Raw genomic sequence first — 113,290 nt, forward strand, 5'->3', positions numbered from 1 at the left:
CTGGGGGATCGAAGTGACGCGCGCCGAGATTCTGGACGTGAACCTGGATCAGGCGACCCGCGACGCGATGCTGCAACAACTGAACGCCGAACGCGCCCGCCGCGCGCAAGTGACCGAGGCCGAGGGCCAGAAACGTGCCGTTGAACTGAACGCCGATGCCGAGCTGTATGCCGCCGAGCAAACCGCAAAAGCCCGCCGCATTCAGGCCGAGGCCGAAGCTTATGCAACCGGCGTGGTCGCCAAGGCCATTCAGGACAATGGCATCGAGGCCGCGCAGTATCAGGTTGCCCTGAAACAGGTGGAGTCGCTGAATGCGTTGGGAAAAGGAAATGGCTCGCAAACCATTGTTGTGCCCGCCAACGCGCTTGAGGCCTTTGGCGATGCCTTCAAGATGCTGAGAGGAGGAAAATAATGGCCGATCCCTTCTGGTTGACCTGGTGGATCTGGCTGGCCGCTGCGCTGGCGCTTGGGATCCTCGAGACAGTTCTGCCCGGATTTATCTTTCTGGGTTTTGCCATCGGGGCGGCCATCACGGGATTGCTGCTGATTATTCCGGGGATGGCTCCCTCGCTGCCAGTTTTGCTGCTGATTTTCGCGGTATTGTCCCTGATCGCGTGGCTGGTACTGCGGCGTGTATACTCCCTGCCGCATGGTCAGGTGAAAATCTTCCGGCACGACATTAACGACTAAGATCTGCGGGCGCCCCTTAGGGGGCGTCATTGCACCTCTGGACGCTGCCACAGGCTTTCCCTATATAATTGCTCAGGAACCAGACCCGAGGCACGAATGACTCATCCGAGTGAACAATTGGAAGGCACGCCGCTGATTGCGCCTTCGTCCATTGAGCATCCCCTTTACGACGCTGTGGTAGAGGCCTGCCGCACGGTTTTTGACCCGGAAATCCCGGTGAATATCTACGACCTGGGTTTGATCTACACGATCGACATCACACAGGAAAACGCGGTGAAAGTCATCATGACACTGACCGCGCCCGGCTGTCCGGTCGCTGGAGACATGCCCGGCTGGATCGTCGAAGCGATCGAACCCGTCGCGGGCGTCAAGGAAGTTGACGTCGAACTGACATGGGAACCGCCCTGGGGCATGGAGATGATGTCGGACGAAGCGCGGCTGGAACTTGGCTTCATGTAAGCCGGACAAAATAAGTCTTTGTCGCAAAAGATTTATTTTTCTGTCACCGGACCGTCGAAAAACCGTTACTTAACTTAAGAATAGTCCCGGCGTGTTGATGCTCGCATCCCGTTGAGCGCACAACGCAGGCCGAGACAGGCAATTGTCCCCCCGCTTAATCCGGCCTAGCGACCAGAATAAGAGACCGCTCTTGCCCGAGAGCGGTCTTTTTCATCCCATTAAACGGATTACTGCACCCCGCACGTGGATTTGATCTCAGCAGCTCTTTCATCCAACGCTTTGACATAATCGCCGGACAGCATGGACAACCTCTTGTTTTCGGTGCCCGTAACCAAACCCAACAACGCACCGGCTGGCGTAAGAGCAGCCACACTTTCAAGCTGTTGATCCTGCGCGTGCTTTTTCTCGGCTGCAATCGCGCGCAAATCACCTTCGGCGGTGGCACAACTGACCGGATGTGTTTTTTGCGCTGTATCAGCCAAGGCCCCACCTGCGGTTACCGCAAGAATTGACGCCAATACCATGTTTTTACAAACAACTTTATATGCAGCCATTTCATCTCACCTTATCTCAAACCATCTGAAAACCCTTGGGCTCAGCTAAGGTCACCTGATTTCAAAAGGCAAGCGTCATCCCCCCGACGGCAGAAAAGTTAGGTAAGCAGCCCTGCTATGTCTTGAGCCATTGCCCTGTCAGCACTAAATTGAATGCTACGCGCGACAACGGAGATCACAATGTTCGGCATTCCCGGCAAACAGGCCGTGACCATGACGCCCAAAGCGGCAGAGCAGATCGTCCTCCTGATGAAATCAGGTGGTCATGCTGGCCTGCGCATAGGCGTCAAGAAAGGCGGTTGCGCCGGCATGGAATACACCATGGACTATGTCGATCAGGCCGACGCGAATGATGAGGTCGTAGAACAGGACGGCGCGCGAGTCATGATTGCTCCGATGGCGCAGATGTTCCTGTTCGGGACCGAGATCGACTATGAGGTTTCGCTGCTTGAGGCTGGTTTCAAGTTCCGCAACCCGAACGTCGTCGATGCCTGCGGGTGCGGCGAGTCGATCAAGTTCGACGAGGGGCTGACACCCCAATCCTAAGATGCCTGAAGATGGACGTAGGTCTCATTGAACCGGCGGGTCAAATGCTCACCGGCCCGAATGGTCTGACCTGAGTTCGGCGGTGCCACGTTTGTGTCATAGGACGGGTTGAAAAACAGCGGCACCGACAGACGCTCCTGCGCGCCGCCAACCACCCGATGCAGGGTGGCCTTGACCTGCCCCGCCGTCCAGAACTCCAGCATTTCACCGAAATTGATGATAAAGGTTCCGGGCGCGGCCTTTACCTTTGCCCAGCTACGATCCGGCATTTGCACCTCAAGCCCCGAGGTGCCGTCGGTGGCCAGCAAGGTCAGACAGCCGTAATCCGTGTGGGCACCGATGCCAAAGTCGCGATCTCCGGCCCAGTCCGGGCGTTGGGGATAGTAATTGCCGCGCAGCAACGCCATCGGCGTATCAAACGCAGTGTCAAAACTGTTTTCCGCGCGCCCCAACGCCACGGCGATCGCCCGCAGAACGCGCATCGCAACCGCGCAGGCATCCGTGTAGTAGGTCTGGATCGTTTGCTTGAACGCGGGCGGATGATCCGGCCACTGGTTGGGCGCATACACGCCAAGCTTCGCGTTGGCATATGGGCTGTTCGCAGGCAGTTCATAGCCGCAATCGAACACTTCTTTGAAATCGGGGTTCGCCTCCGGGTCAACCTGCTCGGACCGTGACGCGCCCCAGCCCCGATTGGACCCGGTCAGCGCCATATCGACCCGTTTCTTCTCGGCCTCCGGCAGGTGAAAAAATGCACGGTACGCGCCCAGAACCTGTCGCACGCGGTTGCCGTCCAGCCCGGTATTCGAGACAGTTAGGAACCCCACCTCACGCACAGCGCGCAACAGCTTGCCAAGCTCGGCCGGGTCGCGTTGGTTCAGTTTTGTCAGATCAATGTTGTCGATCATAGGCCCGCTCCATTCTGCGCGCGGACACTGCCGTTTTGCGGTTCGCTCTGCAACCGGAATTGTCAGTCCGGACTGGCGGTGCTATCCGGTTTCCAGAACACCGATACTTAAGGGAGATTGGGACATGCGGCGTAAGCTGGCGGCTGGCAATTGGAAAATGAACGGAACGACGGCAGCGCTGAGCGAATTGGAGGCACTGACCCGTGCATTCCCCTCTCCGACCGTAGACGTACTGATCTGCCCGCCCGCCACGTTGTTGCATCGCGCGGCAGAAGCCGTGCGGGGAACAGGAATCACCGTCGGCGGGCAGGATTGCCACGCTGCGACGTCGGGCGCGCATACCGGCGATATAAGCGCAGACATGCTGGTGGATGCCGGTGCAAACACGGTCATTCTGGGCCATTCTGAGCGCCGCGAGGATCACGACGAACAGAACGAAGACGTTCGCGCCAAAGCCCGCGCGGCCATGGATGCCGGGCTGAAGGCGATTATCTGCGTTGGCGAAAGCCTGGAACAGCGCGAGGCCGCCAATACTCTGGAGATCATCGGCGGCCAGATGTCGGGCTCGATCCCCGACCAGTCGACCGGAGAGAACCTGATCGTCGCCTATGAACCAATCTGGGCCATTGGCACCGGCAAGGTTCCCACGCTGAACGAAATCGGAGAGGTTCACGACTTTATCCGCGTCCGCCTGGAACGGCGTTTCGGTGAAGGCGTTGGGCGTTCTGTCCGCCTGCTTTACGGCGGTTCGGTCAAACCATCCAACGCGACCGAAATCTTTGGCGTTTCAAACGTGGATGGCGCGCTGGTCGGTGGTGCCAGCCTGAAGGCCGCGGACTTTTCTGGCATTGTCGAGGCATTGGAAAAAGCCTGAGCGCCTCTGATCTGTTTTCATTTGGCGGGTAAAGAACCTGTTGAAGTCGCGCGCTCCATCTTCAAACCCACGCCGCCAAAAACGAAATTACGACGTCTCGAGGAGAGGATATGAAAAGCAATCTGCGCCGGCCGAGCAAGGATTCCACCCTTCGTCAAATCTGTGATGCCGGATTTCCAATCGAGTGTATTCTCGATATCGGTATTCATACCGGGACGTTCGAGTTGATGAGCGCTTTTCCAGACAAAAAGCACTATCTGTTTGAACCCATTGAGGATCATTTTACGACCATCAGGAAAAACTATCAGAAAAAGGGTATCGACTACGATCTGGTGAATGTTGCCGTTTCAAACGCGGACGGGACGGCTGAACTTAGGGTCTCGTCCGTCAAGGACGATGAGAAAGTGACACATGCCAATTTTACCGAGGCCGGAGCAGCGACCGAGTCTCTGCGTAGCGTGCCGACGCTGAAACTCGATACATTTGTGGCCAACCAGAACCCACCCGCCCCGTATCTTCTGAAAATCGATGTCGACGGTGCGGAAGAAATGATCCTGGAGGGCGCGCAGAAAGCGCTTAAGAACTGCTCGGTTCTGATCATTGAAGCTCCGCGTCACAGGCTTATCGAGCGGGCAAAGTTGGTCAAGGCAGCCGGTTTCGAGCTCTTGGATATTGTCGACTTCTGCTACTACGACGGCTTTCTATGGCAGGTGGACCTAATTTTCATTAACCCCAAGTTCGCCCCGGCGGACTACATTGATCTCCCCCAAAACGGTTTTTCCATCGACAAGTGGCATAACTATAAAGCGCCACGCGGCAAACCTTCCAAAAGGGTCAAGCGACGGCTGTCCCGCTTGTTTCGGAAGAAGAAATAGATACGCTATTCTCTATTCAGAGCGGTCGCCCGGAGGTGCACCTGTTTTTCAGATGATCTTTGAGACACGCCGTCAACATTTTGCACGCCCTAGGGGTATCACGCCATCTTCATGGCAATCAGACCGGACACGATCAGAATAGCGGCAAAGACGCGCAAAGGGGTCAATGCTTCGCCCAGAAACATCACGCCGACCAGAAACGCACCAACTGCGCCGATACCGGTCCAGATGACGTAGGCTGTTCCAAGAGGCAACGCGCGCATCGCGAGCGCCAGCAACCCGAACGAGCCGATCATGGACACGCCCATAATGGCGGTTGGCCACAATCGGGTGAAGCCGGCCGATTGCTTCATGGCAACCGCCCACACGATTTCAAGCAGGCCAGCGAATAACAGATAGATCCAAGCCAAAGGACACCTCATTCTTGTTCGGGTCGTCCCGAATGATCACCCGTTATGGGGAGGTCGTCCTCTGACCTCGATGTGGGACTGCACGGCGTATCTTCAAGTAGTCCGCAAAGAAAAAGGCCGGGCAGATCGCGCTGCCCGGCCTTTAACAAAAGCGATCTTCGCTAGTTGGTCACGATTTCCGGCCCCATGAAGGTGTTGGGCAGGAAGGTCGATATCCACGGGATATATGTCACCATGATCAGGAAGACGAACAGCACGGCCAGGAACGGCAGCGCCGCCTTTACGACCTTCATCATCGGCATCCCGGCCACGCCCGAAGTCACGAACAGGTTCAGACCGACCGGAGGCGTGATCATCCCGATCTCCATGTTGACCACCATGATGATGCCCAGATGGATCGGGTCGATGCCCAGTTCGATCGCAATCGGGAACACCAGCGGCGCCACGATCACCAGCAGTCCCGAGGGCTCCATGAATTGCCCACCGATCAGCAGGATCACGTTCACCACGATCAGGAAGGTCACCGGCCCCAGGCCTGCGGACAGCATCGCGTTGGCGATATGCTGCGGGACCTGCTCATCCGTCAGCACGTGCTTGAGGATCAGCGCGTTGGCGATCACGAACAGCAGCGTGACGGTCAGCTTGCCGGCCTCGAACAGCGTGTGCTTGGTGTCCGGGTGGAAGAACGCCGTCAGCAGCGCATAGGGCTTCTTCATCAGCGGCAGATTCTTCTCTCCGTCCTCGGTGCTCAGCGGCCCCATGTCCTTGTAGACAAAGCTGGCGATGAAGAAGGCATAGACGGCAGCCACCGCAGCGGCCTCGGTCGGGGTGAAGATACCGCCATAGATACCGCCCAGAATGATCACGATCAGGAACAGGCCCCAACCGGCCTCGCGCGCCGAGGTGAAGACTTCGCCCCAGCCTTTCCATTCGCCTTTCGGCAGGTTCTTGACCTTGGCCATGACATAGATGGTGATCATCAGCATCAAACCCGCCATCAGGCCCGGAATGACCCCCGCCAGGAACATGCGCCCAACCGAAACCTCAACAGCTGCGGCATAGACAACCATCACGATCGACGGCGGGATCAGGATGCCCAGCGTACCGGCGTTACAGATCACACCAGCGGCGAATTCCTTGGAATAGCCAACCTGACGCATCCCCGCGATGACGATCGAGCCGATGGCCACCACAGTCGCCGGAGACGACCCGGACAGCGCCGCGAACAGCATACAGGCAAAGACACCCGCAATCGCCAGACCGCCCGGCAGATGCCCCACACAGGCAATCGAAAACCGGATGATCCGCCGCGCCACGCCGCCGGTGGTCATAAAGGACGAAGCCAGAATGAAGAACGGGATCGCCAGCAGGGTAAAGTGCCCCTCGAACGCTTCGAACAGCGTGCCCGCGACCGAGGCCAATGAACTGTCGGAATAGATCAGCAGGAACAGGGTCGAACTGAGGCCCAGAGCCACCGCAATCGGAACCCCGATCAGCAGTAGGCCAATGACCATCGAGAAAAGAAGTACTACGTCCATCAGTCATGCTCTCCTTGCTGAGCCCGGACCTCTTCGATCTCGTCCTCGACTTCGTGGCTGGCGACGATACGGTCGGTCTCACCGCGCCATATCTGCACGGCGACCTGCGCAAAGCGGATCACCAGCAGCAGCATCGACAGCGGCAGTATGAAATAAGGAACAACCTTGGGCAGTTTCTCGTACGACTCGCCGTAATTGATCATGTCTTCAAGGAACCGCAGCGGCGCGACCATGGGGATGTCGTCAACCTCGTAGAAACTCTGACTGCGGGCATCGAAATTGAACCCGGTCGGGAACCAGCGGCCCGAAGTGGGCGGCAGGTCGGCAAACACGGCCCAGTAATCATATGCCCCTTTGAGCATCAGCAGCGAGAACACCAGACAGCAGCCAACAGCGATCAGCGCCAAAACCCGGCGCGGCGCCGGGGCCAGCATGTTCAGGATGGCATCCACACCCAGATGCGCGTGCTTCTTCACCGCATAAGACGCGCCCAACAGCACAAGCCACCCGAAGGTGAACACCGTCAGCTCAAGCGCCCACAGGATATTGGAATTGAATACGAACCGCGCGATCACATTGGCAAAAGTCACGGCCGTCATCAGGCCCAGCAACAACGCGATCAGGGTTTCTTCGATATGGTCGACCAGCCCGCCTTGGCCGGGTTTCGCACCAGACATCTTTCTGTCCCCGCATTTTTTGTGATGAGAGTGTTTGGGGCGGGCCATTCACGGCCCGCCCGGCCTGCGCGTCGATAACTCCCCAGTCCCTGACGCGCGGCCTGAACCGGGATCAGAACCCGGCGTTGATTGCCTGAGCGGCGTCGATCTTGTCCTGACCCACGTCGTCGGCGAACTTGTCCCAAACCGGTTTCATCGCATCAACCCAGGCTTGGCGCTGTTCGGGGTTCAGCTCACGAATGATTCCACCCGCATCGGTGATCGAGGCCTTGGCCGCTTCGTTTACCGCAAAGGCTTCCTTGTTCCGGGTTTCGGTCACTTCGGCAAGAATGGTCAGGAACTGGTCACGGACTTCCGGATCCAGGCTGTCCAGCCAGTCAACCGACGTCACGACCAGATAGTCAATGATGCCGTGGTTGGTCTCGGTAATGCCGTCCTGAACCTCAAAGAACTTTTTGCCGTAGATGTTCGACCAGGTGTTCTCCTGCCCGTCCACAACGCCCTGTTGCAGCGCGCCGTACACTTCCGAAAAGGCCATCTTCTGCGGGCTGCCACCAATGGCTTCCATCTGCGCAACCAGCACGTCCGAGGACTGCACGCGGAACTTCAGGCCCTCCGCATCGGACGGGGCCTCCAGAGGTTTGTTCGCGGACATCTGCTTCATGCCATTGTGCCAGAAGGCCAACCCCTGCAGACCACGACGCTGCATGCTGTCCTTCATCGCCTGACCGTCGGCCGAAGCCTGGAACGCATCCACGGCATCGATGTTCTTGAACATGAACGGTAGGTCGAACAGACGGAACTGTTTGGTGAACTTCTCGAATTTCGACAGCGAGGGCGCGGCCAGCTGCACGTCGCCTTGCAACATCGCCTCCAACACCTTGTCGTCGTTGTACAGCGTGGAGTTCGGATAGACCTCAATGCACATCACACCGTTCATCTCGTCATTCACGCGCTGCTCCAGCAGTGATGCCGCGATGCCCTTGGGGTGCTTGTCCGAGTTCGTCACATGCGCGAACTTTACGACGATCTCGCCGTCCTCACAGGCTGCCATGCCTGCGGTTGCGGTTACGGTCAGTGCAACTGCCGTTGCGGCCGTTGTTAGGAATTTCATCAGTCTTTTCCTCCCAGACTTACTCATTCGTCCAATTGGCGCCGGTTTGGCACCGTATGAGCGAAGTGAAGCGAATCAGGAGTTTTGGCTCAACGTTTTGTTTCAAATCGCGCAACCACAGAATTTCTTGCATTAAAACAGCGGATTAAAAGGAGCATTCCAGAGTCCCGCTTCTCCTCTCAAAGCACGCTGTGCGAAATTTCGCACAAGCCCGACCCCTGTTGTGCGGGATTCCGCACTCTTCCCGAATCAATTCGTCAGAATCACACAGTTTACATCTCGCACACCCGCAGCCCGCCTCAGCGGGCTGCCTGGCCCAACGCCTTTAACCGCATGAATATGCGGTCAAAGGGGGCGGGAGCGGTTCGGATCACCTGCGATAATCTTCGGGGCGAATCTGATACCGGGCCAACTTGTCATAGAATGTCTTGCGCGGCAGTTTCAGCGCCTTTGCCGCGTCCGAGGCCTTGCCGTTGTGCCGCCCCAACGCCGCGATCAGCAATGAGCGTTCCACCCGCGCCATCTGCTCGCTCAACCCCAGATCAGTGGCCTGCGCAACTTCTTCCGGCATTCCCAGCACAAACCGCATGGCGGCGGACATCAGCGACCGAGCATTGCCCGGCCAATCACTGGCCATCAGCGACGCCAGATGCTCGGACGAGATCTCGGGCTCCGGGATACCGGCCTGTTCGGCCGCCTGTGCCACATAGTGTCGAAAAATCACCGGAATATCCTCGGGCCGCTCGGCCAGCGAGGGTATGCGCACCCGCATCACGTCCATCCGATAGAACAGATCCGCATGAAACCGCCCCTCTGCTGACAGCGCAGCCAGATCAGCCGTTGTGCCCGCCAGAATGCGCGCACCAATGCCCTGCTCGACCGCTTCCAGCGCGGCGTATTGCGTCGCCTCGGGCATTGCCGAGATCTCATCCAGGAACAACGACCCTCCGGCCGCATCCTCGCAGACCTGAACCAGCGCGTCGGGTGTCAAACCGGACGAGGGCCGTTTCACAAACGGACCCTGCGCCTGCGGCGACATCAGGTGTACAACTTCGGCCACCTTTGAGATTCCGCTGCCCGCGGGGCCGGTGACCAAAACTTCCGCCCCTGTTAGGGCAACTGTCCGCGCACGCTCTCTCAAAGCTTCGGCCTGTGGCGACAGGCCGAACAGCAGGCGCGCAGCGGGATCTCCACGTTCCAACTCGTATTTCAACGCGCGCTGTTCCAGAACCTGAGCACGTGCAACAAAAGCCTTGCCCAGAACGTCCAACAGATCGGCGGCGGCGCAGGGCTTTTCCAGAAAGTCGAACGCCCCCTGCCCCATGGCACGGACGGCCATCGGGATATCGCCTTCACCCGTCAGTAGGATGACCGGCAGGTCCGAATCAACCTCATACGCGTAGGTCAACAAATGAAACCCATCCCGCCCCGGCATCCGGATATCCGACACGATCACGCCTGGGAAATCAGCGCGAATATGATCCTTGGCAGCCACGAACGATCCCGCCGTGACCGGAATGTAATCAGCCAGTTCCAGCGTCTGCGCCAGAGCTTCGCGCACAGCGGCGTCATCATCGACCAATAAAACCTTGCGGATCATGCCACCTCATCTTCCCGGTAATACTCAAGTTCAACGGTGAACATCGCACCGGTCGGGGCGTTGGTACCGCGAATATTCCCCCCGAAACTCTGAACCAGACCGTACGAGATCGAAAGGCCCAACCCCATCCCCTCGGACGAACCCACCGCCTTGGTTGTGTAGAAGGGTTCGAACAATTTTTCGGTGTTTTCAATGCCGGGACCAATATCGCGCACTGTCACGGCCAACTTTCTTCCGTTGTTGATCACGATGCGGATAAGGCGCTCCTCCTGCTGGCTCATCGCGTCTGCGGCGTTGTTGATCAGGTTCACAAAGACCTGAACCAGCCGCACCTCACCGCCCCACGCAAAGACCGGGTTGTCGGGCGGTTGCCAGTCCATCGTCACCCCTTCGGCACGCAGCCGTGCCTCGGTCAGTTCCACGGCCGTGTCGATCACTTGCACCAGATCGACCTTGCCCATCGGCTCACTTTCATTGCGGGCAAAGGCGCGCAGGTTCTTGATGATCCGCGCCATCCGGGCGGCCATGTCGGAGATGCGCGTCAGGTTCTCGGCGGCTTTCTCCTCGCGCCCCCGCGACAGGAAGGCCGCCCCGTTGTCGGCAAATTGCCGGATCGCCATCAGGGGTTGATTCAGTTCGTGGCTGATACCCGCCGACATCTGCCCTAGGGCGCTGAGTTTACCGGCCTGAATAAGCTCCTCCTGCGCGTGCTTCAACGCAGTCTCCGCCTCTTGCCGTTCATGCACCTCGCGACGCAGGGCGGTGTTGGCAGCGGTCAGGGCACGGGTACGCTGCGCTACGCGGCTTTCCAGAACCGCGTTGGCTTCGGCCAGAGTTCGTCTGCGTTCCGTCGCCAGAAACAGCAACGCACCGAAGGCTAGACAGATCGCCGCAACTGTTGCCGCCTGCAACCCGGCCAGACGCCGCGCGGGGGCGACGTCAACCAGCACCTCGGCCGTCATGTCGATCACCGGCAGATCAAGCATCAGGTGCAACGCGCGGCTGGGCAGGTAGCGGCCCCAGTTAAGCCTCCACAACTCATGCGGCCCGACCCGGGTCGAGGCGAAATCGACCTCGCCTCCCTCTGGCGGTGTCAGCCCCTGCTGCCCGTCAGCGCGGTGCCAGAACAACAGATCAGACCGGTTCGAGATAAAGACCACCCCGTCGCCATCTATAAAAAAAACCGCCTCGGTGCTGCCTCGCCAGGTCTGTTCCACATCCTGCACGTCAGCCACGACCATCAGCGCGCCTTCGACCCGGCCCGAATCGTCAAAGGCCGGGGCCGCATAGGAATAGATGCGGCTACCGCTGATTGGCAGGACACCATGCGCGTTGCCCAATGCCCCCTGCAGCGCCCGCTGGAAAGCGGGGTGATCGGCCATGTTGACCTGCTCAACAGGCTGCGCCGAAACCAGGACCTGACCGGCTCGGTCCAGGTACATCATGTTCACGGCCGCGGTCTTGTCCGCCACGTCCAACAGGATCGCGCGGGCCGCCTGTTGCTGCGCTGGGGTTTCAATCGCTCGCAGGGCGGGATGATTTGCCATCAACACAGCCAATTCCTGATAAACCTGCATCTGCGTGCTCAGCCGGTCGGCGGCCAGTTCAAGGTCAGCCCCGGCTTTTTCGCTCAGCTGCGACAGCGCCTGCCGATAGCCATAAGACCACACTCCGGCGGACAACAGCCCGACGGCACACAGAAATCCCAGGATCACCCAAACCCGTTGCATGGTATAGGGTCTTGCATTCAGCGCGCCGCATGGCAAGTCTGCGCCGCATGAAGACGGTATCCCAATCCCCGGTCGAACCGGGTTTCGTGCAAGATCCCTATCCTTTTTATGACAAGGCCCGTGCGTATGGGGACCTTGTTTTTTGGGAGGATTACAACAAAATCGCGGCGGTCTCACACCGAGCCGTGCAGGTATTGCTGAAGGATCGCCGGTTCGGGCGCGAGGTTCCCGCCGAGTTGCAGCGCCCCGGCCCCACCCATTTGACACCGTGGCTGAATGTCGAGGCGCATTCGCTGCTCGAGGCTGAACCGCCGCGCCACACACGACTGCGGGCGCTGGTTACGCGGGCCTTTACATCCCGCGCGATCTCAGCGCTGGAGCCGTCCATTCATGACCTCAGCCACAACCTGATCGACCGCTTTCCGGATACACCATTTGATCTGCTAAACGCGTTCTGTGCGCAGGTTCCGGTGATTACGATCTGCCGCCTGTTGGGCGTACCCGAGGAGATGTCGCCCGACCTGTTGCGGTGGTCTCATGCCATGGTGGCGATGTATCAGGCCAGCCGCACGCGCGAAACCGAGGACACAGCCGCAACCGCCGCCCGGGATTTCACAGCGTTCCTTAGCAACTACATCGAACAGCGGCGCACCGACCCGCAGGACGACCTGATCACCCGCCTGATCGCCGCCGAGGAAGATGGCGAGAAACTCTCACATGACGAGCTTGTTGCCACCTGCATCCTGCTGCTGAACGCCGGGCATGAGGCCGCGGTTCATTCGCTGGGCAATGGCGTGAAAACCCTGTTGCAATTGGGCCTCGACCCACGCGCCCACGCGATAGACGGATTGGTCGAGGAAATCCTGCGCTACGACCCCCCGCTGCACATGTTCACCCGCTATGCCTATGAAGAGGTCGAACTGTTCGACCATACCTTCAAACGCGGCGATGAGGTCGCGCTGTTGCTGGGGGCCGCGAACCGTGATCCATCGGTCTGGGCGGAACCGAACCGTTTTGACCCCACCCGCCCAATCGTGACCAATACCAGCTTCGGCGGCGGGCTGCATTTCTGCGTCGGCGCCCCGCTGGCGCGACTGGAGATGCGGATCGCCCTGACCGCCCTGTTTGACCGCTGCCCGAACCTGCGCCTGACGACGAAACCGGAATACTCGAACACTTACCATTTCCACGGGCTGACTCGATTGATGGTTCAGATCTGACTAGCCTCAGCTTTCGATCAGCGCATTCAGGGGTAGCATTGTGGTGGATTTGATCTCCTCCATCGACAACAGTGCGGTCACGTTGTGGACACGCACTTCGGAAATCAGGGTCTGGTAGAATTCGTCATAGGCCCGCGCGTTCTTGACCCGCACCTTGAGGATATAGTCGATGTCGCCGGCCAGTCGGTGCGCCTCCTGCACCTCGGGCCGATCCCGCAGCGCCTTGAGGAACTTGCGTTGCCACTCGGCCTCATGTTCCGAGGTGCGGATCAGAACGAAGAAAGTCGCCTCGAAACCCAGTGCTTCGGCGTCCAGCAAAACGGTCTGCTGACCGATGACCCCGGCTCCTTTCAGCTTGCGGATTCGATTCCAGACTGGGGTCTTGGAACTGCCGACACGGGCTGCTATTTCGTCCAGCGATTGGCTGGCGTCGCGCTGTAGCTCGACCAGAATTTTCCGATCCGTGTCATCAATCCGCACCGACATTCCATTTTTCCCATCGTTTCAAAACTCACGTCCCAGATCGAGGCACTGACGGAACGTTTGTTCTTATTTGAGCGCCCATATAGCGCAATACCGGGAATATTTCCTATATTGCAGGTCAAGTCAAACCAAGCGGAACCACAGATGCAGCTTACGCGTTCATATGATGGCACAGGGCACGTCGACTTTGTCGGCGCGGGTCCGGGCGATCCGGAATTGCTGACGCTCAAGGCACTGAATGCCTTCGAGCGCGCTGACGTCGTTCTGCATGATCGTCTGATCAGTGCCGAGGTTCTGGAACTGGCGGGCAAGTCCGCTGTTCTGGTTGATGTTGGCAAGGCGGGTTTTGGCCCCTCTTGGAAACAGGAAGACATCGACGCACTGCTGGTCGACTACGCGGTGAAAGGCCACCACGTCGTGCGCCTGAAATCCGGCGATCCCACCGTGTTTGGTCGTCTGGACGAAGAGATCGAAGCGATCGAGGCTGCTGGCATCTCTTGGCAGATTGTTCCCGGCATCACCGCGGCATCGGCTGCGGTTGCAGGAATTGGTCAAAGCCTAACGCGCCGGGGCCGCAATTCCTCGGTACGGTTCCTGACCGGCCACGACATGAAAGGCTTTGCTGATCACGACTGGACCGCGCTGGCGCGTCCCGGTTCCGTGGCGGCGATCTACATGGGCAAGAAATCCGCCCGCTTCATTCAAGGCCGCCTGATCATGCACGGCGCCGACCGCGACACGCCCGTGACGCTGGTCGAAAACGCCTCACGTCCCGATCAACGCGTTCTGGCCACCACGCTGGACCAGCTGCCCACCGATCTGAACGCCGCCGAAATGGACGGCCCCACCCTAACCTTTTACGGCCTCGCCCCGCGCCAAGCGGCCAAGGCCCTGACCGAATTCAAGAAGGAGCACGCCTGATGGCCCGCGCTTTTACCCCCAAAGTGGTCACCGCCAACGACCTTCTGGAAGGCGACGTTATATACCTGACCGAAGACGACCGCTGGTCGCGTGAACTGTCCGAGGCCGAGCTGATCACGGATGAGGCCCACGCACAGGTTCGCCTGCTGGATGCCAGCCGTCAGGCCAGCAAGATCGTCGGTGCCTATTTGGCCGATGCCGTCGCAGGCGACAATGGCCCCGAACCCGCCCATTTCCGTGAGGAGTTCCGTCGCACCGGACCCTCGAACTATGCCCATGGCAAGCAGGAAACAGCAACGCAGCCCCGGGCCTGACCCTCGGCCCTCTCTCTCCCCTTCAAGGCCCCAAGGTTCGGGGCTGCAACCAAGGACAGCTAATCATGTATCGCTACTCCGAGTTCGACACAGCATTTTTGGCAGAACGTAACGCGCAGTTCCGCGCGCAGGTCGAGCGCCGCATTGACGGCTCGTTGACCGAAGACGAATTCAAACCCCTGCGCCTGATGAATGGCCTGTATCTGCAGCTGCACGCCTACATGCTGCGGGTCGCCATCCCCTATGGCACTCTGAACAGCGCACAGATGCGTCAACTGGCCCTGCTGGCTGAAAAGTGGGACAAGGGTTATGGCCATTTCACCACCCGTCAGAACATCCAGTACAACTGGCCGAAGCTGAATGACGTGCCGGATATGCTGGACGCGCTGGCCGAGGTTGGGATGCACGCGATCCAGACCTCGGGCAACACCATCCGCAACGTGACCGCCGACCATTTTGCCGGTGCCGCCGCCGATGAGATCGCCGACCCGCGCCCCTATGCCGAATTGCTGCGCCAGTGGTCGACCGACCACCCGGAATTCCAGTTCATGCCGCGTAAGTTCAAGATCGCCATCACCGGCTCGGAAAATGACCGCGCCGTGATCAAGGCACATGACATCGGCCTGCAACTGGTCGAGCGTGACGGCGTTCTGGGCGCCCGCGTGATCGTGGGTGGCGGCCTGGGCCGCACCCCGATGATCGGCAAAGAACTGTCCGAATTCGTCGCCTTTGACGATCTGCTGGCTTACCTGGAAGCCACCGTTTCCGTGTGGAACCAGATCGGCCGCCGCGACAATAAGTATAAAGCGCGAATCAAGATCACCGTGCACGAAAACGGCATCGACACCATCCGTGCCAAGGTCAACGAGCGCTTCTTGCAGGTTCGCCCGCAGTTCAAAGGTGCTGACATGAACCTGCTGCAAGAGATCAAGGGCCACTTTGCGGCACCTGCTTTCCGCGAAGGCTCGGTTGCGTCGTTCGAGAGCGCCTACACCAACGATCCGGTCTTCCGGTCATGGGTCGACACCAACATCGCGCCGCACAAGAACGCGGACCACGCGATCGTCACGATCTCGATCAAGAAACACGGTGCGACACCGGGTGATGCGACTGCTGAACAGATGCGCGTGATGGCCGATCTGGCCGAAGAGTTCGCCTATGACGAGCTGCGTATCAGCCACGAGCAGAACGTTATCCTGCCGCATGTCCACAAGTCGGACCTGCCCGCGATCCACGCCAAGCTGAAGGAATACGAGTTGGCGACCGCCAATATTGGCCTGATCAGCGATATCATCGCCTGCCCCGGTATGGACTACTGCGCGCTGGCGACGGCGCGCTCGATCCCGGTCGCGCAGGAAATTGCGACCCGTTTCGAAGACCTGAAGCTGGAGCATGATATCGGTCACCTGAAGATCAAGATCTCGGGCTGCATCAACGCATGTGGTCACCACCACGTGGGTCATATCGGCATCCTGGGTCTGGATCGTGCAGGCGTCGAAAACTACCAGATCACTCTGGGTGGTGACGGCACCGAGAACGCGGCCATTGGCGACCGCACCGGTCCGGGCTTTGCCTATGACGAGATCGTGCCCGCCGTTGAGCGCATCGTCGACACGTATCTGGAGCAACGCGAAAGCAGCGAGGAAACTTTCCTGCAGACCTATCGTCGGGTAGGCATGGCGCCGTTCAAAGCGGCCCTCTACCCCGAGGCGCAGGCTAATGCCGCTTGACCTGATCCAGACGGAACTGGGTAAAGACCGAGGCGAACTGACTGAACGGGTCAATGCGCTGAACGCCCAGTTCCGCCATCACAGCGCCCATGACGTGATGCATGGCGCACTGGAGGAGATCGAAGAGCTTGCTCTGGTTTCCAGCTTTGGTGCGGAATCGGTCGTGCTGCTGCACATGGCGGCGGTGGTCAACAAGATGACCCCGGTGCTGTTCGTGGACACTCAGATGCTGTTCACCGAAACGCTGGAATACCAACAGGAGGTAAGCGAACGCCTGGGCCTGAAAAACGTCCACGTCATCCGCGCCGATGATGAGGACGTGCAGCGCGACGACCCGTATGGCGCGTTGCGTTTGCGGGACATGGATGCGTGCTGCAACCTGCGCAAGACCTTCCCGCTGCAGCGGGCACTGATGGGGTACGATGGCTGGATCACCGGCCGCAAACGGTTCCAGTCCGGCACCCGCGCCGCGCTCGAGTTCTTTGAGGTCGAGGACGGCACCGGCCGGATCAAGGTCAACCCGCTGGCCCATTGGGCGCCCGAGGACGTGCGCGCCTATATGGACGAAAACAACCTGCCCCGGCATCCGCTGGTGGCCAAAGGTTACCTCTCGATCGGCTGTGCGCCCTGCACATCGCCGGTCAAAGAAGGCGAAGACCCCCGCGCCGGACGCTGGCGCGATCAGAACAAAGAAGAATGCGGCATCCATTTTGTCGATGGCAAGATGGTGCGCGCCGGAGAGAAAACATGAACGTAATCGTATCGGATACGGGGTTCGCCCCCGATGACTGGACCGACGGCTTTGTGACGCTGGAAGACGCGGCCAATGATGTGGTCGCGCTGGATGTGGCCTCGGACACCGACCCGGATGAGCTGATTGACCGTCTGGGCGGCGCGCAGATGGTGCGCGTGGACTTTCCGTCCTCGGCCGATGGTCGCGGCTTTACCATTGCCCGCGTTCTACGGCTGAAAGGCTATACCGGCCGTCTGCGCGCCAAAGGGCACGTGCTGGCCGACCAATACGCCATGGCCCGCCGCAGCGGCTTTGACGAGGTCGAGATCGACGACGCTCTGGCCACCCGTCAACCCGAAGATCAGTGGCTGGCCCGCGCCAACTGGAAAGACCACAGCTATCAGGCCCGCCTGCGCGGCTAAGACCGCCAACCGCCAGCTTAAATTAAGGAAAGGGGCAATCTGCCCCTTTTCCTGATGTGGATCAAAGCTTAAACGGAGATGTCGGTTTAGCAGACCGGCAGTGAAACGATGACAGAGATGAAGCCCGTGACCGAAGCAACCGCCGTAAAGGCCCCCGTTCTGCCGGACGCCCAGACCGTAACGGACGTCAAACACTGGACCGACAGCCTGTTTTCCTTCAAGGTTTCGCGCCCTGCCTCGCTGCGGTTCCGCTCGGGCGAGTTCGTGATGATCGGCCTGCTGGGTGACAACGGCAAACCCCTGCTGCGCGCCTATTCGATCGCCTCGCCATCCTGGGACGAAGAGCTGGAGTTCTATTCGATCAAGGTGCAGGACGGTCCGCTGACCTCGAAACTGCAGCACATCAAAGCGGGTGACCAGATCATCCTGCGGCCCAAGCCCGTCGGCACACTGGTCCATGACGCCCTGCTGCCCGGCAAACGTCTGTGGTTCTTTGCCACCGGCACCGGCTTCGCTCCTTTCGCCTCGCTGCTGCGCGAGCCGCAGACCTATGAGGACTATGATGAGGTCATCATCACCCACACCTGCCGCGAAGTGGCAGAGCTGGAGTATGGCCGTCAGCTGATCGAAAGCATCCGTCAGGACGAAATGCTGGCCGAGCTGATCGGCGAAGGGTTTGCGGACAAGATCCGCTATTACCCGACCACCACGCGGGAAGAGAGCCCCAAGATGGGCCGCATCACCAACCTGCTGAAAGATGGCACCGTGTTTGCCGATCTGGGCATCGAGGGCGGCATCCAGCCGGATACCGACCGCGCCATGGTTTGCGGTTCGCTGGCCTTCAACCTGGACATCAAGGCCATTCTGGAAGAGTTCGGCCTGCGCGAAGGCGCCAATTCCGAGCCCAAGGAATTCGTGATCGAAAAGGCCTTTGTCGGCTGATCCACTCGCGCGGGCCACTGGAATGACCATGGCCCGCGCATAAACCTGCTGTTAAACCTGATTTATTGAGGTCATTCGGCAAGGTTGGCGCTTGAATCAAGACGCGCAGCAGTCTAAATTCCGGGCTCGAAATTCTGCAATCATCAAAGGAATGAACCCATAGCCCGCAGACCTCACAACGCGCCGCCGCAGAGAGATACCGGACCGCGCGTCAATGAAAAAATCCGTGCCTCCGAAATTCGCCTGATCGGCGCTGATGGAGAAAACGTCGGGGTGGTTCATCCCGCCAAAGCCATGCAACTTGCGGCAGATGCCGGGCTTGACCTGGTCGAGATTTCGCCCAACGCGAACCCGCCGGTCTGCAAGATCATGGACTTCGGCAAGTTCAAGTACGAACAGCAGAAACGCGAAAGCGAAGCCCGCAAAAAGCAAAAAGTCATCGAGGTGAAAGAGGTCAAGTTCCGGCCCAACACCGACACTCATGACTATGACGTCAAGATGAAGAACGTCTTCAAATTTCTGGAAAAGGGCGACAAGGTAAAAGTGACCCTGCGCTTCCGCGGTCGTGAGATGGCGCACCAGAACCTGGGCCGTGAGCTGCTGGAACGCGTGGCTGAAGACATCAAGGAACTGGGCAAGGTCGAGAACATGCCCAAGATGGAAGGCCGTCAGATGATCATGATGATCGGGCCCCTGCCACAGAAATAAAGCTTTCATCAGCCTAAAATTCAAAGCCCCCTCAGATGAGGGGGCTTTTCTTTTTTCGTCCGTCAGATCACCGCTGATATTGCTTTGCTCAGCTTTCCGACCAACTCGTCGATCTGCGTCTCTTCGATGATGAACGGCGGCGCCAACAGGATGTGATCGCCCAACCGCCCATCTCGTGTGCCGGACATCGGGTAACAGATTAGACCTTCAGCCAATGCGGCCTTTTTGATCTTACCCGCCACGCCGAGCGCTGGGTCGAACGGCGTTTTGGTTTCGCGATCAGCGACCAGTTCAATCCCCCGAAACAAACCACGCCCCCGAATATCCCCGACATTGGGATGTTGTCCCAACGCGGACTCTAGCGCTGATTGCAGCTTTTCGCCCATGACGACCGCCCTTGCGGGCAAATCACGCTCAGTCATTTCGCGAACAACGGCCAATGCCGCCGCGGTCGCGACCGGGTGGCCAATGTAAGTGTGACCGTGCTGAAAGAACCCGGACCCATCGCGGATGGCGTCAAAGATTCTACCGGTGCACATCATTGCCCCGATCGGTTGATATCCGGCCCCCAACCCCTTGGCGATGCACAGGATATCCGGGGCCACTCCATCGTGATCACAGGCAAACAGATGCCCCGTCCGGCCCATGCCGCACATCACCTCATCCAGAATCAGCAGCACGCCGTACTGGTCGCAGATCTCGCGGATGCGTTTGAAATACCCCTCGACCGCAGGCACGGCCCCCAAAGTTGCACCGACAACCGGTTCGGCCATGAAGGCCATCACGGTCTCGGGACCCAGCCGCTGGATTTCGGCCTCCAACTCATTGGCGACGCGCTGACCGTAATCATGGCTGCTCTCGCTGTCCGCTTTTTCCGCATATTCATAGCAAGGCGCGATATGTGTCATGTCGATCAGCATCGGCGCAAATTGCGCACGTCGCCATGCGTTCCCTCCGGCCGACAGGGCACCCAAGGTATTGCCATGATAGCTCTGCCGCCGAGCAATCACATGCCGCCGCTCAGGCTGGCCGATCTCCAGATAATATTGCCGCGCCAGTTTGATCGCCGCCTCGGTCGCCTCGGACCCGCCCGAAACGAAATACACACGGTCCAGACCGTCCGGTGCCTTTTCAACCAGCAAATCCGCCAGCGCTTCGGCCGGTTCCGAGGTCATGAAGCCGGTATGGGCAAAGGCGATCTTTTCAACCTGCTCCTGCACAGCCCGGATCACCGCCGGATCGGAGTGGCCCAGACAGGACACGGCAGCGTCACCGCAATCCAGATACCGGCGACCCTGTGTATCGATCAGATAGCACCCGTCTCCGCCCGCAGCGACCGGCAGGTCCGTTTTCGTGTGGCGTGGGAATACGTGACTCAATCAACTGCCCTTTCCAACATGGCAACAAGCGCCGCCACCGACGCGGTATTGTCTTTCCAAAGGTTTCCGTTCTGATCGGTCAGGCTATTTTCAAAGCCCACCCGAACGTCTCCACCCCGCTGAGCCGCATAAGCCAAACAGGCATGTTCCCGCGCGCCAAACGCGCAAACCATCCACGGCGATGTATCCACCGGAAACTGATCCAAGTCCTTCGGCGCGGACTGCTGGCCGGACGTATACCGGCCCAGAACCAAAAGGCGGTCCACCTGACCCTCCCGCACAATTCCAGCCTTTTGCCACTGCGCCAGCAAGGCAGCGTCATCCGCGTCATACAGTATATGCTGTACCCGAGTTCCCTGCTCGGCGCACAGCCCATAGACACGCGGCGCCAGCTCGGGTGCTCGCGCGATTTCCCGTACGGATATTGAAGCCCAATCCGGCTGCACCTGTTCCAGACACGCCAACTGGGCAGGCACATCGAACAGGCCCGCAGCCTCGGTCGTGATCTGAATATCCATTTCCGGAATGACCCGGCGCAGTTCAGCTATTGTTTCTAGGTATTGGCCCGCGTCCAGCGCGTGCTGCCCCTGCTTGTCGCGAATATGCAAATGCAACCCGTGCGCCCCGGCCCTGAAACAGGCGCGCGCAGCGTCCACGATCTGATCAATGGAAACGGGCAGTTCGGGATGATCCGATCGCCCTCTCCGCGCTCCATTCGGCGCGACCAGCACATAGGGGCGACGGGCGGTTTCGTTTTTTGCTCGCGTATCTGACATGCGCATTCCTCTGATATCACCTGCCATCTAATCAAGCTTGCTCCGTTTTTTACTTGTTTATTTCATAACATTTGTTTTTCTTTTCTAATGGAGAACACACCAAACCAAATTACCGAACACCTGCGTCAAGACATCGAACGGATGCCGTCTGCTCTGCAAGCGGCCGCCAAGTACATCATCGACCATCCCGGAGATTTCGGCCTGAACCCGATCCGCACCACGGCGACCAAGATCGGCGTCAGCTCCAACGTTCTGGTCAGGCTCGCGCAGCGCATGGGCTTTGACAGCTTTGACGCCTTCCGCGCACCATTCCGGCACGCCTTGGTCACGGATCGAGAGGGTGAACTGGGACAGGAGTGGCTGACCAAAATGCGAACCGAGGATGCTTTCAGCAACGCGCAGGCAAAGCTGGCGCAGAACGAACAGAACATCGTCGCCCGGTCTCTGCGCCTGATGAGGCCTGAAAAAACACGCGAGGCGGTCCGGCACATCTCGACATCCCGCCGGTGTTTCGTCACAGCGACACGCGCAAGCTACGCGCTGGCCTATTACTTTTCCTATACGGGCCGCATGGCGCACCCAAGCATCCAACTTGTGCCACGGCATATCGGCTCGGCCGCGGATGATCTGCTGGACGCCGACCAAAACGATTGCCTGGTCGCCATCACCGTCCACCCCTATTCCGCAGACACAATCCAATCGATGCGGTTCGCTAAACAACAAGGTATGCGCCTGATCCTGATCTCGGACAGCGACGTGATCGCCCCCGGGGTCGAGCCCGACATTGCCTTCACCGTCAGCACCCGCGCCTTGTATCCGTTCTCCTGCTACACCGGAGCAATGGCTGTTCTGGAATGTCTGCTGGGCCACCTTTTCGATGCCGGAGGCGACGCGGCCCGGCAGCGGATCGATGCCTACCAAAAAGCGCGCGAGGATACCGGGGCGTATTGGCAACCTTCAAAACCGCCGAGACTGCGCCGAACGTAAAAAGCCCCGGTATTCGACCGGGGCTTTGCTTAGGCTCTTTGTCTTACATACAGGCTTCGACGGCCCGTTTGGTCATAACGCCGACCAGATGCGCGCGGTATTCCTTGCTGCCATGCAGATCGGCGATCATGTTGGCCGGATTGATGCGCAAGCCCATCAACGCATCTGCGCGGAACTCTTTGTTCAGCGCCTCCTCGGCCTCGGACCAACGGAACACACCATCTTCGCTTGCACCGGTGACGGCGACACGCACACCATCGGCAAAACGCGCCACGTAAACGCCCACCAGCGCGAACCGTGAGGCAGGTTGCAGGAACTTCTGATAACTCGCCGCCTCCGGCACCGGGAAGCGGACCGAGGTGACAATCTCACCCTCGTCCAAAGCGGTCGAGAACATCCCCTCAAAGAAATCGTCCGCCGCGATCTGCCGTGCATTGGTGACAATGGTCGCACCCGATCCCAATACAGCGGCCGGGTAACAGGCCGCTGGATCGTTATTGGCAATCGACCCACCAATGGTGCCGCGATTGCGCACCGCCGGATCACCGATCTGACCTGCCAGCGCCGCAAGGGCCGGATAGCTGCCCGCAGCCTCAGACGCGACCGTGGCGTGGGTTGTCGCCCCTCCAACGGCCACCGAGCCATCATCTTCGACGCAGACCCCCTTCATCTCGGCAATCCCGCTTACTGACACCAGCTTGGACGGTGCCGCCAACCGCTGCTTCAGCGTCGGGATCAACGTCTGACCGCCCCCCAACGCCTGCGCATCCTCGGCCCCCAACGCGGCGACCGCGTCGGCAATGGTCGAGGGTTTTTCAAACTCGAAACTGTACATTTCGTCTTCCTTTCCGAAAGGCGCGGATCTGCCCTTCATCTGGCTATAAATATCTCGGGGGTCCGGGGGGCTGGCCCCCGGTCCGCCCTCTCCCTTCAGCTGTTCATCGCCGCCCAGACGCGCGACGGGCTTACCGGCATATCGATGTGATCGACGGCCTTACCGCCCGAGTTCAACGCATCCAGAACCGCGTTGACCACCGCAGGCGGTGAGCCGATGGCCCCGGCCTCGCCACAGCCCTTCACGCCCAACGGGTTATGGGTACAGGGCGTCTGACTGGAATGATCGACACCATAGAACGGCACGTCATCCGCACGCGGCATGGCATAGTCCATGTAGGATGCGCTCAGCAGTTGGCCGTTCTCGTCATAGGCGCAGTTCTCTAGCAGCGCTTGGCCGATGCCCTGACCGATGCCGCCATGGACTTGACCATCCACGATCATCGGGTTGACGATGTTTCCGAAATCGTCGGCGGCGGTGAAGGCCTCGATGGTCACCTGGCCTGTTTCCGGGTCGACCTCGACCTCACAGGCATAAGCGCCGGCCGGGAAGGTGAAGTTGGCTGGGTCGTAGAACGCGGTTTCCTCCAGCCCGGGCTCCACTTCCAGCGGATAGTTGTGCGGCACATAAGCCGTCAGGGTCACATCGCCCCAAGCCACCGATTTGTCGGTACCCGCGACGCTGAATTGACCGTCCTTGAGTTCGATATCCGCTTCGGCGGCCTCCAGCAGGTGGGCCGCGATCCGCTTGGCTTTCTCAATCACCTTCTCGGTCGCCTTGACCATTGCCGAGCCACAGACCGCAAGCGAGCGCGAGCCATAGGTGCCCATGCCAAACGGGATCTTCGAGGTGTCGCCATGTACGATCTCGACCATCGACTCGTCGATGCCGATCATGTCAGCCACAACCTGCGGGAAGGCGGTCTCATGCCCCTGACCGTGGCTGTGCGCACCAACCATGACGCTGATCGAACCGGTGGCGTTCACGCGCACCGTCGCGGCATCATAGAGACCCGCGCGGGCCCCCAGCATGCCGACGATGTTCGAGGGTGCGATGCCGCAGGCCTCGATATAGCAGTTGACGCCCAGACCGCGCAGCTTGCCGTTGGCCTCGCTTTGCGCACGACGCGCAGCAAAGCCCGCCAAATCGGCAGCGGCCTCAAGCTTGTCCATCGTCCCGTTGTAATCCCCGGTGTCATAGGTCAGCGCCACCGGCGTGTCATAGGGGAATTGAGTGACAAAGTTCTGACGGCGCAGGGCAATCGGATCGACGCCCAATTCGCGGGCGGCCTTGTCCACCACGCGCTCCAACTGGAAGGTCGCCTCAGGGCGGCCCGCGCCGCGATAGGCATCCACAGGCACCGTGTTGGTGAACATCGCCTTCACGTTCACCTGAATGACCGGCGTTTTGTAGTTGCCCGCCATCAGTGTTCCGTGCAGCCAGGTCGGAACCGAGCTGGAGAAGGTCGACAGATAAGCCCCCAAGTTGGCATAGGTGTTGGTGCGCAGGCCGATGAAGTTATTGTCCGCATCCAACGCCAGTTCTATCTTGCTGACATGGTCGCGGCCATGGGCATCGGACATGAACGCCTCAGACCGGCTGGACGTCCACTTGACCGGACGGTTGCAGGCCTTGGCCGCAAAGGTACAAAACGCCTCTTCCGCATAGTGGAAAATCTTGGTGCCAAAGCCGCCGCCCACATCCGGGGCCACCACGCGCACTTTATGTTCCGGCAGACCCAGAACAAAGGCGCACATCAGCAAGCGGATCACGTGCGGGTTCTGCGACGTGGTGTAGAGCGTGTACTCATCCGTGCCGCGCTTGTACTCGCCCACCGCCACACGCGGTTCCATCGGGTTGGCGACCAGACGGTTGTTCACCAGATCCAGAGTGGTGACATGGGCGGCATTGGCAAAGACCTCATCGACCTTGGCATCGTCGGTCTCGCCCAGTTGCCAGTCATAGCAGATGTTGTTCTTCAGATCGTCATGGACCAGCGTCGCGCCGTCCTGCGCGGCAGCCTTCATGTCGATCACCGCGGGCAGTTCCTCGATATCCACCTCGATGGCCTCAGCCGCATCGCGGGCCTGCTCAAGGCTGTCGGCCACAACGGCTGCAATCGGGTCGCCTACATGGCGCACCTTGCCCTGGGCCAGGATCGGGTGCGGCGGCTCCTGCATCGGCGCGCCGTGCTTGTCGGTCACCTCCCAGCCGCAGGGCATCCCGCCCACGCCTTCGAAATCCTTGCCGGTGAAAACCTTGACCACACCGGGCATGTCCTCAGCAGCCGAAGTGTCCACGGATTTTATCCGGCCATGCGCAATGTCGGATCGCAGAAAATGTACATAGGCCTGGCCATGTACGTTGATGTCGTCAGTGTAATTGCCCGCTCCGGTCAGAAAGCGTACGTCTTCACGCCGCTTGGAACTGGCTCCGATGCCACTGTCTTTGGGCATTGCTTGTTCTCCTCCCATAAACGGATGCTGGTGCACCCTTTGTCATCCCACGGGCGTCTCCTCTTGCGCCCGCAGTGGCATTATTCGGCAGCGATATTGCTGACGTCCTGACCGGATGCGGCCATGATCGCCTTGACGATGTTGTGATAGCCGGTGCACCGACACAGGTTGCCTTCAAGGTACTTGCGGATCTCGGCCTCGGTCGGACGTGGGTTGTCTTTCAGCAGGGCCGCAGCACTCATCACCATGCCCGGGGTACAGAACCCGCATTGCAGCCCGTGATGATCCTGAAACGCCTGCTGGATCACGTTCAGAGAACCATCGGCATTCGCCTGCCCCTCAATCGTGCCCACATCCGCGCCATCGGCCTCAAGGGCCAGCATGTTGCAGGATTTGACCGCCTCGCCATTCACGTGAACCACACACGCACCACATTGCGCAGTATCGCAGCCCACATGGGTTCCGGTCAGCGACAGGTGATCACGCAGAAAGCTGGACAGCAGCGTCCGGCCCTCGACATCACCGCTCACGGATTTCCCGTTCACGGTCATTGAGACCTGTGTCATATGTTCCTCCCAAAATGAAACTCTCCCTGCGCAGAGTTAAACACGGGAAAATTTGTTTGAGAACAAAAATATTTAGCGAGTGTTTTGGTCAGTCACTCGGTCAATCGCCAACATCTATTTCGTTGAACCGGAAAGGCAAATAACCGCCGTGTTATCCCTTACGCCCTGCCCTTGGCTGCGGTCGCGTCGGGATTTCCTTGAGCAGTCCGCCTACCCCCATCGCCGCAATATCCGTGCCTGTCGTCGCGACCCCGCAGGCAACGCGCGACAGGACCCAATCCGCCCCGTTCAACGCCGGAGACCGCGCGCATCCCGGCAACCCGATCACCGGACGTTCGCCTTGCGCCCCAAGAAACAGCAGGTTCCCCGGATCGACCGGCATTCCAAAACGGTCCACCTGCCCGCCTGCTGCCCGTACTGCTTCGGGGGCTACGTCAGACACATCTGAAGTGGCCGAACCGGTCAGGATCATCAACACATCGCCCCGCGTTTCGCCGATGGCGGTTGCAAGGGCCTCGGTCTTGTGCGGGACAACACGCACATCAGCCAGCTCCAACCCCAAGGCTTCCACCCGCCCCTGAATCGCAGCGATGCCTTTTTCGTTCGGTGGCCCGCCGGGTATGTCGGTCACAACCAACCCAGCGTTTCGGTAGACAGGCGTGGCCAGACGGACCGCGCCCTTTGCCAGACGCGATGCAACAAGAACGTCTCCGCCCGGCACGGCGTAGGAAATCACCTTGATCGTCGCGACCATGCCGCCTGCGCTCATCTGCTGATATTGCGGAACGGTGGCCACGGTGATCATCGGGTTGACCTGGTTGAACGCCTCAAGCGCGGCAACGTCCAGCACCGCGACACCCGGACCATCCGCCAACAGATTCACGCGGCCGGTGAACGGTTGCGTCACCCGCAATGCGGCTGCCTTGGGGTTTGGCACCAGAGCGTCGGCCAACATCCCGGCCGCTTTGTCTTCATGACAATCTCCCGGCTCCAGCCGAGCGACCGTAACCGAACTATGCCCGGCAGCGGCCAATGCCTCCTGATGCTCGGGCGTCAACAAGAGGCCCTTGCGCAGCTTTGTCTCTCCGGCCTTTACGGAATGGGCTAGGATCGCGCCGGCGGCCTGATCAACGGGAACGGGGCCGAACTTCACACTTTGCCCCGCAATACGGCTGTCATTTGCGCCAGAATGGACACCGCGATTTCCGAAGGGTCCGTAGCACCAATATCCAGACCAATCGGCCCGTGGATACGCGCGATCTGCGCGTCGGTGAAACCGGCCTCTTTCATCCGTGCCACGCGTTTGGCATGGGTCCGGGTCGAACCCAAAGCGCCGATATAGAAAACCCCAGCCTTAAGCGCGGATTGCAGGGCCGGGTCGTCCAGCTTGGGGTCATGGGTCAACAACACCACCGCCGTCCGCGCATCCATCCCCAGTTTGGCAACGGCCTCGTCCGGCCAATCGGTCAGGATCGTCTCACCGGGAAAGCGCGCGCTTGAAGCAAAGGCATCGCGCGGGTCGATGATAGCAGGATCGTACCCGGCGATCCTCACCATCGGCACCAGTGCCTGCGTGATATGAACAGCACCAACAACGATCAGCCGCAGCGGAGGATTATGCACCGCGACGAAGGTCTGGCCGTCTTCCTCGAAGCCAGACCGATCCATGCGCAAGCGGTCCGCATAGGCGTTGCGCCGCAGGGCGCGGTGGCCGGTCTCGATATTCACCTCATAGGCAATCGGTTCACGCCGGGCCCGAGCCTCGACCAGTTCAAATAGCATCGGCTCGGGCAGCACTTTGCCCACTGGTTCGACCAACACACGAATGGTGCCGCCACAGGCTAGCCCCACGGCAAAAGCATCCTCGTCGCTGACGCCGAACTCCAACAGCCGCGCTTCGCCTTCGTCGATTGCCTCCAGCGCCTCAACCACAACCGCGCCTTCGACACATCCACCTGAGACTGATCCCTCGATACGACCGTCGCCACCGATGACCAGCTGAGCGCCCACACGCCGAGGCGCGCTGCCCCAGGTCTCGACCACCGTGGCCAACGCGACAGGTCTTCCGTCGCGAAACCAGCGCAGAGCCGTTTCGGGGCTGTTGTCGAATCTGTCCATTGCACCCTCCCGGAGTGTTCAGCCCCAACATAGGCAGGTTTGACGGGATGAAAAGGAACCCATGGCCCAGAGGGTGATATACAGCCCTAAATAACCGAACCTTCGGCACAAAGAAGCCCGGATTTCCACGGTTTACGCAAAGGATTGATTGTCAACAGGCGTGATTCTAGCCTACACGCGCGACTGGTGCATTCCAGTATGCGCATATTGATTTTTCACAAGGGAGACAGAGAGTTGAAACGCATTTTTACACTCGGAATGGCAATTGGGATGCTGGCATCGACCGCAGTCAGCGCGGATACTTTCCTGCGCTACGGTGAGGTCGAGGGATGGAAAGTCTTCATCGATCAGGACAAGAAATCCTGCCTGATCGAAGCCGTCGATGGCGCTGAAAACGTGATTCAGATGGGGCTGACCGAAGACCGCAGCGTCGGCTATGTGGGCGTGTTCACCAAGGCTAAGACCGACATCAAACGCGGCGAGAAAGAAGCTGTAGCGATCCTGCTGGGCGACAACATCTATCTGGGCGAAGCCACCGGCATGAAGGGCAATATCACCAAAGGCTATTCCGGCGGCTATGTTCTGTCCGACGACCCTCAGTTCGCGGATGACATTGCCAAGCAGAAGGTCATGGTCGTGTTTCCCGAGAAAGAGTTCGCCTTCACCGTCGATCTGACCGGCACCTACAAGGCCATGGAAATGGCGCGCAAGTGCAACGAAGAGCAGGTGGGTGGCTAATCACCCCGAAAGCGCGGCCATCAGCCGCGCTTTCTCTCCCACGTCGTCGGGTTGTGAGATAACGGCGGCAAGATCCTCCAAAGACGCAATCGAATGGCCTGCGCGAAAACTGTCCACATGCGGCAGCATCGCCGCCACGCCCTGCGCCTTGGGCGCGAACCCATCCCAGCGCAGCAGTGGATTGAGCCATATCAGTCGTCTGGCCGAAAGGTGTAGCCGCTCCATCTCTTTCCCCAATGCCTCGGGGTCGCCCCGGTCCAACCCGTCCGAGATCAAAAGCACCACAGCGCCCTGCCCCATGACCCTGCGGGACCAGTCGCGGTTGAAGGCGTGCAGGCATTCTCCGATCCGCGTGCCGCCCTCCCAATCCTGCGCCTCGGCCCCGGCAGCGGCCAGAGCGGCATCCACGTCACGCTGCTGCAGGTGGTGGGTGATGTTGGTCAGGCGCGTGCCGAAGGTGAAGGCATGGACCTTGGCCCAACCGGCGCCTTTGGCGTTCGAAACCGAGTGCAGGAAATGCAGGATGATCCGACTGTACTGGCTCATCGATCCCGAGATATCGCACAGCACTACGAGATTGGGCCAACGCGGCTTGGGCTTCAGGCGCGCGATATTGCGCAGTTCGCCACCCTGACGCATTGCGGCGCGCAGGGTACGGGCACGGTCGATACGATGGCCCAGATGGCTGGCCTGTCCGCGCCGCGACTCGATGGGTTTTACCGGCAGCGTCAACCGCGCCAGCATACGTTTGGCCTGCGCGATCTCGGCCGTGCTCATCTGTTCAAAATCCAGACTGCGCAGCCGTTCCTCGGAGGACGCGGTTTGCGAGGCGTCAATCTCCAGCTCGGTGTCTTCTTCCTGCTCAACCGTATCGGGCAGATCGCGTTCAACGCCGTCCAACAACGCCTCGGCCGCGCGCTTTTCGGCAGGGTCGGCCTTGCGTTCTTCCTGCACGCCACGAATGGCGGGCAGCATCATGGCCATCATGTGCTCCATGTAACGCGGGTCGCGCCAATACATGCGGAAGACCTGCGCGAACACCGTCCGATGCTCGGGTCGGCTGACGAAACAGGCGTGCAGCGTCCAGTAGAAATCCCGCTTTTCCGAGAACCCGGCCGCCTGCACGGCCCGGATCGCGTCAACCACCCGCCCCGTTCCAATCGGCAGCCCTGCCTTACGCAAGGCCCGTGCAAAATGGGTGATGTTCTGCGCCAACTTGGGGTTGTCGGGGATATCGAGGGGGAATTGTTCCGCCACTACCGTTCATGGGGGCGTTGCCCCCAAACTCCCGAAGTATTTTGAAAATGATGAAGCATCAAACGAAACTGGCAGACAGGGAATGTTCTGTCATCGGTATGCGTTGGCCATCCCGGTAACAGGCAACCACGCGGATTTGTCCTTGGATCTGAGTGTTGAACCACGGCAGGTCTTCGGCGGGAACCCAGAGTTCCGTGTGCGCCTTTCCCCCGGCATCCTGAACAGGATATCTCTGCACGGCGTCAGGACTGATTTCGAACTCGGTCACGAAGCCATAGTTTTCCGGATCGGGCAGCACCGAATTCCAGTCCCGCGCGATTTTCTCGGCATAATCAAACGTGGTCACCGGATAAAAGATTGGCTGATCCGGCAGACGCGGCGGCCAGGTGGTCCAAGCGCTGTCCTTCACCAACTCCAGCTCTTTGGCCCCGGTTGGGCGGAAAAGTATCATGCAACGTCCAATTCAGCTTTCGCCTGATCCAGAATCCGTTTCGCCTCGGACCCCTGAAGTTTCTGGATGTCATCCTGGTATTTCAGGATCGTACCCAGCGTGTCGCCGATCACCTCGGGGCTGAGGTTGATCACGTCCAGCGCCAGCAGACATTTGGCCCAGTCGATGGTCTCGGCCACGCCGGGTTTCTTGAACAGATCCTCGGTGCGCAGTTGTTGAACGAAGGCCACCACCTCGCGGCTAAGCGCCTCGGCGGCCTCGGGGGCGCGGGCGTGCAGGATTTCGATCTCGCGGTCGAAGTCGGGGTAATCGACCCAATGATAGAGGCAACGGCGTTTCAAGGCGTCATGCACCTCGCGCGTGCGGTTCGAGGTGACGATGACGATGGGCGGCTCGGGCGCGTGCACTGTGCCCAGCTCAGGGATTGTCACCTGAAAGTCGCTGAGCGCCTCCAGCAGGAACGCCTCAAACGGTTCGTCCGTGCGGTCCAGTTCGTCGATCAACAGGACCGGCGCACCGTTTTCGTCGGGGCGCATCGCTTGCAGCAGAGGGCGTTCGATCAGGTACTCGTCCGAAAACAGTTCAGACTGCAACGCGCCACGATCTGCACCACCCGACGCTTCTGCCGTCCGGATTGCCACCATCTGCGCCGGAAAGTTCCATTCGTAGACGGCCGAGGAGGCATCCAGCCCCTCGTAACATTGCAGCCGGATCAGACGCCGGTTCAGACCCGCCGCCAGCGCCTTGGCGATCTCGGTCTTGCCCACCCCGGCCTCGCCCTCCAGAAACAGTGGACGGCCCAGCTTCAGCGACAGAAACACAACCGTAGCAAGCGCTCGACCACAGACGTAGCCTTGCTCGCCCAACATTTTCTGAACGCTGTCAATAGATTCTGGCTGTGTCATGTCATGTCTCTCCCTCGCCACAAAAGGTCACGGCGGCGCGCGCGCGTCAAGGCCATGGTCTTTCCGGGACTTACGGCGATCCGGTGCGTTGACAAGGCCTTTCCCGCGCGCGGCCTGTGTGATAGCGGAGGCGCCATGACCGATAGCATCACGATCCGCCGCCCCGACGACTGGCACCTGCACCTGCGCGATGGCGCGATGTTGCAGGCCGTCCTGCCCGAAACCGCGCGCCATTTTGCTCGCGCGATCATCATGCCCAACCTTGTGCCGCCCGTGGTACGCGGCGATCAGGCCGCGGCCTATCGCGATCGCATCATGGCCGCGTTGCCCGAGGGTATGACATTCGAGCCGCTGATGACCTTGTACCTGACCGAGGATACCGATGCTGACGATGTGGCCGCAGCCCATGCCAGCGGGCTGATCAAGGCGGTCAAGCTGTACCCAGCCGGGGCCACGACCAACTCGGCCTCGGGCGTGCGAGATTTCGACAAGGTGCGTCCGGTGCTTGAGAAGATGGCCGAGATCGGTCTGCCCATGTGCGTCCACGGTGAAGTTACCGATGCAGAGATCGACATCTTTGACCGTGAGGCCGTGTTCATCGACCGTGTTCTGGACCCGATCCGCAAGGCCACCCCGGGACTGCGCGTGGTGATGGAGCATATCACCACCTCGAACGGCGTGGATTATGTGAAAGCCAACGATACCGATCTGGGCGCGACCATTACCGCGCACCATCTGATCATCAACCGCAACCACATTCTGGTGGGCGGCATCAAACCGCATTACTACTGCTTGCCCGTCGCCAAGCGGGAAGAGCACCGGCTGGCGTTGCTGGCCGCTGCGACCTCGGACGATGCGCGGTTTTTCCTGGGCACCGACAGCGCACCGCATACAGATGCGAACAAGGAAATGGCCTGTGGGTGCGCCGGGTGCTTCACGGCGACAAACACCATGTCACTGGTGGCCGAGATGTTCGAAAGCGAAGGCGCTCTGGACAAGTTGGAAGGGTTTGTTTCGCTGAACGGGCCTGCCTTCTACCGCCTGCCGGTCAACGAGGGCACCATCACCCTGACCAAGGGCGAGCCCGTCGCCTACCCCGACAAGATCGAATCCGAAGATGGCCCGGTAACGGTCTTTGAGCCGGGTTTCCCGCTGCACTGGCACGTTGTCTAACCCGCCAGTCTTTTTGCCAGATCGCGGGCGCGGCCACCGGTGCGCAGCATTGACCAGATCGCGTCCGCCTCTTCGCTTCCGATCAGTTTGGCGGCCTTGCCGCGCACACGGTCTTCGCGGTCCGCCAAGCTCATCGGCGCTAACAGATCATGGGTTGCCTCAAGCCGTGCACCGTCGCGGCGCAACAGGGTCAGGTGCGCCTGCGTCTCTGACAGGGTCTCATCCGCCTCGACGGATACCCGATCCCGCAGGGACTTTAGGCGCTGGTCCGCGCAGACCTTGTCAGTAAAGCTGGCGGGCAGCGCCGTGTCATAGCCAAGCGCCTGCATGGCGATCACCGTCCGGTATGAAAACTTGGCCCCGAGACCCGTGGTCGGAGACATCTGGTTGCACACACTCATCCAGCGTGGATGTGTCTTGACCTTGATTTCGGCCACTTCTGGTTCAGCAATGTCCAGATCGCGCGCGGCTTCAAGCGCGGCATGCATGCCGTGGCAGCAGGCATGGAGCTTGTGACTAACGGCTTCGAACAACCACTCCTCACCCAGCCCGGCTAAAGCGTTTGGCGCATCCCCCTCGCCCTTGTGGGTCGCACCAAAGCCGTACTGCCCTTCCAACGCGTCCATGTTGGGTTCGAAACCTTTGGCGACCAGCAAGGCGGCCTCGACCCCGGCCGAGGCTGCAAGACCCGCGTTATACGGCTTGCCCATCGTCCCGAATTGCGCCTTGAGGCCTGCGGCGCGGGTCGCCGTCAGGCCCAGCACCTTGCGCATCTGTGTGACGTCAAAACCCAAAACGCGGCCCGTAGCAACGGCGGCTCCGAACGCTCCTGCCGTCGCCGTCTGGTGGAATCCCGCCTGATAGTGGTCGCGGCCCAGCCACAGACCCATGCGGATCGAAACTTCCATCCCCACCAGCGCGGCCTCGAGGAAGTCGACAAGAATGCGGTCATCCCATTCGGTCAGCGCCAAAGCGGCGGGTAAAACTGCAACAGAAGGGTGCCCGATATGGGCAAAATGCGTGTCGTCATAATCCAGCGCGTGCGACACGGTGCCGTTGACCAAGGCCGCCCCGCGCATTGGGGCCGCACCGCCGCCAAACAGATGCGCCTGCGCAGCGCCCTCCTCGCCCAGCACGAGGTCACGCACGGCTTCTGAAACCGGCTCAGCAACCCCGGCACGCCCAACGGCAATCCAGTCCAGAACGGACAGAGAAGTAACGACCCGTGTCGGCAAAGTCGTCTCGACAGGGCCTGCTGCGAACGCAGCCAGAGAATTGGAAAAATCGCTCATGGGCGCAGTCTAGCGCGCGCCGGTTGCGGGTAAAGACCTAGCTGTACAAATCCGCAGCGCGAGCCTCGAACGCCTGAACGATCCGGTGCATGGCCTCGTTGAAGACAACCCCGATGATGCCTTGCAGGATGGCGTTCTTGAATTCGAAATCCACATGGAAGGACACATTGCACCCGCCCTCGGGCGCGTCCGCGAACTGCCAGTCGGATTTCATGTATTTGAAGGGGCCGTCCAGATATTCGGTGTCGATCTTCATCTGATCAGGGAACAGCGTCACCCGACTGCCGAACCGTTCGCGGAAGACCTTGAAGGAAATGACCAGATCAGCCTCCATCACCTGCGCCTCGCCCGCGACATAGGTCCGGCGGATACGGGCAGCGGCGCACCAGGGCAGAAACTCGGGGTACTTCGCCACATCCGCGATCAGGTCGTACATCTGCTGCGCCGTATACGGCAGGTGGCGGGTTTCCGAATGAGTAGGCATGGCGTCCGGTATTAACAGGTGACAATGCCGCGTGATTTCGTATGTTGCGCGCCAAAGATCAAGGGGGCAGCGATGAGCGACCGTGCATATGTGATAGATGAGATGATCTCGGCCAAGGCCATCGCCGCCCGGATCGAGGAGCTGTGCCGCGAGATCACACAGGAATTCGGCAACACCGACAAGCTGGTCGTAGTCGGCCTGCTGCGCGGCAGTTTCGTTTTCATTGCCGATCTGGTGCGCGAGCTGGATCTGCCCATCGAGGTGGATTTCCTGGAGGCGTCCTCCTATGGCGACTCGATGGAAAGCAGCCGAGAAGTTCGCATTCTCAAAGACTTGCGCGGCGCAATTGAAGGGCGTGACGTTCTGGTGGTCGAGGATATCGTCGATACGGGCCATACGTTGAACCACGTGACCAAGCTGCTGAGCAGTCGCAAGCCTGCTCGACTCAAATCCATCGCCCTGCTGGACAAACCCAGCCGTCGCGAAGTTGATTTCCGGTCTGACTGGATCGGGTTCGAGATTCCGGACGAATTTGTCGTGGGCTACGGAATCGACTACGCGCAGCGCAATCGCAACCTGCCCTTTATCGGCAAGGTTCGCTTTACCGAAGATTGAGCAAGTCTAACGCCAAGTTATTTGACACACCCTAAAATCCAAACTGCTCATACCAAAACAATCAGGCTCAGCTTCTGTAACAACGTCATTCGAATTCTTAAAATCGAATATCAATGGGCAACTGGTTAGACTGCAGATTAACCTTCCGAGACAAGAGGAGGTTTCTGCCAATGAAGCTGTTGACTGTAGCTGTTGTGACCGCCAGCGTGGTGGTCTTGTTTGCCGGAATTGCCGACGCCAAAGACAACAAGGGTAAAGGCAAAGGCGTTGAGAAAGCCAAAGTCGAAAAACCGATAAAGTCCAATAATGGTGTCTCGGTTCCGCCAGGCCAGATCAAGCGGTACACACGCGGCCAGAAGTTACCCAACGATTTGGATTTCGACTACGTTGATGATCTGGACGGCTGGAAGCTAAAACCTCTGCCCAAAGGACAACGCTACATCCGCGTGGATGATGAAATTCTTTCGATTTCTGACGACACCCAGACGGTGATCGATGCGGTGGGAATAGTCAGCGACCTTGTTAACTGACTTATTGCCACAGCAGGGATCGGATTGATTCCACAAACACTGCGACGCCCACTGGAATGATTTCATCGGGGAAATCATAATCTGGGTTGTGCAACTGCGGATGGGTCGTCCCAGCACCCAACCAAAACATCGCCGCCTTGGCCCCTTTGCCGAATTGCCCGAAATCTTCTGAGAACTTCTGCGGGTTGGACGTCAACGCGCAGGACACGTTTGTTTCCATACAGGCTCGACCCAGAAGTTCAACGGCTTCGGGTGCGTTCACGCAGGATTCGAACACGTCTTCATAGCCGATCTCATACCCCAGCCCCTGACCCGCCGCGGCCCGCGCCACCAGCGCCTCGGCCTCGTTCATCAGGTTCTGCATCCGCGCGTCAGCGACAGTGCGCAGGGTCACCCAAAGCTCGGCCCGACCGGGGGCAACGCCAAATGTTGGTTCGCCCAAGTTGACATGTGTCACCGTAGTCAGGGCAAAATCGGCGTCCAGAGCACCACCCTTCCCCAAGGCCGCCAATTGCGGCATCAGGGAGGCCAGCGCCCCGGCCGGTGACACTCCATCTTGCGGTGCTGCCGCGTGTGACGTCTTGCCGGTCAGAACAATCTTCATCCCGCGAGAGGCGCAATTGGCAGGCCCTTCGCACAGCAATACATCCCCTTGTGCCAAGCCCGGCAGGTTATGCAAAGAAAACACAAAATCAGGTGCGATTTCGGCAAACTTTGGGTCGGCCCGAAAGGCGATGGCTCCCTGCCCGGTTTCCTCGGCCGGTTGGAAGATCAGCACCACGCGGCCCATTTCCGGTCGGGATTGGGCCAGTTGCTCAGCCACGCCCAGAACCATCGTCATATGACCGTCATGGCCGCACAGATGCCCCTTACCCGGAACACGCGAGGCATAGTCCTCGTCAGAGATTTCCTGAATCGGCAACCCGTCCAGTTCGCACCGAACGGCAACGGTTGGTCCAGCCTGTCCGCTGTCGAAAATGCCCGCCACACCATGCCCGCCGATACCCGTCAACACCTGATCGGCACCGCGGGCACACAACTCATCGGCAATCCGGGCAGCGGTTTGCTCCTCCTGCCCGGAAATCTCGGGGTATTGATGCAGTTCATGGCGCAGCCGGGTCAGCCGGTCGAGTGTGTCGGGGGTCACCCTTGTTCCAGCTTTTTCTGGCGCGCATCGCGCAGGCGGGCAAAATCATCCCCCGCGTGATAGGACGACCGGGTCAGAGGCGTCGCGGAAACCATCAGGAAGCCCTTGCCGTAGGCCGCCTTCTCGTAAGATGCGAACTCCTCGGGCGTGACAAAGCGATCAACGCCGTGGTGTTTCGGCGTGGGCTGCAAATACTGACCGATGGTCAGGAAATCGATATCGGCAGCGCGCATGTCGTCCATGACCTGACGGACTTGCTGCTCGTCCTCTCCCAAGCCGACCATGATGCCCGATTTGGTGAAGATCGACGGGTCCATCTCTTTGACCCGCTGCAACAGGCGCAGCGAGTGGAAATAGCGCGCACCCGGGCGCACTTCGGGATAGAGGCCCGGAACGGTTTCAAGGTTGTGGTTGAATACGTCGGGTTTCGCCTCGACCACAACTTCCAGAACCGAAGGATCACATTTCAGGAAGTCCGGCGTCAGAATTTCGATGGTCGTCTTGGGCGAGCGGTGACGTACCGCACGGATGGTCTGTGCGAAGTGCTCCGCACCGCCATCTTCCAGATCATCCCGGTCAACCGAAGTGATGACCACGTGGTTCAGCCCCAGTTTCTGCACTGCATGCGCCACTCGACCGGGTTCAAACGCATCCAGATCGTCCGGGCGACCGGTGGCGATGTTGCAGAATGTGCAGCCACGGGTACAGATCTCACCCATGATCATCATGGTGGCGTGACCCTGGCTCCAACACTCGCCAACATTCGGGCACCCGGCCTCTTCGCAGACGGTCACGAGGTTGTTCTCGCGCATGATTTTGTGGGTATCGGCATACCCTTTTCCACCCGGAGCCTTCACGCGGATCCATTTCGGCTTTTTCGGCTGCGCATTGTCCTGGCGATGCGCCTTTTCGGGATGACGTTGTTCGGGGATCTTCAGATCACGCACGGTCGGCTTTCCTGACTTGGGGTCACTTTGCTTCGACATAATATAAACTGCAGTGGTTAGCTACGCCACCCGTGCATAGCTGCCATAACAGCGCACTATGCAATTGCAGAAAAACACCTGACAAATCACGACTAATTTCCATTACAAACAGCGCGCTTTGTGGTCTCTGCCAGATTTCGCGATTGCCGCAACTATGACGTTGAAGCCAATTTAGAACTGTTTTAAATCTTCGGCAGTTCACAGATGAATCACAGGAAATTGAGCATGAAATCCGGTACTAAACTGCCTGACGTAACCTTTCACACCCGCGTCCGTGACGAGGCCGTCGAAGGCCCCAACCCGTTCCGTTGGGAAGACAAGACCACCGCAGATTACTTTGCTGGCAAACGGGTGATCTTGTTCTCGCTGCCCGGCGCATTCACCCCCACCTGCTCGACCTACCAGCTGCCCGGTTTTGAAAACGGCTATGCCGAATTCAAGGATAAAGGCATCGATGAGATCTACTGCATGTCGGTAAATGACAGCTTTGTTATGAACAAATGGGCACAGGACCAGGGTCTGGAAAACGTCAAGGTCATCCCGGATGGCTCGGGCGAATTCACCCGCAAGATGGGTATGCTGGTCGACAAGGACAACCTGGGCTTCGGAATGCGCTCGTGGCGCTATGCCGCCATCGTCAACGACGGTGTAGTCGAGGCATGGTTCGAAGAGCCCGGCCTGATGGATAACTGCCCCGAAGACCCCTATGGCGTGTCCTCGCCGGAAAACCTGAAAAAGCACCTGGACGAAGCCAAAGAGCCGGCTCTGGCCTAAGCTTTTCTAGTATCCATTGCAAAAGACCCGCCATTGGCGGGTCTTTTCGTTTTCAAGTGCGCGTGGCCGTCACGATACTTTCGCCGACCCGTTGGATGACCTCGGCGAGACCGTCGAACCAGTCCTCTTGTCCGGTTGACGCACGCCGCACCAAACCAACCGTCCGCGCCGGTTGAGGTGTACTGAAACGCATCAGTTTCAGTCCCGGCACAGCCTCGGATTCTGACCGCGCCGCAAGCTCGGGCATCAGGGTCAGGCCAAAACCTTCGGCGACCAGTCGGGACAGAGTGGCCAGCGACGAGGCACCCATATTGATCAGCCCGCTGCTGCGGTCCTGCCCACAAACCTCAAGCGCCTGATCCGTCAGGCAGTGGCCATCATCCAGCAGCATCAACTGCGCGGTTTTCAAATCCAGTGGCCGCAGGGCTTCGGGGTTTGTTGCCATGCCCTGCAAACGCGCCGTGCTGCCGGCCAGAAGAAACCGATCCTGAAACAGAGGCAGTTCAAACAGCTCATTTCCTCCAGCCGGCAGAGCCATGACACCGGCGTCGATCTCTCCGGCACGCAGCATGGTCAGCAGGCGTTCGGTTCTGGCCTCGCGCACCTGCACGCGCAGCGACACGTCCGAGGCGCGCAGACCGGCCAGAACGCCGGGCAGCAGATACGGCGCGATTGTCGGAATGATGCCAATCGCCAGCGATCTGTGCCCGCCCGAGCGATCCCTGGCAAATTGATCCAGCCTATCGGCGGCCCCCAGAACCTGACGCGCATGATCCAGCACATCGCGCCCCAACGGAGTCAGCAGGATGTCGCGCGCCTGACGTTCAAACAGCGGGCCGCCCAGACTTTCCTCCAGTGCCTTGATCTGCACCGACAAGGCGGGCTGCGACACATGACATGTCTGCGCCGCCCGTCCGAAATTACGCTGTTCCGCGACGGCGCTGAAATATTGCAACTGTCTGAGGGTAAAATTCATAACCTGTGACTATCACTTGGCCACACGAACGCAACCAAAACATATCACCCGATCATGCGATTGCGCTCTGACTGGCATTCGTAATGCCGCTTGAGACGTTGCAGCGCGATCCGCAGTACGATTTTGCCCGACCGCGCCGACCATCCCATGCGTTTCTCTGCCAGCTCCAAGCCTTCGAGGTAACAACAGCAGCGCAGCGCCACGTCGCTCAGCCCCGGCCCGAGATCCGACAAGGCGTGCTCCACGCGATCGCGCGCATCGGACGAGCCCCGCCCGCCATAGGCCTCGCTTTTAAAACTGCCTCGCCCTCCGGCGGTCAGGAAATGGTCCCAGTTCTGCGTGACCTGAGGGCCGATTTGCGCCAATTCAAAATCCTCACGCAGACGTTCACCCGCAGCCACCAGCGATTCATCCAGAAACGGCTTGCCATCCCGATCCCGTCGACGGGCTAAAGCAATCAGGGGACTTTCCGCCGCGCTGTAACGAATGCGCCGTGGCCGCTCCGGTTTCGCCGCCGCGCCCTGCCCCGGTGCCATTTGAACCTGAAAAGACGCCGGTGCCTCCGCCATGCCAAACTCACTACGTTCGCGGGCCTTGTTCTCGGCCTCGGCAATCAGTCGGCTCAGCGCGGACCGGCCTGCCGAAGAAATGCGATAGCGCGAAATCCGACCGGGATTGTCGCAGGAAATCCAGTCCTTCAGGGCCAGCGCCTGCGCGATTCTGCACTCCACTACGGCCGTTCTGGTGGCCCCGGTGTCACCGGTATCGCGGACCACAACGGCCTTGTCCATTTCCTCGGCCACCGCCAGAACGGAACCGGTTTCGCACAGCCGCCGCAGAATGCGCAGGGCCTCGCGGTTGAATTCCTCGTCCTTGGCGGCTGCGGTTTCTTCCTGCGTAATGGGAAACGTGTCGCCCGCGCTCGTATCCGGATCGGCGAAATGCGTCTCGGCCAGTGATTGCAGAGCGGCGTCCACCAAAGGATCGTCGCGGCGCATTTCGATCCGTCTGATTTGTCTGAGAATGGTCGAAGCATGGCACCCCGCAGATCGCGCGATATCGCGGATCGACTGGCCGGTCTCTGTGTGGGCAAGATACCTCTGTGCCCCTTCAGGTACCCAAGCCGGAATGGTGAAAGCCATGTTATTTTCCATAGTTCCTTGCCCTTGTCGAAACAACAATCTGTGCTCAATCGCCCCCGATGAGTTTGTTAACCAATTCTAACTAGAGCTGCTTTCGTTACTCGTTCGTTAACCCGCGGGGACAAGAACCAGATTTGATTCAAAAACATAAACACTCATGAAGTCAGAGTTCGGCGCGAACCCAATCAAGGCAACACCCGCTTAGGTTGTGTGACAAAAGGGGCAACTTCCACCCGAACAAGGAACCTCTGAAATGCAGGACCTGATGACCATGATTACCACCCTACGCCGCCCCCGCCTGTTGGCTCGGGCCGCGAAATTCGGGGCGCAGGACTATGATCGGGAACGGCATCTACAACGTATTCTGGGATACGGTTCGTTGCCAGGAACCGGTGCGGCACTGGTTCGGCTGATGGAAATGGAACGAGAGGTTAACGCGCAGCGGATGGAGGAAGACGCAGCCTATTCTCTGGTGCGCCATTTGGATCTGCTGATTGCATTGTTGGGCGAGGCGCAGCTGTATCAGGCCAGCCACGCCTCGCAATATCAGTGATCAGGTGAAGGCGTCCGGCATGGATGCTTTCTTTTCCGCCACGTATTCATTCAGCGCAGCGTTAATGGCCGGGTCGAGTTGCGGCTGCTGGTAATTAGCCAGCAGATGCTCGACCCGTGCAGCGCCCAGTGTGCGTGTGTCACGCTCGCCTTCGTCTTCCCAGGTCTCGAAGGGTTTGTAGTCCAGAACCTCGGACTTCCAGAACGCCTCTTTGAAATTCGCCTGCGTATGGGCGCAACCCAGATAGTGACCACCGGGGCCGACTTCGCGGATCGCTTCCATCGCCTGAGCGTTCTCGTCATACGCAACGCCTTTGGCCAGACCGTGCAGAACGCCAAGCTGGTCGGCATCCATGACGAACTTTTCAAAGTCGGCAACCAGACCGCCTTCCAGCCAGCCGCACGAATGCAGCATGAAGTTCACGCCGGCCATCAAACCCATGTTCAGCGAGTTTGCTGTCTCGTAAGCCGCCTGCGCGTCGGGCAGTTTGGAACCACAGAACGACCCGGCCGAGCGGAACGGCAGGTTCAGACGTCGCGCCAACTGGCCCGCACCGTAGGTAACCATCGATGCCTCAGGCGTACCAAATGTCGGCGCGCCAGAGTTCATATCGATCGACGACACGAAGGCACCAAAGATCGCAGGCGCACCAGGGCGGATGATCTGACTATACGCCACGCCAGCCAGAACTTCGGCCAGAACCTGAGTCAGTGTCCCTGCAATCGAAACCGGCGCCATTGCGCCACCCACGATAAAGGGCGAGATGATGCAGGCTTGATTGTTCTTCGCATAAACTTCCAGCGCGCCCATCATCACGTCGTCGAAGGTCATCGGCGAGTTGATGTTGGTCAGCGAGGTCATCACCGTGTTTTCCTGAACGAACTCTTTGCCGAACAGAATCTCGCACATCTCAACCGAATCCTGTGCGCGGCTGGGATCGGTGACCGAACCCATGAACGGCTTGTCCGACAGGGTCATGTGCGCCATCAGCATATCCAGGTGGCGCTTGTTCACCGGAACGTCAGTCGGCTCACACACGGTCCCGCCCGAGTGGTGCAGCCACTTGGACATATAGGCCAGTTTCACGAACTTGTTGAAATCGTCCATGGTCGCATAACGACGTCCGCCATGGATGTCCCGTACGAACGGAGGACCGTAGACCGGTGCCAGAACCAGGTTGCGACCGCCGATGACTACCGATTTTTCGGGGTTGCGGGCGTGCTGGGTAAACTGGCTGGGCGCCGTCTTGATCAGTTCACGCGCCAGACCGCGCGGGATACGGACGCGCTCACCGTCGACATCGGCGCCGGCGTCTTTCCAACGCTGCAATGCGCCCGGGTTGTCCACAAAGTTGACGCCAACCTCGGCCAGAATGGTTTCCGCGTTGGTTTCAATGATCTCCAACGCTTCTTCGTTTAGAACCTCGAAATTCGGAATATTCCGTTCGATGTACTTTGCCGTTTCGATACGAACCGCGGTGCGCTCGGCCCGGCGGGCGGCTCCGCCACCGCCTCTGGCTCTGCGTCGGGTGTTTGCCTCTGACATGAGATAATCCCGTTAGTCTGTTCACGTTGCAAATTGTGTTACCGGAACCGAAAATCACACCGAACGTGGATAACGGCGCAATCGGGGTAAAAGCGACATGTTCGCCAGTTCGATTTTCTTTTTGACCCCTATTCCGTGATGCTCATGATAAGAGCATGGATCCGGAATCGCAAAAACCACCCTCCGCCGAAGTAGAGCGCAAGTCACTTGATGCGGCCGAAATTGGGGCCGTGGCACACCTTTACAGAGGCGAGGTATACCGAAGCACCATCTGGCGCACGCGGCTGGATACTACGACCAATTGGGCGGTAGTCACGCTGGGCGTCGCGCTGTCGATTTCCTTTTCCTCGCCCGAGGCTTCACCACTGCCGCTGGTGCTTGTGGGTGTACTGATCATCCTGTTTCTGATGCTCGAAGCGCGGCGATACAGGTATTTCAATGTATGGCGCGCCCGGGCCAGATGGCTCGAGACACATTTCTACGCTCCGCTGCTTTATGATGGCGACCTTCACATGGAGGAGAACTGGCAAAAGGTTCTGGCGCAGGATTACCTGCATCCGCGCTACCACGTGAGTCTCATGATCGCGATCGGGCGACGAATCCGCAGGAACTATCTGTGGATTCTGCTAATCCAGAGCCTGGCCTTCTGCGTCAAGATCTCGGTCCACCCGACCCCGGTCGAGAGTTTCCCTCAGGCCATCGACCGCGCTGATGTAGGCCCCATTCCCGGAGAGGTCCTCATAATCACCGGCATATTCTACATTCTGTGCTGGTCCGTCATCGCAATCTGGAGCTATCGGGCAGATGGCAACCGCGCCTCTCGCCGTGGCAGTGAAAAGTCGGAATCAATGGGTTAGAGACAGGTTCAGAGTGCTTTTTCCAGTGCAACAGAATTGCCGCTGACTTCTGTTTCAAGCCAACCCAGATGAGCATAGATCGCGCGTGTATCCGTCATAAGGCGGTGGGTACGCAAAACCATACGCGTACATCCGACCTCACGCGCTTCGGCCTCGGCCCGTGCCAGCAGTTTTCCGGCAACCCCCTGCCCTTGCGCGTTTGGCGAAACGGCCAGATTGAAAACCTTCATCTCGTCACCTTGCTGGGCAAAAATGATCACCCCGGCCAACCCGGTTCCTGCAACAGCCAAAACCACCCGATGATCTGAGATATCCTGTTCAATACCCGCCGTTACATCCGGTAGATCAGCAATGGTTTCGCGCGCTTTGGAATAGGCGGCTGCGATGCATTCGGTGATCGCCTCGGCGTCTTCCTGTGTCGCATTCTTGAACCGAATGGTGGTCATTGATCTGATCTCCTTGCGTATCTGGCCTGAAACGCCTTCATAACGCTTGCACATAGACGCCGCGCGACCTAAGAGCCAGTCATGAGCCAGACATCCCATGACCGCCTTCTGATCATCGACTTCGGCAGCCAGGTGACGCAGCTGATCGCACGCCGCCTGCGCGAGTTGAATGTCTATTGTGAAATCCACCCCTACCAGAATGTCACGATGGACTTTGTGCGCGAAATGGCGCCCAAGGCCGTGATCTTCTCGGGCGGGCCGGACAGCGTGACGCGCGAGGGTTCGCCCCGCGCCCCGCAAGAGATTTTCGACTATGGCGTGCCGATCCTTGGCATTTGCTATGGCCAGCAGGTGATGATGCACCAGCTTGGCGGTAAGGTCGAAAGCGGCCACGGCACCGCCGAGTTTGGACGTGCCTTTGTCACTCCGAAAGGTCAGCTGGATATTCTGGACGGCTGGTTCGCCGACGGCGATGAACAGGTCTGGATGAGCCACGGCGACCACGTCAGCGCAATCGCCCCGGGGTTCGAGGTTTTCGGAACCTCACCCAACGCGCCCTTTGCAATCACCGCCGACACCAGCCGACACTTCTATGCCGTGCAGTTCCACCCCGAGGTGCACCACACCCCCAAGGGCGCGAAACTGTATGAGAACTTCGTAAAACTGGCCGGGTTCGATGGCGACTGGACCATGGGCGCCTATCGCGATGAAATGATCCGCAAGATCCGCGAACAGGTCGGCGACAAGAAAGTCATCTGCGGCCTGTCCGGCGGCGTCGACAGCTCGGTTGCGGCGATCCTGATCCACGAAGCAATCGGTGATCAACTGACCTGTGTGTTCGTCGACCACGGGTTGCTGCGCAAGAACGAAGCGCAGGAAGTCGTCGGCATGTTCCGCGACAACTACAACATCCAGCTGATCCATGCGGATGAAAGCGAGTTGTTCCTGGGCGAACTGGACGGTCAGTCCGACCCCGAAACCAAGCGCAAGATCATCGGTAAGCTGTTCATCGACGTGTTCCAGAAACATGCTGATACCATCGAAGGCGCCGAGTTCCTTGCGCAAGGTACGCTGTATCCTGACGTGATCGAATCGGTCTCGTTCTCGGGCGGTCCGTCGGTCACCATCAAATCGCACCACAACGTCGGCGGCCTGCCGGAAAAGATGGGCCTGAAACTTGTCGAGCCCCTGCGCGAACTGTTCAAGGACGAGGTCCGCGCCCTGGGCCGCGAACTCGGACTGCCGCAGAGCTTTATTGGCCGCCACCCCTTCCCCGGACCGGGCTTGGCAATCCGCTGTCCCGGTGAGATCACCCGCGAGAAACTGGAAATCCTGCGCGAGGCCGACGCGGTCTATATCGACCAGATTCGCAAGCACGGGCTGTATGACGAGATTTGGCAGGCCTTTGTCGCCATTCTGCCCGTCCGCACCGTGGGCGTGATGGGCGACGGGCGGACCTATGACTATGCCTGCGCCATGCGGGCGGTCACTTCGGTCGATGGCATGACTGCCGATTACTACCCGTTCACTCACGAATTCCTTGGCGAAACCGCCACGCGGATCATCAATGAGGTGAAGGGCATCAACCGATGCACCTATGACATCACCTCGAAACCTCCGGGAACGATCGAATGGGAATGACTAAAAAGCCGGGCACTGTCCCGGCTTTTTTGTTTAATTTCAGCCAGAAACCAGCGATTCCCGCAGGCAGGTGAATGGACAGTAGTAAACCGCAGATCGGCAAGGCCGCGCTTTGGATGACCGGGGCTATCGCCTCGTTCTCGTCTATGGCCATTGCAGGCCGAGAGCTGAGCGTAACGCATGATACTTTTGAAATCATGTTCTACCGCAGCCTTGTCGGCATCTGCGTCGTCGCGCTGGTCCTGTCGCTGACCGGAAAGTGGCATCAGGTCTCGACCTTCAAGCTGGGTCTGCACGGCGTCCGGAACCTGACGCATTTCGCAGGTCAAAACCTGTGGTTCTATGCGGTTACAGCCATCCCTCTGGCGCAGGTTTTTGCGTTGGAGTTCACACAGCCCATTTGGGTCATCCTGCTGTCGCCACTGCTGTTGAAAGAACGGCTGACGCCGGTTCGCGTGCTTTCGGCCCTGATCGGCTTTGTCGGCATCCTGATCGTCGCCCGCCCCGGAGCCGTACCGCTCAGCGCGGGTGTTCTGGCAGCCGCCTTATCGGCGGTATTCTTTGCCCTGACAACCATATCGACCAAGACCCTGACGCGGTTTGCCAGCATTGGCTGCATCATGTTCTGGCTGACCGTAATGCAAGCGTTTCTTGGACTGATCGCGGCGGGAATCGATGGGCAAATTACCCTGCCCACTCTGACTACGATGCCATTCCTTTTATTGGTGGGGCTGGCAGGTCTGTTGGCGCATTACTGCATCACCAATGCGCTGGCCATTGCCCCGGCAACCATAGTCGTTCCATTCGATTTTGCCCGCCTGCCGACCATCGCAGTGGTCGGCATGATTCTGTACCACGAGCCGCTGGACCACTGGACCTTGCTTGGGGCGGCCGTGATCTTTTCGGGCATCTTTATGAACGTCCAGGCTGAAAATCGTAACAGTTTAGCAACAGATTCCCCCCACAATCACCAGCAATAACGCACCGTCACCAGTTGACGGTTTAGTAAGCCTTAAGAAAGTATCGAGCACCATAAGTCGGGTCGATCGTAACCACTCAATAACCCAGGCCTGACCTACAGGAGACCTTAAGGGAGGACATGATGAAAAAAGCGCTATTACAGGCGTGCGCACTCAGCGTCGGGGCAACAGCGGCCTATGCAGGCGGCCTGGATCGCAGCGGCCAAGGCATCAACCTGATCTTCGAAGAAGGATCGGTCGCTCAGTTCCGGCTTGGATATACCGACCCAAGCGTTAGCGGCACCTTGCTTGATGCAAACCCCGGCAGCCCGACAAACGGACAAGTTGTAGATTCGGGCAGCGTGGCGAATGATTTCTTCACCCCGCATCTCGGCTACAAAACCGCACTCACGGATCAACTTGATTTCGCGATCATGTATGACGAACCGTTTGGGGCCGATATCGAATATGCGGATGACTATCCGCTGTCCATCAACCCCGTGCCGTTCGGCCGCACCGGCGAAACTCTGAGAGCCAAAGCAGACACCGAAGCGATTACCGCTCTGCTGCGCTACAAATTCGACAACGGGTTCAGTGCAATCGGCGGCGTACGGGCGCAACGCGTCAAAGCCTCGGTCACGGTCCCTGCAGCTGCGGGGTACGATGTGTCTACGGATCGGGACATCGCCTTTGGTTATGTCGTCGGCGTGGCATGGGAAAAGCCCGAGATCGCGGCACGAGTGTCACTTACGTACAACTCGAAAATCTCACACGACCTGTCGCAGAACGAGTCATTCAACCCACTCCCAATCCCGCCGATCCCGCCGGGAACCGTTGCGTCGGTTGACACATCCAGCGAAATCGAAACGCCCCAGTCCATTAACCTAGACTTCCAGACCGGTGTTGCCCCCAAGACCCTGCTGTTCGGTTCGATCCGCTGGGTTGACTGGCCCCAACTGGACTATTCTCCTCCAGCGTACATTGGTATCGTCGGTAGACCGCTGGTTGACTACGACAACGCGACATTCACCTACTCGCTCGGTCTTGGCTACCAGTTCACCGATCAGTTCGCCGGCGCTGTAACGCTGGGCTACGAATCTGACGAGGGAGAACCGGTGTCCAACCTCGGGCCCACGGACGGCTTCTGGAGCATCGGTCTGGGCGGCACCTATTCGCTTGAAAACGCACAAATCTCCGGCGGCGTTCGCTACACCGATATTGGCGATGCGACAGCGGATGGCGGATTTGGCCAGACGGCCAACTTCAGCGGCAACAGCGCGTGGAGTGTCGGTTTCCAGATCACCTACTCGCTGGGCTGATCCAACGCACCAAAGACCTTCAAACCCCGCCACTTCGGCGGGGTTTTTCTTTGCGCAGGTTTCGGGTCGAACGGGTGCGCAGGGGATGCGAAAAGGTGGCATGGCAGCACAAAAACACCTCTCACCGAAAGCATGGGCCGAGCTTCTTTTGCTGGGCCTGATCTGGGGCGCGTCGTTCCTATCAATCCGTATCGCGCTGGACACGATTCCGGTAATGACCTCAGTATTTCATCGCGTTTTCTGGGCCATGCTGGTGCTTTGGCTTGTGGTTCGGGTTCGGCGGCTGGCTGTTCCGCACAGGCCACGCGTTTGGCTGGCGTTTCTGGTCATGGGGCTGCTGAACAACGCCATTCCGTTTTCCCTTATGGCCTGGGGACAGCTTTATATCGAAACCGGCCTGACCTCGATCCTGAATGCGATGACGGCCATTTTTGGCGTGATCGTCGCAGCGTTGTTTTTCAAGGACGAGCGCCTCAGCCGAGGGCGTGCGGTTGGCGTCGGCCTTGGATTTCTGGGAGTCACAATTGCCATCGGGATACGTAACTTTGCCAGTTTCGACCTGCAGAGTATGGCCCAACTGGCCATCATTGCAGGCACGGTATCTTATGCGCTGGCCGGTGCCTGGGCGCGCGTCACCTTGTCTGACCTGCCTCCTGTCGTCGCCGCGGCAGGAATGCTGACCGGATCGACTTTGCTGATCCTACCGATCACGCTGGTGGTCGATGGCGCACCAAGTCTGGACCTTCCCCTGATCACATGGGCAGCGATTGGCTATTACGCTTTGATTGCCACGGCCGGAGCCTACCTGTTGTACTATCGGGTTCTGTCCATGGCCGGTGCAGGAAATCTGTTGCTGGTCACGCTGGTCATCCCTCCGGTCGCGATCGTCCTGGGCGCGGTTTTGCGGGATGAGGCCCTGCCTCCGCAGGCTTTTCTGGGCTTTGCCGTCCTTGCCTTGGGGCTGTTGATCCTCAATCGTGCAGGCTCCCGCAATTGACGCCGCCCGCTGCCCGTTTTAGCTAGGTCGGAAAAAAGGGACAGCGGACAATGATCTACGGCTCGGCAAAAGACTGGCGCAACGCGGCGCGGAAAAAGGTGCTGTTCTTCGGCATGTCGGGTCTGGGCAAGACATATGTGTCCAACGTCCTGCGCGATTCCGGCGACTGGTTTCACTACTCGATCGACTACCGCATCGGCACCCGCTACATGGGCGAATACATCACCGACAACGCCAAGGCCGAGGCGATGAAGGTCCCGTTCCTGCGCGATCTTCTGCTATCAGATTCGATTTATATCGGCTCGAATATCACGTTCGAGAACCTGACCCCTGTGGCCGCCTATCTAGGCAAACCCGGCAATCCTGACTTGGGCGGGATGGAGCTGACTGAATACCGACGCCGTCAAGAACAGTTTCGTCTGGCAGAAATCCACGCCCTGCTGGATACCGAATACTTCATCGACCGTGCACAACGCCTGTATCAATATCCGCATTTCATCTGCGACACGGGCGGATCAATCTGTGAATGGGTAGACCCGAACGACCCGGCCGACCATGTTCTGTCCGAACTGTCCCGCCAGACCCTGATGATCTGGATACAAGGCGATGAGGATCACACCGCCGAGCTGATCCGCCGTTTTGACAAGGCGCCTAAGCCGATGTCCTATCAGCCCGAGTTTCTGACCCGCGTCTGGGACGACTACCTGACCCAGCACGACTACCGGGCCGAGGATGTGGACCCCGACGCCTTTATCCGCTGGACCTATGCGCAAGCGCTGGCGCATCGTCAGCCGCGCTATGAGGCAATGGCCGAGAACTGGGGAGTCACGGTCACCGCCGACGACATGCACAAGGTGCGAGACGCCTCTGATTTCGATGAGTTGATCGAACGCACCCTTGAGACCCGCGCGAACCACGCTTAATTACCGCTTCTACACTGAAACTCCAAAGGCTTGCACCTGATGCCTATCAAGATTCCCGCCGACCTTCCTGCATTTGACGTGCTTACGAAAGAGGGCGTCTCGGTCATGGCCGAGGATCAAGCGATGCGTCAGGACATTCGCCCTTTGCGGATCGGGTTGCTGAACCTGATGCCCAAGAAGATTCAGACCGAGAACCAATTCGCGCGCCTGATCGGGGCGACGCCGCTGCAGATCGACCTATCTTTGATCCGCATGACCGAGCATCGCACCAGAAATACCGCCGCCGAACATATGGCTGAGTTTTACCGCCCCTTTCAGGACGTCAAGGACGAGAAATTTGACGGCCTGATCATCACCGGTGCCCCAATCGAACATCTGGATTTTGTCGATGTCACCTATTGGGATGAAATGCGCGAGGTCTTTGAATGGACACAGACGAACGTGCATTCCACCTTTGGCGTCTGCTGGGGCGGGATGGCGATGATCAACCACTTCCATGGCGTGCAAAAACACATGCTGGACGCCAAGGCGTTCGGCTGTTTCCGCCATTCGAACCTCAACCCGGCATCGCCGTTCCTGCGCGGTTTCTCGGATGATTGCGTGATCCCGGTCAGCCGCTGGACCGAGATGAAGCAGAATGAGATCGATACGGCGGGTGGTTTGGTGACCTTGCTGGGCAGTGACGATGTCGGACCCTGTCTGGTCGAGGATCGGGCGCACCGCGCTCTCTATATCTTCAACCATTTCGAGTACGACAGCGACACTCTGAAACAGGAATATGACCGCGACGTCGCCAATGGCACGCCGATCAACGTGCCGATGAACTACTATCCGGATGACGACCCGACCCAGACGCCGCAGAACAGATGGCGCAGCCATGCGCACCTGCTTTACGGCAACTGGATCAGCGAAATTTACGGCACCACCCCCTATGACATCAGCCGGATTGGTGTCGATCAGACCGATCTGAGGGCCTGACCCAGTGCTGCGCGTCGGCATCATAGTTCTGACCTTGATGGTCACGCTATGGGTCGTCGCGATGTGGCGCGCAGCCAAAAACGAGGCCCGCGCCGAGACCGCCTTTCCTCCCGAAGGCCAGATCGTCGAGGTCGATGGTATTCCGGTCCATGCTGTTGTGATGGGCGAAGGACCGGATGTGGTGCTGCTTCACGGCTCCAGCGGCAATACACGCGACATGACCTTTGCGCTGGCCCCGATATTGGCCGAAAGCTATCGCGTCATTGTGTTCGACCGCCCCGGACTGGGCTACAGCGCCAGCTTCAACTCGGACGGTGAAACCATTGAAGAGCAGGCAGAAATCCTGCAAAGGGCCGCGGCCCAACTGGGGGCCGAAAAACCTATCGTTGCGGGTCAAAGCTATGGCGGATCGGTGTCGCTCGCCTGGGCGGTAACGCGGCCCGACAACATTTCGGCACTGGTCCTGATCGCACCTGCCGCGATCCCGTGGGAAACGCCTCTGGACGGTTTCAACCAACTGGCGTCCACCTCTGTCGGCAGCGCCGTAACCCTGCCGTTTATCACCGCCTTTGCACCCAATTGGTACGTCGAAAAAGCGCTGGACGGGGTGTTCGCACCCCAGACAGCCCCAGAGGGTTATGCCAATCATTTCGGCCCCGGTCTGACCATGCGCCGCGCTTCGATGCACGCCAACTCAAAGCAGCGCGCCAATCTTTTGGAAGAAGTGACGGCCCTGCAACCCCGGTACGGTGAGATCGACGTCCCGACCGAGATCGTTCACGGTACTGCCGATGACACTGTTGTCCTTGAATGGCATTCCCAACGTCTGATCGATGAAATCCCCGGTGCTGAACTGATCGAGCTGCCGGGCATAGGGCACATGCCGCAGGTCGTGGCGGCGCCCGAAGTTGCGGCCGCCATCGACCGCGCCGCACAACGTGCGGGTTTGCGTTAAGCCCTCGGCTAATCCATAGTAGGATATGGATTTTATGGCGAGGTAACACATGGCCCGTTCCGAAAAAGGTTCCATCGAAACGTACTTCAAAAAGGACGCCCCGAAAGAGGTACGTTCGGCCATCGAAAAGTCCGAAAAGGACGACATTCTGAACCCGACCTACCCTTACGACGAACGCATGAAGCGTAAGGAGTATGAAAAAGAGATGGAAAGGCTGCAGATTGAACTGGTCAAGATGCAGTCCTGGGTCAAGGAAACCGATCAGCGGATCGCCCTCATATTCGAGGGCCGCGACGCCGCTGGCAAAGGCGGTACGATCAAGCGGTTCCGCGAAAACCTCAACCCACGCGGCGCGCGTAACGTAGCGCTCAGTAAACCTTCGGACACCGAGCAAAGCCAGTGGTACTTCCAGCGCTATATCCAGCATCTGCCGTCGGCCGGTGAGATCGTGTTTTTTGACCGAAGCTGGTACAACCGTGGAGTTGTGGAAAACGTATTTGGTTTTTGTACCGCAGAACAGCGTGAACGGTTCTTCCGGCAGGTCCTGCCGCTGGAAACCGGGCTGGTGAATGACGGGATTACTCTGTTCAAGTTCTGGCTGAATGTCGGCCGATCCGAGCAGTTGAACCGGTTCCTGTCCCGCGAAACGGACCCTCTGAAGCAGTGGAAACTCAGCCCGATCGACGTGGCAGGCCTGAACAAATGGGACGAATACAGCCAGTCGATCTCGGAAACCCTGACCCGCAGCCATTCCGAGCATTGTCCGTGGACCATTGTCCGGTCCGACGACAAGAAACGCGCGCGGCTGGCGGCCATTCGGACGGTCCTGCACGCGCTGGACTATGACGAAAAGGACGAGGACGCCATCGGGCCGAATGATCCCAAAATCTGCGGCGGACCGGAAATCTGGGACGCATGACCAAGAGTGGACGAAGGCCACAACGGGGATTATGTCATGTGTTCCGACGGCATAAACAACAAAGGCACCTGAAACGGGGATGACGAAACGCGGGTATCACCACGGGAACCTGAAACAAGCTTTGATCGAGGCTGCGCTGTCTCTGATTGAAGAAAAAGGCCCGACCGGCTTTACCTTGTCCGAGGCTGCCAAAACCGCAGGGGTCACTCCGGCTGCGGTTTATCGGCATTTCCACGGACGCGAAGACCTGATTGCCGAGGCCGCACGGCAGGGGTTCGAAATGTTCGCTGACCTGATGCAATACGCCTATGACAAAGGCCAACCCTCGGCCTTGGCCGCGTTCGAGGCAACGGGCCGTGCCTATCTGGCCTTTGCCCGCAAGCATCCGGGCCACTACATCGCCATGTTTGAAAGCGGCATTTCCATCAACCGTACGCCCGAACTGGCGCTGGCGGCGAACCGTGCGAAAGCGGTGCTGGAGAAAGCGGCCTCGGATCTGTCGCAGCACATCCCGCCCGAAAAACGCCCGCCCGCCTCGATGTTCAGCGCCCATATCTGGGCCATGAGCCACGGCGTTGTCGAACTGTTCGCGCGCAACACTGGCGCCAGTTCCCCCTTCCCACCCGAGGATTTGCTGGAATCCGGGATCGGTATCTATCTACGCGGTCTTGGGCTGGTTCCTCAGGACGATTAAGGGTCAGAACCGCGACAACGGCTGCGGCGCGCTGAGGCCTGAGGTCACGTTGATCAGGTCCATCTCGCCCATACCCTTGATGTCGACACGCCCAATGTCCGAGACCTGAAACTCGTCGATCAGGGCGTATTTCATCTCTTCAGGCGCGACGATATTCATCGGATTGGCAAAGACTTGCAGACGAGAAGCAATGTTCACCGCCGGACCGAACACGTCATACACATATTTCTGTATCCCCACGACCGAGCCCACCGCAGCCCCCATGCCCAACCCGATCCGGGCCTGCCATTTATGCGGGTGGCTTTCATTGCGCCGCTCGAGATACCGCAGGAACCGAACCGCGCAATGTGCCACGGCGGTCGCATGATCCGGCGTCGCATCGGGCATCCCTGACACGGCAAGGTAGGCGTCGCCAATGGTCTTGATCCGCTCACACCCGAACTGTTCGACGATACGGTCGAAAGCAGTGAAAATGTCGTTCAGCTCGCTCAGCGTCACGGTCGGGTCGGTCTTGGCCGCGAAATCGGTGAAGCCCACGAAATCCAGCATCACTACTGATACTTGGTCGTATAGCTGAGGCGTGACCACTCCGAACGTCTTGAACTCTTCGTACACAGCGCGCGGCATCAGGTTCAGCAGCAGCCGTTCCACCCGCTCCTTCTCGCGCTCTAATTCACGCGTGTTGCGCTCGACCATGGTCGAATAGCTGTCGATCATGCTTTCAAGTTCGCGAATGCGGGTGATGTTCTGGCATTCGACAACCAGAACCTGCTCGGACAGTCCATTTGCCAGTGACACAGCAGTCGCGAAAATCAACGTTCGGCGCTTTGGCTTGATCTGCAGTTCAACCGAATACCGCAGGCCAGATTGCTTTACGTCTTCCAGTTCACGCAGATCAAGCGACGGGAGGATATCCAGTAGCGTCTGCCCTTCTTCTGGTTTCCCGAACCACTCAGCGAATGGCCCGTTGTGAAACACAAAACTCAGATCCGAGGCACGTACGACCGCAACACCAACTCCGATGGCCCGAAGCAGCTGTTCATTGATGGCCAGGATACTCATGCGGCGTCACGCGCCACAATGATTGCGCGTTTGGATTCAATGGCGTTCAGGGCGATTTTAATGTGCCCTTCCTCCATCCCGTGCATGGCCAGTGCTTCGCCAAAAAGCTCGGCCATCTCGTCGAAATCTGCGTGAGAGATATTGAGATGCCGGTGAACCGCTTCGATACGTTCATCACTGAAGGATGCGGGCCCACCCACCAAAGAAGACACGAATTTGGTTTGGTGGTCGATCAGGCGCGGCATGTCGATGTCTTCGAAATAGCCGCCGATCTGATCAGACTCCAAGGCCATTTCGTAGAATGTCATTACGATCCGGCTGATGGTTTTGAACCCGCCGTATCTTTCATAGATTGTCTGCCCCACACCAAACACCCAAACGTTAACCACAAACAACACTGCAAGGTTATATCAAATCGACAGTTTTGTTAACGCTTATGCGTTGCACGGCTGGTATCAGGGGAATCCAAGCCTGATTTGCGATCACACACTCAGGTCGTCAGCACATGGAATGAACCCGACAAACCCGCCATCTTCCAGCAAACGACGTTGACCGCCCGCACGCCAATAGAGTTTGCGTCCCGTCGCCTTCAGTTCACGCCGAACGCGGAACCACAGTGGCCCCTTGTCCAGACCACTGTTGGTTTTCTGGTCCTGCGATCGCTCGCTGACCTTGACGGTTTCGGCGGTCCGGTCCTGTTGCTTGGACCAGATCATCTGCACCCCGACCGCTGGAAAGCACTGATACATGCGCCAATCCGGACGCGGGATCGATATGAAATCGTCCAGATGGTCCGAATACTGCTCGGACCAGGACAACAGTTTACGGCAGGCCGCCTGCGTCACGATGTAGGCGGCTGCGCTGGGGGCCATTTCCAACATCGGTCTTACCGAGACCCCTGCAATCTCCTGCAACGGACCAAACCGCAAGGACCGGGGCGAGTAATCAAGTTTAATGAGGTCAAACCCGTCTCCGACATTCAGCAGTGCCGCGATGACCTTCCCGGCGTTGGCGGACATTTCAACGTCATCCTCGAAGACTGCAACCGCCTTCAGATCCCGGTCCACAGCTGCCTGCCACACGGCACGATGACTTTCGAAACAGGCGATTTCGCTTTGCTTCAATCCCCAACGACTACCGGTTCCTGGGGCATAGCCGTTGCCGTCGAGAGTTCCAGATTGTTGTCCGTCCACCGCGCTGAACCGTTGGGCGCCGACCAACCCTGTGTGGGCGAACTGAGCTTCCATGAAGCTGGCACGCTCGGGCACCCGGTCGAGGTTGATAAAGCGGACCCCCGTTCCTGATGGCAGTTCGTATTGTCCCACGGCATTTCCTTTCCAACAGTATCGTCAGATACACACCGCCGAACCGGACAATCAACCCCACCCTCGGATTGGATGTAAGGAAGGGCCGAAGACCCTTCCTTGCAATACGATCAGGCGCTGATCGTGTTGTGTTCCGGCCCATACGGGAAGCCGGTGATGTTCTCGGCACCCGTTTCTTCGACGACCAGAATGTCATGCTCGCGATACCCACCCGCGCCTTTCTGGCCTTCGGGGATCCACAGCATCGGCTCGATCGAGACAACCATGCCCGGCTCCAACACTGTGTCGATGTCCTCACGCAGTTCCAGCCCGGCCTCGCGACCGTAATAGTGGCTGAGAATACCGAAGGAGTGGCCATAACCGAACGAGCGGTATTGCAGCAGGCCTTCGTCGGCAAAGAAGCGGTTGATCTCTTCGCAGATGCCCGAGCAGGTCGCGCCAGGTTTGATCAGGCTCAGCCCCAGCTCATGCGCGGCGACGTTGGCCTTCCAGATGCGCAGGCTTTCCGCGTCGGGCTCACCAAGAAACAGGGTGCGCTCCAAAGCGGTGTAATAGCCCGAGATCATCGGGAAGGTGTTCAACGACAGGATATCGCCCTTTTGCAGTGCACGTTTGGTGACCGGGTTATGCGCACCATCGGTGTTCAAACCGGATTGGAACCAGACCCACGTGTCGCGGTACTCGGCATCTGGATAGGCGCGTGCAATTTCTGCTTCCATCGCGTCACGACCGGCCATGGCGATATCGATCTCGGTCGCGCCTTCGCGGATGGCAGCGTGAATGGCTGCACCGCCCACATCTGCCGTGCGCGCGCCACCCTTGATCAGCTCGATCTCTTCGGCGGATTTCACCATGCGTGCGGCCATGGTATCGGGGGCAATGTCCACCAGCTCTGGCCCGCCCAGCATGTCCAGCGCGGTGTCGCGCATGGCAAGCGTCATGTGATCACCTTCGATACCGATCCGACACGCCGAGCCGATCAGGTTGGCCACAGCGCGCCAGTAGTTGTTCCGCTTCCAGTCGGTGTAGATCACGTTTTCTTCGACCGAGCGCCGCCAGGGCTGCCCCGCGTCGATATTCGCCGACACGGTCGTGCATGCGTCCTGTGTCACCACGCAGCCATACGGACGGCCGAACGAGCAATACAGAAAGCCCGAGTAATAGGCGATGTTGTGCATCGACGTCAGCAGCACCGCCGGGATATCGCGCGCCGCCATCGTTGCGCGCAGGCTGGCCAGACGGCGGTCATATTCCGACTTGCTGAAGGGCAGCGGAGCCTTGTCGCCATTGTGACAGGTGAAGAACTCGGGGCGATTTTGCAGATCAGTCATTTGGTCTCTCCTCAATGCCGGACAGGCACAGCCCGGCCACAAGTCCCGGCGTTCAGGACAAGCGGCCTCGGGAACCGAGAGCCATACACCCCGCTTTACGTCACGACGCCATCGCGACCGGGGTGCATGGTGAAAGGGCTAAATCAGCTTTCGAGTCGCGTCAAGCCGGGCTGAGACCCCGCAGGCGTTCCGACCGCCGCCGCAGCAGTTCGACCGTGGTCAGCAGCGCAATCGAGATGACCACCAAGATCGTTGCCACCGCCAGAATAGTCGGGCTGATCTGTTCACGCAGGCCGGTAAACATTTGCCAAGGCAGTGTTTTCTGGCTGGCCGAACCGACGAACAGCACCACCACAACCTCGTCGAACGAGGTGATGAAGGCAAACAGGCCACCCGAGATCACGCCCGGCAGAATCAGCGGCATCTGGATCTTGAAAAAGGTCCGCACCGGCCCTGCCCCCATATTCGCAGCCGCGCGGGTCAGCGACTGATCAAACCCGACCAGAGTCGCAGTCACCGTGATGATCACAAAGGGAATACCCAGAACAGCGTGAGCGAGGATAACCTTCACATAGCCCACAAAGTTCTTGTCCATGCCCAGCGTGCCCTCGAGGAACCGCCCGATGTCGCTGTAGAAAAAGAACATCCCCGTCGCCGAGATGATCAACGGCACGATCATGGGCGAGATCAGGATACCCATGATGGCCCTACGCCCGGGTACGTGGCTCTGGCTGAGGCCGATGGCCGCCAGCGTCCCCAAAGACACCGAGATAATCGTCGCAATCGGCGCAATAATCAGCGAGTTCTTGAAGCTGCGCTGCCATTCATTGTTGGTGAAGAAATCGCGGTAATGCTTCAGCGAATACCCTTCGGGATCCAGCCGCAGCATCTCGGGCGTGAAGGTAAAGAAGTCCTGTGCGTTAAAAGACAGCGGCAGAACCACAAGGATCGGCGTGATCAGGAAGACAAAGATCGCACCGCAAATCACGCGGAACAGATAATGCTCGAACACCTGCCGACCTGTCAGATAGGGCAACAGCTTTTGCCGATAGCGGCCCTCGTAGAGCCAGAAGATGAAGAAGGCAAAGAACCAGCCGACCAGAAGCCCGGCAATCAATCCGGTGATCCCGGCAAAGAAGAACCCGATGGCGCCAAGCCCCAGAACGGTGATCCAGCGCGCAACACGTTCATTGTCGAGCACGGTGATGTAGACCCAGGCCAGCGCCGCCATAAGCGCGGCGCCGATCAGGATGCCCAGCAGGACATTGCCCTGCCCGGCACCGACGAACATGCCGACGAAACCTCCGGCAATGGCGACCGCCGGCAGAACGACCGACAACGGTTTGCGGGATATAGGTGTAAGTGCTGCCATGATCTTTATCCCAGTTTCACGTTATCGATGCCCACGATCTTGTCGTAGCACCAGTAGAGCAACAGAACGACCGCCAGCAGGATCGTCCCCAACGCCGCAGCCAGACCCCAGTTCAGCGAGGACGAGATGTGATAGGCAATTCGGTTCGAAATGAAGACACCTTTGGTGCCGCCCACGATCTCGGGCGTGATGTAGTAGCCGATGGCCAGAATGAACACGAGGATCGACCCCGCGCCGATGCCCGGAATGGATTGCGGGAAGTAGATCCTCCAGAAGGTCGTCCAGTTGGTCGCCCCCATCGACTTGGCCGCGCGGGTGTAGGATGGCGGGATCGTCTGCATCACCGAATACATCGGCAGGATCATGAACGGCAGCAGAATGTGGGTCATCGCGATAATTGTGCCGAACTGGTTATTGATGATCACAAGTCGTGCGTCATCAGCAACCAACCCCAGCCAGACCAATGTTTCGTTGATCACGCCCTGCTGCTGCAACATGACTTTCCACGCAGAGGTTCGCACCAGCAGCGAAGTCCAGAAGGGAAGCAACACCAGGATCATCAGCAGGTTCGACACGCGCATTGGCAGCGTCGCCAGCAGATACGAAACCGGATAGGCCAACAGAATGCAGGCACCGGTAATGATCAGCGACATCATCAGCGTACGGCCGAACAGTTTGATCAGGATCTGTTTGTCCTCGGGCTGTGCCTGCGCACCTTCGGGTGTGCGACGCATGTCGACGGCGTTCAGGAAATAACCGTTCGTGATCGGAACCGCATGGGTTTTGATCGTGCGCCAGGTCTCGACATCGCCCCAGCCGTCGTGAATCTCGATCAGCTTTTCTTTGAACGGCGCATCAGCTTCGGGGTCCAAGCGCTTGATATTGCGACCTGACTTTCGGAACATCGAGGACATGCCCGTCTGCTCATAGTTCAGGCGTGTGCCAAGTCTCGTATGCGTTTTCGCCTCAACGGCCACGATCATGTCTTTTATAAACGCGGCGTACAGAGCTTCGTCGGGCAGCTCTCCACCTTCGGCATCCCAGTTCTGCAGCTCAACCACAGTCAGTGGGAGCGTTTCAGCAACGATACCGTTCTCAACCGACCGCATCAACATCGACACGATCGGGATCACAAACGAGAGCATTACAAACAACAGCAAGGGCGCAATAAGGGCCAGCGCCCGTAGTTTGCGGCGGCGCAGGGATCGCGCCAGCGATTTCTTCAGTGGCGTGCCATCGGCGGCCAGCATCGGACCGGATTGAGTAGCGTCAGTCATCTGCGTCCCTTGGTCTTTGGTGGGTCGGGGCCATTGGCGGCCCCAACCTTGCGTTTCAAGACAGGCTTATTTTGCCAGCCATGCCTGGAACTTGGCGTCGATATCGTCGCGGTAGTCAGCCCAGAACTCGTAGTTGTACAGGAACGTGTTCTTGGCGTTTTCCGGATCGGTCGGCATGTGCGGTGCCATGTCGATGCCCAGTTCAGCGTGCTGACCAACCAGCGGTGCCGACGAGGCACGGGCCGGACCGTACGAGATGTACTTGGCCTGATCCGCCAGACGTTGCGTGTCGGTCGCGAAGCGCAGGTAATCCAGCGCGCGTTGCTTGCGCTCTTCATCCAGACCGGCAGGAATAATCCAACCGTCAATGTCAAACACCTGCGCGTCCCACAGCATCGCAACCGGCTGGTTCTGCTCTTCGATCACGCTGAACAGACGACCGTTATAGGTCGAGCCCATGACAACCTCGCCATCGGCCAGCAGCTGCGGCGTGTCGGCACCCGCAGACCACCACACGACGCTGTCCTTGATGGTGTCCAGCTTGGCCAGCGCCTGATCCTGCCCTTCCGGGGTTGCCAGCACGTCATAGACGTCGTCCTTGGCAACGCCATCACACAGCAGCGCCCATTCCATGTTGTTGATCGGACGTTTCTCCAGCGAGCGTTTACCCGGATAGGTTTCCAGATCGAACACTGCGCAGATTTCGGTCGGAGGGTTGTCGCCCACCAGGTCAGTGCGATATCCGAAGGTGGTCGAATATACGATGCTCGGGATGTAGCAGTCGCTGACAATCAGTTCACCGAAATCCTCGGAGGCCGGCGACCCATCGGGCGCTGGCTCCAGCATCGTGTCATGATCGATTTCCATCGCCAGACCTTCGTCGCACAGACGGATCGCATCCGAGGCCACAACGTCAACCACATCCCAGGTGATGTTGCCCGCTTCGTTCATGGCGCGCAGCTTGGCGACCGCTTCGTTCGAGCTGTCGTCATTAAGGATGGTGATACCGGTCTTTTCCGAATAGGGCTCGTGATAAGCTTTCAACTGCGATTTGGAGTATGCGCCGCCCCACGAGACGATCGTCATCTCCTGGGCCATCGCGCCACCGGCAACCGCGGCAAGTGCACTCGCCATCAGAGTGGTTTTGGTAACTTTCATTATTAACTCCCTGTTATACCCGTTAATTTTAGCTTTGAAGATCGGATCACGGGGCAACCCGATCATCTAATGTCCCGCGCACCCGGGCGGATCACACGGGGAATTCCTGTATCAGGCGTCCAGCGCCCGGCAGTCTTGTGCCAGCCACCCGATCTCGACCTCTTGGCCGGGGCGCAACTTGACCGCGTCCGGCGCGTTCCGGGTCTTGATGATGAAGTCATCATTGCCTGCAACGGACAGGCGAAAGCGGAACACGTCGCCCATATAGATGAACTCTTTCACCGTGGCCTTCAGCGTATGCGCATCGGCGTGCAGACGATCCTTGTTGAATTCGACGCGTTCAGGGCGGATCGAAACCTTGGTCCGATCACCAGCTTTATGGACGTTCACCGGCTTGGCATCAATCTCGGACCCGTCATCCAGAACAACCACGCACGAGTCGCCGTCGATTGACTTAACAACGCCTTCCAATGTGTTGTTTTCACCAATGAATTGCGCAACAAAGCTATTTTCTGGTTCTTCATAAAGAAGGTCTGGCGGAGCCAACTGTTGGATACGGCCATCATCGAACACGGCAACACGGTCCGACATCGTCAGCGCTTCGGTCTGGTCGTGGGTCACGTAAACGGTGGTGATCCCCAACTCATGCGCCAGACGAGTGATTTCGAACTGCATATGCTCACGCAGCTGTTTGTCCAGCGCGCCCAGCGGTTCGTCCATCAGAACCAGTTCAGGTTCGAACACCAGCGCACGCGCCAGAGCGATCCGCTGTTGCTGACCACCGGACAGTTGTGCCGGACGACGGCTGCCAAAGGCACCCATCTGCACCATATCCAGTGCCCGCTTAACCTTTTCCTCGCGCTGATCCTTGCCCATCTTCCGCACTTCCAGCGGGAACGAGAGGTTCTCGGCCACAGTCATATGCGGAAACAGCGCGTAGTTCTGGAACACCATCCCGATACCGCGCTTGTGCGGCGGGATGTTGTTGATCGGCTTCCCATCCAACATGATTTCGCCGTGTGTGGCGGTTTCAAACCCGGCCAGCATCATCAGGCAAGTTGTCTTACCGGACCCCGACGGGCCCAGCATTGTCAGAAACTCACCTTTTGGCATTGAGAGGTTTAGATCTTTTACAACGAGTACTTCGCCATCATAAGACTTCTGGACACGCTGAAACTCGACGAACGCTGCGTCATTTGACATATACCAACTTGGCTCCCTGTGGTCTGTTGTTTGCCCGGTTTATCCGGATCTCAACGACCTATTGGCCTCATTAAAGGACATGCGAGACGCGGCGTGCAACCAAAATGTGACAAAGGTCAGACATTTTCGGATGCGCCTGCATCGCCATTAGGCGGAATTCAGTTTCCGCATGTGCCATGCAAGGCTTTGATTGCTGGACAAAACCGGCTTTTTCAGGCGGCTTGCGATCTCGGGGATAGCATCAAAAGTTCTTAGATTCGTGCAGCTTATGAAAACAGCCTCAACCGATGGATCAGCGCCGAGACTCAGTGCTGCATCCACCACGGAACGCTGTGTAATGCGTACAACTTTCGATTCTTCCGCCTCTCCGAACGAGCCGAAAACGTCCATGAAAACCCCGTTTTTGGCAAAGGCCCGCCGCAGCGGTTCGTTCACTTCTTCGATATAGGGTGACAACAGCGCGAACTTAGACACGCCTAGGTGGTTCGCACAGGCCGACGCCGCACGCAGAGGGTTCGTGACCACGGCCGCGTTGCAGGTTTTCTGAACCATCCGTTCGATCTGGTCGGACCCGATAACCGAGCTGGCCGATGTGCACCCGTACCCAACCACCTTGTATGGCCGAATCTTGGGCAACAGGTTAGCCGCGGCAGGCAGGGCCTTTTCCATTTCCGCCAGCGAATCCGTCGTCACCTCGGCCCCGCTGGGAATACGCGAAACATAGATCGGCGCGCGCCGGTCGGCGAAATAGGTGCTGAACTCGGGCTCGATCGTCTCGTCGGTTTGCAAGACGATCAACCCCATCGGCGAGGCATCGGGGTCGTCCTTGTCCAGCGTGTAGGGCAGGTAGCTCATATCTTGGGCAACTCCGGGCCGATTCTGGGGCTGATGAATCGCGGTGCCCCATGGGTGACAACGATATTTTCTTCATGAACGAGGATTTTGTCGCCGACCGCAATACCCGGTTCTAGCGTCAGGACCATTCCTGGCACCAGCACCGTATGATCGGTGGGGATCAAAGACGGCCATTCCGTCAGGGACATCCCCAACCCATGCCCCAGCCGCCCTGCGCCCGTCTCACCCGAGGTGCGTGACAGGACATTGTTCATGACGTGAAACAGCTCTGCCGCCGTTGCACCGGGGCGCGCAGTCTCGAATGCGGCATCCGAGGCTTCGATCAGCGTCGCATAGGCGTCACGCACCTGAGGGTTGGCCGCTCCGATCGACCAATTACGGTCGAAGTCGCAGAAATACCCGTCCCAAACCAGCCCGGTATCCAGCATCAGAACATCGCCGGGTGCCAACGCGGTGGCACGGGCCGGTGAGATCACGTCAACATATCCCCCTTGTTCAGCCCCGCCCGCAAGGTACGGCACCCAGTCCGCGCCCTCGTCCAGACACAGCATCTGGAATCGGCGGAAGACCTCGTCCAGCGCGACGCCTTCACTGGCAATCTCGGGCACGCGCTGGAAGGCGCGCCCAGCAATGGCGCAGGCGGTTTCGATCTTCGCAATCTCGGCCGGGGATTTGACCATCCGAAGCGCGCGGAGAATCCCGTCGTCACTGCCCAGAACCCGGTTCCCCAGCCCCTGCTGCAACCGGTTCAGGTCTGCCAGCGGCATACGAATATGGGTTTCGTGCCTATCCGGCAGGCCGATAACCGCCCCTTCCGGACAAACCTCACTCAGAGTTTCGGCCAACAGGCTGACACCGTCGTCGCTCAAGTCCGGGGCGCTCCAGGTGCGGATGTCATCTACCCATGTCTGCGCCATCAGCGCTGCCCCGATTGACGGGATCACGGCAATCGGCTTGCCGGAAACGGGAAGGACTAAGAACCACGGGCGTGTCGGGCTTTCCCAAAAACGAGTCAGGTAGCCGGTGAAATAGCGGATCTCGGGCTCGGTAGTCAGCAACAATGCCGACAGGCCCACCTGCGCCATCTGGCGTTGCGCGCGTTCGGTTCGCGCGCAAAATTCGGACGTCTCAAAGCCTCTCATTCGGCGATCTCAGACAGGAAACACAAGACACGGGCATCGGGGCCGATACCTAGGGCTTCGCGCACTTGGGCATTCATGACGGCGGCAACCCCTGCCCCGCCTGACGCGGTGGTGGCGATACCCGCTGTGGCCATGGCCGGAAGATGCCTGATCACTTGCTCATCAGAAAGGGTCAGGAAACTGTCTGCATCGCGCGCCAGGCCGTTCAGAGCAATCAGCGACGGCTCCTTGCAATCGAGCCGTCCCATCACGCTGTCGGGGCCGTCGGCAAAAACGCAGGCGCCGGCCTCGATACTGGCCTGCAAGGCCGGGGCGGCTTCGGGTTCGACCACGATGATTTGCGGTGCATCCCCCCAGACGGTTCGTGCATAGGCCGCAACAGCGCCGGCCATTCCGCCCACCCCAGCTTGCAGCATGATATGGGTCGGCACCTGCGGGCATTGCCGGGCGGCCTCGGCCGCCATCTGCAAATACCCCTCCATCAGAGTATGCGGCAGGTCGAAATACCCCTCCCACGAACTGTCCGAGAGCAATGTCCAGTTGTTGTCGCTCGCCGCTTTACTGGCGGCGTCCATACTGGCGGCGTAATCCGCCCCTTCACGCACAACCCTTGCGCCCTGATCACGCAGGCGTTCGGCAAAGCCTTCGGGCACGGTATCGGCGATGTAGACCACTGCATCCGCCCCGAACCTGCGCGCGCCTGACGCCACGCTTAACCCGTGATTGCCCGCGCTGGCCGTGACATAAGTGCGGCCCGACAGCGTTGCGGTGTCCGGTGCTTCGGCAGTCTCTGCCGCATGGCGCGCAATGACATAGGCCGCGCCCAAGGCCTTGAACGACCCCAGCCCCATCCGCTCACGTTCATCCTTGACCCAGAGGTGCGCGACATCCGCCAGCCCCGGAACTTCGGTCAATGGGGTCTCGTCAGCGGACAGGCAACGCGCGATCAATTCCGAGGCACGCGCCACATTCGTAGACGGAAACGGTGCGCCCTCAATCAGTTTCTGACCGGCACGATACGGGTTGGATGTGATTTTCAACTGAGTGTCTTCCCTGTGTTGCCCATTGACGTGATCGGATTCGTCTAGTTCTGTCAACAAAACTCAGTCACCGAAGGGAGCAGCCCATGGCCCATGCCGATCCGGCCTTCAGCCTGGCCGAATACGACCGTCGGCTGACAAAGACGCGTGCAGCCATGGCAAAGGCAGGGCTGGATGCCCTGTTTGTCGAGGACCCGTCGAACATGGCGTGGCTGACCGGGTACGAGGGATGGTCTTTCTACGTGCACCAGGGCGTTCTGGTCCTGCACGACCGCGACCCGATCTGGTGGGGTCGAAATCAGGACGCCAACGGCGCACGGCGCACGGTCTGGATGCAAGATGATCGGATTTTCGGCTATGCGGACCATTATGTGCAATCGACCGTTCGCCATCCCATGCAGGACCTTGCGGCGTTGATCCGAAACTGTGGACTCGCTGCAGGCCGAATTGGCGTCGAGTTGGACAACTACTATTACTCGGCCAAAGCGCATCTGACCTTGGTTGCGGAATTGCCCGAGGCTGAACTGAAAAACGCGAACGCGCTGGTGAACTGGCAGCGTGCGGTGAAGTCTGAGGAAGAGATTGCTTTGATGCGCAAGGCTGCTCGCATCTCGGAGCACGTGATCGACGGCGTGTTGGAAAGGGTCGAGCCGGGCCTACGCAAGAATGAACTGGTCGCACAGATTTACCATGATGCGATTTCGGGTGTTGGGGACGTTTGGGGCGATTATGCCGCCATCGTACCACTGCTGCCTTCAGGTTCGGACGCTGCCGCACCTCATCTGACATGGGATGGGGCGCCCTTCAAATCCGGTGAATGCACGTTCTTCGAATTATCCGGCTGCTATCGTCGTTATCACACGCCCTTTTGCCGATCGGTTTTTCTGGGCCAGCCGCCCGACCATTTGCTGCGGGCCGAGGCTGCATTGGTCGAAGGACTCGAGGCCGGGTTGGACGCCGCCCGCGCAGGCAATCAGGCCCGCGACATTGCGCTGGCACTGGCCGCCCCGCTGGAACGCGCCGGGATCGAACGCGGTGCACGCTGCGGCTATCCGGTGGGTCTCAGCTATCCGCCGGACTGGGGAGAGCGCACCATATCCCTGCGCCCCGAGGACGAGACCGTTCTGGAACCCGGCATGACCTTCCACTTTATGCCCGGCCTCTGGATGGACGATTGGGGCCTTGAGATCACCGAGTCGATTCTGATCACCGAAACCGGACCTGCCGAATGTTTCTGCAACCGGCCCCGCAAACTGTTTGTGAAACCATGACCCTGCTCAGAACCACCGAAATCCTTGCCGACCTGATTGCCTTTGAAACGGTCTCTGCCGATAGCAACCTTGAGATCATCCGCTATCTGACCGAACGGCTTGAGGCGCTGGGCGCGCGGTGCATCGAAACGCGGGATGCGACCGGAGCCAAGGCGAATGTCTTTGCTACGCTGGGGCCGAACATGCCCGGAGGCATCCTGCTGTCCGGCCACACGGATGTGGTTCCGGTGGCAGATCAAGACTGGACCACCGACCCATTTGAGATGACCGAGAAGGACGGTCGACTTTATGGTCGCGGCACCTGTGACATGAAAGGCTTCATCGCCGCAGCACTGGCCTTTGCCGAGACGCTGGACATCAGCAAACTTACCCAACCGCTTCATTTTGCCTTTACCTATGACGAGGAAACCGGCTGCCTGGGCGCGCAGAACCTTGTGGACGACCTGTCCAAGCGCGGTATCGTTCCGGACATCGCCATCATCGGCGAACCCACCGAGATGCGGGTGATCGAGGGGCATAAGGGTTGCTTCGAATACACCACCAGCTTTGTTGGCCTCGAAGGCCACAGCTCGGCCCCGGATGACGGTGTGAATGCTGCAGAATACGCGGCGCGCTATATCGGCAAGCTGCTGGAATTGCGCCACATCCTGAAATCCCGCGCACCGAAGGGCAGCCCGTTCGAGCCACCGTGGACCACGGTCAATGTCGGGCGCATCTCGGGCGGCGTTGCCCATAACGTTATTGCCAGCAAGGCCGAAGTTGCGTGGGAAATGCGCCCTGTTCAATCCAGCGATGCGGAACTGGTGCGCAAAACCCTGTCGGACTATGTGCAACACACACTGCTGCCCGACATGCAGGCGGTTCACCCCGAGGCCAGCATCACGCAGGAGGCCGTCGCAGAAGTTCAGGGACTTGAACCCATGGACGAAAACGCCGCACGCACGCTTGTCGCCGAACTGACCGGCGCGAATGGCACCGGTGTTGTCGCCTTCGCCACCGAAGCCGGGCTGTTCCAGCAACTGGGTGTGCATGCAATTGTCTGCGGGCCGGGTTCGATCACGCAGGCGCACAAAGCGGATGAGTATGTCGAGATCGAACAGCTCGACCTGTGCTGCCGGATGTTAAACCGTTTGGGGCGTCGCCTGATGTCCTAACCCGTTCCATGAGAACAGTCATAGGCGGATCGCGGCGGTTGAACATGCGCCGCGCGTGCGTCTTCGCCCGGATCATAGACCTCCATCACCAAGGGGTAACAGGCGGCTACGTCCGAGGAATGCTCGGACGAACAATCGCCACCGGGGCAGGCCGAGAGCCCAACGATCAGGTCGATCTCGGCGTAGAATTCCAGATAGTCTCCCGGACGCACCGGACTGGCCTTCATGAAGTACTGGCCAGTATCGCGTGTGAAGCCGGTGCACATAAAGACATTGAGCACATCATGGACCAGCATCTCGGCCTCGTGCAGCGGCAGGTTGCAATGGCTGGCCAACGCGCGGGTCAGGTTGGAATGGCAGCAATAGTGATAGTCATCGCCCGACAGCAACCGTCCGGTATAGGGATCACAGCGCGTGCCAATCACGTCATGAACCGAACCGCCAAAGGCATCGAACCCATACCAGTCTAGCGTATCATCCACGATGGTCGCCATCGGGCGCATATTGGGAAAGCTCGACCACATACGGTCTCCGGTCGACAGGTGGGTCCCATGCAGGGCGCGGGTCTTGCCGGAATAAAACCGCTCGGTCAGGTCGTGTTTGTTCCACATATTCAGGTCGCCGACCTGAGGGCCATCGACCGATAGCACCCGAACAAACGCGCCTGCCGGCACGTCGATGCAGGTGGCATCCCGCGGGGCAGCGATGGCCTCGGCCGTCTTCTTGGCCCCTGTCCGCAGCTTGGACAAGGCCACGAGATCCGGGCGCTCTAACGCTTCGGGCGGGTAGCAGATGACCGGAGGAATGACCTTGCGCTCCTCCGCATCCGACGGTGCCGCGAAGTTTGGTTTTTTCAGTTTCATGAGCGCCCTCCCCTGCGTTTACACAGGCTTAACGCATTACAAACGGGTTCGCCATCGGCTCTTGCGCGGTGCTGATCCAGGTTGTCTTGGTTCGGGTATAGTCGAGGATCGCCTCGACCCCAGCTTCCCGCCCATAGCCCGACTGATTGAACCCGCCAAAAGGCGCAATCGGAGAGATCGCGCGGTAGGTATTCACCCAGCAGATCCCCGCCCTGATCCGTTTCGATACGCGATGCGCCCGCGCCAAATTCTGGGTGAAGACGCCAGATCCCAACCCGTAGGGCGTACTGTTTGCCAGCGCGATGGCCTCGTCTTCGGTATCGAAGGGCAGCAGAGACATCACGGGTCCGAACATCTCAACCTTTAACGTTTCGGTCTCGGGTGAGGCGCATTGAACCAGCGTCGGTGTCATGTAGTTGCCCGGACGATCCGCAGGCGCGCCACCAAAGCGGATTACCGCGCCCTGTCCTTGTGCCGTGGCCAGGGTTGCCTCGATCTTGCGCACCTGGGCGGCAGTACAGAGCGGGCCAACATGCGTATCGGATTGCAGCGGATCACCCAGCCGAATGGCGCTGGCTTTCTGTTCGATCCTTTCGATCAACGGCTCCAGAATGGACCGATGCACCAGTCCGCGCGTCCCTGCCACACAGCTTTGACCCGAAGCCCCGAAATTCCCTGCGATCAGCCCGTTCGCCGCGCCTTCCAGATCAGCGTCATCGAACACAAGGATCGGGGACTTGCCGCCCAGTTCCAACGAGGTCACCGCAAAATTTTCGGCCGAGTTGCGCACCACATGCCGCGCGGTTTCCGGCCCTCCGGTAAAGGCAATACGGTCGATATCGGAATGACGGGTCAGCGGAATGGCACAGTTTTCGGCGTCGCCGGTGATGACCGAGACGACGCCGGGCGGGAACCCGGCCTGCTCGATCAGGCGTGCAAACTCCAGCATCGGCGCAGGCGCGATTTCTGAGGCTTTCAACACCACCGAACACCCCGCCGCCAAGGCCGGACCCAATTTGGTAGCCGTCAGGAACATCTGCGCGTTCCACGGCACGATGGCCGCCACAACACCGATCGGTTCTCGTGTTGTGAAAACGTGCATGTCAGGCTTGTCGATGGGCAGAACCGTGCCTTCAACCTTGTCCGCCAGCCCTGCGAAATAGCGATAGTAATCCGCAACATATCCCGTCTGCGCCGAGGTTTCCGCCAGCAGCTTGCCGCTGTCGGTGGTCTCCAACTCTCCCAGCCGTGCGGCGTTTTCGGCTACCAGATCAGCAAGACGATAAAGCAGCTTACCCCGCGCAGTTTGTGTCATGTCGCGCCACGCCGGATCATCCAGAACCCGTCTGGCTGCGGCGACAGCCCGATCAACATCACCGGCCGAGGCGCAGGCAAATGTCGCCCACCCCTGCCCAGTGGCCGGGTTTTCCGAGGTCATGACCTGACCATCCGACCCCTCGGTCCATTCGCCATCAATGAATAGCTGAAAATGCGGAAGATTTCCCATGATAGTCCTCACTGAAAAGCTGGCATGACGTCATCGATGAACCGCGCTAGCGAGGCGCGTTTGCGGTCGTTGGTCATGCCGCTGTCGACCCAGAACGAAAATTCATCATAGCCCAGATCCTCATAGCGTTTGATCCGGTCGATCACCTGCTGCGCCGTCCCGACGGTCAGGTCCTGGCCCAGCTTCTCGGTGGTGTACATCGGGTTCGCGTCCATTTCCTCAGGCGAGATCGGTTCGATCAGCCCCTGCTGAATGGGTCGCTTGTTCAGGAACCAAGCGCCGAAGTAGTTGTAATAGCGCCGCAAATCCTCGACCCCTTGCGCAACATCAGCGTCGTCTTTGCCGACGTAGGTGTGGTGCAGCAGCATGATTTTGGGGCGCGGCCCGGCATAGCTGTCGCAGGCATCGTTGAAACGGCCCATCAGCGTCTCGATCTCTTCCATCCCCTGCCACAACGGTGTGACCTGAATGTTGAAACCGTTGTGCACGCCGAACTCGTGACTGTTGGGATCACGTGCCGCGATCCAGATCGGAGGGCCACCATCCTGCAGCGGTTTCGGGGCCGAGGTCGTCGCCGGGAAGGAATAGAACTCGCCCTCATGCGCGCAGTCGCCTTCCCAGATCTTCGGCAGCAGAGGCGTGGATTCGCGCATTTTCTGACCAGCCTCCCACGCATCCATACCCGGCGCCAGACGCTCATATTCAAACGAATACGCCCCGCGTGCGACCCCCAACTCGATGCGGCCCTTTGTGATCTGGTCCGCCGCCGCGGCCTCGCCCGCAAGTTTGATCGGATGCCAGAACGGCGCGATCACGGTGCCGGTGCCAAGGCGAACGTTTTTGGTGTGGTGCGCCAGATCGACCAGAGGCAGGAACGGGTTGGGCGCAATGGTGAACTCCATCCCGTGATGTTCACCAGTCCAGACCGCGCGCATGCCGCCCTCGTCGGCCATCTTCGCCAGACCCACGAATTCGTCGTAGAGAACGTCATGAGGCTGGTCGGGCGTCAAACGCTCCATATGGGCAAACAGAGAAAACTCCATCATCCGGCTCCTTTAGCGAAAATTGTGAATGTCGCCCCGCTCAGCGTCGCCCAGATAGAGGGCGAAATCGCCGGTCTGGGCCTCGCGCGCAAAGCGGGTCATCATATGGTGAATTCCGGGTGTGACATAGGTCAGGTTGGGCAGGTCCTCGACCGCGACCCAACGGGTGTTTTCGGGCGGTGCAGCCTGTTCGGCCGATGCCAGAAAGAAGGTGTAGTGCAGCTTGGTGTCCACATCGTTGAACGCGGAATAGACCTGATCGATCCGCGCGTGGATGCCCCGCTCGCCCAATCCCTGAGCCAGCCTGTTTCGCTGGCCACCAGGTTCGGCACCGGCGACCTGAACGGGACGGAAACGACCGTCATGATCCTCCAAAAGAACCTTGCCACCGGATGCGATGATGGCCCCACAAAGCGTCGGCACTTTCGAGTCCATCTCACGCTCCAACCCAAGGCTGAAATACGAGCCGCTTACATAACCAAGGCCGTCACCCGCAGCGTGCGAGAACTCAAGCACCCGCCCCATCAGAATTGTGTGGTCGCCCGCCGGGATGGCTTGATGCGTTTCGCAACAGAACTGCGCCAGCGCTCCGTCGATCAGCGGCAGATTGTGCAAGCCGTTCCGGTGGGCCACTTTGGCGAACCGATCTCCCTTGTATCCGGCAAAGGTGTTCGAGACGTCCTGCTGGCCCTCGGCCAGGATATTGACGGCGAAGTGTCGGCAGTTGGTAAAAACCTCATAGCTGGACAGGAACTTGCCCGGGCAGACCAGCAACAGCGGCGGATCAAGGGACACAGAGGAAAAGGAATTGGCCGTGAATCCGACCGGAGCGCCGGTCGCGTCACGCGTTGTCACCACCGTCACACCGGTCATGAAGCTGCCAAAGGCATCACGCAGGGCGCGTGGGTCAGGCATCGTCATGGCAAACACTCCTGCAGAAAGCGCAACAGGACGGCGTTGACCGCATCTGCATGGGTCATCGGCATCATATGCGCCGCATTCGGGATGATTTCTGCCCGTCCCTTGGGTACCAACCCGGCCATGTCGCGCGACATTTGGGGGGTTGAGTTCGGCTCATCCGCGCCAGTCAGAAACAAGGCCGGGCAGGCAATTGCAGCCAGTTGCGCCTTGGTCGGCCCATCGCTTTCGGCGAACACCGTGTAGGCGGCCTTGTAGGCCCGCGGATCGACCTCTTGCAGCCAGCGCGCGCAGGCGTCGTGTTCCGCTGACGCATCCTCAGCAAACCACCGTTGCAGAGTGACCGTCGGATCGTTCGATTGCGTTTCATCCAACGCATACGCCCGCGACAGGACCGCTTTTCGGGCTGCCTCCGGCCGCTGAAAAATTGCATTCAGGGCGGCAAGGCCTTTGATGTTCGGGTTTCCCGAGGCCGCGATGTAGGTCGCAATCAGCGCCCCCATCGAATGCCCGATCAATACGGCGGGTTCTTGTATCAACGCGGCAACCGGCGCGGCATAACTGTCCAGCCCATCGACCGCAGTGAACGGCGTGTCGCCATGCCCGGGCATATCCGGGCACAGTACGCGATACCCGGCAGAGACCAGCGGTTCGATCTGTGCACCCCACGCCTCGGCCCGCAAGCCGACGCCGTGCAACAGAACGACCAGAGGCCCTGTGCCCACATCAATCGAGGCCAGTTCGCCGTATTCAGACCGAGGCTGGGTTGTCCACGTCATGACCCAGATCCTTCAAATCCTGATACCGGTCTCCGATGCGATGGTGGGGCCGACCCGAGGTTGCGCCACCCAGCACGATCACCACCTCATCCGCGCGCGGTGCATCGGGAATGGCGAATTGCAGTGTCAGGTAGTGAGACCGGCGGCCCGCATCGTTCTTGTCCATCAACGGCACCATGATCGGCGCACTTGCCGGGCCGCGCGTGTTGGTAAAAGACAGATACGATTTTGCGGCCACCGCCTGCCGGAAGTGATTGCCGAAATGCAGCGTATGGATCAGGCCCGAGGCGTGCTCGACCTCGCCATCCAGCCCCACGACAGCGGCCTTGCCATAGGCTTCGATGGCATCACCGCTGCCCGCCAAAGCAATCATCCGACTGGTCAGTTCTGCGCCCAGGATCGGGGCAAAACTCAGAATCTCGGGGCGCAGGTCTTCGACATAGCGGCCCGCCCACGGGTTCGACACCACTGCGGCCACTGCGAACATCCGCCACGGGCGCTCGGCCTTGCGAAATCCTTCGACCAGAACCTCTTCGTCATAGGTCACGATTTTCCGAATATTTGGCTCCACAGGCGCCCCCTTTTCTGTCGTTGACAAACTATCCTCGCCCAGGGGCCGCTTTGACAAACGAAAGAACTTCGGTCTTAGGTATTAATGACTCTAATATGTAGGTTACCAATGTCGAAATCCCTGCCCCCGCTGACTTGGTTCAGATCGTTCGAAGCCGCGGCCCGACGGCTCAGTTCGACCGCCGCCGCCGAGGAGATCGGGCTGACGCAATCCGCCGTTAGCCAGCAGATCAGGTCGTTGGAAACCCGGTTGGGCGTGGTGCTGTTTCACCGCCATGCGCGCGGGCTGTCCCTGACCGACGAAGGCCGCAAGTTGCTGCCACAGGTCGAGGCCGCGCTTGAGATGTTGCATTCCGCCGCCTCGCCCTATCTGGCCGAGGAACGGGCGCGGCATATTACTGTTGCGGCCTCGGTCAGTGTGCTGGAATGGGTGATTTCCCCGGCCCTGCCCCAGTTTCAGAAGCAGAACCCTGATACGTCCGTGCGGTTCGTCAGTACAATCTGGCCCGATGAATTCGCCGCCTCTCGCGCAGATGTCGAGATTCGGTTCGGGTCTGAAAAGCAGGTTGGTCGGGATGCGACAGCACTGCGGCCCAATCACCTGATCGCAGTGAAAGCACCACAGCTTTCGGGCGGCCTGCAAGACCTGCCGCTGATCGGAACTGTTGGAACATCGGACAATTGGGGGTCTTGGGCCGAAGCGACAAATCGGCCGGTTGGTGCCCCTGCGTTCTATGTCGATTCCTATGGCCTTGCCCTGCAATTGGCCACAACTGGTAACGGTGTTGCTTTGGTCAACGCTCTGATCGCCGGTCATGCCCTGCAAACCGGTCAGGTCGTGCTTGCATCCGATGCCTCTTCTGCGGCCAGCGAAGGGTACTTTCTTGCAGTGCAGCGGCGCTCGCCCGAGGTTGATGCCTTTGTGCAATGGTTTACCGAAATTCAGCGCGATGAGACAAACGCGCAAGTCTGATTCAGGCAAGCCGATGTCGCATCTGAGGATATCCAAATACCTCTGAATAGTGAATTCTGGCGAAAAAGGTCCGATTCATGCGATATTCCGGCTTTCGAGTCATCAAAGAGGCGCTTACCGGCCACAAAGGGTGGAAACCGGTCTGGCGCGAGCCCGAACCCAAGGCGCATTACGACATCGTCGTGATCGGTGGCGGAGGCCATGGCCTTGCTACAGCGCACTACCTGTCCAAGGTCTATGGTCATCGCAACGTGGCCGTGGTCGAAAAAGGCTGGATCGGCGGTGGCAATGTGGGGCGGAACACGACGATTGTCCGCTCGAATTACATGCTCGACGGGAACGAACCGTTTTACGAGTTCTCGATGAAGCTGTGGGAAGGGCTTGAGCAAGACCTGAACTACAACGCCATGATGAGCCAACGCGGGATCATCAACCTGTTCCACACCGACGGCCAGCGCGACGCCTATACACGACGCGGTAATGCGATGATCCTGAACGGCGCGGATGCCGAGCTGTTGGATGCTGACCAAGTGCGCAAGGAGCACCCCTACCTGAACTTCGACGACGCCCGCTTTCCAATCAAAGGCGGCCTGGTGCAGCGACGTGCAGGTACAGCCCGCCACGATGCGGTGGCCTGGGGCTTTGCGCGGTCGGCTGACCTGCACGGCGTGGATATCATCCAGAACTGCGAGGTCACCAGTCTACGGATCGAGAACGGAAAATGTCTGGGCGTGGAGACCACCAAGGGCTTCATCGGCGCGAACAAAGTGGGTTGCGCGGTTGCAGGCAGTTCCAGCCGAGTGATGGGAATGGCCGGGATGCGCCTGCCGATCGAAAGCCACGTCCTGCAGGCCTTTGTATCCGAGGGCCTGAAACCCGTTCTACCCAGCGTCATCACCTTTGGCGCGGGCCACTTTTACGTCAGCCAGTCTGACAAGGGCGGGCTGGTCTTTGGCGGCGATATCGACGGCTACAACACCTATGCCCAACGCGGCAACTTGCCGGTGGTCGAGGATGTTTGCGAAGGCGGTGTCGCCCTGATGCCGATGATCGGGCGCGCGCGCCTGCTGCGGATGTGGGGCGGCGTGATGGACATGTCGATGGACGGCTCGCCTATCATCGACCGCACCCCGGTCGAAGGGCTCTATTTCAACGGTGGCTGGTGTTACGGCGGGTTCAAGGCCACCCCGGCCTCGGGCCATTGCTTTGCGCACCTTCTGGCGAAAGACGAACCACATCCTGTCGCTACCGCCTATCGCCTCGACCGGTTCCAGACCGGCCGGATGATCGACGAAAAAGGCGTGGGCAACCAGCCCAACCTGCACTGAGGGGACCGTTCCATGATTATCAACCATCCCCTTCTGGGCCCGCGTGACGCGTCAGAATTCACCTATCTGGGCGACGCATCCCTGATCGACCGCCCCGATTGGCAGGACGAGAACGCGGCCGAGGCGTTCTATGAATACGGCTATCTGCGCGATAACCCCGCAGGTGAGCATCAGGAGCTTTGGTATCACGAGGCCGGAGATCGCTCGTGGCTGGTCGTCACGCGTAACACGCTGACACATGAGATTTCAAAGGTGGAACTGGCCCGCGACGTGGCCCGCGCTCGGGGGCGATCCAAATGACTCAGACCAACAGGCTTGATGGCGGCCAGATCGACCGCAACACTTCTCTGAGCTTCCGTTTCGACGGGCGCAACTTTACCGCCCACCCCGGTGATACTCTGGCCTCGGCCCTGCTGGCCAACGATGTGCGTCTGATCGGGCGGTCGTTCAAATATCACCGTCCGCGTGGGTTGCTGACCGCAGGGTCAGAGGAACCCAACGGCATGGTCGAACTGCGCACCGGTGCCCGGAAAGAACCCAACACCCGCGCCACAACCATTGAGATGTTCGACGGGCTGGAGGCCTATTCACAGAACCGCTGGCCCAGCCTCAAATTCGATGCGCTGGCGGTGAACGATATGTTCTCAAACTTCCTGTCGGCGGGGTTCTACTACAAAACCTTCATGTGGCCCGCCGCGTTTTGGGAAAAGCTCTACGAGCCAATAATCCGTCGCGCTGCTGGCTTGGGGTCTCTGTCGATGGAGGCCGACCCGGACGAGTACGACAAGGGTTTCCGCCACTGCGATTTGCTGATCATCGGGGCCGGTCCTGCTGGTCTGATGGCGGCTCTGACCGCTGGTCGTGCTGGCGCCGATGTTATCCTGGCCGATGAGGACTTCGCCCTCGGCGGGCGTCTGAACAGCGAGACCTTTGCGGTCGGCGACCACAGCGCTTCGGAATGGGCCGCGCAGGCGGTGGTTGAACTGTCTTCGATGCCCAACGTCCGCCTGATGCCGCGCACAACCGTGATCGGCGCATTCGATCATGGCATCTATGGCGCGGTGGAACGGACCGGAGATCACCTGGCCACCCTACCCGAGGGTAAACCGCGCCAGATACTGTGGCGCATCTACACGCAAAAAGCGTTGTTGTGTGCCGGGGCCACGGAACGCCCGATTGCGTTTGAAAACAACGACCGGCCCGGCATCATGATGGCCAGCGCCTTGCGCACCTATGCAAACCGCTTCGCGGTCACGGCGTCGCAGCGAGTGGCGATTTTCACCAACAACGACGACGGACACCGGACCGCCGCTGATCTGCACGCCAAGGGCGTCAGGATCGCCGCTGTGGTGGATGTGCGCGAGGACGCGCCCTCCAGCTATGACTACGAAGTGCTGAAAGGCGCTCAGGTCACGAATACCAAAGGCCGCCACGGGTTGAGCTTCGTTGAAGTCTCCTTGCCTGACGGCTCGACCCGAACCTTGGATTGCGGTGCACTGGGTGTGTCCGGGGGCTGGAACCCGAATGTCCACCTGACCTGCCACCAGCGAGGTCGCCCGGTCTGGAACGACGCGCTGGCGGCTTTTGTTCCCGGTGGCGAACTGCCCGTGGGCATGTCCGTGGCAGGCGCGGCAGACGGGATCATGTCGGCCTATGGCGCCCTGCAATCCGGTGCAGAGGGCGCGGCCAAGGCGCTGGACCTGACCGATGCCCTGCCCGACCTGCCCGAGGCCGAGGACGCTCCAATCGCGCAGAAACCCTTCTGGTATGTGCAGGGTTGCAAGCGCGCATGGGTCGACCAGCAGAACGACGTGACCGTCAAGGACGTCAAGCTGAGCTATCAGGAAGGCTTCCGCTCGGTCGAGCACCTGAAGCGCTATACCACGCTGGGCATGGCGACCGATCAGGGCAAGACCTCGAACATCACCGGGCTGGCGATCATGGCCGAAGTGGCCGGTAAATCGATCCCCGAGGTCGGCACCACGATCTTCCGCCCACCCTACACGCCGGTTCCAATTGCCACCTTCGCGGGGCGGATGAAGGGGCAGGAATTCCACCCGACCCGCCTGACGCCCTCACACTACTGGGCCAAGGAACGCGGCGCGGTGTTTGTCGAGGTTGGCAACTGGCTGCGCGCGCAGTGGTTCCCCCAACCCGGTGAGACACACTGGCGGGAATCAGTGGACCGTGAGGTGCGCCAGACCCGAGCATCTGTCGGGGTGTGCGACTGCACCACGTTGGGCAAGATCGATGTCCAAGGCACGGACGCCGCCGAGTTTCTGAACCGCATCTATGCCAACGGCTTTGCCAAACTGGCCGTGGGCAAAACCCGATATGGTCTGATGCTGCGCGAAGACGGCATGGTCATGGATGACGGTACCGCCGCGCGGCTGGCCGAGGACCACTTTGTCGTCACCACCACCACAGCCAACGCCGTAAGTGTCTATCGCCACATGGAATTTGTGCGCCAATGCCTGTGCCCGGACATGGACGTGCAACTGATCTCGACCACCGAAGGCTGGGCGCAATACGCCGTGGCCGGACCCAACGCGCGCAAGCTGCTGCAAAAGATCGTCGATCCCGAGTTCGACATCTCGAACGAGGCGTTCCCCTTCATGGCTTGCGGCAACGTCACCGTCTGCGGCGGGCTGCGGGCGCGGCTGTTCCGGATCTCTTTCTCGGGCGAGCTGGCCTATGAGATCGCCGTGCCCTCGCGCTATGGCGATGCGCTGATGCGGCGCCTGATGACCGAAGGTGAGGAGCTCGACGTCGTCCCCTATGGCACCGAAGCGCTGGGTGTGATGCGGGTTGAAAAAGGCCACGCGGCCGGAAATGAGCTGAACGGCACCACCACGGCGCTGAACCTTGGGCTGGGCAAGATGGTGTCAAAGAAGAAGGACAGCATTGGCTCGGTCCTCTCGGAACGTGAAGCACTGGTTGAACCGGACGTTCTGCGGCTTGTGGGGATCAAACCCCTGCAGGCTGAGGACAAGATCACCGCTGGCGGTCACCTGATGAACACGGATGGACCTGTCGATGCCGCCCATGATCAGGGCTATGTCACCTCGGCCGTCTACTCGCCCATCCTGAACAGCAACATTGGTCTGGGTCTGGTCAAAAACGGCTCGGAACGGCTGGGCGAGAAAATGCGTCTGGTCTCCCCCCTGACCAACCTGACGGTTGAGGTCGAACTTGTCTCGGCCCATTTCGTTGATCCTGAAGGAGAACGTCTGCGTGCATGATCTTGTTGCGATAACCGCCCTAGGCCGAGCTGAGCCGCGTGTGGACTCCCTAGGTGGCGTCACATGCACCGAAGTCCCAGAAGTAGCGCTGGCATCGGTCGCCGCGCGCATGGGTCAGGAAACCAATGCCACCAAGGCACTTGCCAAGCTGATTGACGCGCCCGCGCCGGAGGTTGGCCGCTGGGCTGGCACGACGGTCAAAGCGTTTTGGGTTGGTCCGGACCAATGGATGGCCGAAGCCCCGTTCGAAAGCCATGAAGACCTTGCAGATCAGGTCAAGGCAACCCTTGGGGATGCGGCATCGGTGACGGAACAGACAGACGCGTGGACGCGGTTCGATCTGAGCGGTCAAGGCATCAAAGCGGTGCTGGAACTGCTGTGCCAGCTTGACCTGCGCAAGTTTGATGAGGGCAGCGCCGCGCGGTGTTCGATCCATCATGTGGGCTGTTTCGTAATAGGCCGGTCGGCCGAGATGGTCAGCCTATACGGCCCGCGATCTTCGGCCGGTTCGCTGCACCACGCAATCGTCACGGCGATGCGCTCGGTGCAATAACCCTCAGACCGAGGGCAGAGGAGCGTTGTCTTCAACCCGAAAACGGTTGATGCGACGCCTGTCCTCGCTGGGGCTGAGCCCGAAGGCCGCGCGGTAGTGGGTCACCAGTGGCGAGACCGAGCTGTATCCGACGGCCTCGGCGATCTCGGGGATCGGGTCCTTGGTATAGACCACCATCTGCCGCGCCGCCTTCATGCGCATGGCGCGGTAATAGTGGCTGGGGCTCTGCCCTGTCGCTTGCTTGAAGGCCCGCTCGATCTGGCGAGGTGTGACACCAGTCTGTTGCGCCACGTCCGCGATTGAGATCGGCTGGCTCATATGCGCTGCAAACAGCCCAACACAGCGGGACACCAACGGCGGCAGGCTGTCACCCGTACCCGGTGCATTGGCGCTGGGTACCTGTTGTCGAACCCCTGCCCCGCGCATCATCGGGTGCTGGAACCAACAGGCAACCTCATGCGCCACATCTCCGCCGAGACGGTCCTCAATCAGGTGTAAAGCCAAGTCAAAACCCGCCGCGGCACCGGACACCGTGTATCGGCCGGTGCTTTTGACGATCACTTCGCTGCGAGTATCCAAGTCGGGAAACTCGGCCTCGAACGCGGCCTCATAACACCAATGGACCGAAACCGGGTGACCTTGCATGACCCCAGACCGCACCAAAGGGAAAACCCCGGCGCTGATACCGCCAAGAACCGTTCCGTGTCGACCAAGGCCGCGCAATACGCCATTACCTGAACTCGGATTTTCGAAAACCGAGGTCGGGCTGCTCAGCAAAAACAGAATGTCGATGTCTTTGCAGTCGCTCAGTGACCGCTCGGCCTCGAACCCGACACCGGCACTGGATTGAACCTTTTGCCCACGCTCCGAGATCAGGGACCAGCAGAATGCCTCTTGCCCGGCGATTTCGTTGGCCGCCCGCAGCGGCTCGATCACTGAGGTCAGACAGGCCATGGGAAAGCCGTCAAACAGCAGAAAGCCTATCTCGATTCTGTTTCCATTTCGCATAAGGCTGTCCTAGCAGGATTTTCACGACAGCCCTATGCGAAGTTTACGCCCAGCGGATCAGCCCGATAATGGCTGAGGTCGCGTAAAACCCCTGCAGCAACAGAAAGGTCCAACGCCGGTCGATCGCTGCCCAGGCTGCGAACAGGCCAGCGGACAACAGCAACAGCGCAAAGCCCAGCAACTCCGCCCCGGTATTCGACGCGATCAGCAGAGCGTAAGCCATGGCCAGCACCGATCCGGTAACTTCAAACACGGTCGTCAGGCCGCGGCGAGAAGTATCGATCTTGGCCATGTTTCACCCTCTCCGCATGAGAAAATCGACCAACAGGGCCGAAATCTGTTCCGGCTGGTCCTCCATCGCGAAATGACCGCAATTCTCTAGAATATGCAGCTCCGATCCCGGAATGGTGTCGTATAGTTTGTGTGCCCAGTCGACCACCTGCCACGCGTCATCCGCCCCCCAGATCAGTTGAACCGGCAATGCACCGAGTTTCGCATAGTTGATGCTGTTGGTGTGCTTGGGGTCATAGTGCCGGACCTGATGCTGGAACAGACTGCCCTGCCCGATGGGGCCGCTGATAAAGTCCAGATATGTTTCCAGCGCGGTATCGGCCAGCCGCTGTTTGTTCACCACGGCCGAGAAAAGCCACTCGCGAAAGTGTTCCCGGTGCCGGGTATCAGGTGCATCGATCAGAGGTTGCAGACCTGATTGCATCTGCTCCTTGGTTCGTTTCGAAGGCCAGCTGTCAAAGCTGACGACGTCGATCATGGTCAGCGACCGCACCCGGTCGGGCGACTGGACGGCAAAACGCGGGGCCACCGCGCCGCCGATATCGTGCGAGATCACGTGCAGGTCATCCAGTCCCCACAGGTCCAACAACCCCTCGAGGATCGGAACCTGCGCGGTGACTGATGTATCAACCGACGGGTCCCAGGGGCGTTCGGACAGGCCAAAGCCCAGCAGGTCGTAAACATGAACCTTGTAGCCTGCATCAACCAGAACTGGCAGCACGTTGCGCCAGATATAGGATGAGGACGGCGTGCCGTGGATCAACACGACGGGTTCGCCTGCGCCATAGGTGCCATGCGCGATGCGAGTGTTGTTGATCAGAGCATGGTCGGTGACGAGATGTGACATGGTTGGTCTCCGGTGATTTGTCTTTCCTCGTGGTTAAACCGACGCTAGGATGTGACTCAAATGAATGATTGTCATTCTTCCATCTTATTTTGTCATGTGAGTGCGAATGAACGAACGTCTGGAAATTGACGCTCTTCGGGCCTTGCTCGCCATCTCGGCTCATGGCGGCGTGACGCGAGCGGCGGAACATCTGGCACTGTCGCAATCAGCGGTCAGCCACAAGATTCGACGGTTGGAACAGGCGCTTGATTGCGATCTTCTGGCTCGTCGTGCCGGGGCCCCACTGTTCACAGACGCTGGTCAGCGGCTGTGCGACTACGCCCGACGGATCACCGAATTGCATGACGAAGCCCTGGCAGCCTTGGGTAAGAGACCTCTGTCCGGCACCATTCGTCTGGGGATGACCGAAGACACCACCACCAGCGGCATCGCCCGAATTCTGGGCCGTTTCACGCGATTATATCCCGACGTTCAGGTCCGAACTCGTACCAGCCAAAGCCTGAACGTGCAGGCCTGGCTCAAGGCCGGAGAGCTGGACGTGGCGGTCATGCAGATCTTTCGCCAGGACGTGCTGCCCGATGACCTGATCCTGTTCGAGGACGATCTGCATTGGGTCAAATCGCCCGAGTTTAACGTCGACCTCACCGCCCCTGTGCCGTTCCTGTCCTTCGACAGCCAGTGCTTTTACCGGCTCTGGGGCATGGGTCACGGGCCGCATCGGTTCGACAATGTTCTGGAATGCCCAAGTGCCGCCGGTATCCAGTCGGCAGTGCGCTCGGGGTTGGGCGTTGCGCTGCTGAACGGCCTGCATGTCACCCCGGATATGGAGATCATTGACGACCTATTCCCCGACCCGCCCGACATTGCCTATGTTGCGCGGACACACCTGAAACGACGGAACCCCGCAGCGATGGCGCTGATTGAAGAGATCCGTAAAGAGGTCGAAAGCGCCATACCATTACGCATCGCAGGCTAAACCTCGAGAACCTTCAAGGCGCCGGTAGAGCCATTTCAGGAAACAGCGTCGGGCGTGGGCAGCAGAATGAACACATCCTGCCCCACGGGTTTGATAACCGGGGCTTCTTCCGGGTCCTTAGAATCGAAAGGCGGCTCGATATCATTGCAGCCTTTTGGCTTGTCATCGCAGATGAACACCGTAGCCCCCGTCAAGTAGGCCAACCGAAGCTGCAACCCTCGGGTTTGCTGAATCGCCGCATTTCGCGCGCCGTGAACCGCCATAAAATCCCCATAGACATAGATGGTTTCTGTATCTTCCGGCACAGAGTTGGCCATTTCTCGGGTCGTGTACTGCCACGGCGGGAAAGCCAGGTACGACGTTTTCGCAATCGCCAGAACATTGAACAACAGAACACACACAATCGCGATGCGGGCGATTTTCATCAACCTGTCGCTGGACTTTGACAAGTGAACGGCAACCGAGACGATACAGAATCCGAACAAGATCCAAACCCATCCCAGCGTCCGCAGCGGCACCTGAACACCAGACATCAGAGCCTTGCCTGCAAGCGGAGCCAGCCCCGCCAGAACGGCTGCAAGAACTGCGACGGCGACAATCCTGTTCCAAACAAACAAGGCCACCCAGGCCGCAAGGAACATAAGTGGAATGGCGACGCCGTGCTTCGCGTTGCTCCCACCCATCTGTTCAAGGGTTATGTGCAGGTAAACCTTCTGCTTTTCGATGTTCGCCAGCAGATCGGCAAGGGAATGCACCTCGGTCGGGTTGCGCCATTGGGCAATCGGAATGCCGAACACTCCGTGATAGATGTAGTTCAGCGAATACACTGCCAACACACCCAGGGCGAGGTTGACAACGAACATACCAAGCGTTATCGCCATGCTTTTATAGGTTTTGGGTGCCTTACGGGATAGCAGTACAAGAGTAAGCAGCAGAAACGGATAGGTCGTATAGGCCATAAAGGACAACGGCACCGCCGCAACCATCAACGCAACCACTGTACGGTGCGGAAGGTAAAGAACCGCCACCGCAAACAGCGCGACCACCCAGACACCCGGCAACAGGGTATTGAACCAGAAAGACATTAAATAGGCGGGAATCGAAAGGGCCACGAAAATGGCAAGAAATCCCTTGTACCAGCCGTCAACATCACGATCCAAAAGGCTCAGCGCAGTAGCGGCAGAGAAAAGCGACCACCCTGTCAGGTAAAGGATAAAATGGACCGGGGATGGCAGGAAAAACGGCCTGAACTGCCACCAATAGTTCAGCCAGCGCCCTTCATCCAGCGTCTTCAACAACGCGGCCCTGCGTGTGCCGAGCAGCGCGGGAAAGTCGTCATGTCGAACGAACGGGTCCTCGATCAGCGGCAGGTATGCCAGGACCAGCAGGGAAAAGCACAGCACGAACAGGCGTGTAAATTCACGCGTCAATTGTGGCGTATTCATTTCTTACCCCTGTAGAAGCCGGAAGTGATCCGGGGCAGTCTGCTATATCGCTCTTTCCGCCCCCCCTGCGACCTGGTCGAAACAGTCAAAGAACGCGTTGGTATGTAAATCTGCATGGCTGATCTCTAAAGCGAGGTGCGCTCGCGAAAAACCCAAAGACTGAGGATGATAAAGTTTAGAACCGGCAGGATCGTAACGACCAGCGCGGCGGTGACGACGTGCGACAATTCCAACTCCGGCCCCGCAACTCCTGTTATGAACGAAGATACGGTCAATCCGACCCCGATCATGCACAGGAAGCGTCCGACCTGCACAGGAACGGCAAGAGGTTTGCCAAAAGTCCACGCCGTCTGGCCGATATACTGCAGAACAACCGCGGAACAAAACGCCAGCAGGTTCGCAACCCAGGTGGAGCCGAAAAGATAGAGCAAAGTAAGATAGGCCGACAAATGATAAGCAGCCACCCCGGTCCCGACAACCGCAAAACGGAATATGCGGCGGCGTTCGGTCATTGGTGATTGGCTATATGCTCGACGACGGGTTCGACGGCGTCTCCGGCTTGCTCGTCCACAAAGAACAGCGGTCGGCCCTTGGCCTCGACATAAAGACGGCCCAGATATTCCCCCATGATGCCCAGTGTCAGCAACTGAATGCCCGAGAAAAAGCTGATGATCAGAACGGTCGATGCCCAACCGGCGACGGTACTGTACAGGATGAGCGATCCGAACACATAGACGCCCATCAGGGCAGCAACGATCAGGGTCAGAAAGGCCATACGCGTCGCGATTTGCAGCGGTTTTATCGAGAAACTGGCCAGCGCATCAAAGGCAAACCGGATCATCTTGGACAATGGATACTTGGTTTCGCCGGCCACACGCGGATCGCGGATATATTCGATCCCGATCTGCCGGAACCCCGCCCAAGCGAACATCCCTCGGATAAAGCGCGCCCGCTCGGGCATTTGCAACACCGCGTCCAGCGCCCGCCGGGTTACCAGACGAAAATCGCCGGTATCATTGGGAATCGGCACATCGGAAAGCCGGTTCAATACGCGATAAAAGCCGTGGGCGGTGATTTTCTTGAACCAGCTTTCGCCCTTCCGTTCACTGCGGCGCCCGTAAACCACGTCATAGCCGCGATCCATCATCGCCATCATGTCCGACAACAACTCGGGCGGATCCTGCAAATCGGCGTCGAGCATGAAAATCCGCTGACCCTTGGCCGCCATCAACCCGGCTGTCAAAGCCACCTGGTGCCCGCGGTTTATCGATAGTTTCAGACCACGGATCGAGGAATGCTCTCTGCACTGTGCGCAAATCGCGTTCCACGTGCCATCGGTCGATCCATCATCGACCAGCACGATCTCGGTATCGCCCTGCCAAGCGTCGGTTGCTGCTATCAAACGCTCGACCAGCAAGGAGATCGAGCCCTCCTCGTTCATGCAGGGGACGACAACGGACAATAACATTGAACCTCCGACCGAGAATATGTCCGAAGCCCGGCGATTAGATCGCGTTCTTTCGGAACTGGCTGCTCGTGTTTTTTGTTTCACTTTTAATTGTGGCTCTTGATATCTCAACAATCGGCATTCGCTAATTGGTCGGAGCGAGATTTCGGGGCGTCGTTACCGTGGCGACACATAACCCGACCAGAAAACCCGCCATGAGTGTGACCGCATTTTAATCTGCCGCAATTTTGCACCCGGGATATGGCAGCAATACGCCCTTCCTGAGGCATTGATCGGGTTGTTTACGTACCGAAGTTCCGGCTTTGCTCGGGCCGTCAGACCTGGGCAAGAAGCCACGCCCGAACAGCGGCGACAATCCGTGGTTTCCTGGGGTTGCGCGGGGTGACAAGGTGGTACCCCTCCTGCACTTCGGTCGAAAATGAGACCGGCTGACACAGACGCTTTGCTTGAAGGTCATCCGCGACAAATTCACGATTGGCCAACGCCACTCCCTGCCTAGCAATGGCGGCATCGATGGCTAGAGAGGTCTGGCTGAACGCCATCGTTTTCAAACCGGCTGGCGGTGCCTCTCCCAATGCGGCCTCAAGAAACAGGGGCCATTGGCCATGCGTATCTTCCAGCAGGACATGGTCAAGCAAATCTGCGGATGACCGGATCGGACTGTCACCTAGGGCCAGATCAGGATGGCACACCGCGATCAGGTCGGCGGCAAACAAGGGTTCAGCGACCAGACCGGGGCCAAAAGGCGGCTTCCCCTGCCGAACCGCGATATCCACCCCATCCGTCTGAAAATTCGCCAGCGCGTTTGACGCATCCAGACGCAACCGGATATCCGGATGATCCTGCGCGAATGCCCCCAACCTTGGCACCAGCCAGCATGTAGCAAAAGACGGTGTCGTGCTGATTGTAACTACGACGTCCTGCGGCGACAGATTGGCCGTTGCCTCAGCCATCATGTCAAAGGCACGGCGGATCGGCGCAAGATATTTCCGCCCCTCATCTGTCAAGGACAAGCCTCTGGGCTTTCGGTCGAAGAGTTTGATCTTCAACAACTCTTCAAGCGATCTCACATGTTGAGCGACGGCACCCTGCGTCACGCCAAGCTCCTCGGCGGCCCGGCTGAAATTCAGATGGCGCCCCGAGGCCTCAAAAGCCTTGAGCGCGTTCAAAGGCGGCAGTCTGCGCATGGTCCAAGCGCCTAACTCGATAGTTATTCTACAGGGTTAAGGCAGAATTACTGATTGGTCAAACGCCGCACCCTGCCCCATTTTGACGACAGATCAGGGACACCAGCTGAATGGGGCAAACATGGCTGATAAGAAAGTTGCGATCATCATGGGCGGTGGTAGCGGTATGGGCGCAGAAAGCGCGCGCCGACTGGCAGCCGATGGGTTCAACGTCGCGATCCTGTCGTCTTCAGGCAAAGGCGAAGCTCTGGCGGCTGAGCTTGGGGGTATTGGCGCGACCGGCACCAACCGGTCCAGTGCGGACATGCAGAATCTTGTGGATTCGGTGATGGACAAATGGGGCCGCGTGGATGTGCTGGTGAACTCGGCTGGCCACGGCCCACGCGCACCAGTTCTGGAAATCAGCGACGCAGACTGGCACGAAGGGATGGAGGTCTATTTCCTCAACGCCGTACGCGCCACGCGGATTGTCGCTCCCATCATGATCGAGCAGAAATCCGGCGCGATCATCAACATCTCGACTTTTGCCGCGTTCGAGCCGGATCCGGTGTTCCCGACCTCTGGCGTGATGCGGGCCGGGCTTGCGGCCTATAGCAAGCTGTTTGCCGACAAATACGCCCCCGACAATGTGCGTATGAACAACGTGCTTCCGGGCTTCATCGACAGTCTGCCCGAAAACCCGGAATGGAAGGCGCGCATCCCGGTGGAGCGTTACGGCAAGGCCTATGACGAGATCGCCGCCACCGTGGCCTTTCTGGCCTCGGACGGTGGCGCATACATCACCGGCCAGAACATCCGCGTCGACGGAGGTATTACCCGCTCGGTCTGACGCCGGCTAAACCGCTACAAAAATGTGGGATATGGCGGAGAGACAGGGATTCGAACCCTGGAGACGGTTTCCCGCCTACACACTTTCCAGGCGTGCGCCTTCGACCACTCGGCCACCTCTCCGTGAGCGCGATATTTGGACCATCGCCGGGGGATTTGCAAGGGGCGATTAAAGCGAAATTTCAACCTTCCGCAGTTCCGCCACACATGCGGTCAGATCTCGTCGCCGTCCCCGTCGCCCAAGTCCGCCTCGGTCATCTCGACCGGCGCTGAGGATGGCTGATTTGAGGACGGTTGCGCTGCGCCGCTCTCGGGATTCTGCTGCGGTGCTGATGGTTTACCCTGCAAGGCCTCGGGGTTGCGCAACCAGACATCACGCTGTGCGAACGGAATCTCGATACCCTCTTCGACAAAGCGGCGGTTGATCTCGTGGTTCATGTCGGACTTCACCGACAGCACCCAGTTCACGTCACGCAGAATGGCGCGAATCTCGAAATCCAGCGAATCCGCACCGAAGCCCTGAAACACCACGCTGGGGGCCGGATGCGCCAGCACCATGGGGTGCGAATTTGCCACTTCGCCCAGGATTTTCTCGACCACGCGGGTGTCGGTGCCATAGGCCACCCCGACCGGCACGATAACCCGCCCAATGGTGTTGCCGCGAGTGTAGTTGGTGACCACGCCGCTGATCAGGTCCGAGTTCGGGACGATCACATCCGTCCGGTCAAACGTCTCAATCCGCGTGGACCGGACCGAGATGTCGCGCACATAGCCCATCATCCCGTTCACATCGATCCAGTCGCCCTTCGAGATCGGACGTTCGACCAGAAGGATAATGCCCGAAACGAAATTCGAGACGATTGTCTGCAATCCAAAGCCAATACCGACCGACAACGCACCCGCAACAATCGCCAGCGACGACAGGTCAAAACCTGCGATCATGATCGCAACCAAGGCCGCCAGGAAAATCCCGACATAGCCGGTGCCCGCCGCAATCGCATTCTGTCCGCCGGGGTCAATATTTGTCTTGGGAAGCAGCGAGTTCCGCAGCCCGCTCTGCAACAGTCGTGTCAGCGCGTAACCAATGATAAAGACAACGACGAAGGTAAAGAAATTGCTGGGCGAGATTCTGACGCCGCCAATATCAAAACCCAGCAACAGTCGCGACCAGACCTCAAGCAGATCGGTTTGCCGCGCCCCCCAGTACAAAGCCAGAATTGGCAGAGACAGGATCGCGATAACAAACGCAGTCAGCACGGAAAACAGTGAGTCCCGCGCGGCCTCGCCCTGCCCGCTGAGCCATCCGTAGACCGAGGTCAAGAACCGGTGGAAGATCGCCAAGGCCGCGAACAACACTAGTGTCTTCACTGCCGGGAAAACAATCGCCTCGGCCGCATTTGTATAGCCAACGGCCGCCAGGATCGGGCTGGTCATCCCCAGCAGGAACAGAGCTCGGCGCAGGAATTCCATGATCTGAGTCAGACCGCCACTACGCGGCTTTTCACTTGCCTCGGCGTCGCCCGCCACCGGCCTGCTCATCCGGATTCGGCGAATTCGCAACAAGATCAGAGCGGTCCCGACAACCACCGGAAAGCTGATGACCGCCCGGGTTGCGTCCGAAATATTCTCGATCTGATCGAACAGCAGCCCGAATTCATGCGCGATCAGAAAGACCGCCAGAATATCGAGATAAACCCGCAGCTCGGTGACGTTCTTGCGAGACAGGCGATTGAAGCCTTGTGCCGCCTGCGACAGAAACAGCTGACGTCCGATCCAGTCGTAGAAAAATATTAGGGCAGCCCAATACGGCACGTTCTGGATCAGCAATGTGCCGCGCAGCCCCATGAGGCCGGTCATGATGACAGCCTGCACCAGCAGCCAGACACCCAGCCAAGGCAACAGAATGCGCAGCAGCGAAACCAGAAACGACCAAACACCAATGCCGCGCCCACCAAGGCTGCGCAGGTATTCACCTGCAGCTTCGGACCAGTAGCGCCCGTAATACAGCAACACACCCGCGGCGAGGGTCAGAAACAGGATGCCCAGACCCCGATCTCTCAGACGGTCCTGTACGATATTGGCCTTCAGGTTTTGTGCCGTTTCACTGATCAGGCCACGCACGGATTCGAGGATGTCGGTCCAAGCGGGCCCCCAATAAACCGGGTTAATCGGAGATGGGCCGCGTTCCAGCAGCTCTTTCTTCTGCCTGTCACGCAACAGCCGGTCAATCTCGCTGATCAGGCCGTTGGCGCGGCTGAACGCCTCTTCCGAGATGACCCGCGGAACTTGAAGGCTGGTCAGCTGATCTTCTAGATGAGCGCGCAGTCGGGCGATTTCCTCGGGCTCGGTTGCGTCCCCTTCGGGCGCAGGGCCAAGGGCCTTGATCTGGGCATCCAGGGTCTGGATACGATCCGTGTTGGCGCTGCGCGCGTCGTTGAATTCTTCACGATAGTTGTGGATTTCGGACCGCAGATTCTCAAGTGCTGCGTTTGAGGTCCTGTCGGCTTCGATCTCGGTCTCGGCACGGTCCGCCGTTGCAAGCCATTTCTGGTAGTACTCGCTTTGCTGATCGGTCAGCTCGGCGGCAACGGGGCCGCCCAGCATGGCAAAGCAAACCAGAAAAAGAGCTAGAAACAGGCGGACCTGCCGCAGCATCATACGTCCTCGAACACGCCGGGAATGCTGCGCGGAGCTTCGGTCATCCAATCCGGGACCGGCAGCTCCTTTTCACGCAGGAATTCGGGATTGAACAGCTTGGACTGATAGCGCGTGCCATAGTCGCACAGGATCGTCACGATCGTATGGCCCGGTCCCAAATCCTTGGCCAGACGCACCGCACCGGCCATGTTGATCGCGGTCGAGCCGCCCATGACCAGCCCCTCTTCGCGCAGCAGATCAAAGATGTAGGGCAGCGCCTCGTTATCGGTCATCTGATAGGCATAATCCGGCTTGAACCCTTCGAGGTTCTTGGTGATGCGCACCTGCCCGATACCTTCGGCGATCGAGCTGCCTTCCATCGCGATCTCACCGGTGGTGTAATAAGAGTAAAGCCCCGCCCCCATTGGATCGACCAAGGCGATCTTAACCCCTTTGGGCTGCAGCGCATCGGCCACACCGGCCAGAGTACCACCCGAGCCCACAGCACTGACAAAGCCATCGACCTTGCCACCGGTCTGTTCCCAGATTTCCGGGCCGGTGGTTTCGACATGGGCCTGACGGTTGGCAACATTGTCGAACTGGTTCGCCCAGATCGCGCCATTGGGCTCGGTCTGCGCCAGTTCCTCGGCCAGGCGGCGCGAGTAATGCACGAAATTGTTCGGGTTGCGGTATGGCGCGGCCGGAACCTGCACCAGTTGCGCGCCCGCCAGGCGTAGCATGTCTTTCTTTTCTTCCGACTGGGTTTCCGGGATCACGATCACGGTCTTGAACCCCATCGACGCGCCCACCAGCGCCAGACCAATGCCGGTATTGCCCGCCGTGCCCTCGACAATGGTTCCGCCGGGCTTCAGGTCTCCGCGCGCGATGGCGTCGCGGATGATGTAGAGCGCCGCGCGATCCTTGACCGATTGGCCCGGATTCATGAACTCGGCCTTGCCGAGAATCTCGCACCCGGTCTCTTCACTGATGCGCTTCAGCCGGATCAGCGGTGTTTTCCCGACTGCGTCGGCAAGGTCTCGTGCAATGCGCATGGCGCCCTCATATCATTACGTATCAACGAAGATTTACAGATGCCGTGCGACAACCACAAGCGGCGATCCTTACCCCCGCAGGCGGTCGCGATGCCGGGCCAGCCAATTGGCCAATGACAAAAGAGGTAAATCTTTGAATTCATTGCTGTCCACCTTCCGCATGAAGGTGTCGTAGGACAGGATTTGCGTGCGGATATCCTCACCCTCCGAGGCCAGCCCGCCATTGTCTATGGTCCGGGTCAGATCGCCCAGCCCGACATAGAGGTAAATAAACTCGGTCGAAGACCCGCTCGAGGGATAGGCTCCACCCGCATACTCCAATGCGTCCAGCGTGACCTGCGCCTCTTCCTGTGCTTCACGATAAGCGGCCTGTTCCGGGGTTTCTCCGGGATCGATCATGCCAGCCACTGGCTCCCACATCCACGGCTCGGGATCGTCGATCAGAAACACCGGCGCACGGAATTGTTCGACCAGCAGAACCGCGTCGCGGACCGGGTCATAAGGCAGAACGACTACGGCGGCCCCCTGCATCAGCCCGCTGCGATGCAAGATCGGCCCCATCGTCCCGTCATGCTGGCGGTGCTGAAGCTCCAGCTCTTCCATGCCGAAATAGTTCACATAGGCGCGCCGGTGGCTTTGGACGATGACGTCTTTGGCCGTGTCGCGGGGATCGCCTGTCCGGCGCTTGCGCGCGGCCAGCCTGGCCCAGGCGCGGGTCCGGATCGGCGCGAAATTACGGGCGATCGTGTCGGCATCGACCCTGCCGTAGTAGGCAAGCTCTTCCTGCGCGGCCAGCAGGGTCACTTCTGCCCACTTATCAATCCAGCCCTGCAATGACCATGGCCCGTCAGGGGTCCAGAGACCGGGTTCAGGGAAAAACACACTGGCCGCGGCCCTTGATCCGTCGGCAAGTTCGACGTCCTGCGGGCTGAGATCGTAGTCAAACCCACCTTCGTAATAGGCCAACCTGTTCAGATTCTCTTGGGAAAAGCCCTGTACCAGCAGCCCTTCGGCTTTGCTGCCTGCCTCCGCCACGATCATCGGAAACGCCTGCCCGGCTACAGCATAAACCGCGTGATCCGGCAGGCTGGCCTGCGACACTTTCAGTTTCGACAAGGGGTGGCCAAGCACAAGCTCTAGCAGCGACTGATGCCTGAGCGTGCCGTAAAAAAACAGATCGGACACTGAATTGAAACTCGCGCTGAATTCCAGAGGGTTATCGCCAGCGGCGGCCGGCTTCTTCGGTTGCTAGCCCGGCGATAAGGGCTCCGATCGCCAAAGTCCACAGAATTTCCGGCGTCAGCAGAAACCGGCTGTAATCGACCCCGATCTTGAAAATGCCGATCAGAGCATCAAAAGGCCCATCATACCGGTGGCGCATGGCCAGCCGGAACATCTCATTGCAGCCCTGAACGAAAAGCCCCCAGAACACCAGAGCAGCGATACCCGTCAGGCCGTTATTGAGCGCTCCGGTCCAGCCCCTGCCAACCCGCTTGCCCATGATCATCCAGCCACACACCAACCCAATGATCATGTTCACAATTGTAAAATAGCCGTAATCCTTACCCTCTTCGCCGTTGTTGATGATCATGCTTGATACGAGAAAGGCCACCACCAACAGACAAATTGCAGCAACGAGACGCGGAGCACTGGGCATTCGATATTTCCGTTTGTTAACTGGGTTTTGCTATAGTGATCTGTGTCACATCGCAGTTACCAGTGTCAAAGGCTGCGCCACATGCAGTCAAATAATAGTTCCACATGCGGCGGAAACGCTCATCAAAACCCATTTCAGCAATTTCGTCCCATTTTTCGTTGAACGTGTCGTACCAACGACGCAGGGTCAGATCATAGCTTTTACCGAATTCCCGAGATTTCACCACGTTCAGCCCAGCCTCTGAAACCTGTTGTTTCAGGATCGAGGGCGTCGGGAGCATTCCGCCGGGGAAGATATATTTCTGAATGAAATCAACACCATTTTTGTAAATATCCCACCGGTGATCCGCGACGGTAATGATTTGCAACGTCGCCTGAGCACCGGGTTTCAGGCGCTCACGCACAGTGTCGAAGTAGACCGGCCAGTATTTCTGCCCAACGGCCTCGAACATCTCGATCGAAGCGATCCCGTCATACAAGCCCTGTTCATCGCGGTAATCCTGCAGCCTGAACTCGACAAGCTCGGAAAGACCTGCTTTTTCTATTCGTTGTCTGGCGAAGTTCAACTGTTCTTGACTGATCGTCAAACCTGTGACCCGTAGGCCACGCTCTTTCGCGGCATATTCGGCGAAACCACCCCAGCCGCAGCCGATCTCAAGGATGTGATCTCCGGGCTTTGCGCCCATTTCATCGACCAGGCTGGCGTATTTCGCGGTCTGTGCCTTTTCCAGACTTTCCTGTCCTGTCTCGAACAGGGCGCTGGAATAGGTCATGGTGTCATCCAGCCACAAACCATAGAAATCATTTCCGAGGTCGTAGTGGTACGAGATGTTCTTCTTGGCCTGCCGTCGATGGTTCCGGTGCAGCCAAAAGCGCAGACGTTCATATGCCTGCACCAAAAACATACCGGTGAAATCGTCATAGACGGTCTCGGTGCCCAGATGCACCAGATCCATGAAAGATCTAAGATCGGGGGTGCTCCAATCACCTTCCAGATAAGCGTCTGAAAAGCCCAGCTCGCCCTCGCGGACTAGACGCGCAAAGACGTCCGGGTCGTGGATATCAACCCGAGCGACCGGCCCAGGCTTGGCACCTTCGGACCGAAAAATCCGGCCGTCAGGCAAGGCGATGTCCATCCGACCGGATTCCATCCGGTTCAGCATCTTGAAGACTTGAGCAAAGTACCTGGGCAGGTTTTTCTGCCCTTCCGTCGTCGTAAGGATCATCCGCTCTCCCCTGTGCGGCCGTGGTTCAAAGCTAGGGCGAGTTTGTGTTTCTGGCAAGTTTTCAGTTCCTTACCCGGTTTCTCGGCCTTCATAGGCCGCCAAAGCCCGTGCCCGGCCAGTGGCAAGATCAACCACCGGTTTGGGGTAGACAAAAGCAGGATCCAGTGCCCAAGAACGCGGAACAGCCTCGAAATAGGACAGTGCCGTGGCCGAAGGCGCGGGCTGCCCCTCGGCAATCCACCGTTTCAGATAGGCGTCGTCAGGGTCGAATTTTTCCTTTTGCGTCAGTGGGTTGAAAATCCGGAAAAACGGTGCGGCATCCGGTCCCGAGCCTGCAACCCACTGCCAGCCCATCGCATTTGCCGCCGGGTCCCAGTCGATCAGGCAGTCGGCAAACCAGTCCATACCGATTTTCCAGTGTGTCATCAGATGCTTGGTCAGATAGCTGGCCACGATCATGCGGGCGCGATTGTGCATACGACCGGTCACGTACATTTGACGCAAACCGGCATCCACCGCCGGAATACCGGTACGGCCCCGCTGCCACGCCACAACGTCGGGGTGGCTGGCATCGGTATTCCACGGAAACGCGTCCCATTCCTGTTTCCAGTTCTCGGTCAGCAAGTGCGGCGTATGGAACATGAGATGATAGGCAAACTCGCGCCAGACCAGTTGGCGCAGAAAAGCCTCGGTACCCTGCGCGCCCGTAATTGCGGCGCGCTGGACCGCGTGCCAGACGCTGCGCGGGCCGATCTCGCCCAAAGACAGATATTCCGTCAAATTCGATGTGCCATCCAGATCGAGACGGTCCCGATCCGCAGAATAGCCTGAGATTCGGTCCAAAAACCCGTGCATAGCATCAAAAGCCGCACTTTCACCGGGCTGTACATATGGCGCGACAATCGCGGCACCTCTGTTCATTGCCACGCCCAGCTTCCATTCTGCCAAGTCATCGGAAACCGGCCAATGTTGCGGTGCGGGGATCGCTGATGGCGCGACCTCGGGCGCGGCGACGTCACGCCCCTGAACCGCCCGCCACATCGGAGTGAACACACGAAAAGGCTGACCGGTCTTGGTGGCTACGGTCCATTGTTCGAACAAAAGGTGACCTTCAAAAGACGTGGATTCTACGTCCTCTCTGGTCAGTGCAGATTTGATACGGATGTCTCGCGCTATAGAATCCGGATCGTAAGCTCTAGACCAATAGACAGTCGTCGCGCCGGTTTCCGATATCAGGTTCTGCAATGCTGTCAGGGCGTCTCCGCGCCGCAGGATCAGGCGACTGCCGGCCCTTTCAAGGGACTGCGCAAAGACCTTTAACCCAAGCCCAAGCCGCCACTTTGGGGCCGCGCCCAACGCCTCGGCCAAGTCGTCCAGAATAAAGACCGGAATTACGGGACGTCCGGTCCGGACCGCCGCGCTTAACGCGGGATGGTCCGACAGGCGCAAGTCCCGCCGGAACCACATGATGATCGGAGATTGAGTGTTTTCCATGACCGCCCGGTTGTTTTCTTCGCATTACGAATCCGAACGGAAACCGGATCACAAAACAGCGTCAAGTGCGTTCAATAACTGATCAATTTCCTGTTGCGAGGTATAGTGCGTGAAGCTGACCCGCAACACGCCCTGATCCAGATCGACCCCCATCGCAGTCAGCGGTCGCACGGCATAGAAATCGCCACCGCCCGCCATGATCCCGTGGCTGACAAGATCGGCCGCAACTGCCTCTGCGTTCCGGTTCAGGGCCAGCGCAACGGTCGGCGCGCGACGTGCCGCATCCGATGTGCCAATCAGACGCACGGCATTGCGGTCCTTGACCGCATCCAGCACCGGCTGCAGCAAGGCCACCTCTTGCCCGCGCATCAGGTCATGCACGAAAGCTCCGCGTTGGGTCGCATCGCCTTCGAGGCCGTTGTGGTGATCGCACAGCAGATCGACATAGTCCGCCATGCCCGCACTGGCCGCGATTTGGGCGTGATCTGGCCCGGCGGGGGTAAACCGCTTGTACAGCACGTCGCCGTTGAAAAAATGCGCCTGATTGGGCAGAAGCTCTCCTAACGCGCGCCGGATCACCATGCAGCCCTGATGCGGGCCATAGGTTTTGTAGGCCGAGAACAAGTAGATATCTGGACCCATATGGCCGACATTCGGAAACCCGTGCGGCGCGTATGAAACACCGTCAACACAAACGAACGCACCGGCCGCATGGGCGATCGAGGTGATTTCGGTGACCGGGTTGATCTCTCCGATCACATTGGAACAGTGCGGAAAACAGACCAGACGGACCTTTTCGTCCAGCATGTTTTCCAGATCCTGCGGGTTCAGCGATCCGGTTTCCGGATCGATCTGCCATTCGCGGATTTCGATGCCGTCCTTGGCCAGACGCCGCCACGGGCCGGAATTGGCCTCGTGATCCTGATTGGTCACCACGATGGCATCGCCGGGCTTCATCCACTGGCGGAATGCCTGCGCAAGGACATAGGTGTTTTGCGTGGTCGAAGGTCCAAAGCTCAGCTCGTCGGTGTCCACGCCCAGTATCGCGGCCATGCGTGCGCGGGCCTCGTCCATCTCTTCGCCCGCCAGACGGCTGGCGTCATAGGGGCCATAAGGCTGCACCTTGCGCTGCGTGTAATAACGCGTCAGCCGGTCCAGCACCGGTTTACAGGTGTATGACCCGCCCGCGTTTTCAAAGAACGCCTGCCCTTGCAGGCTGGGCTCGGAAAAAGCCGGGAACTGAGCCCGAACGAAATTGATATCCAGAGTGCTCATGGCACGCCTCTCCTCATTCATGCAGCTTGTTCCGATACGATGCCCGCGCATGATTTCGGACAACTCGGAAATCACGGCAGGTCTTCCAGCCCAACCACAGCCCCGGTCGAAACCAAAGGCAGGGGCAGTCTTTCCAGGCAGAACGGGCCACCCGAAGGACGCGGATACTTAGACAAGGGCGAGGACATCGGTCAACCCGGCCCAAAAGAAAAAAGCCCCGACGCATGGCCGGGGCTTTTCGTAGTGAAGTTGAACTCAGCGGCGGCGTTTTTCGTTCGCCAGACCGATGAAGATCGATACGCACATCAGCACAAGCACGATCGCAAAGGGAAAGCCGGTTGCAATCGCGGCGGCCTGCAAGGCACCAAGCCCACCGCCCAGCAACAGCACGACAGCAATCGCACCTTCCAGAATGCACCAGAACACACGCTGCGCCGTAGGGGCATCGGTCTTGCCGCCAGCCGTGATCGTATCGATCACCAGCGAGCCCGAGTCCGAACTGGTCACGAAGAACACGACAACCAGGATGATGCCGACAAAGGACAGCAAACCGGTCATCGGGAAGGCTTCGAACATCTTGAACATCTTCAGCTCAAGCGCCGCATCCGACAGGCCCTGGCCCGAACCGGACATGACCTGATCCAGCGCCGCGCCACCGAAAACGCTCATCCACAGCGCGCCAACCACCGTCGGGATCAGGATCACGCAGATCACGAATTCGCGCACGGTACGGCCGCGCGAAATGCGGGCGATGAACATGCCAACGAACGGCGACCAGGAAATCCACCAGGCCCAGTAGAACGTGGTCCAGCCCTGCATGAAGTTGGTGTCTTCACGACCGACCCAGTTCGACAGGGCGGGCAACGCAATGAAGTACTCGATCATGCTGTCGAAAAAGCCGGTCAGAATTGCAACGGTCGGGCCGACGATCAGCACCAGCAACAGCAGAGCCGCAGCCAGGATCATGTTGGCCTCGGACAGACGCTTGACCCCTTTGTCGAGGCCGGCAACAACCGAGATCAGAGCAAACACAGTGATCAATCCGATCAACAGCACTTTCATGCCGTCCGTGATCGGAACATCAAACAGATAGTTCAGACCGGCCAGCGCCTGCGTCGCCCCCAGACCCAGCGAGGTCGCCAGACCAAAGATGGTGGCAAATACGGCCAGAACGTCAATGATGTGCCCCAGCGGACCCCAGGTCGCCTCGCCAAACAGCGGGTAGAACACCGACCGCATGGTCAGCGGCAGCCCCCGGTTAAAGCTGAAAAAGGCCAGTGCCAGCGCCACGACGGCATAAACGGCCCAGGGGTGCATACCCCAGTGGAAGATGGTCGCAGCCATTGCCAGCTTTTTCGAGGCTTCCGGGTCTTCCAGCCCTGCTCCCAAGGGTGCCCAGTCGGTGCGCACACCGTCTTCACCGACAGCGACGCCGCCAATGGATGATCCGTAGTGCGAGATCGGCTCAGCCACACCCCAGAATACCAAGCCGATGCCCATGCCCGCAGCAAACAGCATCGAGAACCAACCGGCATAGCTGTAATCCGGTTTGGCATCGTCGCCGCCCAAGCGGATCGAGCCATAAGGCGTAACGATCAACAAAAGCGAAAACACCACAAAGATGTTGGCTGCGATCATGAACACCCAGTCGAACTGGCTGGTCAGTGCCGGGCGAAGCCACCCAAAGAATTCGGCCGCCTGCTCGCGGAACACGAGCGAGAAAAACACGAATGCAATGATGGTGAGCCCGGAAACCGCAAAGACCGGATTATGAACGTCCAGCCCCATAATCTGGACGTTGTCCTGACCGACTTCATAGTCGGTCTCCGTGTTGTCTGACATAGTTTCTCTTCCTTCCCATATTCGGTGCTCAGGACTTTCAATATCCCGCGCCGAAACGGGCTGGCTGAGAAGACCACCTGTCGCCAAAAAGCGACAAAAATCACAAAAACCGACATGTGGATTGAATAAGAATTTGCTCTAATCCCCTGCACCTTCGCAGACAAAAAGGCCGGGCTGTTGACCCGGCCTGAGCATTCGGTTCGTTTGAATTAGCCCTGAACCTTGGTGTAAGTCCCCTCACCCGCCAGGATGCCGCGGAACCCGCCGGGTTCGTCCAATCCAAAGACGATCAGCGGCAGGTTGTTGTCCCGCGCCAACGCAATGGCCGAAGCGTCCATGACACGCAGCCGTTTGGCCAGCACGTCATCATAGGTGACCGTATCATAACGTACCGCGTCGGCGTGAACCTTCGGGTCTTTGTCATAGACGCCATCAACGCCGTTCTTGCCCATGAAGATCGCCTCGCACGCCATTTCGTTGGCGCGCAGGGTCGCTGCCGTATCCGTGGTGAAATACGGATTGCCCGTTCCAGCGGCAAAGATGCAGACCCGCTTTTTTTCAAGGTGCCGAACGGCGCGGCGGCGGATGTAGGGCTCGCACACCTCATCCATGCGAATGGCCGAGATGACACGGGTGAAGACGCCGATCTCTTCCAGTGCCGACTGCATCCCCAGCGCGTTCATCACCGTTGCCAGCATCCCCATGTAATCGGCGGTTGTGCGCTCCATCCCCTGTGCCGAGCCGCTGAGGCCGCGGAAGATGTTGCCGCCGCCGATCACCATGCAGATTTCAACACCCAGATCGTGCACCGACTTGACCTCTTGCGCGATGCGCTGAACGGTGGGCGGGTGCAGGCCAAAACCCTGGTCCCCCATCAGCGCCTCGCCAGAGATTTTCAGCATCACGCGATTGTACTTCGCTTTTGGGGTCTCGGTTGTTTCGAGTGTTTCGGTCAGGCTCATGTTGCGCTCCGGGCTGGCACGGGGTTAATTTCCGGCGCAAAATGAAGCAAAAACTCCGCAGGTTCAATGCGGATGGTGAGGATTGGGGCATACCCGGATGGCCAATAACGAAAGATCGCAGATTTGGGACCGCCTGCCCCCCATTTCCGACGACAAACCCGTCCTGATCGCGGGGCCGACGGCCTCGGGCAAATCGGCGCTGGCCTTGCAGATCGCCGAGACCTTTGGCGGTGTGATCGTGAATGCGGATGCCAGCCAGGTTTATGATTGTTGGCGGGTGATTTCGGCGCGCCCTTCGGCCGAAGAAGAGGCCCGTGTGCCGCATCTGTTATATGGCCATGTCACCTATGATCAGGACTATTCCACCGGCCACTGGCTGCGCGAAGTGACCCCGCTGCTGACCGGCGGCCAGCGCCCGATCATCGTTGGTGGCACTGGCCTCTATTTCTCGGCCCTGACCGAAGGTATGGCCGATATCCCGGCCACGCCGCCCAAAGTTCGGGCTGAGGCCGACCAGATGGACCTGCCCTCACTGATTGCCGGTGTTGATGCGAAAACTCTGGGCCGGATCGACACCCGGAACCGGGCCCGCGTTCAGCGCGCCTGGGAGGTTCAACAAGCCACCGGGCGCAGTCTGAGCGATTGGCAGGCCGACACGCCACCCCCGGTTCTGGACTTGTCTGACGCGGTGCCGATCGTCTTTGACGTGGACAAGGAATGGCTGTTGGATCGCATCACCCGGCGGTTCGATCAAATGCTGGAAACCGGCGCGCTGCAAGAGGTCGAGGCGATGCGCGACCTCTATGATCCGTCGCTGCCTGCCTTCAAGGCCATCGGCGTTCCCGAGTTGATGGCCTATCTGGATGGCAGGATGACTTTGGATGTCGCCCGAGAGCGCGCTACAATCTCGACCCGTCAATTTGCCAAGCGCCAACGCACTTGGTTCCGCGCGCGGATGAGGAAATGGAATCAGATTGATTTCTCAAAATGATACGTCAATTTCCTGAGAGACTTTTCTGAGCGATTCCCTACAAAGAGAAAATCGCCCGGTTCACCATTGTATACATAGCGGATTCACCCGGAGCCGGGCGTCGGGCATGGTATAACAATCTCCAGCCATGTCGTTTTTGTACCATGAATGACGATTTCGAACATTGACCTCACCAGATTTCTGGGGCCGAATGGACCCATGGGGACAATCAGAACTCAAACAACCCGTGAACCAGCTGCCGGAAACTGACCGGTTCGAGCGGTTCCAAACTTCATCAAAAAACAAGACATCTCATCAGGGAGAGACATCAATGAAAAACCAAACCATCACCGGAGCACCGATTCACTGGGCCGCAGAGATGCACGCTCAGGAATATCGGGACGGCAAACTGAACCGGCGAGAATTCCTGGCCCGCGCCACCGCGCTGGGTGTTGCCGTGCCAGCGGCCTACGGGATGATCGGCCTGCAATCACCTGCTGCGGCGCAAGAGCCTCAGCGCGGCGGCACCATCCGCTATCAGATGGAAGTACGCGCGCTTAAAGATCCTCGGACCTTTGACTGGACGCAGATCGCCACCTTTACCGCAGGCTGGCTGGAGTATCTGGTCGAGTACAACAATGACGGCTCGTTCAAGCCTATGCTTCTGGAAAGCTGGGAAGCCAACGACGACGCCACCGAGTACACGCTGAACGTTCGTCAGGGCGTAAAATGGAACAATGGTGACGATTTCACCGCCGAAGATGTTGCGCGCAATATCGCCGGTTGGTGCGATTCCTCGGTTGAGGGCAACTCGATGGCGTCTCGGATGGCGTCGCTGATCGACGAGAGCACCCAGCAAGCTGCAGAAGGTGCTATTACTGTTGTCGACAGTCACACAGTCAAGCTGAAGTGTAACGCTCCGGATATCACAATCATCCCCGGCATGGCCGACTATCCCGGCGCCATCGTGCACAGCAGCCATGACCCCAACACAATGTTGGACAACCCGATCGGCACTGGCTTCATGATCCCGGAAAGCCATGAGGTTGGCGTCAAGGGAGTTCTGGTGCGCAACGAAGGCTTTGACTGGTGGGGATATGAAGCCGGCAAAGGCGGCTATATCGACAGGATCGAGTTCATCGATTACGGCACCGACCCTGCCGCTTTCCTTGCTGCCTATGAGGCCGAAGAGATCGACATGAACTGGGAGTCGGTCGGTGAATTCGTCGACATTTTCGACAGCATCGGCCTGACCCGCTCGGAAATCCCTTCGGGCTTTACTATCGTCATTCGCCCGAACCAACTGGCCGAAGATGCGGACGGCAACAAAATCTACGGTGACAAACGTGTGCGTCAGGCGCTTGCTATGGCCGTCGACAACGCGGTCTGTCTGGAGCTTGGCATGTCCGGCTACGGTATTGTTGCCGAAAACAGCCACGTTGGTCCGATGCATCCTGAATACAACTCGGAAGTGCCCCGTATTCCGTATGACCCGGCTGCTGCCAAAGCACTGATGGACGAAGCCGGTATGGGCGACTTCGAGCACGAAGTGCAATCCATTGATGACGATTGGCGCCGGAACACGACTGCGGCCGTTGTTGCCCAGCTTAATGACGCGGGCATCAAGGCCAAACACACGGTTCTGCCAGGGTCGACTTTCTGGAATGACTGGACCAAGTATCCATACTCTTCGACAAACTGGAACCACCGCCCGCTTGGCACGCAAATTCTTGCGCTAGCCTACAAGTCAGGCGTTGCATGGAACGAATCCGGTTTCTCCAACGAAGAGTTCGATAATCTGCTGGCCGAAGCAAACTCCATTTCCGATGTGGATAAACGGCGCGAAGTGATGGGTAAGCTGCAGGCGATCATGATCGACGAAGGTGTGGTCATCCAGCCCTATTGGAGAACCGCGATGCGTCACCACCGCGACAATATGGTAGGCGTTGAAAAACACATCGCCGACCTGCCCCAGCTCTATAAATTCGGCCTTTTGGGCTAAGCCGAAACTGAGCAGGCCGCGCCGCAAAGGCGCGGCCTTTTCGTCCTGAACGCGGCGACACAAAAAACAGCAATGCGTGGAACCCAATAATCTTCGCGCTAGCCTACCAACAGGGGCCAATATGGGACTTTTCATTCTGAAGCGTGTCGGCATCATGCTCATTACAGCATTATGTCTGACATTCTTAGTCTTTTTCCTCACCAACCTTTATCCGAACCTCGAAAAGCTCGCGAAAACGCAAGGCAATTTCCGGATGTCGGATGAGCAGGTTGAAAGCTATCTGGAAAAGAACGGGTATCTTCAGCCGACGCCGGTCAAATACGGCGAATGGCTGGGCGTTCTGCCATCCTTTCGGTACACGAATGAGGACGGCTCGGTTCAGGGCAGATGTATTCTGCCGGGTCAATCCGCGGAAAACGCACCCAAGTTCTGCGGCATCCTACAAGGATACTGGGGCTATTCCACCGTCTTCAAAGAGGAAGTTTCGACCGTTGTCGGCACCCGTCTGGCTCTGACTGGTAGGCTGATGTTCTGGGTGATGTTGCTGATGGTCCCTTCGGCACTGATCCTTGGCGTTTTGGCTGGAATGAAAGAGGGATCGGCCACCGACCGGACCCTGTCGACCTTTGCGATCACCACCACGGCGACACCGGAATACGTGTCAGGTGTTATTTTCATTGCCATTTTCACCTCATCCGCTGTTGGCCTGAAATGGTTCAAGGGCACGGCGACGCAGGCGATGGAGAACCCAACTTTTGAGAACTTCTTCTTACCGGTGCTAACGATTGCGCTTTACGGAATGGGCTATATCGCCCGTATGACCCGTGCCTCAATGACCGAGGTGATGACGGCGCAGTACATTCGGACCGCGCGCCTGAAAGGTGTGTCCTTCTCGAACATCGTGATGAAGCACGCGCTGCGAAACGCGCTGATCGCGCCCTTTACCGTGATCATGCTGCAGTTCCCCTGGCTGCTGAACGGCGTCGTGATCGTCGAGACCTTGTTCAACTACAAGGGCTTTGGTTGGGCGCTGGTTCAGGCGGCGGGCAACAACGACATTCAGCTGCTGCTGGCGATCTCGGTCGTGTCGGTCTTTGTGGTGCTGGTGACGCAGCTGATCTCGGATATCGGCTATGTCTACCTCAACCCGCGCATCCGTATTTCGTAAGGAGGGATAGATTATGGAACCACTTACCTGGACCGGCTCTATTGCCCTCCTGAATCCGTTGCTGATGATCGCGATGGCGGCACTTCTGGTGTCGCTCGTCGTCTGGATCCTCGGCAGTATCGTGCTGCCGGAAACCCCGGTCAGCGTGAATGTAGATGGTACGATCAGCTCAGGCTCGGGCCTGCGCGGACTGACACAGAAGGCGCTGCGATACAGCTTTGCAGCCTGTGTCGCGCTGGCGTTGGCCTATATCGTGCTGGGCATCCTCATGGGCACCAGCGCGGGCATCATCGGCGCGATTTCACAGCAGTTCCTGCCGGTTTGGCTATCGCTGATCATCCTGTTTGCCATGTCGATCGCCTTTAAGCGCAAGCTTGGTCTCTACGGCAAACTGTTCGACAGCCCCATCGGCATGATTGGCTTTGGCCTTGTGATGTTCTGGGTCTTTACCGGAATCTTCGGTGCCATGGACCTGATCATCACTCATGATCCGCTGGATCAGGTGTCGGGCATGAAGAACAAGGTCCCCGGCACACCCCTGCCGTCTTCTGAAGAGGGTGCATACGCATGGTACCTGCTGGGCGGCGACAATCTGGCCCGCGACGTCTTCAGCCGCATGGTCAAAGGCGCATGGATCGTGGTGCAGATCGCTCCACTGGCGACAATGTTTGCCTTCATGGTTGGGATAACTCTGGGCCTGCCCGCCGGGTTTTACAGCGGTCGTCTGGACACGCTCCTGTCGTTCCTCGCAAACCTGATCCTCGCCTTCCCGGTAATCCTGCTGTTCTATTTGCTGGTCACGCCGGAAATCGTGGCTACCGGAGTGCCGAACTATATGGCGGCGGTGTTGTTCGTGTTCCCGATCCTGTTTCTTGCGGTTCTGCTGAACTCGCGCTTTTACACAAGGCCGAGCTTCCGCACCCCGCTGTTGATCGGTGTATTGGGAATCGCGCTGTGGCTGTACCTGTCGCTGATCACGACCGGTGGGTACATCATCAATACCGACAGTTATCGCATCTGGGGTCTGCCGACCTATCTGGACCTGTTCGACATCCCCGGCGGTATCCTTGTGGTGTTTGTTTCGGTGGTGTTCGTGAACTCGCCCACCGTGTTCCGCATCGTGCGGGGCTTAGCGCTGGACATCAAAACGCGGGACTACGTGGCCGCGGCACAGACCCGCGGCGAGGGCCCGTGGTACATCATGCTGTGGGAGATCCTGCCCAACGCTCGTGGTCCGCTGATCGTCGATTTCTGTCTGCGGATTGGCTACACCACCATCCTTCTGGGAACCTTGGGTTTCTTCGGGCTGGGGCTTCCGCCGGAAAGCCCGGATTGGGGTTCGACGATCAACGAAGGGCGCAAGCTGTTGTCGATCTATCTGCACCCGGCCCTACCGCCCGCGTTGGCGTTACTGTCGCTGGTTCTTGGTCTGAATCTGCTGGCTGACGGCCTGCGCGAAGAAAGTCTGAAGGACTGATGTGATCGAGGCCGGGGGCTCTGCCCCCGGACCCCCGAGATATATTTAGCCAGATGAAGGGGACGCCCCTGACTCTCGCGAGGAGAAACATAGATGAACAAACTGGCGGATTATGACGGGCCTATTCTAGAGATCGACAAGCTTTCGATTTCGTTTTTCACCCGCCTTCGGGAAATCCCTGCGGTGATGGATTTCTCGGTCAGTGTGCAACCCGGCGAAGCCGTTGGGTTGGTGGGTGAATCTGGTTGCGGCAAGTCCACCGTGGCACTGGGGGTCATGCAGGACCTTGGCAAGAACGGCCGCATCGTTGGTGGCTCGATCAAGTTCAAGGGCCGCGACCTTTCTGAAATGACCACCGAAGAGTTGCGCGACATTCGCGGCAACGAAATCGCGATGATCTATCAAGAGCCGATGGCCTCGCTGAACCCGGCGATGAAGATCGGCAAACAGCTGATGGAAGTGCCGATGATCCACGAGGGCGTCAGCTCTGACGAGGCTTATGCCCGCGCCTTGGAAGTGGTGACCGACGTGCGTCTGCCCGACCCCGAGCGGATGTTGAATTCGTTCCCGCACCAGTTGTCGGGTGGCCAGCAGCAACGGATCGTGATCGCCATGGCGCTGATGTCGAAGCCGGCCTTGTTGATCCTGGACGAACCAACCACGGCTCTGGACGTGACGGTTGAGGCCGCGGTTGTCGAATTGGTCAAGGATCTGGGCAAGAAATACGGCACCTCGATGCTGTTTATCTCGCACAATCTTGGGCTGGTTCTGGAAACCTGCGACCGACTGTGCGTGATGTATTCCGGTGAGGCGGTCGAGCGCGGCTCGATCCACGATGTGTTCGACGAGATGCAGCACCCATATACGCAGGCGCTGTTCCGCTCGATCCCTCTGCCGGGGGCGGACAAGAACGCGCGGCCGCTGGTGGCCATTCCCGGGAACTTCCCTCTACCCCACGAACGCCCGCCGGGGTGTAACTTTGGTCCGCGCTGCGACTATTTCGAGGAAGGCCGCTGCGACGCGCAGAACATCCTGATGGAGCCTGTGCCGGGCAATGACCGCCACCACACACGTTGTTTGAAGTTCAAGGAGATCGACTGGAACGCTCCGATCACCGTGGGCGAGCAAAAAGAAAAAGGCGAGATCGGCCGGACCGTCCTCAAGATGGACAACCTCAAGAAATACTATGAGGTGGCTGCAAATGCCCTGTTCGGCGGCGGGGAAACCAAAGTTGTGAAAGCCAATGAAACGCTGAGTTTCGAGGCGCACGAGTCTGAGACGCTGGCCATCGTCGGTGAATCCGGCTGCGGAAAATCCACCTTCGCCAAGGTGCTGATGGGGCTGGAAACAGCCACGGACGGCCAGATCCTTCTGGATAACCGCAATATCGAGGCCGTGCCAATCGAGGAACGCGACGCCAAGACCGTGGGCGAAGTGCAGATGGTGTTCCAGAACCCGTTTGACACTTTGAATCCTTCGATGACCGTGGGCCGTCAGATCATCCGCGCGCTGGAAATCTTCGGCGTCGGCAAGTCCGAGGCAGAGCGCAAGAAGCGGATGCTGGAACTGCTGGATCTGGTCAAACTGCCCCGCGCCTTTGCAGAGCGGATGCCGCGGCAATTGTCGGGCGGGCAGAAACAGCGCGTCGGTATCGCCCGTGCCTTTGCCGGGGATGCCCGGATCGTGGTCGCGGACGAACCGGTCTCGGCGTTGGACGTGTCGGTGCAGGCGGCGGTGACCGACCTGCTGATGGAGATTCAGCGCGAGCACAAGACCACACTGCTGTTCATCAGCCACGACCTGTCCATCGTGCGGTATCTCAGTGACCGGGTGATGGTGATGTATCTGGGCCATGTGGTCGAACTGGGCACGACGGACCAGGTCTTTGCCCCGCCCTACCACCCCTATACCGAAGCGTTGCTGAGCGCCGTTCCCATCGCGGACACATCGATTGAAAAGCAACACATCGTTCTGGAAGGGGATATTCCGTCGGCGATGAACCCACCCCCGGGGTGTCCATTCCAGACCCGGTGCCGGTGGAAGTCCGAAGTGCCGGGCGGAATGTGTGAACGCGACGTGCCGCCAGTGAAAATTTTGGCCGACGGTCATCAGGTCAAATGCCACCTGTCAGACGAGATTCTGGCCCGCATGGAGCCGGTCATCAAAATCGCGGCCGAATAGACCAAGAAACCTCGGATCAGGGGCGCCGGGAACACGCCAGCGCCCCTTGTCATATTTCTGATACGTCACTCTAATAGTGCTCAGAACTCAGCCGGTTTGCGATCGGTGGTCACGATTTTATAGCGAGCACTTTGTGACACTCCTCACCGACGGTCGCGCGCGGGCCATATTGGGCCTGCACCTGTCGGGCACGTTTTGCGCCAGCATGACGGCTCCGTTCATTCAGTTCTATATCGTGTAAGAGCTGGGCCACCCGCCCTAGCAAATCAGCATCTACAGCGCGTTGGCTATCCTGCTGACCGTGACGCTCAACCGCAGTTTTGCTGCACGGCTGGACAGCGGTCAGCGATTTGCGCCACTGGTCGGCGCATCCATCGCAGGGTATGTGGTCGCGTTGCTGTCGGTTCTGATCTGGCCGTCTTACTGGACGCTGGTCACCATCGGAGTACTGGGGTTCAGCCTCAGCAGCAGTTCGTTGTCGACGATGTACAGTTTCGGACGCATCAGCGCCGAGCGTTATGGGTTCGACATACCCGCATTCAACGCTTGGCTGCGGGCGATGACCTCGCTGGGGTGGATGATGGGTCCGGCGCTGGCGTTTTTTGTCGCTGGGCAATGTCGCGCGGATCGGACGTTTGTCTTTGCGCTGGGTGCGGCCGCAATCTGGGCGACACTGTGGTGGCGTACAATGCCGAGCACGGCCCGGGCCGAGATGGCCGAGAAACCGCACCAGACCAACTCGGGAGCCGACCGCGCCTTGTGGCTGGCGGTAACCGCCTGCCTGTTCTTTTCCGCCGCGCATGTGCTGTGCAGCAGCGCCCTGCCCCTGTTTTATGTGCGCGAAGCCGGGCTGCCAGATTTCGCACCCGGCCTGTCCTTTTCGATCAAGACGGCAACCGAAATTGTGATCATCCTGGCCACGCCGATCTTGCTGCGCCGGGTTGCGCCCCTTTCCGGGTTGATCCTGTCCGGTGGTCTGGGTTTGTGCGCGTTTTTGGTCCTGTCGCAGGTCTCGGGGCTGTCCGCGATGGCCGTCGGGGCCGCACTTGAAGGCGCCTATTACGGCTTGTTCGCCGGGGTCAGCCTGACCTACGTACAAAGCTACGCGAACGGACGCATGGCCCGGGCCAATGCGCTTTATGTCAACAGCCTGTTTGTCGGAGCCCTGATTGCCGGACCGTCGGTTGGGATGATCGCGCAGTTTTCCAGTTTCCAGACCGCCACCCTTGCGGCTTGCCTGCCCATGCTCTGCGCGCTGGCGGTATTGCTGATCACGGCCAGACTCCGCAAGCGCGGCGAAGTCGGTGCAACGTTACAAAAAAGAACGCTTAGCCGCCCCAGATCACTTTCACGTAGTTCTGGGTTTCCTTGTACGGGGGAATGCCGCCATGCTTTTCAACAGCCTGCGGCCCGGCGTTATAGGCCGCCAGTGCCAGACGCCAGGATTTGAACTTGCGATACTGCCAGGACAGATACCGCGCCCCGCCTTCAAGGTTCTGCTTCGGATCATGCGGGTTCACACCCAAAAGCCGCGCCGTGCCGGGCATCAACTGCGCCAGCCCCAAAGCGCCCTTGTGCGATTTCGCATGGGGGTTCCAGCCGCTTTCCTGTTGCACCAGACGCAGGAAGAGCTCTTCCGGGACATTGTGTTTGCGCGCGGCCTGACGGGCCAGGGTCATATACTGTCCCCGGTATTTACCAGTGTAGCGCTTGTTGAAGCTGTCACTGGTCTTTGCTTTCTTAGGTTTTAGCCGTTCGGAATCGCGGTACTGGGTTGCGGCCCGCGAGTCCAACACCTTAGCTTGCTTAAGAAAAATGTCCTTCCGGCTTTTTGTCGACAGCGTCTGCGCAGTCACCGGAACCGAGACCAGAGCAAAGCACATAATCAAAAAACCACTAACCAGAAATCGCATTAACGCCAATCTCGCTCGTTCAGGAACTCTGTGGAGTATAGATATTTCAGTTAATAATGAAAGCTTGGTAAACCGAGCCTTGGTATTTTCTTGCCAAGTGTTACCTGCATGAACGTGTTTCAACCACGACGCAGGCCGTATAGGGTCGCTTGGAAACTCCGCGCCAGATTCGGGCGCGCAAACGTCAATTCAGAACGGGGAAATACATGGCGGGTTCAGTCAACAAGGTTATTCTGGTCGGAAATCTTGGCCGCGATCCCGAGGTCCGGACATTCCAGAACGGCGGCAAAGTGTGCAACCTGCGCATCGCCACGTCCGAGACCTGGAAAGACCGCAACACCGGTGAACGCCGCGAGCGCACCGAATGGCACTCGGTCGCGATTTTCAACGAAGGGCTTGTCCGCGTGGCCGAGCAGTACCTGCGCAAAGGGTCCAAAGTTTACCTTGAAGGCCAGTTGCAGACCCGCAAATGGCAGGATCAATCCGGTCAGGATCGGTACTCGACCGAGGTGGTCCTGCAAGGGTTCGGTTCGACCCTGGTGATGCTGGACGCCCGCGGTGAAGGTGGTGGCGGCGGCGGAAGCTATGGTGGCCAGTCGGGCGGCTATGGCGGCGGTCAGGCCGGTGGCGGCTATGGCGACCCCTATGGTGGCCCGTCCAGCGCCCCTGCTCCGGCATCCGGCGGCATCGACGACGACGAGATCCCGTTCTAAGCCAAACGGAGACAAATCATGACATGGTCCTTCTCACTCGGCCGGATACTGGGGTCGGAACTGAGGGTCCATGTCACCTTTTTCCTGCTGCTGGCTTGGGTCGGTTTTGCCGCCTATTCCAGCGGTGGAGTTCCAGCGGCCATCGAAAACCTGATCTTCGTGCTGGCGCTGTTTGCCTGCGTCGTCGCGCATGAGTTCGGCCACGCGCTGATGGCCCGGCGGTATGGGATCAAGACCCCCGACATTACCCTGCTGCCCATTGGTGGGCTGGCCCGGCTGGAACGGATGCCGGAAAAGCCGATGCAAGAGGTCTGGGTCGCCCTTGCCGGGCCTGCCGTGAACATTGTGATCTGGATGATACTGGTCGTTCTCGGCGCAGGTATGCCGCTTGAGACTTTGGCACAGATCGACTCGACCGGCCCGGGGCTTTTGAACCGGCTGGCTTATGTGAACCTGCTGCTGGCGGCGTTCAACATGATCCCGGCCTTTCCAATGGATGGCGGGCGGGTGTTCCGCGCCTTGCTGTGCCTGAAGATGGACCGGGTCAAGGCCACAAAAGTCGCTGCCCTCGCCGGGCAAATCGTTGCTGTTGCGTTCGGTTTCTGGGGTTTGAGCGTCGGCAACCCGATCCTGGTCCTGATCGCGGTTTTCGTCTTTGTCGCCGCCACTTCCGAAAGCCAAGACGTAGCCATGCGCTCGATCGTGCGGCGGGTTCTGGCGCGAGATGCGATGATTACCGAGTTCCACGCCCTGACCCCGACCGACACGTTGGCCACCGCGGCTCAGGCCGTCATTCACACCACGCAACATGAGTTCCCGGTGCTGGGTGCCGACGGTCATTTGCAGGGCTTTGTCACCCGCGACAGGCTGTTCACCGCCTTGGCCGGGGACGCTCCGCGCTCGGCCCCGGCGACCACGGTCATGGTGACGGATATCCCGCAGGTGCAACTGACCAGCGGGCTCGAGACGGTTCTGGACAGGCTGCACAAAGGCGCCCCCGCCATCGCGGTCTGCACGCAGGCCGGAACAATGGTTGGCTACATCACCCGTGAGAACATCGGTGAGTTGATGGTGATCCGCGGGCGGTGATCAAACCGTTGCCAAGGCGTCCTCGAGCACTGACAGCACGGCATCACGCGGGACGTCCGAGGTGACAAACGCCTGCCCGATGCCGCGCGCCAGAATGAAGCGCAACTGGCCGTCGACGACCTTCTTGTCCTGCGCCATCAAATCGACCAAAGCCTCGGCGCCCGGCAGGTCTCCGGGAATGTCGGCGAGATCGGTCTTCATACCCATCGCGCGCAGATGCGCCCGCACGCGGCTTGGGTCTTCTTGCGAACATAACCCCAGACGCGAGGACAGCTCGAACGCCAGCGCGCACCCGATGGCGACGCCTTCGCCATGCAGCAGCCGGTCGGAATAGCCGGTCGCGGCCTCGAGCGCGTGACAGAAGGTGTGGCCGAGATTCAGCAGCGCACGGTCGCCCTGCTCGGTCTCGTCCCGGGCCACGATATCGGCCTTCATCTGGACCGAGCGCGTGACGGCCCGCACCCGCGCGGCCATGTCGCCGCCGGACACATCCGTCCCGTTGGCCTCCAGCCATTCAAAGAAATCGGCATCGCCCAGCAGCCCATATTTCACGACTTCGCCATAGCCCGACAGGAAATCCCGCTGGGTCATAGTGCCCAGCACCGAGGTATCAGCCAGCACCAGAGACGGTTGATGAAACGCCCCGATCAGGTTCTTGCCCTGCGGTGCGTTGATCCCGGTCTTTCCCCCTACCGAACTGTCCACCTGCGCCAGCAGTGAGGTCGGGATCTGCACGAACCGCACTCCACGCCGCAGAACCGCAGCGGCAAAGCCGACCAGATCACCGATGACACCACCGCCGAAGGCGATGACTACATCCCGACGTTCAACCTTTTCCGCCAGCAGCCATTCGACCGTGCGTTCAAAATGCTGCCAGCTTTTGGTGGCCTCGCCCGCAGGCAAGGTCAGCGACGTCATCTTGATCCCAGCAGCGGCCAACCCGTCTCGCAGAGCGTCCAGATGCAGCGCGCCCACGTTTTCATCGGTGACAACGGCCACTTTGCGGCGGTGCAGCAACGGCGCGATCCGGGTGCCTGCCTGCGTCAGCAGGTCCGGACCGATTTCCACGTCATACGAGCGTTCGCCCAGCTCTACATGTACGGTTTGGTGCATTATTTCCGTTCCAAAACATCGGGGCGTGTTGCCAGGGCATCCAACACCCGGTTCACCATATTCTCGATCGAGGTTTCACCGTCCGATTCAGCGATCAGGTCGGCCTGCGCATAAACCGGCACACGGTCCTCGTACAAGGCGCGCAAGGTCGCATACGGGTCAGCCGTACGCAGCAATGGGCGCGTGTCCTTGTGTTTGACCCGGTTCCACAGAACGTCAAGATCGGCCCGCAACCAGACGGACACACCGCGCTCGGTAATCATCGTGCGGTTCTGTTCGGCCAGAAAGGCTCCGCCACCGGTGGACAGGATGCCTTTTTCCTCATCCAGCAGGCGCCCGATGACCTGACTTTCCTTGGTGCGGAAAAACGGCTCTCCGTCGCGGGCGAATATCTCGGGGATGGTCATGTTGGCAGCCGATTCGATCTCGGCATCGCTGTCGAGGAAGGGAACACCCAGCCGCGCGGCCAGCGCACGGCCCACAGCCGTCTTGCCTGCGCCCATCATACCAACAAGAACCACTGTTTTGTGCAGTGCAAAGCCCGCATTCGGGTCCGAGTTGGAGGTGTTATGCTTAATTTCGCTCATTTCACCGTGAATGACGTGATCTTAGGAAAAATGCTAGCTATAACTACGACAAAAGAGAAAATTGGGGCAGCGTTGAGCAATGGGCCGTCTGATCAA

Annotated in this window: 111 protein-coding genes, 1 tRNA gene and 1 pseudogene (2 of these 113 running past the window's edge); 49 read left to right on the forward strand and 64 right to left on the reverse strand. The window is 59.1% G+C overall.

Annotation, left to right across the window (positions count from 1 at the left end; translation table 11 throughout):
* From ACR0KW_RS01680 to ACR0KW_RS01690, 3 genes are all read left to right on the forward strand, one after another.
* Window positions 1-412, forward strand: the 3' portion of a protein-coding gene (locus ACR0KW_RS01680) for an SPFH domain-containing protein (protein ID WP_170325515.1). Its footprint begins 479 nt before the window's first position; the window shows 412 of its 891 coding nt (coding positions 480-891); its start codon lies beyond the left edge, outside the window; its stop codon occupies window positions 410-412.
* Window positions 412-690 carry an NfeD family protein gene (locus tag ACR0KW_RS01685; RefSeq protein ID WP_480803454.1) on the forward strand — a complete coding sequence of 93 codons (279 nt, stop codon included), beginning with the start codon at window positions 412-414 and terminating at the stop codon, window positions 688-690. The genes ACR0KW_RS01680 and ACR0KW_RS01685 overlap by 1 nt, the downstream gene beginning before the upstream one ends.
* Window positions 691-786: 96 nt before the next feature.
* Window positions 787-1,149 carry an SUF system Fe-S cluster assembly protein gene (locus ACR0KW_RS01690; protein ID WP_170324781.1) on the forward strand — a complete coding sequence of 121 codons (363 nt, stop codon included), beginning with the start codon at window positions 787-789 and terminating at the stop codon, window positions 1,147-1,149.
* 227 nt (window positions 1,150-1,376) lie between these two features.
* Here ACR0KW_RS01690 and ACR0KW_RS01695 read toward each other — a convergent pair whose 3' ends face one another.
* On the reverse strand, window positions 1,377-1,703 hold the full coding sequence (locus ACR0KW_RS01695) for a hypothetical protein (protein WP_480803455.1): 327 nt from the start codon (window positions 1,701-1,703) through the stop codon (window positions 1,377-1,379).
* 180 nt (window positions 1,704-1,883) lie between these two features.
* Between ACR0KW_RS01695 and ACR0KW_RS01700 the strand changes: the two genes are divergently transcribed.
* Window positions 1,884-2,249 (forward strand): HesB/IscA family protein, encoded by a 366-nt coding sequence (locus tag ACR0KW_RS01700; RefSeq protein ID WP_480803456.1) that lies wholly within the window; start codon window positions 1,884-1,886, stop codon window positions 2,247-2,249.
* On the opposite strand, the gene ACR0KW_RS01705 is transcribed toward ACR0KW_RS01700, so the two are convergent.
* A complete protein-coding gene (locus ACR0KW_RS01705; RefSeq protein ID WP_480803457.1) occupies window positions 2,246-3,157 on the reverse strand; it encodes an isopenicillin N synthase family dioxygenase in 912 nt (303 codons plus the stop codon). The two genes, ACR0KW_RS01700 and ACR0KW_RS01705, sit on opposite strands and share 4 nt — an antisense overlap.
* Window positions 3,158-3,281: 124 nt before the next feature.
* On the opposite strand from ACR0KW_RS01705, the gene tpiA reads away from it, so the two are divergent.
* Together tpiA and ACR0KW_RS01715 are read left to right on the forward strand one after the other, a co-directional pair.
* Window positions 3,282-4,031: a triose-phosphate isomerase gene (gene tpiA / locus ACR0KW_RS01710; protein WP_480803458.1), complete on the forward strand. Its 750-nt coding sequence runs from the start codon at window positions 3,282-3,284 to the stop codon at window positions 4,029-4,031.
* A gap of 110 nt (window positions 4,032-4,141) precedes the next feature.
* Window positions 4,142-4,906: an FkbM family methyltransferase gene (locus ACR0KW_RS01715; RefSeq protein ID WP_480803459.1), complete on the forward strand. Its 765-nt coding sequence runs from the start codon at window positions 4,142-4,144 to the stop codon at window positions 4,904-4,906.
* A gap of 98 nt (window positions 4,907-5,004) precedes the next feature.
* Here the strand turns inward: ACR0KW_RS01715 and ACR0KW_RS01720 are convergent, their stop codons facing one another.
* The 6 genes from ACR0KW_RS01720 to ACR0KW_RS01745 all read right to left on the reverse strand — a co-directional run bounded on the left by ACR0KW_RS01720 (window position 5,005) and on the right by ACR0KW_RS01745 (window position 11,975).
* A complete protein-coding gene (locus ACR0KW_RS01720; RefSeq protein WP_480803460.1) occupies window positions 5,005-5,316 on the reverse strand; it encodes a DMT family transporter in 312 nt (103 codons plus the stop codon).
* 161 nt (window positions 5,317-5,477) lie between these two features.
* Window positions 5,478-6,854, reverse strand: a complete 1,377-nt coding sequence (locus ACR0KW_RS01725) for a TRAP transporter large permease (protein ID WP_170324774.1) — start codon at window positions 6,852-6,854, stop codon at window positions 5,478-5,480.
* Window positions 6,854-7,531, reverse strand: a complete 678-nt coding sequence (locus ACR0KW_RS01730) for a TRAP transporter small permease (RefSeq protein WP_480803461.1) — start codon at window positions 7,529-7,531, stop codon at window positions 6,854-6,856. Before ACR0KW_RS01730 ends, ACR0KW_RS01725 begins: the two co-directional genes overlap by 1 nt.
* 112 nt (window positions 7,532-7,643) lie before the next feature.
* Window positions 7,644-8,645 (reverse strand): DctP family TRAP transporter solute-binding subunit, encoded by a 1,002-nt coding sequence (locus tag ACR0KW_RS01735; RefSeq protein WP_217356176.1) that lies wholly within the window; start codon window positions 8,643-8,645, stop codon window positions 7,644-7,646.
* Window positions 8,646-9,015: 370 nt separating this feature from the next.
* Window positions 9,016-10,245, reverse strand: a complete 1,230-nt coding sequence (locus tag ACR0KW_RS01740) for a sigma-54-dependent transcriptional regulator (RefSeq protein WP_480803462.1) — start codon at window positions 10,243-10,245, stop codon at window positions 9,016-9,018.
* Entirely contained in the window at window positions 10,242-11,975 is a 1,734-nt protein-coding gene (locus ACR0KW_RS01745) for a sensor histidine kinase (protein WP_480803463.1), read from the reverse strand. Before ACR0KW_RS01745 ends, ACR0KW_RS01740 begins: the two co-directional genes overlap by 4 nt.
* Before the next feature lie 47 nt (window positions 11,976-12,022).
* Here ACR0KW_RS01745 and ACR0KW_RS01750 point away from each other — a divergent pair, with 47 nt between their 5' ends.
* The gene (locus ACR0KW_RS01750) at window positions 12,023-13,195 is read left to right on the forward strand and encodes a cytochrome P450 (protein ID WP_480804185.1); all 1,173 of its coding nucleotides are present in this window, start codon (window positions 12,023-12,025) and stop codon (window positions 13,193-13,195) included.
* A gap of 6 nt (window positions 13,196-13,201) precedes the next feature.
* On the opposite strand, the gene ACR0KW_RS01755 is transcribed toward ACR0KW_RS01750, so the two are convergent.
* Window positions 13,202-13,681: an Lrp/AsnC family transcriptional regulator gene (locus ACR0KW_RS01755; RefSeq protein WP_170324770.1), complete on the reverse strand. Its 480-nt coding sequence runs from the start codon at window positions 13,679-13,681 to the stop codon at window positions 13,202-13,204.
* Between the two features lie 141 nt (window positions 13,682-13,822).
* Between ACR0KW_RS01755 and cobA the strand changes: the two genes are divergently transcribed.
* From cobA to infC, 7 genes are all read left to right on the forward strand, one after another.
* A complete protein-coding gene (gene cobA / locus ACR0KW_RS01760; protein WP_480803464.1) occupies window positions 13,823-14,599 on the forward strand; it encodes a uroporphyrinogen-III C-methyltransferase in 777 nt (258 codons plus the stop codon).
* Window positions 14,599-14,913, forward strand: a complete 315-nt coding sequence (locus ACR0KW_RS01765; protein ID WP_480803465.1) for a DUF2849 domain-containing protein — start codon at window positions 14,599-14,601, stop codon at window positions 14,911-14,913. The genes cobA and ACR0KW_RS01765 overlap by 1 nt, the downstream gene beginning before the upstream one ends.
* Before the next feature lie 65 nt (window positions 14,914-14,978).
* Window positions 14,979-16,643, forward strand: a complete 1,665-nt coding sequence (locus ACR0KW_RS01770; RefSeq protein ID WP_480803466.1) for a nitrite/sulfite reductase — start codon at window positions 14,979-14,981, stop codon at window positions 16,641-16,643.
* On the forward strand, window positions 16,633-17,394 hold the full coding sequence (locus ACR0KW_RS01775; RefSeq protein ID WP_480803467.1) for a phosphoadenylyl-sulfate reductase: 762 nt from the start codon (window positions 16,633-16,635) through the stop codon (window positions 17,392-17,394). The genes ACR0KW_RS01770 and ACR0KW_RS01775 overlap by 11 nt, the downstream gene beginning before the upstream one ends.
* On the forward strand, window positions 17,391-17,798 hold the full coding sequence (locus tag ACR0KW_RS01780) for a DUF934 domain-containing protein (RefSeq protein WP_480803468.1): 408 nt from the start codon (window positions 17,391-17,393) through the stop codon (window positions 17,796-17,798). The genes ACR0KW_RS01775 and ACR0KW_RS01780 overlap by 4 nt, the downstream gene beginning before the upstream one ends.
* Before the next feature lie 108 nt (window positions 17,799-17,906).
* A complete protein-coding gene (locus tag ACR0KW_RS01785; RefSeq protein WP_480803469.1) occupies window positions 17,907-18,740 on the forward strand; it encodes a ferredoxin--NADP reductase in 834 nt (277 codons plus the stop codon).
* Between the two features lie 246 nt (window positions 18,741-18,986).
* The gene (gene infC, locus ACR0KW_RS01790) at window positions 18,987-19,448 is read left to right on the forward strand and encodes a translation initiation factor IF-3 (protein WP_480575972.1); all 462 of its coding nucleotides are present in this window, start codon (window positions 18,987-18,989) and stop codon (window positions 19,446-19,448) included.
* A 62-nt stretch (window positions 19,449-19,510) separates the two neighbouring features.
* On the opposite strand, the gene ACR0KW_RS01795 is transcribed toward infC, so the two are convergent.
* Both ACR0KW_RS01795 and ACR0KW_RS01800 read right to left on the reverse strand, forming a co-directional pair.
* The gene (locus ACR0KW_RS01795; RefSeq protein WP_480803470.1) at window positions 19,511-20,827 is read right to left on the reverse strand and encodes an aspartate aminotransferase family protein; all 1,317 of its coding nucleotides are present in this window, start codon (window positions 20,825-20,827) and stop codon (window positions 19,511-19,513) included.
* Window positions 20,824-21,603 carry a beta-keto acid cleavage family enzyme gene (locus tag ACR0KW_RS01800; RefSeq protein WP_480803471.1) on the reverse strand — a complete coding sequence of 260 codons (780 nt, stop codon included), beginning with the start codon at window positions 21,601-21,603 and terminating at the stop codon, window positions 20,824-20,826. Before ACR0KW_RS01800 ends, ACR0KW_RS01795 begins: the two co-directional genes overlap by 4 nt.
* Before the next feature lie 141 nt (window positions 21,604-21,744).
* Between ACR0KW_RS01800 and ACR0KW_RS01805 the strand changes: the two genes are divergently transcribed.
* Window positions 21,745-22,590, forward strand: a complete 846-nt coding sequence (locus tag ACR0KW_RS01805) for a MurR/RpiR family transcriptional regulator (protein WP_480803472.1) — start codon at window positions 21,745-21,747, stop codon at window positions 22,588-22,590.
* Between the two features lie 43 nt (window positions 22,591-22,633).
* On the opposite strand, the gene ACR0KW_RS01810 is transcribed toward ACR0KW_RS01805, so the two are convergent.
* The 5 genes from ACR0KW_RS01810 to ACR0KW_RS01830 form a co-directional block, all read right to left on the reverse strand.
* On the reverse strand, window positions 22,634-23,425 hold the full coding sequence (locus ACR0KW_RS01810) for an FAD binding domain-containing protein (protein WP_480803473.1): 792 nt from the start codon (window positions 23,423-23,425) through the stop codon (window positions 22,634-22,636).
* Between the two features lie 95 nt (window positions 23,426-23,520).
* Window positions 23,521-25,881 carry a xanthine dehydrogenase family protein molybdopterin-binding subunit gene (locus ACR0KW_RS01815; protein WP_480803474.1) on the reverse strand — a complete coding sequence of 787 codons (2,361 nt, stop codon included), beginning with the start codon at window positions 25,879-25,881 and terminating at the stop codon, window positions 23,521-23,523.
* Window positions 25,882-25,961: 80 nt separating this feature from the next.
* On the reverse strand, window positions 25,962-26,447 hold the full coding sequence (locus ACR0KW_RS01820) for a (2Fe-2S)-binding protein (protein ID WP_480803475.1): 486 nt from the start codon (window positions 26,445-26,447) through the stop codon (window positions 25,962-25,964).
* 151 nt (window positions 26,448-26,598) lie between these two features.
* Window positions 26,599-27,600 (reverse strand): molybdopterin-binding protein, encoded by a 1,002-nt coding sequence (locus ACR0KW_RS01825; RefSeq protein ID WP_480803476.1) that lies wholly within the window; start codon window positions 27,598-27,600, stop codon window positions 26,599-26,601.
* Window positions 27,597-28,565 carry an XdhC family protein gene (locus tag ACR0KW_RS01830; protein ID WP_480803477.1) on the reverse strand — a complete coding sequence of 323 codons (969 nt, stop codon included), beginning with the start codon at window positions 28,563-28,565 and terminating at the stop codon, window positions 27,597-27,599. The genes ACR0KW_RS01825 and ACR0KW_RS01830 overlap by 4 nt, the downstream gene beginning before the upstream one ends.
* 234 nt (window positions 28,566-28,799) lie before the next feature.
* On the opposite strand from ACR0KW_RS01830, the gene ACR0KW_RS01835 reads away from it, so the two are divergent.
* On the forward strand, window positions 28,800-29,303 hold the full coding sequence (locus ACR0KW_RS01835) for a hypothetical protein (protein WP_480803478.1): 504 nt from the start codon (window positions 28,800-28,802) through the stop codon (window positions 29,301-29,303).
* Here ACR0KW_RS01835 and ACR0KW_RS01840 read toward each other — a convergent pair whose 3' ends face one another.
* From ACR0KW_RS01840 to ACR0KW_RS01850, 3 genes are read right to left on the reverse strand one after another with little or no spacing between them, the layout of a single operon-like run.
* Window positions 29,304-30,560 (reverse strand): vWA domain-containing protein, encoded by a 1,257-nt coding sequence (locus ACR0KW_RS01840; RefSeq protein WP_480803479.1) that lies wholly within the window; start codon window positions 30,558-30,560, stop codon window positions 29,304-29,306.
* 58 nt (window positions 30,561-30,618) lie between these two features.
* Complete coding sequence (locus ACR0KW_RS01845; RefSeq protein WP_480803480.1) at window positions 30,619-31,011, reverse strand: ADP-ribosylation/crystallin J1; 393 nt, start codon at window positions 31,009-31,011, stop codon at window positions 30,619-30,621.
* Window positions 31,008-31,916 carry an AAA family ATPase gene (locus tag ACR0KW_RS01850; protein WP_480803481.1) on the reverse strand — a complete coding sequence of 303 codons (909 nt, stop codon included), beginning with the start codon at window positions 31,914-31,916 and terminating at the stop codon, window positions 31,008-31,010. Before ACR0KW_RS01850 ends, ACR0KW_RS01845 begins: the two co-directional genes overlap by 4 nt.
* A 135-nt stretch (window positions 31,917-32,051) precedes the next feature.
* Here ACR0KW_RS01850 and pyrC point away from each other — a divergent pair, with 135 nt between their 5' ends.
* Entirely contained in the window at window positions 32,052-33,089 is a 1,038-nt protein-coding gene (gene pyrC, locus ACR0KW_RS01855) for a dihydroorotase (RefSeq protein ID WP_480803482.1), read from the forward strand.
* On the opposite strand, the gene ACR0KW_RS01860 is transcribed toward pyrC, so the two are convergent.
* Together ACR0KW_RS01860 and ACR0KW_RS01865 are read right to left on the reverse strand one after the other, a co-directional pair.
* Entirely contained in the window at window positions 33,086-34,381 is a 1,296-nt protein-coding gene (locus ACR0KW_RS01860; RefSeq protein WP_480803483.1) for an MmgE/PrpD family protein, read from the reverse strand. The genes pyrC and ACR0KW_RS01860 overlap by 4 nt on opposite strands.
* 37 nt (window positions 34,382-34,418) lie before the next feature.
* Entirely contained in the window at window positions 34,419-34,865 is a 447-nt protein-coding gene (locus ACR0KW_RS01865; RefSeq protein WP_480803484.1) for a type II toxin-antitoxin system RatA family toxin, read from the reverse strand.
* A gap of 72 nt (window positions 34,866-34,937) precedes the next feature.
* On the opposite strand from ACR0KW_RS01865, the gene hpt reads away from it, so the two are divergent.
* Complete coding sequence (gene hpt / locus ACR0KW_RS01870) at window positions 34,938-35,480, forward strand: hypoxanthine phosphoribosyltransferase (protein WP_480803485.1); 543 nt, start codon at window positions 34,938-34,940, stop codon at window positions 35,478-35,480.
* Window positions 35,481-35,650: 170 nt separating this feature from the next.
* The gene (locus ACR0KW_RS01875) at window positions 35,651-36,010 is read left to right on the forward strand and encodes a hypothetical protein (protein WP_480803486.1); all 360 of its coding nucleotides are present in this window, start codon (window positions 35,651-35,653) and stop codon (window positions 36,008-36,010) included.
* Window position 36,011: 1 nt separating this feature from the next.
* Here the strand turns inward: ACR0KW_RS01875 and ACR0KW_RS01880 are convergent, their stop codons facing one another.
* Window positions 36,012-37,157 carry an amidohydrolase gene (locus ACR0KW_RS01880; protein ID WP_480803487.1) on the reverse strand — a complete coding sequence of 382 codons (1,146 nt, stop codon included), beginning with the start codon at window positions 37,155-37,157 and terminating at the stop codon, window positions 36,012-36,014.
* On the reverse strand, window positions 37,154-38,104 hold the full coding sequence (gene lipA, locus ACR0KW_RS01885; RefSeq protein ID WP_480803488.1) for a lipoyl synthase: 951 nt from the start codon (window positions 38,102-38,104) through the stop codon (window positions 37,154-37,156). Before lipA ends, ACR0KW_RS01880 begins: the two co-directional genes overlap by 4 nt.
* A 264-nt stretch (window positions 38,105-38,368) precedes the next feature.
* On the opposite strand from lipA, the gene ACR0KW_RS01890 reads away from it, so the two are divergent.
* Window positions 38,369-38,917, forward strand: coding sequence for a redoxin family protein (locus tag ACR0KW_RS01890; protein ID WP_480803489.1), 549 nt, complete (start codon window positions 38,369-38,371; stop codon window positions 38,915-38,917).
* Between the two features lie 52 nt (window positions 38,918-38,969).
* Here ACR0KW_RS01890 and ACR0KW_RS01895 read toward each other — a convergent pair whose 3' ends face one another.
* Together ACR0KW_RS01895 and ACR0KW_RS01900 are read right to left on the reverse strand one after the other, a co-directional pair.
* On the reverse strand, window positions 38,970-39,893 hold the full coding sequence (locus tag ACR0KW_RS01895; RefSeq protein ID WP_480803490.1) for a LysR substrate-binding domain-containing protein: 924 nt from the start codon (window positions 39,891-39,893) through the stop codon (window positions 38,970-38,972).
* Between the two features lie 44 nt (window positions 39,894-39,937).
* Window positions 39,938-41,047, reverse strand: coding sequence for a DUF6456 domain-containing protein (locus ACR0KW_RS01900; protein ID WP_480803491.1), 1,110 nt, complete (start codon window positions 41,045-41,047; stop codon window positions 39,938-39,940).
* Between the two features lie 241 nt (window positions 41,048-41,288).
* On the opposite strand from ACR0KW_RS01900, the gene ACR0KW_RS01905 reads away from it, so the two are divergent.
* A complete protein-coding gene (locus tag ACR0KW_RS01905) occupies window positions 41,289-41,588 on the forward strand; it encodes a DUF6477 family protein (RefSeq protein WP_480803492.1) in 300 nt (99 codons plus the stop codon).
* Here the strand turns inward: ACR0KW_RS01905 and ACR0KW_RS01910 are convergent, their stop codons facing one another.
* Window positions 41,589-43,133, reverse strand: a complete 1,545-nt coding sequence (locus tag ACR0KW_RS01910; RefSeq protein WP_480803493.1) for a trimethylamine methyltransferase family protein — start codon at window positions 43,131-43,133, stop codon at window positions 41,589-41,591.
* Between the two features lie 155 nt (window positions 43,134-43,288).
* Here ACR0KW_RS01910 and ACR0KW_RS01915 point away from each other — a divergent pair, with 155 nt between their 5' ends.
* Entirely contained in the window at window positions 43,289-43,990 is a 702-nt protein-coding gene (locus ACR0KW_RS01915; RefSeq protein WP_170324741.1) for a DUF2270 domain-containing protein, read from the forward strand.
* 8 nt (window positions 43,991-43,998) lie between these two features.
* Here ACR0KW_RS01915 and ACR0KW_RS01920 read toward each other — a convergent pair whose 3' ends face one another.
* Window positions 43,999-44,436 (reverse strand): GNAT family N-acetyltransferase, encoded by a 438-nt coding sequence (locus ACR0KW_RS01920; protein WP_480803494.1) that lies wholly within the window; start codon window positions 44,434-44,436, stop codon window positions 43,999-44,001.
* A gap of 81 nt (window positions 44,437-44,517) precedes the next feature.
* On the opposite strand from ACR0KW_RS01920, the gene guaA reads away from it, so the two are divergent.
* From guaA to ACR0KW_RS01965, 9 genes are all read left to right on the forward strand, one after another.
* The gene (gene guaA, locus ACR0KW_RS01925) at window positions 44,518-46,077 is read left to right on the forward strand and encodes a glutamine-hydrolyzing GMP synthase (RefSeq protein ID WP_480803495.1); all 1,560 of its coding nucleotides are present in this window, start codon (window positions 44,518-44,520) and stop codon (window positions 46,075-46,077) included.
* 74 nt (window positions 46,078-46,151) lie between these two features.
* Window positions 46,152-47,057: a DMT family transporter gene (locus tag ACR0KW_RS01930; RefSeq protein ID WP_480803496.1), complete on the forward strand. Its 906-nt coding sequence runs from the start codon at window positions 46,152-46,154 to the stop codon at window positions 47,055-47,057.
* A gap of 122 nt (window positions 47,058-47,179) precedes the next feature.
* Window positions 47,180-48,355 (forward strand): OmpP1/FadL family transporter, encoded by a 1,176-nt coding sequence (locus ACR0KW_RS01935; RefSeq protein ID WP_480803497.1) that lies wholly within the window; start codon window positions 47,180-47,182, stop codon window positions 48,353-48,355.
* A 100-nt stretch (window positions 48,356-48,455) separates the two neighbouring features.
* Window positions 48,456-49,352 carry a DMT family transporter gene (locus tag ACR0KW_RS01940; RefSeq protein WP_480803498.1) on the forward strand — a complete coding sequence of 299 codons (897 nt, stop codon included), beginning with the start codon at window positions 48,456-48,458 and terminating at the stop codon, window positions 49,350-49,352.
* A 50-nt stretch (window positions 49,353-49,402) separates the two neighbouring features.
* The gene (locus ACR0KW_RS01945) at window positions 49,403-50,275 is read left to right on the forward strand and encodes an ATPase (protein WP_480803499.1); all 873 of its coding nucleotides are present in this window, start codon (window positions 49,403-49,405) and stop codon (window positions 50,273-50,275) included.
* Between the two features lie 39 nt (window positions 50,276-50,314).
* Window positions 50,315-51,253, forward strand: a complete 939-nt coding sequence (gene metA / locus ACR0KW_RS01950) for a homoserine O-acetyltransferase MetA (RefSeq protein ID WP_480803500.1) — start codon at window positions 50,315-50,317, stop codon at window positions 51,251-51,253.
* A gap of 4 nt (window positions 51,254-51,257) precedes the next feature.
* Complete coding sequence (locus ACR0KW_RS01955) at window positions 51,258-52,208, forward strand: alpha/beta fold hydrolase (protein WP_480803501.1); 951 nt, start codon at window positions 51,258-51,260, stop codon at window positions 52,206-52,208.
* A 49-nt stretch (window positions 52,209-52,257) separates the two neighbouring features.
* On the forward strand, window positions 52,258-53,127 hold the full coding sequence (gene ppk2, locus ACR0KW_RS01960; protein ID WP_480803502.1) for a polyphosphate kinase 2: 870 nt from the start codon (window positions 52,258-52,260) through the stop codon (window positions 53,125-53,127).
* Window positions 53,128-53,206: 79 nt separating this feature from the next.
* Window positions 53,207-53,821, forward strand: a complete 615-nt coding sequence (locus tag ACR0KW_RS01965; protein ID WP_170324732.1) for a TetR/AcrR family transcriptional regulator — start codon at window positions 53,207-53,209, stop codon at window positions 53,819-53,821.
* Between the two features lie 3 nt (window positions 53,822-53,824).
* Here the strand turns inward: ACR0KW_RS01965 and ACR0KW_RS01970 are convergent, their stop codons facing one another.
* The 11 genes from ACR0KW_RS01970 to ACR0KW_RS02020 form a co-directional block, all read right to left on the reverse strand.
* Window positions 53,825-54,883 (reverse strand): adenylate/guanylate cyclase domain-containing protein, encoded by a 1,059-nt coding sequence (locus ACR0KW_RS01970; protein ID WP_480803503.1) that lies wholly within the window; start codon window positions 54,881-54,883, stop codon window positions 53,825-53,827.
* The gene (locus ACR0KW_RS01975) at window positions 54,880-55,272 is read right to left on the reverse strand and encodes a group I truncated hemoglobin (RefSeq protein ID WP_480803504.1); all 393 of its coding nucleotides are present in this window, start codon (window positions 55,270-55,272) and stop codon (window positions 54,880-54,882) included. The genes ACR0KW_RS01970 and ACR0KW_RS01975 overlap by 4 nt, the downstream gene beginning before the upstream one ends.
* A gap of 93 nt (window positions 55,273-55,365) precedes the next feature.
* Window positions 55,366-56,208 (reverse strand): glycosyltransferase family 25 protein, encoded by an 843-nt coding sequence (locus tag ACR0KW_RS01980; protein WP_480803505.1) that lies wholly within the window; start codon window positions 56,206-56,208, stop codon window positions 55,366-55,368.
* 110 nt (window positions 56,209-56,318) lie between these two features.
* Window positions 56,319-57,539 carry an aminopeptidase P family protein gene (locus ACR0KW_RS01985; RefSeq protein WP_480803506.1) on the reverse strand — a complete coding sequence of 407 codons (1,221 nt, stop codon included), beginning with the start codon at window positions 57,537-57,539 and terminating at the stop codon, window positions 56,319-56,321.
* Between the two features lie 160 nt (window positions 57,540-57,699).
* A complete protein-coding gene (locus ACR0KW_RS01990) occupies window positions 57,700-58,911 on the reverse strand; it encodes an ABC transporter permease (protein ID WP_480803507.1) in 1,212 nt (403 codons plus the stop codon).
* A gap of 5 nt (window positions 58,912-58,916) precedes the next feature.
* Complete coding sequence (locus ACR0KW_RS01995) at window positions 58,917-60,188, reverse strand: ABC transporter permease (RefSeq protein ID WP_170324726.1); 1,272 nt, start codon at window positions 60,186-60,188, stop codon at window positions 58,917-58,919.
* Window positions 60,189-60,254: 66 nt separating this feature from the next.
* Window positions 60,255-61,346, reverse strand: a complete 1,092-nt coding sequence (locus ACR0KW_RS02000) for an extracellular solute-binding protein (protein ID WP_480803508.1) — start codon at window positions 61,344-61,346, stop codon at window positions 60,255-60,257.
* Between the two features lie 111 nt (window positions 61,347-61,457).
* Complete coding sequence (locus ACR0KW_RS02005; RefSeq protein ID WP_170324724.1) at window positions 61,458-62,549, reverse strand: ABC transporter ATP-binding protein; 1,092 nt, start codon at window positions 62,547-62,549, stop codon at window positions 61,458-61,460.
* 147 nt (window positions 62,550-62,696) lie between these two features.
* Window positions 62,697-63,404, reverse strand: coding sequence for a maleate cis-trans isomerase family protein (locus ACR0KW_RS02010; RefSeq protein WP_480803509.1), 708 nt, complete (start codon window positions 63,402-63,404; stop codon window positions 62,697-62,699).
* Window positions 63,401-64,546: a M24 family metallopeptidase gene (locus ACR0KW_RS02015; RefSeq protein WP_480803510.1), complete on the reverse strand. Its 1,146-nt coding sequence runs from the start codon at window positions 64,544-64,546 to the stop codon at window positions 63,401-63,403. The genes ACR0KW_RS02010 and ACR0KW_RS02015 overlap by 4 nt, the downstream gene beginning before the upstream one ends.
* Window positions 64,543-65,586: a pyridoxal-phosphate dependent enzyme gene (locus ACR0KW_RS02020; protein WP_480803511.1), complete on the reverse strand. Its 1,044-nt coding sequence runs from the start codon at window positions 65,584-65,586 to the stop codon at window positions 64,543-64,545. The genes ACR0KW_RS02015 and ACR0KW_RS02020 overlap by 4 nt, the downstream gene beginning before the upstream one ends.
* An 86-nt stretch (window positions 65,587-65,672) precedes the next feature.
* On the opposite strand from ACR0KW_RS02020, the gene doeA reads away from it, so the two are divergent.
* Together doeA and argE are read left to right on the forward strand one after the other, a co-directional pair.
* Window positions 65,673-66,857, forward strand: coding sequence for an ectoine hydrolase DoeA (gene doeA, locus ACR0KW_RS02025; RefSeq protein ID WP_480803512.1), 1,185 nt, complete (start codon window positions 65,673-65,675; stop codon window positions 66,855-66,857).
* Window positions 66,854-68,011, forward strand: a complete 1,158-nt coding sequence (gene argE / locus ACR0KW_RS02030; RefSeq protein ID WP_480803513.1) for an acetylornithine deacetylase — start codon at window positions 66,854-66,856, stop codon at window positions 68,009-68,011. Before doeA ends, argE begins: the two co-directional genes overlap by 4 nt.
* Here argE and ACR0KW_RS02035 read toward each other — a convergent pair.
* Genes ACR0KW_RS02035 through ACR0KW_RS02060 form a run of 6 tightly spaced genes read right to left on the reverse strand, consistent with a single transcriptional unit; the run spans window position 68,008 to window position 73,692 of the window.
* Entirely contained in the window at window positions 68,008-68,874 is an 867-nt protein-coding gene (locus ACR0KW_RS02035; protein ID WP_480803514.1) for an urea carboxylase-associated family protein, read from the reverse strand. The genes argE and ACR0KW_RS02035 overlap by 4 nt on opposite strands.
* 28 nt (window positions 68,875-68,902) lie before the next feature.
* Window positions 68,903-70,381: an aldehyde dehydrogenase gene (locus ACR0KW_RS02040; protein WP_480803515.1), complete on the reverse strand. Its 1,479-nt coding sequence runs from the start codon at window positions 70,379-70,381 to the stop codon at window positions 68,903-68,905.
* 8 nt (window positions 70,382-70,389) lie between these two features.
* Window positions 70,390-71,424 (reverse strand): LLM class flavin-dependent oxidoreductase, encoded by a 1,035-nt coding sequence (locus tag ACR0KW_RS02045; protein WP_170427932.1) that lies wholly within the window; start codon window positions 71,422-71,424, stop codon window positions 70,390-70,392.
* Window positions 71,425-71,436: 12 nt separating this feature from the next.
* Window positions 71,437-72,345 (reverse strand): flavin reductase family protein, encoded by a 909-nt coding sequence (locus tag ACR0KW_RS02050; RefSeq protein ID WP_480803516.1) that lies wholly within the window; start codon window positions 72,343-72,345, stop codon window positions 71,437-71,439.
* Window positions 72,342-73,121 (reverse strand): alpha/beta fold hydrolase, encoded by a 780-nt coding sequence (locus ACR0KW_RS02055; RefSeq protein WP_480803517.1) that lies wholly within the window; start codon window positions 73,119-73,121, stop codon window positions 72,342-72,344. Before ACR0KW_RS02055 ends, ACR0KW_RS02050 begins: the two co-directional genes overlap by 4 nt.
* On the reverse strand, window positions 73,093-73,692 hold the full coding sequence (locus ACR0KW_RS02060) for an amino acid synthesis family protein (protein WP_480803518.1): 600 nt from the start codon (window positions 73,690-73,692) through the stop codon (window positions 73,093-73,095). The genes ACR0KW_RS02055 and ACR0KW_RS02060 overlap by 29 nt, the downstream gene beginning before the upstream one ends.
* 108 nt (window positions 73,693-73,800) lie before the next feature.
* Between ACR0KW_RS02060 and ACR0KW_RS02065 the strand changes: the two genes are divergently transcribed.
* From ACR0KW_RS02065 to ACR0KW_RS02085, 5 genes are all read left to right on the forward strand, one after another.
* Complete coding sequence (locus ACR0KW_RS02065) at window positions 73,801-74,664, forward strand: LysR family transcriptional regulator (protein WP_480803519.1); 864 nt, start codon at window positions 73,801-73,803, stop codon at window positions 74,662-74,664.
* A gap of 77 nt (window positions 74,665-74,741) precedes the next feature.
* Window positions 74,742-75,992, forward strand: a complete 1,251-nt coding sequence (locus ACR0KW_RS02070; protein ID WP_480803520.1) for a sarcosine oxidase subunit beta family protein — start codon at window positions 74,742-74,744, stop codon at window positions 75,990-75,992.
* 12 nt (window positions 75,993-76,004) lie between these two features.
* Window positions 76,005-76,292: a sarcosine oxidase subunit delta gene (locus ACR0KW_RS02075; protein ID WP_480803521.1), complete on the forward strand. Its 288-nt coding sequence runs from the start codon at window positions 76,005-76,007 to the stop codon at window positions 76,290-76,292.
* A complete protein-coding gene (locus ACR0KW_RS02080) occupies window positions 76,289-79,234 on the forward strand; it encodes a sarcosine oxidase subunit alpha family protein (protein WP_480803522.1) in 2,946 nt (981 codons plus the stop codon). Before ACR0KW_RS02075 ends, ACR0KW_RS02080 begins: the two co-directional genes overlap by 4 nt.
* A complete protein-coding gene (locus ACR0KW_RS02085; RefSeq protein ID WP_480803523.1) occupies window positions 79,227-79,787 on the forward strand; it encodes a sarcosine oxidase subunit gamma in 561 nt (186 codons plus the stop codon). The genes ACR0KW_RS02080 and ACR0KW_RS02085 overlap by 8 nt, the downstream gene beginning before the upstream one ends.
* A gap of 3 nt (window positions 79,788-79,790) precedes the next feature.
* Here ACR0KW_RS02085 and ACR0KW_RS02090 read toward each other — a convergent pair whose 3' ends face one another.
* Genes ACR0KW_RS02090 through ACR0KW_RS02100 form a run of 3 tightly spaced genes read right to left on the reverse strand, consistent with a single transcriptional unit; the run spans window position 79,791 to window position 81,933 of the window.
* Window positions 79,791-80,795, reverse strand: coding sequence for a GlxA family transcriptional regulator (locus tag ACR0KW_RS02090; protein WP_480803524.1), 1,005 nt, complete (start codon window positions 80,793-80,795; stop codon window positions 79,791-79,793).
* Between the two features lie 43 nt (window positions 80,796-80,838).
* Window positions 80,839-81,087: a hypothetical protein gene (locus ACR0KW_RS02095; RefSeq protein WP_480803525.1), complete on the reverse strand. Its 249-nt coding sequence runs from the start codon at window positions 81,085-81,087 to the stop codon at window positions 80,839-80,841.
* Window positions 81,088-81,090: 3 nt separating this feature from the next.
* On the reverse strand, window positions 81,091-81,933 hold the full coding sequence (locus ACR0KW_RS02100) for an alpha/beta fold hydrolase (RefSeq protein ID WP_480803526.1): 843 nt from the start codon (window positions 81,931-81,933) through the stop codon (window positions 81,091-81,093).
* Window positions 81,934-82,039: 106 nt separating this feature from the next.
* Here ACR0KW_RS02100 and ACR0KW_RS02105 point away from each other — a divergent pair, with 106 nt between their 5' ends.
* The gene (locus ACR0KW_RS02105) at window positions 82,040-82,909 is read left to right on the forward strand and encodes a LysR family transcriptional regulator (RefSeq protein ID WP_480803527.1); all 870 of its coding nucleotides are present in this window, start codon (window positions 82,040-82,042) and stop codon (window positions 82,907-82,909) included.
* Window positions 82,910-82,944: 35 nt separating this feature from the next.
* On the opposite strand, the gene ACR0KW_RS02110 is transcribed toward ACR0KW_RS02105, so the two are convergent.
* The 4 genes from ACR0KW_RS02110 to ACR0KW_RS02125 all read right to left on the reverse strand — a co-directional run bounded on the left by ACR0KW_RS02110 (window position 82,945) and on the right by ACR0KW_RS02125 (window position 87,009).
* Complete coding sequence (locus ACR0KW_RS02110) at window positions 82,945-84,354, reverse strand: hypothetical protein (RefSeq protein ID WP_480803528.1); 1,410 nt, start codon at window positions 84,352-84,354, stop codon at window positions 82,945-82,947.
* A gap of 125 nt (window positions 84,355-84,479) precedes the next feature.
* Window positions 84,480-84,866, reverse strand: coding sequence for a GtrA family protein (locus tag ACR0KW_RS02115; protein WP_480803529.1), 387 nt, complete (start codon window positions 84,864-84,866; stop codon window positions 84,480-84,482).
* Window positions 84,863-85,822 carry a glycosyltransferase family 2 protein gene (locus tag ACR0KW_RS02120; protein WP_480803530.1) on the reverse strand — a complete coding sequence of 320 codons (960 nt, stop codon included), beginning with the start codon at window positions 85,820-85,822 and terminating at the stop codon, window positions 84,863-84,865. Before ACR0KW_RS02120 ends, ACR0KW_RS02115 begins: the two co-directional genes overlap by 4 nt.
* A 314-nt stretch (window positions 85,823-86,136) precedes the next feature.
* Complete coding sequence (locus ACR0KW_RS02125) at window positions 86,137-87,009, reverse strand: LysR substrate-binding domain-containing protein (protein WP_480803531.1); 873 nt, start codon at window positions 87,007-87,009, stop codon at window positions 86,137-86,139.
* 121 nt (window positions 87,010-87,130) lie between these two features.
* On the opposite strand from ACR0KW_RS02125, the gene ACR0KW_RS02130 reads away from it, so the two are divergent.
* The gene (locus ACR0KW_RS02130; RefSeq protein WP_480803532.1) at window positions 87,131-87,838 is read left to right on the forward strand and encodes an SDR family oxidoreductase; all 708 of its coding nucleotides are present in this window, start codon (window positions 87,131-87,133) and stop codon (window positions 87,836-87,838) included.
* Window positions 87,839-87,870: 32 nt separating this feature from the next.
* Here the strand turns inward: ACR0KW_RS02130 and ACR0KW_RS02135 are convergent.
* From ACR0KW_RS02135 to pyrH, 10 genes are all read right to left on the reverse strand, one after another.
* Window positions 87,871-87,960 (reverse strand) — tRNA-Ser (locus tag ACR0KW_RS02135).
* A gap of 90 nt (window positions 87,961-88,050) precedes the next feature.
* Window positions 88,051-90,492, reverse strand: coding sequence for a DUF3772 domain-containing protein (locus tag ACR0KW_RS02140; protein WP_480803533.1), 2,442 nt, complete (start codon window positions 90,490-90,492; stop codon window positions 88,051-88,053).
* Window positions 90,492-91,526, reverse strand: coding sequence for a cysteine synthase A (locus ACR0KW_RS02145; RefSeq protein WP_170324696.1), 1,035 nt, complete (start codon window positions 91,524-91,526; stop codon window positions 90,492-90,494). Before ACR0KW_RS02145 ends, ACR0KW_RS02140 begins: the two co-directional genes overlap by 1 nt.
* A gap of 69 nt (window positions 91,527-91,595) precedes the next feature.
* A complete protein-coding gene (locus ACR0KW_RS02150; protein WP_480803534.1) occupies window positions 91,596-92,711 on the reverse strand; it encodes an NUDIX domain-containing protein in 1,116 nt (371 codons plus the stop codon).
* A 31-nt stretch (window positions 92,712-92,742) separates the two neighbouring features.
* Window positions 92,743-93,183: a TrgA family protein gene (locus ACR0KW_RS02155; protein WP_480803535.1), complete on the reverse strand. Its 441-nt coding sequence runs from the start codon at window positions 93,181-93,183 to the stop codon at window positions 92,743-92,745.
* Window positions 93,184-93,199: 16 nt separating this feature from the next.
* Complete coding sequence (locus ACR0KW_RS02160; RefSeq protein ID WP_480803536.1) at window positions 93,200-94,408, reverse strand: class I SAM-dependent methyltransferase; 1,209 nt, start codon at window positions 94,406-94,408, stop codon at window positions 93,200-93,202.
* 69 nt (window positions 94,409-94,477) lie between these two features.
* Window positions 94,478-95,902 (reverse strand): cryptochrome/photolyase family protein, encoded by a 1,425-nt coding sequence (locus ACR0KW_RS02165; protein ID WP_480803537.1) that lies wholly within the window; start codon window positions 95,900-95,902, stop codon window positions 94,478-94,480.
* A gap of 48 nt (window positions 95,903-95,950) precedes the next feature.
* Window positions 95,951-97,177 (reverse strand): aminotransferase class V-fold PLP-dependent enzyme, encoded by a 1,227-nt coding sequence (locus tag ACR0KW_RS02170; protein ID WP_480803538.1) that lies wholly within the window; start codon window positions 97,175-97,177, stop codon window positions 95,951-95,953.
* A gap of 255 nt (window positions 97,178-97,432) precedes the next feature.
* Entirely contained in the window at window positions 97,433-99,019 is a 1,587-nt protein-coding gene (locus ACR0KW_RS02175; RefSeq protein WP_170324691.1) for a BCCT family transporter, read from the reverse strand.
* A gap of 209 nt (window positions 99,020-99,228) precedes the next feature.
* A complete protein-coding gene (gene pyrH / locus ACR0KW_RS02180) occupies window positions 99,229-99,981 on the reverse strand; it encodes a UMP kinase (protein WP_170324690.1) in 753 nt (250 codons plus the stop codon).
* A 97-nt stretch (window positions 99,982-100,078) separates the two neighbouring features.
* Here pyrH and miaA point away from each other — a divergent pair, with 97 nt between their 5' ends.
* From miaA to ACR0KW_RS02210, 6 genes and pseudogenes are all read left to right on the forward strand, one after another.
* Window positions 100,079-100,972 (forward strand): tRNA (adenosine(37)-N6)-dimethylallyltransferase MiaA, encoded by an 894-nt coding sequence (miaA, locus tag ACR0KW_RS02185; RefSeq protein ID WP_480803539.1) that lies wholly within the window; start codon window positions 100,079-100,081, stop codon window positions 100,970-100,972.
* Window positions 100,973-101,282: 310 nt separating this feature from the next.
* A complete protein-coding gene (locus ACR0KW_RS02190) occupies window positions 101,283-102,953 on the forward strand; it encodes an ABC transporter substrate-binding protein (protein WP_480803540.1) in 1,671 nt (556 codons plus the stop codon).
* A gap of 121 nt (window positions 102,954-103,074) precedes the next feature.
* A complete protein-coding gene (locus tag ACR0KW_RS02195; protein WP_480803541.1) occupies window positions 103,075-104,121 on the forward strand; it encodes an ABC transporter permease in 1,047 nt (348 codons plus the stop codon).
* A gap of 13 nt (window positions 104,122-104,134) precedes the next feature.
* Complete coding sequence (locus ACR0KW_RS02200) at window positions 104,135-105,598, forward strand: ABC transporter permease (RefSeq protein WP_480803542.1); 1,464 nt, start codon at window positions 104,135-104,137, stop codon at window positions 105,596-105,598.
* Between the two features lie 93 nt (window positions 105,599-105,691).
* Window positions 105,692-107,779, forward strand: coding sequence for a dipeptide ABC transporter ATP-binding protein (locus tag ACR0KW_RS02205; protein WP_480803543.1), 2,088 nt, complete (start codon window positions 105,692-105,694; stop codon window positions 107,777-107,779).
* A 301-nt stretch (window positions 107,780-108,080) separates the two neighbouring features.
* Window positions 108,081-108,908, forward strand: a pseudogene (locus tag ACR0KW_RS02210) (MFS transporter); the annotation flags it as partial.
* 199 nt (window positions 108,909-109,107) lie between these two features.
* On the opposite strand, the gene ACR0KW_RS02215 reads toward ACR0KW_RS02210, so the two are convergent.
* Complete coding sequence (locus tag ACR0KW_RS02215) at window positions 109,108-109,692, reverse strand: lytic transglycosylase domain-containing protein (RefSeq protein ID WP_170324683.1); 585 nt, start codon at window positions 109,690-109,692, stop codon at window positions 109,108-109,110.
* A gap of 206 nt (window positions 109,693-109,898) precedes the next feature.
* Here ACR0KW_RS02215 and ssb point away from each other — a divergent pair, with 206 nt between their 5' ends.
* Both ssb and ACR0KW_RS02225 read left to right on the forward strand, forming a co-directional pair.
* Entirely contained in the window at window positions 109,899-110,405 is a 507-nt protein-coding gene (ssb, locus tag ACR0KW_RS02220) for a single-stranded DNA-binding protein (protein WP_170324682.1), read from the forward strand.
* 18 nt (window positions 110,406-110,423) lie between these two features.
* Window positions 110,424-111,494: a site-2 protease family protein gene (locus ACR0KW_RS02225; RefSeq protein ID WP_480803544.1), complete on the forward strand. Its 1,071-nt coding sequence runs from the start codon at window positions 110,424-110,426 to the stop codon at window positions 111,492-111,494.
* Here the strand turns inward: ACR0KW_RS02225 and aroB are convergent, their stop codons facing one another.
* A complete protein-coding gene (gene aroB / locus ACR0KW_RS02230; RefSeq protein ID WP_480803545.1) occupies window positions 111,495-112,607 on the reverse strand; it encodes a 3-dehydroquinate synthase in 1,113 nt (370 codons plus the stop codon).
* Window positions 112,607-113,194 (reverse strand): shikimate kinase, encoded by a 588-nt coding sequence (locus tag ACR0KW_RS02235; RefSeq protein WP_170324679.1) that lies wholly within the window; start codon window positions 113,192-113,194, stop codon window positions 112,607-112,609. The genes aroB and ACR0KW_RS02235 overlap by 1 nt, the downstream gene beginning before the upstream one ends.
* Before the next feature lie 79 nt (window positions 113,195-113,273).
* Here ACR0KW_RS02235 and ACR0KW_RS02240 point away from each other — a divergent pair, with 79 nt between their 5' ends.
* Window positions 113,274-113,290 carry the 5' end (the start) of a hypothetical protein gene (locus ACR0KW_RS02240; RefSeq protein WP_170324678.1) on the forward strand. Its footprint extends 133 nt past the window's final position, so 17 of the gene's 150 nt are visible here — the first part of the coding sequence; its start codon is at window positions 113,274-113,276; its stop codon lies beyond the right edge, outside the window.

The organism is Ruegeria sp. CG11, from assembly GCF_056537245.1.

Excerpts from the sequence above, each read along its gene's own strand:
- ACR0KW_RS02120 (WP_480803530.1), bottom strand. The coding sequence starts at position 85,822 with ATGTTATTGTCCGTTGTCGTCCCCTGCATGAACGAGGAGGGCTCGATC.
- cobA (WP_480803464.1), top strand. The coding sequence starts at position 13,823 with ATGCAGCTTACGCGTTCATATGATGGCACAGGGCACGTCGACTTTGTC.
- ACR0KW_RS01820 (WP_480803475.1), bottom strand. The coding sequence starts at position 26,447 with ATGACACAGGTCTCAATGACCGTGAACGGGAAATCCGTGAGCGGTGAT.
- ACR0KW_RS02045 (WP_170427932.1), bottom strand. The coding sequence starts at position 71,424 with ATGGAGTTTTCTCTGTTTGCCCATATGGAGCGTTTGACGCCCGACCAG.
- ACR0KW_RS02195 (WP_480803541.1), top strand. The coding sequence starts at position 103,075 with ATGGGACTTTTCATTCTGAAGCGTGTCGGCATCATGCTCATTACAGCA.
- miaA (WP_480803539.1), top strand. The coding sequence starts at position 100,079 with ATGGCCAATAACGAAAGATCGCAGATTTGGGACCGCCTGCCCCCCATT.
- ACR0KW_RS01715 (WP_480803459.1), top strand. The coding sequence starts at position 4,142 with ATGAAAAGCAATCTGCGCCGGCCGAGCAAGGATTCCACCCTTCGTCAA.
- ACR0KW_RS01935 (WP_480803497.1), top strand. The coding sequence starts at position 47,180 with ATGAAAAAAGCGCTATTACAGGCGTGCGCACTCAGCGTCGGGGCAACA.
- ACR0KW_RS02200 (WP_480803542.1), top strand. The coding sequence starts at position 104,135 with ATGGAACCACTTACCTGGACCGGCTCTATTGCCCTCCTGAATCCGTTG.
- ACR0KW_RS02155 (WP_480803535.1), bottom strand. The coding sequence starts at position 93,183 with ATGCCCAGTGCTCCGCGTCTCGTTGCTGCAATTTGTCTGTTGGTGGTG.
- ACR0KW_RS01920 (WP_480803494.1), bottom strand. The coding sequence starts at position 44,436 with ATGACCACCATTCGGTTCAAGAATGCGACACAGGAAGACGCCGAGGCG.
- ACR0KW_RS02235 (WP_170324679.1), bottom strand. The coding sequence starts at position 113,194 with ATGAGCGAAATTAAGCATAACACCTCCAACTCGGACCCGAATGCGGGC.
- ACR0KW_RS01985 (WP_480803506.1), bottom strand. The coding sequence starts at position 57,539 with ATGACTGATCTGCAAAATCGCCCCGAGTTCTTCACCTGTCACAATGGC.
- ACR0KW_RS01895 (WP_480803490.1), bottom strand. The coding sequence starts at position 39,893 with ATGAATTTTACCCTCAGACAGTTGCAATATTTCAGCGCCGTCGCGGAA.
- ACR0KW_RS02050 (WP_480803516.1), bottom strand. The coding sequence starts at position 72,345 with ATGACGATGCCTGACCCACGCGCCCTGCGTGATGCCTTTGGCAGCTTC.
- ACR0KW_RS01905 (WP_480803492.1), top strand. The coding sequence starts at position 41,289 with ATGCAGGACCTGATGACCATGATTACCACCCTACGCCGCCCCCGCCTG.
- guaA (WP_480803495.1), top strand. The coding sequence starts at position 44,518 with ATGAGCCAGACATCCCATGACCGCCTTCTGATCATCGACTTCGGCAGC.
- aroB (WP_480803545.1), bottom strand. The coding sequence starts at position 112,607 with ATGCACCAAACCGTACATGTAGAGCTGGGCGAACGCTCGTATGACGTG.
- ACR0KW_RS01940 (WP_480803498.1), top strand. The coding sequence starts at position 48,456 with ATGGCAGCACAAAAACACCTCTCACCGAAAGCATGGGCCGAGCTTCTT.
- ACR0KW_RS02145 (WP_170324696.1), bottom strand. The coding sequence starts at position 91,526 with ATGCGCATTGCACGAGACCTTGCCGACGCAGTCGGGAAAACACCGCTG.
- ACR0KW_RS01685 (WP_480803454.1), top strand. The coding sequence starts at position 412 with ATGGCCGATCCCTTCTGGTTGACCTGGTGGATCTGGCTGGCCGCTGCG.
- ACR0KW_RS02160 (WP_480803536.1), bottom strand. The coding sequence starts at position 94,408 with ATGATCCTTACGACGACGGAAGGGCAGAAAAACCTGCCCAGGTACTTT.
- ACR0KW_RS02130 (WP_480803532.1), top strand. The coding sequence starts at position 87,131 with ATGGCTGATAAGAAAGTTGCGATCATCATGGGCGGTGGTAGCGGTATG.
- ACR0KW_RS01735 (WP_217356176.1), bottom strand. The coding sequence starts at position 8,645 with ATGAAATTCCTAACAACGGCCGCAACGGCAGTTGCACTGACCGTAACC.
- ACR0KW_RS02095 (WP_480803525.1), bottom strand. The coding sequence starts at position 81,087 with ATGGCCAAGATCGATACTTCTCGCCGCGGCCTGACGACCGTGTTTGAA.
- ACR0KW_RS02115 (WP_480803529.1), bottom strand. The coding sequence starts at position 84,866 with ATGACCGAACGCCGCCGCATATTCCGTTTTGCGGTTGTCGGGACCGGG.
- ACR0KW_RS01700 (WP_480803456.1), top strand. The coding sequence starts at position 1,884 with ATGTTCGGCATTCCCGGCAAACAGGCCGTGACCATGACGCCCAAAGCG.
- ACR0KW_RS01770 (WP_480803466.1), top strand. The coding sequence starts at position 14,979 with ATGTATCGCTACTCCGAGTTCGACACAGCATTTTTGGCAGAACGTAAC.
- ACR0KW_RS01970 (WP_480803503.1), bottom strand. The coding sequence starts at position 54,883 with ATGAGTATCCTGGCCATCAATGAACAGCTGCTTCGGGCCATCGGAGTT.
- ACR0KW_RS02000 (WP_480803508.1), bottom strand. The coding sequence starts at position 61,346 with ATGAAAGTTACCAAAACCACTCTGATGGCGAGTGCACTTGCCGCGGTT.
- ACR0KW_RS01830 (WP_480803477.1), bottom strand. The coding sequence starts at position 28,565 with ATGGACAGATTCGACAACAGCCCCGAAACGGCTCTGCGCTGGTTTCGC.
- ACR0KW_RS02100 (WP_480803526.1), bottom strand. The coding sequence starts at position 81,933 with ATGTCACATCTCGTCACCGACCATGCTCTGATCAACAACACTCGCATC.
- ACR0KW_RS02075 (WP_480803521.1), top strand. The coding sequence starts at position 76,005 with ATGATTATCAACCATCCCCTTCTGGGCCCGCGTGACGCGTCAGAATTC.
- ACR0KW_RS01990 (WP_480803507.1), bottom strand. The coding sequence starts at position 58,911 with ATGGCAGCACTTACACCTATATCCCGCAAACCGTTGTCGGTCGTTCTG.
- ACR0KW_RS02190 (WP_480803540.1), top strand. The coding sequence starts at position 101,283 with ATGAAAAACCAAACCATCACCGGAGCACCGATTCACTGGGCCGCAGAG.
- ACR0KW_RS02090 (WP_480803524.1), bottom strand. The coding sequence starts at position 80,795 with ATGCGAAATGGAAACAGAATCGAGATAGGCTTTCTGCTGTTTGACGGC.
- ACR0KW_RS01815 (WP_480803474.1), bottom strand. The coding sequence starts at position 25,881 with ATGCCCAAAGACAGTGGCATCGGAGCCAGTTCCAAGCGGCGTGAAGAC.
- ACR0KW_RS01805 (WP_480803472.1), top strand. The coding sequence starts at position 21,745 with ATGCCGTCTGCTCTGCAAGCGGCCGCCAAGTACATCATCGACCATCCC.
- ACR0KW_RS02140 (WP_480803533.1), bottom strand. The coding sequence starts at position 90,492 with ATGCTGCGGCAGGTCCGCCTGTTTCTAGCTCTTTTTCTGGTTTGCTTT.
- ACR0KW_RS02125 (WP_480803531.1), bottom strand. The coding sequence starts at position 87,009 with ATGCGCAGACTGCCGCCTTTGAACGCGCTCAAGGCTTTTGAGGCCTCG.
- ACR0KW_RS01865 (WP_480803484.1), bottom strand. The coding sequence starts at position 34,865 with ATGCCTACTCATTCGGAAACCCGCCACCTGCCGTATACGGCGCAGCAG.
- ACR0KW_RS02225 (WP_480803544.1), top strand. The coding sequence starts at position 110,424 with ATGACATGGTCCTTCTCACTCGGCCGGATACTGGGGTCGGAACTGAGG.
- ACR0KW_RS01930 (WP_480803496.1), top strand. The coding sequence starts at position 46,152 with ATGGACAGTAGTAAACCGCAGATCGGCAAGGCCGCGCTTTGGATGACC.
- ACR0KW_RS01750 (WP_480804185.1), top strand. The coding sequence starts at position 12,023 with ATGAAGACGGTATCCCAATCCCCGGTCGAACCGGGTTTCGTGCAAGAT.
- ACR0KW_RS02110 (WP_480803528.1), bottom strand. The coding sequence starts at position 84,354 with ATGAATACGCCACAATTGACGCGTGAATTTACACGCCTGTTCGTGCTG.
- ACR0KW_RS01725 (WP_170324774.1), bottom strand. The coding sequence starts at position 6,854 with ATGGACGTAGTACTTCTTTTCTCGATGGTCATTGGCCTACTGCTGATC.
- ACR0KW_RS01915 (WP_170324741.1), top strand. The coding sequence starts at position 43,289 with ATGGATCCGGAATCGCAAAAACCACCCTCCGCCGAAGTAGAGCGCAAG.
- ACR0KW_RS01775 (WP_480803467.1), top strand. The coding sequence starts at position 16,633 with ATGCCGCTTGACCTGATCCAGACGGAACTGGGTAAAGACCGAGGCGAA.
- pyrC (WP_480803482.1), top strand. The coding sequence starts at position 32,052 with ATGACCGATAGCATCACGATCCGCCGCCCCGACGACTGGCACCTGCAC.
- ACR0KW_RS01850 (WP_480803481.1), bottom strand. The coding sequence starts at position 31,916 with ATGACACAGCCAGAATCTATTGACAGCGTTCAGAAAATGTTGGGCGAG.
- ACR0KW_RS01785 (WP_480803469.1), top strand. The coding sequence starts at position 17,907 with ATGACAGAGATGAAGCCCGTGACCGAAGCAACCGCCGTAAAGGCCCCC.
- ACR0KW_RS01730 (WP_480803461.1), bottom strand. The coding sequence starts at position 7,531 with ATGTCTGGTGCGAAACCCGGCCAAGGCGGGCTGGTCGACCATATCGAA.
- metA (WP_480803500.1), top strand. The coding sequence starts at position 50,315 with ATGCCTATCAAGATTCCCGCCGACCTTCCTGCATTTGACGTGCTTACG.
- ACR0KW_RS02040 (WP_480803515.1), bottom strand. The coding sequence starts at position 70,381 with ATGGGAAATCTTCCGCATTTTCAGCTATTCATTGATGGCGAATGGACC.
- ACR0KW_RS02080 (WP_480803522.1), top strand. The coding sequence starts at position 76,289 with ATGACTCAGACCAACAGGCTTGATGGCGGCCAGATCGACCGCAACACT.
- ACR0KW_RS01965 (WP_170324732.1), top strand. The coding sequence starts at position 53,207 with ATGACGAAACGCGGGTATCACCACGGGAACCTGAAACAAGCTTTGATC.
- ACR0KW_RS01765 (WP_480803465.1), top strand. The coding sequence starts at position 14,599 with ATGGCCCGCGCTTTTACCCCCAAAGTGGTCACCGCCAACGACCTTCTG.
- ACR0KW_RS02070 (WP_480803520.1), top strand. The coding sequence starts at position 74,742 with ATGCGATATTCCGGCTTTCGAGTCATCAAAGAGGCGCTTACCGGCCAC.
- ACR0KW_RS01995 (WP_170324726.1), bottom strand. The coding sequence starts at position 60,188 with ATGACTGACGCTACTCAATCCGGTCCGATGCTGGCCGCCGATGGCACG.
- ACR0KW_RS01705 (WP_480803457.1), bottom strand. The coding sequence starts at position 3,157 with ATGATCGACAACATTGATCTGACAAAACTGAACCAACGCGACCCGGCC.
- argE (WP_480803513.1), top strand. The coding sequence starts at position 66,854 with ATGACCCTGCTCAGAACCACCGAAATCCTTGCCGACCTGATTGCCTTT.
- ACR0KW_RS01740 (WP_480803462.1), bottom strand. The coding sequence starts at position 10,245 with ATGATCCGCAAGGTTTTATTGGTCGATGATGACGCCGCTGTGCGCGAA.
- ACR0KW_RS02010 (WP_480803509.1), bottom strand. The coding sequence starts at position 63,404 with ATGAGCTACCTGCCCTACACGCTGGACAAGGACGACCCCGATGCCTCG.
- ACR0KW_RS02105 (WP_480803527.1), top strand. The coding sequence starts at position 82,040 with ATGAACGAACGTCTGGAAATTGACGCTCTTCGGGCCTTGCTCGCCATC.
- ssb (WP_170324682.1), top strand. The coding sequence starts at position 109,899 with ATGGCGGGTTCAGTCAACAAGGTTATTCTGGTCGGAAATCTTGGCCGC.
- ACR0KW_RS01900 (WP_480803491.1), bottom strand. The coding sequence starts at position 41,047 with ATGGAAAATAACATGGCTTTCACCATTCCGGCTTGGGTACCTGAAGGG.
- ACR0KW_RS02175 (WP_170324691.1), bottom strand. The coding sequence starts at position 99,019 with ATGTCAGACAACACGGAGACCGACTATGAAGTCGGTCAGGACAACGTC.
- ACR0KW_RS01860 (WP_480803483.1), bottom strand. The coding sequence starts at position 34,381 with ATGAGCGATTTTTCCAATTCTCTGGCTGCGTTCGCAGCAGGCCCTGTC.
- ACR0KW_RS02215 (WP_170324683.1), bottom strand. The coding sequence starts at position 109,692 with ATGCGATTTCTGGTTAGTGGTTTTTTGATTATGTGCTTTGCTCTGGTC.
- ACR0KW_RS01695 (WP_480803455.1), bottom strand. The coding sequence starts at position 1,703 with ATGGCTGCATATAAAGTTGTTTGTAAAAACATGGTATTGGCGTCAATT.
- ACR0KW_RS01910 (WP_480803493.1), bottom strand. The coding sequence starts at position 43,133 with ATGTCAGAGGCAAACACCCGACGCAGAGCCAGAGGCGGTGGCGGAGCC.
- ACR0KW_RS02205 (WP_480803543.1), top strand. The coding sequence starts at position 105,692 with ATGAACAAACTGGCGGATTATGACGGGCCTATTCTAGAGATCGACAAG.
- ACR0KW_RS01755 (WP_170324770.1), bottom strand. The coding sequence starts at position 13,681 with ATGTCGGTGCGGATTGATGACACGGATCGGAAAATTCTGGTCGAGCTA.
- doeA (WP_480803512.1), top strand. The coding sequence starts at position 65,673 with ATGGCCCATGCCGATCCGGCCTTCAGCCTGGCCGAATACGACCGTCGG.
- ACR0KW_RS01800 (WP_480803471.1), bottom strand. The coding sequence starts at position 21,603 with ATGTCAGATACGCGAGCAAAAAACGAAACCGCCCGTCGCCCCTATGTG.
- pyrH (WP_170324690.1), bottom strand. The coding sequence starts at position 99,981 with ATGAGCCTGACCGAAACACTCGAAACAACCGAGACCCCAAAAGCGAAG.
- ACR0KW_RS02005 (WP_170324724.1), bottom strand. The coding sequence starts at position 62,549 with ATGTCAAATGACGCAGCGTTCGTCGAGTTTCAGCGTGTCCAGAAGTCT.
- ACR0KW_RS01745 (WP_480803463.1), bottom strand. The coding sequence starts at position 11,975 with ATGCAACGGGTTTGGGTGATCCTGGGATTTCTGTGTGCCGTCGGGCTG.
- hpt (WP_480803485.1), top strand. The coding sequence starts at position 34,938 with ATGAGCGACCGTGCATATGTGATAGATGAGATGATCTCGGCCAAGGCC.
- ACR0KW_RS01690 (WP_170324781.1), top strand. The coding sequence starts at position 787 with ATGACTCATCCGAGTGAACAATTGGAAGGCACGCCGCTGATTGCGCCT.
- ACR0KW_RS02165 (WP_480803537.1), bottom strand. The coding sequence starts at position 95,902 with ATGGAAAACACTCAATCTCCGATCATCATGTGGTTCCGGCGGGACTTG.
- ACR0KW_RS01780 (WP_480803468.1), top strand. The coding sequence starts at position 17,391 with ATGAACGTAATCGTATCGGATACGGGGTTCGCCCCCGATGACTGGACC.
- ACR0KW_RS01845 (WP_480803480.1), bottom strand. The coding sequence starts at position 31,011 with ATGATACTTTTCCGCCCAACCGGGGCCAAAGAGCTGGAGTTGGTGAAG.
- ppk2 (WP_480803502.1), top strand. The coding sequence starts at position 52,258 with ATGGCCCGTTCCGAAAAAGGTTCCATCGAAACGTACTTCAAAAAGGAC.
- ACR0KW_RS01890 (WP_480803489.1), top strand. The coding sequence starts at position 38,369 with ATGAAATCCGGTACTAAACTGCCTGACGTAACCTTTCACACCCGCGTC.
- ACR0KW_RS02170 (WP_480803538.1), bottom strand. The coding sequence starts at position 97,177 with ATGAGCACTCTGGATATCAATTTCGTTCGGGCTCAGTTCCCGGCTTTT.
- ACR0KW_RS01810 (WP_480803473.1), bottom strand. The coding sequence starts at position 23,425 with ATGTACAGTTTCGAGTTTGAAAAACCCTCGACCATTGCCGACGCGGTC.
- tpiA (WP_480803458.1), top strand. The coding sequence starts at position 3,282 with ATGCGGCGTAAGCTGGCGGCTGGCAATTGGAAAATGAACGGAACGACG.
- ACR0KW_RS02065 (WP_480803519.1), top strand. The coding sequence starts at position 73,801 with ATGTCGAAATCCCTGCCCCCGCTGACTTGGTTCAGATCGTTCGAAGCC.
- ACR0KW_RS02015 (WP_480803510.1), bottom strand. The coding sequence starts at position 64,546 with ATGAGAGGCTTTGAGACGTCCGAATTTTGCGCGCGAACCGAACGCGCG.
- ACR0KW_RS01875 (WP_480803486.1), top strand. The coding sequence starts at position 35,651 with ATGAAGCTGTTGACTGTAGCTGTTGTGACCGCCAGCGTGGTGGTCTTG.
- ACR0KW_RS02035 (WP_480803514.1), bottom strand. The coding sequence starts at position 68,874 with ATGAAACTGAAAAAACCAAACTTCGCGGCACCGTCGGATGCGGAGGAG.
- ACR0KW_RS02055 (WP_480803517.1), bottom strand. The coding sequence starts at position 73,121 with ATGACGTGGACAACCCAGCCTCGGTCTGAATACGGCGAACTGGCCTCG.
- ACR0KW_RS01945 (WP_480803499.1), top strand. The coding sequence starts at position 49,403 with ATGATCTACGGCTCGGCAAAAGACTGGCGCAACGCGGCGCGGAAAAAG.